Source organism: Paenibacillus sp. BC26 (assembly GCF_900116125.1).
Classification (GTDB): domain Bacteria; phylum Bacillota; class Bacilli; order Paenibacillales; family Paenibacillaceae; genus Paenibacillus_Z; species Paenibacillus_Z lignilyticus.
Genome location: NZ_FPAD01000001.1, coordinates 1 through 115,343, shown reverse-complemented (window position 1 = coordinate 115,343; position 115,343 = coordinate 1). Strand labels below are relative to the sequence as shown.

Below are 115,343 nucleotides of genomic sequence, written 5' to 3'. Positions count from 1 at the left end.
AATAGCGCCTTGCTTCCGGTAAGGCCCACTGTACCTTTGCCGCTTGCGTCCTTATCGATGAAGGCTTTGGCGACAGCGGCAATTTCATCCACTGTTTTCGGAGGCTGCAAGCCCAGCTTGTCCAGCCAATCCTGACGAATCCACATCATATAGATCGAATCCGCCAACGTTTGCGAATTTGGAAGCGCCATGAGCTTGCCGTCGAAGGTAGCCTGCTTTAACCCGATTTCATCCGCGGATTTATACATGTCCTTGATTTGCGGAGAAGCATATTGCCGATAGATATCCGTCATATCCTCAATCAGTCCCGCATCTACCAGCTGCACCAAATCCGGATATTGCACGATCATCGCATCCGGAATGTCATTGCTCGCAATCGCGAGCTTCAGCTTCTGGAGATTCGCGTCGCTTCGGGATTGCCACACATGATTAAACTTGATATTCAGTTTGTCCTCGGTATATCGGGTGTATTGATTGTTCTCCACCGTGTCTCCGATCGGCAGCGTCTTCTCCGATGCTGCATCGATCCCTTTGCCGATGTTGATCGTAACCGTCTCTGCATATTTACCGAATGGATCCGCCGGCGCAGCCGCTTTATTGGTTTCATTCGCAGCGTTACCGGATGCATTCGGGTTGTCATTATTCGATGAACATCCTGCCGTCACTGCCAAACATACTGTCAACACGACAGCCGATTTTAGAAATCGTGCTTTCATCTTGATCCCCCTGTACTGTCGGTTGGCTTTTTACAATCCATCGTAAAACAAAAAGGACCTTTTGCGAGAGCAAAAACGGTCCTTTCCAGGTAGCAGTTCAATTCGAACTTTTGCGCCTATCCTTAGGATTGCAATGCCTTTTTGTCGAAATCGGACGATTTTATACCTTTTGCGCGATATTCACTTGGAAGAAGGTGAAAAAGAGTCCGAAATACCTTACTGAAGTACTTCTCATTCGGATAACCGGATTTTTGAGATACCGCGTAGATCGGCAGCGTCGTCTCCTCAAGCAGCTTCAGGGCGTAACTCATTCGCACATCCCGCAAATACGATTGGAAGGAAGTCGTCGTAATGTCCTTGAAGCATTCGCTGAAATAACTGCGGCTTACGCCAACCTCTCGTGCCACCTCATCCAAGTGAAGATCCTCGTCTAAATGCTCCCGAATATAATGTGCGGCTTTCAGTATGGCCTCAATCATCTCAATCGAATATTGCCCAAGCCGCTGTTCGCCTTGGAACCACTCCCGCAAGGATGCCATCTCCAGCAGAAGCTGGTCAAGAGTAGAAACGGAAGCTGAGCCATTTGCCGAGTTCGTCTGAATCGGTTTCAGCTTCTCCTGCAGTTTAGCTCTGGCCTCCAGTAAAGGTTCGAGTTTTACCCTGCTTGGCTTCAGCGCTTCCAAGAGTTTTCGATACGCCGCATCCTCCTTCAACCACTCGATATGTATGAAGACGTTTGTCAGCTTGTCCTGTTCCTCTTGCTTCATAGGTGGCTCCGCCGCTGACTGTTCCGTAACGGCGGCCGAAGTCGCAGGTTTGATTCGTTGCTTCAGCTCGAACTCGATCCGATTCGTAATGCGCTCCAGTACCTCCTCCAGCTTCACCTTCTCCAATTGGATCTTGGCAATATAATCGATAGCGCCAAGGCGGAGCGCTTCCTGCACCAGCTCGAAATCTTGATGGTAGGATAAGACGACGATGAACATATTTGGATAGAGCTCACGAACGCTGCGCATGAGATCAATACCCGAGAGAACCGGCATCGCCAAATCGGTGATAAGCAGATCGACTTCATGGGCCTGGAGAAACTCCAGCGCCTTCTCCCCATTGCTCGCCTCGCCGATTACCTTTAATCCAAACTGACTCCATGGCAGCAAGGTTATTAATCCGGTTCGCGCCAATCGATCGTCGTCTACAACAAGTACGCGCATCACAGTGTGTCACCTTCCTTCATGGCATACGTTCTTGGAATTCGAAGCGAAATGCAGGTTCCCTCTCCGATCGTGCTTGTGATGCTGAAATCAGCATGTCCATCGTACTGAGAGTCGAAGACCCGCTTCACATAATAAACGCCAATCCCCAAACCGATTCGGTTCTGTTCATCGGATTGCTTCTCCAGCAACCGCGCAATGGTCTCCGGCGTCATGCCGCGGCCGTTGTCACGAATTTGAATGATCATGTAATCCGCACCAGCCGGCTCAACCGTCACATCAATTAAACCATTCTTATCGTCAAAATGACCGTGGTATAAAGAGTTCTCTACGAGCGGCTGCAATATAAAGCGCGGTACAAGGCAGCAGTGCAGATCTTCGGTGGCATGAATATTCACGCTAAAGTCGAAGTCATAGCGAATCTTCTGCAGCGCCAAGTAATCGCGAAGCGCCTCCAATTCCTCGGCAATGGTGGAATGAGGCCCTTTCTTGCCAAGGTTGTAATACAGCAATTTATTCAGCGAAGTAGCGACCGTATCAATATCCTCTTGCCCTTTCAAACGAGCCAGCCACTGGATCGTATCGAGCGTATTGTGAATGAAATGCGGGTTAATTTGATAAAGCAGCTTCTCCACTTCGAAGTCGGCCCGGCGCTTTTCCTTCGCCGCATTTTCCTCCAGCAATTCCTTAACCCTATGGCGCATCACATCGAAGTGCTTCATCATACTGTCAAACTCTACGATCGCAAACTCCGATAGCGGCGTGTCGAAATCGCTGTGCTCGATAAGCCTCATATCCTGATTTACTTTCTTGAGCGGTACATAAACCATTCTCCAGATCAGCCAAGCGAACAAGGAACCAAGCAGGAGAGATATAAATAAAATAACGACGAGCTGCTCGAACCAGTTCTTAATTTCTTTATGGTAGGTGGCTTTGGAAATCAGATCGATCGCCTTCCAGCCTTGATTGCTTTGGGTTTCGAACGCATAGTAGCCGTTCGATTCCTTTTTTGAGCCGGTAGGGTCATACTTCAGAACGGTTCCAATTGGGAAATCCGCCGGATTTTCACTGTATGTAATCCTATTTTGCTGGTCGACGATAAGATGATAGTCATTCATGTTCTGTTCGCGGCCGGTTTGATAAATTTTGTTCCAAATATTATACCCTGTTTCCAAATAAACATAGACATCCTCGCGATCGGGCAGGACAATCTTACGAGCCACGGACAGTACTTGCACATCGCTAAACTCCCGATTGGTTCGATGCGGCCCGTAATAGGTAATACCGTTTAACTCGACTAATCGCGGAAGCTTCTCCAGCGCGAACTGCTTATTGACGGAGAAGTTCTGATACAGGATGTTCTGATTGTCTTTAAAATAATAGAAAAACAAGCCCAGCGTGGGATTCGTGCTCGAAATAATATTGAGATCCTGCAAAATATCGTTGTTGATTTGCGTCTTCGTATAGAGATCCTTCTCACTGAGGAATAAACTTAGCTTCTTCCCGATCCGTCCATCGAAGGCAAGGATTTGCGAAACATTATTCAAGCTGACAAGCGTATTCTCGAGCGACAGCTGGTAGAGGTTGAGGTTGCTCTGTATGCCGGTGCGGATTCGCTGGTCCAGCAGCGGATACACGCTTTTATAGGAAATGAAGATGACGAGCAGAAGCGGAATAAGCGCATTGAGGCCGAGTATGACGTATAATCGGTTTCGCAATGTTTTGGGCCATAGCCTGGCTATAGCAGCTGTGCTTTGTTTCACGTCATGTCACCCCCATGTCCCATGGTCTTAATCCGCATTAACTATACCATGAGTTCGAAAAAAAAGACCACTCCGAGGAGTGGTCTCACGAACGATTACAGCTGTGCTGTCTTCTTCCAATCGGCAGCGAATTTCTCCATGCCTTGATCCGTCAGCGGATGTTTCGATATTTGCTCGATGACCGAGAATGGAATGGTGGCAATGTGAGCGCCTGCCATTGCTACGCGAGTAACGTGATCCGGATGGCGAACGGATGCTGCGATAATTTGCGCATCCAGGTTATGAATACGGAACAATTCCGCGACCTTCGCGACCAATTGCACGCCGTCCTCCGAGATATCATCCAAGCGGCCAAGGAACGGAGACACATAAGTCGCGCCGGCACGAGCGGCCAGAAGGGCTTGGTTCACCGTGAAAATCAGCGTTACGTTGGTCTTCACGCCTTTCTTCGCGAGGTAACGGCAAGCTTCTAAGCCGGCCAGCGTCATCGGAAGCTTGATCGTGATGTTCGGGTCGTTATTGTTGATCTTGATCAGCTCGTTCGCTTGGGCGATCATCTCCTCAGCCGTAAGCGCGTCGGGCGTCACTTCAGCCGAAACGGATTCTACCTCAGGAACTAATCGGAGGATTTCTTCGATACGATCCTCGAATTTCACGCCTTCTTTGGCAACCAAGGAAGGATTCGTCGTGACACCGGACAAGACGCCGATTTTATAGGCTTTCTTAATATCTTCTACATTGGCAGTATCGATAAAAAATTTCATGGTTTACGACCTCCATTAGTGTATAGATAATTGGACAGCTTACTTCAGCAATTCTTTCGTAACACGTACTACGTTATCCGTCGAGAAACCGAAGTACTCCAGCACTTCCGTTCCGGGACCTGATGCACCAAAGGTATCAATCGCTATATTCTTGCCGCTAAGTCCGGTGTAACGCTCCCAGCCTAACGAGATGCCGGCTTCGATGGAAACCCGCTTCGTTACGGAAGCCGGAAGAACACTTTCCTTATAGTCTGCCGACTGACGATCGAACAGCTCTCTGCTCGGCATGGCAACTACGCGCACGGAGAGGTTATCCTGCTCAAGCCGTGCCTTGGCGTTCACCGCCAGCGAAACCTCCGACCCCGTTGCAATCAGAATGACATCCGGCTGAGAGTTCGTTTCCGTCAGCACATAAGCCCCTTTAGCAACCGCAGCGACATTGCCTTTGGTCGCTTCATAGATCGGAAGATTCTGTCTGCTCAAGATGAGCGCAACCGGACCTTCCTGCTGTTGAAGCGCGTATGCCCATGCACTTGCCGTTTCATTGGCATCGGACGGTCTGATGACGGTCAGTCCCGGAATCGTGCGCAGCGCCGCCAGATGTTCAACTGGCTCATGCGTTGGCCCGTCTTCGCCGACCGCGATGGAATCATGCGTAAATACGTAAGTCAAAGGCAGCTTCTGCAGCGCCGCCAGACGAATCGCCGGGCGTAAATAATCGCTGAATACGAAGAAGGTGCTGACGAATGGTTTCACGCCGCCATGCAAGGCCATACCGTTGCCGGCTGCACCCATCGCATGCTCGCGTACGCCGAAGTAAATATTGCGTCCCGAGTACGAATCTACAGCGAAGGTTTGCTCTCCGCCGATATCCGTCATCGTCGAGTGCGATAAATCGGCGCTGCCGCCGAAGATGGCAGGGACGGTTTTTACATAATGATTAATCGCGCTGCCGCTCGCAACACGGGTGGATACCGTTTTGGAGGTATCGAATGTAAGGATATCTGTGTTATCGATCATCACGGAGCCGTCAATTACTTGCTCCAGTTCTTTGCCTTGCGCCGGGAACTGCGCTTTGTAGGAAGCGAGCAATTGATTCCATGCGGCTTCTTTCGCTTCGCCATTACGCTTCAGCTGCTCGAAATGCGCTCTAACCTCTTGCGGAACCGTAAATTCTTCCTCATACTCCCAGCCATATACTTTCTTCGTCGCGATGGCTTCTTCTTTGCCGAGCGGATTGCCGTGTACTTTGTTTGTACCGGCTGCTTTACTGCCGTAACCAATAACGGTCCGAACCTCGATCAAAGTCGGCTGCGTATCATTTTGCTTGGCAGCTTCAATCGCCGCGGCAATACGCGAAATATCGTTGCCGTCTTCCACGCGGATATACTGCCAGTTCGCCGACTCTGCTCGCTTCTGAATATTCTCTCCAAAAGAAAGGTTCAGCGCGCCGTCCAAGGAAATGTCGTTGGAATCATACAATACGACTAGCTTGCCCAGTTTCATATGTCCGGCCATCGACATGGCCTCATAAGAAATGCCTTCCATCAGACATCCGTCGCCAACAAGCGCATACGTATGGTGATCGACAACCGGGAAACCGTCCTGGTTATACTTCGAAGCCAGATGCGCTTCAGCCATTGCCATGCCGACTGCCATTGCAATCCCTTGTCCAAGCGGTCCCGTTGTGGCATCCACACCATCGGTATGGCCGTATTCCGGATGTCCCGGCGTCTTGCTGTTCAGCTTGCGGAACTGCTTCAGATCGTCGATCGAAACCTGATAGCCGGACAAATGCAGAAGGCTATATAACAAAGCGGAACCATGGCCCGCCGATAATACGAAACGATCGCGGTTGAACCATTTGGCATGGCTTGGATTGTGATTCAATGATTTGGACCATAGCGCATACGCCATTGGAGCGGCCCCCATTGGCAGCCCCGGATGACCGGAGTTTGCGCTGTTGATAGCGTCAATGGATAAGGTGCGAATAGTATCGATTGCGAGTTGTTCAGTTGTTTGCGATGTAAGCATAGTGTTCCCCTTCCTCTTCCTGTGTTTCATTCAATTTCACATTCTCATGCTCTGTATGTTCATCGAACCACCAGTGATAGCCATCCTCTGCCAATAACGCATCGGATGCGGCCGGTCCGTAACTGCCTGCTTCGTAAGGATAAAGAGGAACCGTGTTCGCTTGGAACGCATCCAAGATCGGCTGCACCCATTGCCAGGACAGCTCCACTTCATCCCAATGCGCGAAGAATTTAGGGTCTCCGTTCAAAGCATCATGAATCAAGTTCTCATAGGCTTCAGGCGTATTGTCCTGGCTGCTGCCGTGGAAGTCGATATGAATCGGCTTGAACTCCCCTTTATGCTGTGGATCCCTTGTATTGAGCTGCAGCATAATCCCTTCGTTGGGACTGATTTCGAATACGAGAAGATTCGGTGCTTTGCTGCTGTCATGCGCGTCCTTGGAGGTCTGCTTTAACGGCTCCTTGAACTCAATGACGATCCGAGTCGATTTCTCTTTCATCCGTTTACCTGTTCTTATATAGAAAGGAACGCCGCGCCAGAAGTAGTCGTCAATCTGCAAACGGGCTGCAATGAACGTATCGTTCATGGAGTTATCCGCGATGCCCGGCTCATCCGGGTAACCGACAACAGGCTTCCCTTGGATCGTTCCGGCCCTGTACTGCCCGCGGACAACGTTCGCGCTGATTTCCTGTTTCTGCACCGGCTCAAGAGCTTCCATGACTTTCTTCTTCTTGAAGCGAACCATCTCGGAATCGCTGTTATTAGGCAAATGGCTTGCCAGCATCATGAGAAGCTGCAGCATATGGTTCTGGAACATGTCGCGCACGGCGCCTACATGATCGTAATAACCCGCTCTTTCTTCCACGCCGACCGTTTCATTGGCTGTAATTTGCACGTTCGCAATATAACGATTGGTCCACAAGGCTTGCAGAACCGGGTTCGACTGCTGCAGAATTTCGAGCTTCTGCACCATCGGTTTGCCGAGATAGTGATCGATGCGGAAGATCTCTTCCTCGCTGAAAGCTTTGCTCAGCTTCTCATTTAAATCCCGGGCAGATTGCAAATCATAGCCGAAAGGCTTCTCGATCACGAGGCGTTTCTGGGCAGACCCAAGCCCGCTTTCCTGGATATTGGCGGCGATGGTTTCGAAATGCTCCGGCCCCACCGACAAATAAAACATCCGATTCGGCTTCGTAATACGAAGCTCCTGCTCCCGCTGCTCGATGAGGCCCAGCAGCTTGCGGTAATCCTCGATTCGGCCTACATCCAGCACATTGTAGCGGAATGCGTGCAGAAACTGCTCAAGACCGGCCGGATCCTCTACTTCACGTCTCGAATACGTACGAAGCGACTGCTCGACATTCGATCGAAAAGTTTCGTTAGAGAGCTCTCTTCTGCCAAGGCCAATCAAAGTGAACGCCTGCGGGAGCTTACCATCCATAAATAAGTTATATAATGCCGGGTATATTTTACGTTTCGCTAAATCTCCGGTTGCGCCAAACAGTACAAAAGTGGTTGGTTCCATTTTTCCATACTCCTTCCAGTTTAAAGCTGGTATCTCTTCTGTACTTCCACTATAATACGAAATGCATCTATACAAGTAATACATATATTTCAGAGGAGCTATAGACCACGTCTATGACCAACAATTATGAGCTGTACAAAGTTTTTTATTGGGCCGCCAAGACCGGCAGCTTAACGCAGGCAGCCAAGGCGCTTTATATTACCCAGCCAAGCGTCAGTCATGCAATCAAACAGCTGGAAGACAGCTTTGGCATTACGCTGTTTTACCGGAATTCCAAAGGCGTTGCGCTTACGCAAGAAGGCAATTTGCTTTATTCCTACATCGAGCAGTCCCATATCTTGATCACAATCGCGGAAGAGAAAATGGCCGCACTGAAAAATCTCGACAGCGGCGAGCTGCGGATCGGCGGCAGTGATTCGCTGTTCAAGCACTATATGCTTCCGTATTTGGAAGACTTTAATCGCAAACATTCCGGTATCCGGCTTCATCTCAACCATGGAACGACGCCCGAGGTTATATCTTTTCTTAAAGAAGGCAAAATAGATCTGGGCGTTGTGCGGATGCCGATCGTTGATCCCCAGCTTGAGGTGCGGGAGAGTATTCAGCTGCAGGATTGTTTCGTTGCGGGGGCTCGTTATGCCGATCTGAAGGAAACCGTTCTTTCATTGGAGATGCTGCTCCAGCATCATCTCATTCTGTTCTCCCGTAACAGTCGGGCACGAATGGCGATCACGGAATTGTTCCAAAACTACGGCTACACCCTGAAGCCTGAAATCGAGGTTGGCAGCGTGGATCTTCTGATTGAGTTTGCGAAACGCGGACTGGGTATTTCCTATGTCACAAGAGAATTTGTGAAAAAGGAGCTCGAGGAAGGCTCCCTCTTCGAAATCAAGCTCGACGTGCAGCTGCCGCCATCCCAAGTGGGGATCATGATCATGCGCAACATGCCGCTCTCCATAACGGCAACTCGTTTTATTGAGTATTTTGATAAGTTCACTTTACGCTAAATAGCAAAAAGTCCTGAGCAATTGGATTGTTCAGGACTTTTACGTTTACACGTCGTAGTTGACGACGTAATGATGCTGTTCGGTATGGTAGTAGCCTTCACTGTATTCGATCAATTCGCCGCTCTCGTCGTACGCATAACGCGACCGCTTCAGCAGCGGTTTGCCCGCCTCGATGCGCAGCGCCGCCAACACAGAGGCAGGAGCCGCCGCAGATACGGAAAATTCATCGCGGTACTTGCTGATTGAGATGCTCTGCTCTTCCAGCAGGTCATATAGCGACTGTGCCCCTAAGTCAGACAGCTCCATGCTCCCAGCTCGGCTCGACAGATAATGCGTGTAATGGATGTAAGGTTCACCGTTCAGCCGGTACAATCGCTCAACCCGCAAGCATCGCTCGCCTAACAGTTGGGATGCAGTCGTCCCTTCGTCGTTAATGACATGCTCGGCGCAGAGCAGCTGCTTGCTAATGTGATGTCCATCCTCGACCAGAACCTCTGTGAACCGCTTCAGCTTGGACAGCTTGGAAGCAGACGTATTGCGAATCACCTTCGTACCTTTGCCGCTGCCCGTCTCCACGTAACCGTCCTGCGCCAGCACCTTAATCGCATTGCGAACCGTAACTTTGCTGACCTGGAACTCTTGCTCAAGCTGAGGCTCCGATGGAATGTTCGTCCCAACCGGGTAGACACCGTGCAATATCCGGTCCTTTACGATGTTCGCAATTTGTGCGTACAACGGCTTCTTGCTTCGCGTTAGCTTCATTAGCGGATCACGTCTCCGTTCGCAAGCTCCGCCATCGCACGCTCAATCTCGCGCTCCGTCGACATCGGCGTATCTCCCACGACCGTGTGAGCGAGCATAGCCGCAGCGGCCGCGAAGCGAACCGTTCGCTTCGGCTCGTAGGCGGAGAGCTCGCCGTGAATGATGCCGCTGGCGAATGCATCTCCCGCTCCGATCCTATCGTAAACGGCGAAAGTAAGCGGCTCGGGGGTGATCGTCAAGACGCCGTGCCTGTAAAGAAACCCGCGCAGCGAATGCGTGTTGTCTCCATTAATGGTACGATGCGTGCCCGCGATCACGGATATGCCGGCAAATCGCTGAGCGACCTGCGGCAGCAGCTCCTTTAGCTGCTCCAGTCGATCCGTCCTATCCGTCGACATGCCGAGAATATGGATCATGTCCCGCTCATTCATCATCACGATGTCCGAAAGCTGAAGCATCTGCTCGTAATGGGGTTTCGCTTTCGCGTATCCGCCATCTCCCCAGTGGGTCGGTCTGTAGTTGCAGTCGAAGACGACCATGCCGCCGTTTCTCTTCACGGCCTCAGCAAGCTTAAACATATGCTGCCTGACGCCATCGTTCATTGCCAGCGTAATCCCGCAGAAATGAACGAGCTCGACTCCTGCGGCGATGGCTTCATAATCGTAAACAGCCGAAGGAGCCGTGTTGAAGCTGCTCTCCTGCCGATTGGAATACGTGACCCGGCCCGGTCTCGCACCGAACCCACTCTCAAGGAAATACATGCCGAGGTAATTGCCGCCGCGGCTAACGTATTCCATGGAGATGCCCAGCTTACGCAGATTCGCGGCGGCCGCTTCTCCGAGTGCGTTGTCCGGCAGTCGCGAAATAAGGATGCCTTCATGTCCGAAACGCGCGAGTGCCGAAGCTACGTTCACGCCTGTACCGGAGAATGAATAGCGCAGGCTATCCGCTTGGGACAACAATTCATACCCCGGCACCTGAAGACGCATCATGACTTCACCGAAGGAGGCGACGCGTGCTCGGTTAGCCATGGCGATCAACCAACCTCTTCATCATCTCGAGCAGCTTGCGTACATCCTGGGCATTTGTCTTGCCGGTTGCTTTGTCGACGATGGAGGAATAGACATGCGGAATGACTTGCGGTACGCCAGCTTCTAGTGCAATGCGCAGAATAGGCTCGAAGTTATCCATATCGATGCCGCCGGTCGGTTCAAGGGCGAACCCCTCTTCTCCGCAAGCCTTCGCGACAGCTCGCAGCTCATCCTCGCATTTCAAGCCGTTCATCGGAAAATATTTAAGCGCATTGCCGCCCATATCGCGAACGAGCGCGATCGCCGACTTCACGGGAACAATTGCCGGCTCAGCTTGGGCCGCGCTGAATGGACCCGTCGAAATATTCACGTAGCCGACTTGGCCCGTAGGCGAAACAAGGCTGTTGATCCAACTGTCCCGCCCTCCCAAATTCGCTCTTGTAGCGCCAACTGCCGGGAACACCTGATTGATATGTGTCCCCGGGTAATGCTTTGCGATCAGCGCAACAACCGCTGCCTGCCGATTGTCCCCGGCACCGAGTCCGATCGAGACCGCGTCGTCGATCGCTTCCCCATATTGCTTCATCGCGGCAACGGCTGCTTCAACCGTCGGATAGTCCTTCGAGAGGACACCGACAAGCACATGGCCTTCCGCAGTATCGAACACTTCCTTCGCATTCTCTACGCTGTTCGCCAGCACATTGAGGGCTGCGCGTCCTTGATACAATCGTTTCGACATATTGGACAAGTTAGTTGCCTCCCGTAAGCGTGCGTATTCTACTCGCAATGACATCCATGTCATCCCCCAGCAGCGGACGCGGATCGATATCGAAATAGCCTTGCTTCACGCCATAATCACGTGTATAGACGGCGATTTCGCCGCCTTGTAATCCTGCGACGACTGCCTTTGCCGTCGTGCCGGATAGCGCCGGATCAATCTGAATGCGTGCCCGGAATATCGCGCGGCCCGCTTCATCTTGCACTATCGTTACGTTAACACCCGGCTGTTCATTCAGCGGCATCAGCTTGTGCAGTGCTTCCTTCTCCTGCTCACTGTTATCTTTCCTATCCATATATTCCTCAAGCGCTTGGAGCAGCCCGAAAGTCGTTTCCTTGCCGACCTTCATGCTGCGGCCAATCCCATGCAGCTGCACTTTAACCATCTCAATGTAGGTCCGTTTGCCCCCGACAATACCTGAGGTCGGCCCTTCAATCGCCTTGGAGCCGCTATATATCGCGAGATCCGAGAACTTCACGTATTTGCGGACATCCTCTTCCGCAGCCGCATCCACTATTAGCGGAACGCTTTTGCGCTGCGCCACTTCCCAGGCTTCTTCCACGCTAATCATGTTCTTCTGAACCGCATGATGCGACTTCACATACAAGATCGCAGCCGTGCGCTCGGTGATGGCGTCCTCGATATGCTCGGCTTTGCCTTCGTTCGCATAACCGACTTCGACGAGCTTGCCTCCGCCCAGAAATACCATCGTCTCAACCGGCGCACCATACTGGACGTTGTGTCCTTTGAGAATAATGATCTCGTTCTTGGCGATCGGCTCTTGATGAAGCCGCTCGCTCACTCGCCGATTCCCTTGCGTTACGATACCTGCAACGGACAAGGCAATGCCGCTTGATGCCGAGTTGACGACTACCGCCGCTTCGGAACCGAGCGCTTCTGCGATATGGTCGCCTGCCTTATTCACCAGATCGGCGATTTCCACGTAGCGTTGTCCGCCCAGCTTCATCGCTTCCATGACCGAATCGGAAGGTGCGGACACGCCGAGAATACTCATTCGCCCGCTGGCGTTGATGACGCGTTTCAACCCATATTTAGCATTCAATGAATCGCCCATTCGCACATACTCCCCTAGCTATAATTTGATGTTCGCCCTCGCGCGTCTCTCCCTCGGAATCTACAAACAAGACACGCTCATCGGCCTCAAGAGAGAACAAAGTCAGGTTCGCCCGGTCGCCTGCTTGGATGCGGCCAAGCTCCGGTTTTCCCAGCCATTCTGCCGCATTCATCGTCACGGCTTCAATCACTTCACTTAGCGAATAACCCAGACACAGAAACTTTGACATGACATGCGCCAAGCTATAAACGGGACCGAGCTGCCGATTTCCGCGATAAATGTCCGAGCTGATTGTATGGAAGCGAATGCCGTTTCGCTTCGCCGCCTCTGCCGCCTTGAAGGAGAAACTGGCCGTACCGTGTCCGACATCCATACGAACGCCTCTGGCGATCGCCTCACCCAGCTCCGGGATCGGACTGCCATCCTCGCGGAACATGTTGTTGCTTTTCCCGTTCAAGTAGTGCGTGACGACATCCTTTCTCGCGAGCAGCGGCAGTATGTCATCGATTCTCGGCGGAGCGGACCCGATATGGACCATCAACGGCAAGCCGGTTTCTTCAGACAGCTCCTTTGCGATATGCAGAGGTCGGATGCCGTTATCGCGAACGACGCTGCCGCTCATTCTGGCCTTCCAGCCGACGATGAAGTCCGGATAAGCTTGAACGGCTTGCAATGCGGCATCTCTATCGAGCCAGGCCAGATCGGACAATTCATCGATCCGCTGCAAACCGATCCTCGATACGTTCAGCAGCGCGAACAGTGTCGTCATCGCTTTCTCGCGGCTTGCCGCCAACTCGCCGATTCGATCCGCGCCGCAGCTGCCTGCGTCCACGATCACCGCAACGCCCTGCTTCACGCCAATCTCGTCCATTTCATCCCCGTAGGGATCAAGCTCCGGGAACGCATGAACATGAAGGTCGATCCAACCGCTTGATACGTATAAGCCGGAACAATCGATCACTCGGTCGACAGCGTAGGCGCCGCTTGCCCCTGCTGAAGTTATTGCTGCTATGATGCCGGCATCGACTTCAATATCAACCAGCCGACCGTCTAGGAGTGCTGCCCCGCTCAAAACCAAACGCTCCATCATCAAAAGCCACCCTCTTATATTGCGAATCCAACCAACTGAATGCAGATTATAACGTTATAATGTTTAATCTACAGGGAAACCGATTTAGCGTCAACAAACATTATAATGTTTGAGCTGGCGATCTACGAATGGCTGCCTATTTGTCCTATTGATGAGAAGGCATTCTTCCGAAGTGTCGAGAAACCCACGTTAGCGGAATGGCATAGGAGTCATCTTCCGACTGTAACGGTTGTGACAGAGGTTATTTGTCCATATAAGCTCGTTTTATATTTCTTACGGTTGCCACAGAGCTTATTCGGACATTTTCCGATAGAAATAAACAATTTTCACCAAATAGCCACTCTGACAACCGTTAGCGTTTTAAAGGTCGTTCATTTCATGAAATAGTCACGCTGGCAACCGTTAGCGTTTATTATTCGGTACGGATAGGCGCTCATCACCACGGATAAGCCGAACATGAAGACGATTGCCCTCAGATCAACCGCAAACGAAAAAGAAACCCAACGTAAGAAACGTTGGGTTTCTTTTCAAGCTTTCGCACAGCGCGCAGCGAGTGGTGAGGCATGCATGAAGTGGTCAGCCAACATGCATGAAACAATGCCCACCTGTCCAATCAACGAGCGGGTACGTTTCTAGAACTGATAGCTGAGATTACTCATAGAGCCGTACTTGATTGGCTCATCGTACAGAACACGAGCTTCATGACCCGGCGTTCCGCTTCCCAGCGCGATGAGCAATGGGACGAAATGTTCGGCGCGAGGTACGGCCTTCTTCGCATGCGGCGCTAACGTTTCATAGTTGCTTAGTGCCTCAATGTCTCTGGCGAGAACTTTCTCCGTAATCCAAGCTGTGAATTCCGCGGCCCAGGCACGAGGCGGTGCATCGATGTTCCGATCGAACTCATTGAAATTGTGCGTCAAGAAGCCGCTGCCAATCACGAGTATGCCGTCCTTTTCAAGGCCTTGCAGCGCTTCCCCAATCGCGATCTGCTGCCTGGCCGGCAGGAACGCATTCACGGAAACAGGGACAATGGGGATATCGGCCTCCGGATAAGCATGCCGCATAATCGGAAATACCCCGTGATCCAGTCCCCGGTACTTACGCTGAACCGGAATGTTATGCTTGCGCAGCCGCGCTTCCACGATCGATGCGACAATCGCCGAGCCTCTTACCGGATATTGAACCTGATAGTATTCCGGCGGAAAACCGTAATAATCGTATTCCATCTCATGAATGTCATCCGTGGCCGCGATTGTTGTGATGGGGTTCTCGAAATGCGCAGAGAAGATTACGATCGCTTTGGGACGGACGGATTTGCCGAAGCGATTCAAGAAAGCCGTAAATTCCGATTGCTCAAAAATCGTAAACGGCGAACCATGCGCCAGAAATACCGGTGATAGCATATTGTGAACCTCCTAAAGTCACCTTGAATGAAGATAGTTATAGGCTTATAATATAATCTAGACATGATTTTAGGAAGTAGACACATTCAAATGACCTAGTATCCAAAAAGTAACCATAGATAAATACTGGAGGAATGAACGATGATGAATGACGGTGGGTGTAAAATCGAAACCGCGTTAGAAATATTAGTTGGCAAATGGAAACCCGTTATTCTCTTCCATCTGTTCGGCAACGGGACGATGAGGTTCAGCGAGCTCCAGCGCGCCATGCCCGATATCTCCAAAAAAATGCTCACCTCGCAGCTGCGGGAACTGGAGTATCACGATATCGTTCACCGCGAGGTTTATCGCCAGATCCCGCCGAAAGTCGAATATTCCATTACCGAATACGGTGCCAAAATGACGCCGTTGCTGCAAGCGATCGGCAATTGGGGAATGGAGCATGTGCAGCATTTGAACGAACTCTACGGCGCGGACCGCGCAGTGGAGATATTTGAAACGAAAGAGAACAAGCTTGCGGGCAAGTGAGCCGCCTCAACAACAAAACAGTCCTGACCATCAAGCTCCCTTGATGATCAGGACTGTTTTTCATTGGCGGTGCCACTTATTGATCGTAAATACGATATCCTTTCTTCGCATTCATTTCCCAAATTTGGCCACTCTAACTTAAAGAAGGAGTGGCGACCAATGGCAACCATTACAATCGCTTCAATTCAAGAGGCTTTTAACCATACCGATGATTTAGTGATGCGCGAGCTGAATATCGGCGAAGCCAAAGCCGTGCTTATCTATTTGGAAACGATGTGCGAGTCCACCAAAATCGAACTAAGCCTGTTTAAACAGCTGCGGCGTGAAACCGCAGATGGGAACACCTCTCCGGATCTAGAAGAACTGCTCACCTCAGCCAAAGTAGATGTTTGTCCCTCTATTCAGAAAGCTGTTGACGATCTTATTCACGGCCATGCCCTGATCTGCCAGGAAGAGGCGAATCGCTGCTACAGCTTTGATGTCAACAAGCAATACAGGCGCTCTCCCGCAGAGCCTGAGAATGAACGCTCCTTGGCCGGCAATCGGGACGGTTTCGTGGAGCATCTGCAAAGCAATTTGAATTTGATCCGCAAGCATCTGTCCACCGGAGAGCTAAGCGTGCGTTATTTCATGCTTGGTAAGAACGCGAATCGGCGGGTTGCTTTGGTGTGGCTCGATGGAACCACCGACAAAAGCATGGTCGATGAAGCCGCTAAACGCATTTCCGCTTTGTCGTCCACGCACGACTTGCATCCCGGCCTTCTTCGCAAGCTGTTGCGTGAGAACAAATTCTCCATTTTTCCGCAAGTCTTCAATACGGAAAGAGTCGATTTCGCTTCAGCCCTGTTGGCTCGCGGAAGGATCGGCGTGCTTTGCGATCAAAGCAGTTCCTGCCTGATTCTTCCTGTTTCTATCTATACCTTCATGCTGACGGTAGATGACCTGATCCAAGGCACGTGGCCATCGCTGCTCATGCGGTTAGTAAGGATTGTCGGATTGATGTTCGGCCTCCTTCTGCCCAGCCTTTACATCTCGATTGTCGGCTTTAATTATGAAGTCCTGCCGTTCAAAATGGCATTCAGCATCAAAAGTTCCCTGGAGAGCGTTCCCTACCCTCCGATCTTTGAAACGATGCTGATGATTTTCATCTTCCAGCTCATTGCCGAAGCCACGCTGCGTCTGCCCTCAGCGCTCGCCCAAATGACGGGTATCGTCGGCGGTATCATTATCAGCGAGTCGCTCGTTCAAATCGGGTTCGTGTCCAATATTCTAATCGTGGTTATCGCGCTGACAACCATCAGTAAATTTACCATACCGTCTATGGAGCTCCGATCGACCACGACGATTGCGCAGTTTATCCTTATTTTCGGTGCAACTGTCCTGGGCTTTTACGGTATTGCGTTCGCGTTTATCGGCGTCCTGATCCACGCCCTTGCCCTGGAACCTTTCGGCGTTCCTTACTGTCTGCCGGTTAGGAGCATCAAGCGATGAAAACTGCGAATCTCCCGATCGGTCCCATCCAACTATTCTGCCTGCTGTTCCAAGCACAATTCGGCCTAGGCGTCTTATCTCTTCCGCATGCGGTCGATGCCGATGCCGGACAAGACGGTTGGATTGCCTGCCTTATCTGCGGTTTAATTAATTTGATTCTATTGCTCGTGATTTGGATACTAAGCAAGCAGAACAGGAGCATAACCGTATTCCAGATGCTGCGACAGCGGCTTGGCCCTTGGATAGGCGGATTATTCAACTTGGCCATAGCCGCATACTCCATTACCGTAAGCTATGAAACCCTTGCGAATTGGGTCTTCATCTCGAATCTTTGGGCGTACGAGAATACCCCCGCATGGATGCTGTCACTGCTGCTCGTCGGCGGATGCGCCTTTCTCGTTTCGAATCCGGTCCGTGTTTTCGCCCGCTTCGCCGTATTCACCATGGCATTTGTCCCGCTGTTCATCGCGCTAATCTGCTACACACTCAAGGATGCAAATCTAGATTACATATTGCCGGTTTTTTCGACGGGGTTAGCAAAAATCAGCCTTGGAGCTTGGAGTGGGATGATGTCGTATGCCGGCATCGGCATTCTGATGGTACTGTCTCCTCATATTCAGATGCCGTCCAAAACGGTTCTGCGCATTGCCATAACAGCCAATATCGCGATTACAGCCGTTTATATGCTCTGTGCATTCTCGACCACGGTCATCTTCAGTACCGAGATGATCGGATTCATCCGCGAACCGCTGCTATTTCAGTTCAAAACGATCTCGTTCAAGATCATGGAGCGAACGGATCTCATGGTACAGACCATATGGATTCTGTTTATCATGACTTCCTTATCCACCTATCTGCTGCTGTACATGTCCGCGGTGACAGCGCTGTCCAATGCCCGGAAAGGAGTAAGGCTTCCCGCTCTGCTTGCGGTTGCCCTTGTCTTAATTGGGGCAGGTGCGTGGAAGCTGAATGTCTCGCAATTAACGAAGCTGCAGGACATCATCGCTCTTTACGTGCCGGCGGCGGCGATCGGGATGGTTTTGATGATGCTCATAATGGTTTATCTACACAAATGGCTATCAGGTAGGAAGGGGGCTCGAGCATGAAGCCGCGGTCCGAAAGAACCTGCCTCTTGCTCCTCCTCCTGCCGTTATTAACCGGGTGCTGGGACAGTCGCGAATTGAAGGAGATCCGAATCGAACAGGCTGAAGCCTTCGACTTACTCGATAACGGCAACATTCGCTTCACGATTACCATTCCAACCATTAAGTCCGCCGTTCAATCCAAATCCTCCATCGTCTCGCCAAGCTTTACTGGGGATGGAAGAACCGTCAATGAAGCCTACCTGGAAATGAAAAAGGCGGTTTCGCAGGAGTTGGACTTTGGCAAAGCTCGCGTGATTCTAATCAATAAGCGATTCGCAAAGAAAGGTTTCTACCCCGCGCTGGAATCATACTACCGGGAAGCCCGCAGCCCGATCAATGTCAAGATGGCTGTCGTGAATGATTCCGCAGGGCTAGTCTTGAAGATGAAAGTCGCGGATCGCTTAATGATCAGCGATTACCTCTACGATTTGCTTCAGAGCAGCGAAGAGAACGGCTTGATTCCGAAAGTTTCGCCGTATCTCATTTCTTCCTTGTTCACCAATAGCGGTACCGACGCTGTGCTCCCGATCATTAATCCACTAGGAAAAGACCGTGTAAAACTAGAGGGACTCGCGCTCATGCATGGGAAGCGGATGACCGGAGAGTTGGACGACAAAACATCCGCGAATTTCGTCATGCTTTCCAAATTCAATCCCAAATACTTCACTGTCACGGAATATATCAATACGTTAAAAGCCAATGTTTCCCTTTTTATGTCCCGTGATAAGCGGGACATAACCGTCGCGACCGATAAGGGTACCGTCAAGGCCGTCATCAGCGCCGATTTCACGTGCAATCTGGTAGAAATCCCCAAAATGGTTCACCCGGATGAGGAGATGCTGAAGAAGGTTGCATCAGAACTGGAGAAACTGTTGAACGATAAAGCGAAGGAAGTCATCACGCAGCTTCAGCAGGCCAATTGCGATGCCTTGGGCATCGGACTTCACATCAAAGCGCATCATAACCGCTATTGGAAATCCATCACGTGGGAAGACGTCTATCCCGAAATAGATATCGAACCCCGCATTAAAGTCAGCATCGATAAGAGCGGGATCATGGAGTAGAGCACATCAAAAACACGCCATCATTGGTGGCGTGTTTTTGATGTGGCCTGCATAGCCTTCTATCCATATACTGCGGCGCCTGCTTCAGGATTACCTTCGGGAATGATGGCTTGGACCTGCTCACGCCATTGATGCAGCTTCTGGCGCAGCCGTTCGGTCCGTTCAAGGTGCTGCTCGGCAATATTATGCTCTTCGGATAGATCGGTTCGCAGGTTGTACAGCTCCAAACGCCCATCTTCGAAAAACTCGATGAGCTTGAAATCGCCTTCTCTCACCGAAGATCCCGGCGTTCCCCCTTGATTGCCGTAATGGGGATAATGCCAGAAAATGGCTTCCCGGCTCAGATTCTCCTCTCCGTTAAGTAAAGGAACTAAACTTACGCCGTCCGTATGCTGCTCCGGCAGCAGGTCAAGCCCCGCAAGCTCCAGCAAGGTAGGATAGAAATCAGGGCTTGTCACCGGAACCTCGCAGACGCTGCCCGGCTTCGCAACGCCCGGGGAGCGGATGATGAGAGGCTCTCGCACGCCGCCCTCGTACATCCAGCCTTTCCCCTCCTGAAGCGGACTGTTGCAGGTCGGCGAACCTTCTGCCGTTGCGAGACCGCCGTTGTCGGAGGTGAACACGATTACGGTGTCTTCCAACTGTCCCGTTTCTTTCAAGGCATCTATCAATCGACCGATATTCCAATCCAGATTAAAAATCATGGCCGCATAGGCAGGGTCCGACTGCACGATGCGCCTCTTTACCTGCAGCTGTTTCTTGTGTTCGCACGGGAAGAACTCTCCTTCCACAAACGTTTCCACCCGGTCCAGACCAAGCGCTTTGGCCTTATCCGCGAAACGCTTGGTGAGCTTTGCGCTGACCTCAATCGGGATATGCACGGCATAATGCCACAGATTCAGAAAGAATGGCGCTCCGTCATTTTGCCGGATCAACGCGATTGCCTCGTCCGTCAGCCGATCCGTTAAGTATTCTCCTTCAGGTCCATCTTCGAGTGTCTCAATGCCATACGGGCTAAAGTAGCCATTCACCGGCATCCCCCAGCTGCAGCCGCCGATATTGACATCGAACCCGTGCCGATCCGGATAATGCTCACGTCCGCCGAGATGCCATTTGCCCACATGCCATGTCTGGTAGCCCTGCTCCTTCAACGCGGTCGCCACGCTCTTCTCCTGCAGCGGAAGGTGCCGGATATACGGCGCATCGATCAGTTTGCCGGTCGTATGGCCGCCGATCCAGTTGGTCACGCCAACATGCGCCGGATATTTGCCGCTCATCAAGCTGGCCCTAGTGGGCGAACAGACCGGAGCCGCGGCATAAGCATCGGTGAATCGAATACCTTCGGCGGCAAGCCGGTCCAAGTTCGGCGTTTCATAGAAGATGCTGCCATAACATCCGAGGTCCATCCAGCCCATGTCGTCGATTAAGATAAACAATAGATTTGGTTTCTTCTTCGAATAAGTCACCTTTGTTCCTCCCCTAAGCGGATGATATGGAAGAGAGCCCGCGTCACCGCGGGCTCTTCTCTTCTTAATAAGGCCGATCGCCTACAATCGCCACCCGCTCCGCTACGCGGCGGTTCGGGAAATAATCCGAATTCGCGTAATGCTGAGTGGCGCGATTGTCCCAGAACGCGATGGAGTTCGCTTCCCAGCGGAAGCGGACTTGAAACTCCGGCAGCTGGGAATGGCGGAACAAATAGGTGAGAAGCGCTTCACTTTCCTCTTGTCCCAGGCCGACGATCCGCACCGTAAAGTTCGGATTGACGAACAGCGTTTTCCTTCCCGTCTCCGGATGCGTGCGTACGACCGGATGCTCGGCCGCCGGGAACTCCTCCTGCCGGCGCTGCAATTCTTCAGGAGCCAGATTTACCCCGAAGACGTGGGTGAAATCATGAATCGCAGTGAGTCCGTCGATTCGCTGCTTCACTTCTTCCGGCAAATTGTCATAGGCGGCCGCTTGGTCCGACCACAGCGTGTCTCCTCCCAGCGGCGGCACCTCTGTCAAACGCAGCACCGACCCAAGCGCAGGTGTCAGCCTCCAGCTGACATCCGAATGCCAGTTGTTCTCATGCCCGGGCTTTTTATCGTTCTTCGCGAAACGTACGACCTCATTCGAATTTCCTTGAGGCAGGAACGGATGGGTTTCCAGCTCTCCCCATAATCGGGCGAATGCTTGCTGCTGCTCGCTGGTGATGTCCTGGTCCCGGAAGAAAATCACTTTCCATTCCAGCAAGGCGCGGTTCAGCTCCTTCTGCAGCTCCGGCGATACGGGATGGCGCAGGTCAACGCCTTCGATCTCGGCTCCGATCAGCGGGCCGTAAGGCTTTACGCGAAACAGCGCGTACGGCTGTTCTTCCGCTCCTACCGGCAACCGATTAATAATGCGGGGACCTCCTTTAATACCTCGGTCCGGAATTTGACGCGGACGTTCATCCGTCGTAAACGTTTCAGCCATTGCACATTCTCCTCACTATTCGATAGTTGCGGTTATTTACCTGCGTCTTGGTTCTTGTATTCTTCGTTAATTTCTGTCAGGATGGCATCGCCGCCTGCCTGACGCCATTCTTTGCCGAGCTCTTCGATTCCCTTATCCACGTCAAGCTTGCCGTTTAACAGGTTCACGAAATATTGGTTGTACACTTCATTAACCGCTTTTCCATATTCAATCTCGGAATCCGTCCTGCGGGTAATGAGATTAGGCACAAAGTATTGGGATGCGATTTTGACCGAGTCGATGGCGCGATCGATGTTCTTCTCCGTCTGCGGCAAATAGTTCTCGTCGATTGGCCAAGTCACGTTCCCCCATGCAAGCGGATGACTCCAGCCATTCGCTGCAAACCCGTCTTTCTCGCGTTCCGCCTCGTTGTAAGTGATTTGATCGCCTTGCTTCGTATAGTGGACCCCTTCAATGCCGAGCTGCAGCAGCTCGCGGCCTTCCTTGGACAGCATGAACTCGATAAACTCCGCCGCCTTCTCGGGATTCTTGGCCTTATTGGTAACCGCTGTGAACAAAGCGGTCTTCGGACGCGTAGCCATCCCTTGTTTGCCGTCCGGTCCTGCCGGCGGCGGTGCGAAACCGAGCTTCCCATCGGGATTGACCTGCTGCAAGCTGCCTTCGACGCGGCTCACGTGGCGGAACAATGGGCCATCCATTACCCCGGCTTTGCTTTGGAAGAATTTCTGTTCCTTTGTCGGCCGGTCATAGATGATATATTCCGGATCGATCAACTTCTCCTCGTACCATTTCCGCAGCTCCTCAATCCCTTTCTTGAAAGCAGGATCTTCGAACCGCGGAATGACCTCGCCTTTATCGTTCAAGGCATAGTCAGCGTATGGCAGTCCGTACGCATATAGAACAAAATCGAATGCGGTGAGTGCATCCCCGGCAACCGGCTTGTTCGTGATAAAGCCGAAGGTGTCGGCTTTGCCATTGCCATCCGGGTCCTTCTCCACGATGGCTTTCAGCGTATCGTGAAACTCATCCAGCGTTTTCGGATGCGGCAGGCTCATCTTATCCAGCCAGTCCTGCCGAAATTGAACGGTGTAATTCGACTTCTCCATGCCGCTTACGAAGGGATATCCGTAATATTTTCCGTCGACGGCCGTCCATTGCAAGCCATTGTCGAGCTTGGCTTTGATGGTGGGGAGTTTGTCAAAATAATCGTTCAGCGGAACCACAATGCCTTCTTTGATCCATTGGGAAACGGATGAGGACGGATACTGCGTGGTCACAACGTCGGGAAGATCCCCGCTCGCGATCGCCACGTTAATCTTGTCGTACGAGAATTCCGGCGATATCTTGATCGTCAGCTTGATGTTCAGCCGCTTATTAATCTCGGCAATAATGCGATCGTTCGGCACCAGCGGCTTCGCTCCTTGATCACCGGTGGTCAAATAAACGAGTTCATACGGCTCTTCCGTAGCGGAACCGGAGTTGGAACCGGAGTTGGTCGCACTCGCTTCGTTGGCGTCCGGCTTATTCGAGCAGCCCGCCGTTATGATCAGCGCTGCCGCAGCCAGGCCAATCACCCATTTTTTCATTGTTAACCCTTTCCTCTCAACCATTTCTCTTTCCTCCCGTTAGATCGTTTTTTTATAGTGAAGGAATTACTCCTTGACCCCGCCAATCAAGACGCCATTGATAAAATACTTCTGGAAAAAAGGGTAGATGAGCATGACCGGTATGGAAGCCGCCATAACCGTCGCCATCTTGATGGACGGCCCAAGGAGGAACAGGCTGTCGCCGCCTCCCGAGTAGGACGATTCGTTCTCGAACAGCATGCTTCGCAAGAATAGCTGCAACGGCCAAAGCTCCTTGTCGCTGATGAAAAAGATCGCGTTGAAGAAATCATTCCACCGCGTTACGGCATAGAAGAGCGTAATGGTCGATATGGCCGGCATTGATAAAGGGATTACGATCTTGAACAGGATCCCCAGGTCATTACTGCCATCGATCTTAGCTGCCTCCACCAAACCATCCGGCATCGAAGAGAAGAAATTTTTCATAATAATCAGGTTATAAGTATTGAGAGCGCTCGGAATGATCAACGCCCATACCGTATTCATCATGCCGAGGTCTTTGACCACCAGATAGGTTGGAATAATCCCCCCGCTGAACATCATCGTAAAAACAAGCAGGAACATGATTACGCGCTGCCCCTTAAGTGAAGGCCTCGACAGCGCATATGCCGCCAGCACCGTGAGGATCATATTAAGCGCCGTTCCCACAACCGTGATGAACAGCGTCACCCCGTAAGAGTTCCATAGTTCATTCATTGAGAATAAGTAGGTATACGCTTCGAATGTGATGGCTTTGGGAAAAAGATGAATGCTGGAACCGAGGTACTCCTCCAGCGGAATGATCGATACAACGAACGTATCCCAGAACGGATACACCGTAACGATGGCTACGATAGTCAGAAATACCACATTAAACGAGTTAAAAAGCTTCCCTGCCCTGCCTGTGTATTGCATAAATCTCCCTCCCGTATCAGTAAACGCCCTGTTCTCCCATCTTCCTGGAAAGCCAATTTGCCAGAACGAGCAGAGTAAAATTAATCAGGGATTTAAATAAACCAACCGCTGCCGCAAGGCTGAATCTGCCATCCGTCAAGCCGATTCGGTATACATACGTGTCGATAATATCCGATACGCGGTATACACCCGGATGGTAGAGCACGAAGATTTGCTCGAAGCCGGCTTCCATAATGCCGCCCAGCCGAAGAATGAGGATGAGCACGATGGTGCTCCGGATCAGCGGGATCGTCAGATGCACGAGCCGCTGGAATCGATTTGCCCCGTCGATGACCGCCGCTTCGTACAGATGCGGGCTGATTCCGGCCAAGGCTGCCATGTAGATGATCGTGTTCCAGCCGAACTCTTTCCAAATCATCGAGAATACAAGCGTGCTGCGGAAATAAGATTCATCGCTCAAAAATCCGATCGGCGTACCTCCAAACAGCTTAATCAAGTTGTTGACGATGCCGCTGTCCGTGGAAAGCAAATTAATGAGAATGCCGCCAAGAATCACCCAGGAAATAAAGTGAGGCAGATAAATGATCGTCTGGATCGTCTGCTTGAACACCTTCACCCTGACCTCGTTCAATAACAGGGCAGCGATAATAGGTGCCGGAAATCCGAAGGTAAGCCGGTAAAGCGAGATGATTACCGTGTTTTTGATCACCTGCCAGAACTTATCCTGGGAGAACAAGTACTCGAAGTGCTTCATCCCCGCCCAATCGCTGCCCAGTATCCCTTTCGTAATGCTGAACTCCTTGAAAGCAACAACCGCCCCGTACATGGGGATGTAATGAAAGATCAAGTAATAAACGAGTGCAGGCACCAGCATCAAATACAGGTAACGATTGAACCAGACATACCTTACCAGTTTTAATTTGCGCCTAACGGGCTTCTTCTGGGGCAGCACTCTAGCCTCTTGCAGAGCGGCCTCGCTGTCAACGTATTCCATCCACGAATGCTCCCTTACGGTAAAATAAAAGACTCGACATCGAGTACATGTTGTGTCTCCGGTTGAACGGTCGACTTCGTATTCATCTCATCAATCAAGTAAGCTAGCGGCTTGAACCTCTGGTCATCCAGTCGTTTTTCCCAACAAAAAAGGAGACTCAGCGCCTTTGTTAAAGCGTGGTCTCCGGTTGTCCGGTTGATATTTAATTATTCCGATGAGATTACTTTGTTATTATGTGGATTATACTATCATGCGTGTATTTCGCCGTCAACCTTTATTTCCTGATTTCTCCAAATAAAAGAGCAGATGCCACGGCATCTGCTCCTTTATAGTAAACCAGATTCAATTAGCCCTGAGAGGTGGTACGGCTAAGCCAATCCCGGAAACGAGTCTCCGTAATGCGTGCGTTGCCGTCGATCGGAACGAGAGATTGATCATTCACCTCAATTGTCCCGAAGTAGCGCGCACTTTCATCTGTGATCACCTGACGCGGGTCTCCCGTTGCGCTCAAGAACTGTCGAACGAGTTCGACGAGCGGAATTTGATCCGGGCCGGCCGTATCCACAATGCCATTCACAGGTGATCCCAGTGCGAAATCAGCTACTACGGCTGCAACATCATCCGAAATCATTGGCTGCGTAAGGGCGGAAGGCAAACGAACGGTATCGCCTTCGGTAGCTACATAGGCGATGCTGCCGATGAATTCGAAGAATTGCGTCGCACGGACGATCGTATACGGAATGTTAGATGCTTTGATTAGCTCTTCTTGGGCCATTTTGGCGCGGAAATACCCGCTTTGGAGAAGGCGTTCGGTTCCTACGACCGACAGTGCCACGTGATGGCTTACTCCTGCGGCTGCTTCGGCAGCAAGAAGATTCGTGTTCGACGTTTGGAAGAATTCCATGACGGGCTCATCGTCAAATGAAGGTGCGTTCGATACGTCGACGACAACCTGCGCGCCAACGAGCGCTTCAGCCAGCCCTTCGCCAGTAATCGTGTTAACGCCTAAGGACGGTGATGCCGCCAGTACATCATGACCAAGCTCACGAAGGTTTGTCACAACTTTGGATCCGATAAGTCCGCTTCCGCCAATAACTACAATTTTCATTCTAATTCCTCCTATTAGTTAACTTCTCCTATTGAAAAGGGGATCGAGACGAGGCTCGCTCTCCTTCTTACTCGGTGTTACACGGATATAACGATTGAACACCTCCATGTGTGACATGACGCAAAAAAACAGCAGTCGACTTACGACTGCTGTTTCTCGATTGTGGCCGAGCTGATTGTTATTTCCCCAACCGCCAGACTTTGTTCACTAAACAAGCGAAACCGTTCTTTTGGTAATAGTCCTGATGTTCTTCCTCCGCTTTGTAGAACGTGGTCGCAGCGGCAATTTTCGTTACTTTGCCAATACGTTTATCAATGTACTTTCGGGAAAGTTCAGCCAGTTCCCTTTGTTCATCGCTCGTATAGAAAATGGCGGATTCCGCAGGGTTGGCGTTCTTCCAGAAATGTTCCAGCAACTCGTTATACGTAATCTCATCCGGATTATAATGTACCTCGACCGCTTCGAGATGGTCCGTTGCATGAGAGACAACTTGCTGATACGTCGGATCCTTCATTAAGCCGCCCGTATACCCGGCATACACGGTCGAGACGCCGTCAAGTTTCTGAAAAGCATCCTCCATGTGCCAGAAGCAGCCACCTGCAAAAATTGCGGTTTCGGTTTCTAAAGGGGCATTCCGATTATCATGTTCCATCCTCATATCACTCATTCGTATCCCTCCAGTATTAGTCTGTTAAGAAATTCAAAATGATCGATTAACGCAATGACTTGAATGCCGTGCGAAGCTCCGAAGTGAACAGCTCCGGCTGCTCCCAGGCCGCAAAGTGCCCGCCTTTAGGCATTTTGTTGTAATGGATCAGGTTCGGGTAGGCCTTCTCCGTCCAACTCTTCGGTGCTTCATAGAGCTCATCCGGAAAGACGCTTACGGCAACCGGGAGTTTGACGCCTTTGACACCGAAGAAGGAGATACCGGCTTTACCGTTCTCCGCATAGAGACGAGCCGCAGAAATCGCCGTGTTCGTCAGCCAGAAGAGCGTGATATTGTCGAGAACGTCGTCACGCGTCAGACCTTCTTGAATTCCGTCGATCGATCTCGCGATTAAGGCAAGGCTCTTCCAGTCGTGATCAAGCATAAAGGCTGCCAAACCGACAGGCGAATCCGCAAGTCCCGTCAGTGTCTGCGGGCGGGTTCCCATTATGAAGGCATAATAGAATTTATTTTCGCAAACTTGCTCGATCGTTCTCTTCTCTTCGTCCGAGAGACCGGCTGGCAGCGGATTACCGGTCCAGATGGCCGCATCCGCGTCGGCAGGAATCACGCCGGGCATGTTGGTATGCAGAGCAAGTAAGCCTTTAGGTTCCTGAACGCCCATCATGTCGACGACGACCGCACCCCAATCTCCGCCTTGCGCTACATACTTCTCATAGCCAAGGCGAGTCATCAACTCTCCATAAGCGCTTGCGATACGCTTGGGATCCCAGCCGGTCGTGGTCGGTTTGCCCGAGAAACCATAGCCCGGCATCGATGGAATCACGACATGGAAAGCATCCGCTGCGTTGCCGCCATGCGCCGTCGGGTTAGTAAGCGGTTCGATAAGCTTCATTTGCTCGATGATCGAACCCGGCCATCCGTGCGCAATGATAATCGGCATCGCGTTCTCATGCTTCGAACGAACATGAATGAAGTGAATGTCCAGACCGTCGATTTCGGTAATGAAGTTAGGGACCGCGTTTAACTTCGACTCGATTTTGCGCCAATCGTATTCGTTAGCCCAATAGCGAGCAAGTTCTTGCATCGTCGCGAGCGGCGTGCCTTGCGATTGATCGGAGACCGTTTCCTTCTCTGGCCATCTTGTCGCGTTGATGCGATTGCGCAAATCGATAAGTTCCTCTTCCGGGATATTCACGTAAAACGGGCGAATGGCGTTCTTAGCTTGTTGTTGTGTCATCTATATAATCTCCTTTTAATTGAGTTTTTTTGTAACCAGTTAAATTGTTTTAACAAGTTACAAAACGTACTATATCATGTTGCCGAAGGGATGGCAAGTAACCATTTAAATTATTTTTGATGGTTACAAACTAAATCGAACAAAGGATGTTTCGGAAGCGCAAAAAAGCCGCCATATAATAGACGGCGGCCAACTCGTGCACATAGTTTATTGAAGATTGTCACAACCTAGGAATGATTGCAATGAACTTGTCATCAAGCATTCTGCTCATGCTCATGTTCTTGCTTATCAAGAAATTACCGCTACCCGCACAACAACGTTATCTCCATACGGATAGCCTGTTGCATGAAAACATAACAGACCGGAAACCGCATCATGCGTGAAAGCCAGCTCTTCACCATTATCGAGCCAACGTACGGCCGAAACCTGGCCGGTGACGTTCGTAAATACTCTCGGTCCGGTTCCACCGACGGTGGTTGTCACGTTCGCATGGCCGTCAATCGTTAAATCATGTACGAACAGATAGGTCGTCCCATCATCCGTTTCCAGCGCAAAGTCATGCCCTTGCCCTTTAATGAGGCCCGGCTTTCCTTCGTAGACGAGGTTGCCATGCATAGATATCCAATCTCCGATAACCTCAAGCGTAGCTTCCTGAAGCTTCGATATGCTTCCGCCGGCTTGAGGTCCGACATTGAGCAAATAATTCGCGCCTACCTTGCGGCAGGCAAGCAGATTAGCGATAAGCTCCCCTGTTGATTTATTAGAGAAGTCTTGGCGTCCGAAGCCCCAATGGCCGTTAATGGTTTGGCACATCTCGGCGGAGACGTACTTGCTCATGCCTTCGCGGTTCATCGGTTCCGGCCGTCCCTGCTCAAAGGTAACGCTGTCTACCTCCGGATGTCCGATCTCTCCGCGAAGATCCAATCCGGTATTGTTGATAATCATCGCTTCCGGCTGCAATCGGCGGATCGTTCCGTACAATTCGTCGAGCTTCCAATCCGCGTCCGGCTTACTCCAATTCCCGTCAAACCAGAAGCCGCCAATCGGTCCGTAATGCGTACACAATACTTCAACGGATGCAAGCAAGTATTCCAGGTATGAATCAAAATCGTCATTAAAGCTCGGCTGGTACCAATCCAGCGTGGTATGGTAGAAGAATGGCGTAATCCCCTCTTGCCTGCAGCCCTGAACAAATTCTGCGATCAGGTCCCTCTTCGCAGCGCTGTGAGGAGCATCATAATCCGATAATCCGCGCGTGTCGTACAGCGAGAATCCGTCATGATGCCTCGTTGTCAATACGATATAATTCATGCCGGCCCGCTTGGCTGTCTTCGCAATCTGCCGCGCATCGAAATCGCCGGCGGTAAACGTATCTTTCAATGCCGCGTATTCGTCCATCGGAATTTTCCGCAAATGCTGCACCCATTCCCCTTGACCGAGCTGGGAATAGAGCCCCCAATGAATAAACATGCCGAACGCCTGCTTCTCGAACTTCGCCACTCGCGGTGACGGAACGGGTATCGCCATATAGGATACATCTCCTCTATCATAATGGTTTGATCGAATATTCGTTTTCTATTAAAGCCGCAGCAGGCAGCATGATGACAAATACCGTCCCCGCCGCACTAGTCTCCGCCACTTCCATTCGTCCGCCATGATCTTGGACAATCTTATGCGAGATGGACAAACCAAGTCCTGTCCCGTGCGCTTTGGTCGTATAGAATGGTTCGAACAGCTTTGCTCTTGTATCTGCGGACATCCCTTTTCCCGTGTCGGACAATTCGATGAATACGCCGTTCTCTCTTCCGTAAATCTTAACGCCGATTACCCCGATATCCTCCATCGCATCAATCGCGTTTTTAAACAAATTAACGAGTACCTGCACGATTTTGTCTTTGTCTATCACCACATATAAGGGATGTTCGGGATACTCGACCTTGAGATCATGTCCTTCTCTTTCGATTTCCGTGCCCATGATCGAGAGGGCCCTTTCCATGCAGGAGCGGATCGATTCCGTTTTCATCTGCGTGAGATTGGGTTTCGAGAATTGCAGGAACTCGGACGTCAGCTCGCTAACCCTCGTAATTTCGTCCATGATCATCGGGTGGTATTTATCGATATCCTTATAGCCGTGCTGATAGGCCAGCTGCAGAAACCCTTTTATCGTTGTCAGCGGGTTGCGGATTTCGTGTGCCATTCCCGCCGCCAGCTCGCCAATCACCTTTAACTTGTCCGAACGGAAGAAGTGCTCGTCTCTTTTCAACCAAACTTCTTTCTTTTGAAGAAACAGCTGATCTTCTACATCCTCTATCGTTTCATTCGTCGAGCGTCCGTTTGAAAACGCATAAGCGTAGATGATATCTAAATGGGAGGAATGTTCGATTATGGTTTCGATGACATGCTTCACATAATCTTCAGCAGCTTGTCGATCGGTAAACGCCATCGCAATGGCGAATTCGCTCCCGCCGTAACGGGATACACTCGAGGAGCCGAAATGCACGGTTAACTGACCGGCGATTTCCTTCAGCCCATTGTTGGCTTTCTCAAACCCATGCTGGATGTTGACGACTCGCAAGTCCTGACAGTTCATAATAATCAAACAATATTCGCCGCGCTCTTTCATCCGGTTTAATTCATTGCGAAATTCATGGTAATTAAGCAGTCCGGTAAGAACATCCCTTTTCAACAGCTCATCGTTCTTTTTCAGCAGGTCCTCTTTTTCCTTTTGTTTGGTTTTTATGATCCAAATCATGGCCACAAGGACTAATGCGCTTGCAATGTCCGATAACGTAACTAGCAGAGAGTAATCATTGATTTCCGAATACGTGTAGCGCACCAGACTGTACAAACCCATCAACAGAAGGGCGTGGTAATAACTGCGTTTCATCGTTTCACTGCGGGTCAGAAGTCGGATGAGTTCGATCACATAGAGAGTCAAGCACCAATTCAGCTCGCTCAACCAATGAAAAACAATTAAGCATGCAATTTGAATATAGATTTGCTTGGTCGAATTCCGCATGAGGTTAATGGATAGAAACACGGCAATGCCCGCGGCAATCATGAAGAGAGGGTAATCCGTCCGTTCTAAATAGATGGATGAAAACGAAATAATCCCAAGCAGAACAGGGAGCAATATTTTAAACAGAATGCTGTTCGCCATATTCATTTCACCTTCACGCCCATTGTTAATATTTACCTACCCCTTGTTCATTCGATATGCACGTCGAAATACCCTTTCGCAGGTAAGTAAAAATCACGTGAATAAAAACATGGCAGCGCATGACCCCATCAATCGCGAAAAAACCTTGAGGATCGCAAAACCCCAAGGTCTTCTTTATGGACGCTTACTGAAGAGGAGCCTTGGGCAGCAATATTTTCAGCAGCGGAGGCGTCACTATCGTTGAAACGATAACAACAATAATAATGGATGTAAAATACTGCTGCAGCAACAAGCCCGTATTTAAACCTATCGTCGCTATAATTAAGGCGACTTCGCCGCGAGAGACCATCCCTGCGCCGATTATCAATGAAGAACGCATATTAAATCCCGTTAATTTCGCGCCCAGCCCCGAACCGATCAGCTTTGTTAGAACAGCCAGAACCGACAAAGCAATGATGAAGAGGATTTGCTTCGATAACCCGGCGAATGTCACGGCTAGTCCGATACTCACAAAAAAGACAGGCACAAAGATCGTATACGCAATCGGCTCTAGTCTTGTCTCGACTTCTTTCTTAAACTTCGTTTGGGAAATCGCGATACCCGCCGCAAATGATCCGATAATACCGGCAACGCCAAGGTATTCAGCAATATAAGCAAAGAAAAGGCAAAGTACCAGCGCAGTACTCATCACCGATTCTGTTACGTTAAGCTGCGAGAGCTTTCGCATCGTGAACGGAACGACTTTCCACCCCAGGAGTCCAATCAAGATAAAAAACACAACTTTTTTGCCAATGACCAGGGTAAGGCTCACATCGCTTGCCGTTAATAGACTCATCATAACCGCTAGCGTGAGCACAACAACGATGTCATCGACTAAGGCTGCACCTAAAACCGTGGTACTTTCTTTGCTTTTTAGCCACCCAAGCTCTTTAAAGGTTTGAACCGAGATGCTGACTGATGTTGCCGAAAGCAATAGCCCGATGAAGACGGCTTCACTGGTTTCCATCCCCATTACGATTCCAGCAAGGTAACCGCCAAGCAGCGGTAATAAGATCCCGCCTATTGCAACAGCAGCGGAAGCGTTTCGGTTATCGTTCAAGTCTTTAATATCCGTTTCAAGTCCGGCAAAAAACATCAGCAGCAGCACGCCGATATGACTGAAGGCTTCAATGACCTCCGTGCTTTGAACCCAGCCTAATACCGCTGGACCAAGGATGACCCCGATAACCAGTTTCCCTAGCACGGATGGCTGCCCAAGCCGAACCGAGAGATCACCGGCGAGTTTAGTCGCTAATATGACGATGGCCAGCTGAAGATACAATTCCATCCACGATCCACCTTTCTTAACCCGTGATATCTTTTGTTTGTTAAGGGACGATAACACCCGTGTTCAACACCCGGACGCTAAATTTCGGTTGTATGGTCATTCGGGGATAATCCTTACGCCAATTCATTGGTTTCCACAACTTCGGATGATAGGCGTGCAGCTCCTGCCCCAGCTGCATGTAATCACAGTTCACCTTTTGCATATCGACGATGGCCTTGCGTGCCTGGCTGGTCAAATCCGCGGCTATTTCTTGTTCCAGCTTATTGACCTCGGATGATGACATTGGCCTCGCCGACTTGGGACCGGATTCCATGAGTTTGACGTCGAGATGTACCGGAATGGTTATACCCTGAAGCTGATTGCCTTTGCTGTGCATGAGGACCTTCCTCTTTGCTTTTTGAACGATGAAGGTATATTCAGTTTGATGCTGCTGGCCATAAACCTGCTGGCCTGCTCCTTTAGAACCTTTCATCAAGAGGGCAAGCTTCGTTCCCATCATGGATAAATCTTGTCCGGTGTAGTTTCCATCGCTAAACAAGGAACCCCCTACAACCTCAACCCCATCCCCTTTAGGAGCGAGAAGCGGTAGCATAAAATCATTCAAAAATGCATCTCCGCCCAAAATATAACGGATGAGCGTGTCGTCGGGAATATTGTTTATCTTCCCTTCCCCTACCACGAGATCAACCAAGAAATTATTAACGGTTTCCTCCTTGATTTTCTTCTTGGCAAGCAGTTTGGGCAAGTCTCCGTCATAGACCACAATATGGGCGATGAGCGGAGATTCCGGGAATCGCCCCAGAACGCTAAGCGCCTCCATTGGCTTGTTCTTTGCCATCTCCTTGCTAAGCAAATACAACCGGCACTGCACGGCAACGAGAATACCTGGAATAGAAAGACTTCCCCGAAGATAGGTTTCATAAAGGCTGTTACCGCTAGCTGAAATTAGAACCGTCGATGGCTTGCCCCCGCCTTGATGCGCGTCAAGCAGCCTGGACACCAGGAGACTTTCTTTTAGCTGCTTTGAATCCTTGTCCTTATCTAGGCCGATGACATCTACCATTAGTAATTGATCAAGCGACGTTTTATCCCAGCAACCTGTCAGCAGAGATAGTACCACTACAATGATTAGAAGTTTCTTCATTGGCGTCTGCCTCTCATGGCGGAAATACATAACAGAAGGAACGGAATGATCACCATAAACACAAAACACAATTGATGAAGCATTTGCGTCGTTTGCTTGATCCACTGCTTCTCCCAAACATAGCAGCCAGCACTATAACCAATACCGGTAGCTATCCATACCCAAACCGTGTGTTTACCTTTACTTGTTCCGTTGACATGGAGAAACGCTTTCGCTGCCATGAACAAATAGACGATGATCGTTACGGAGGTGATACTGATGTACATAATTATGAATAGTAAATCTAAACTTTGGAGCACCTTCGTTTGGTATTGCTTGAGAATAAAAACGATCGGCTCGGGTATAAATACCAACTGTGAATTGGAGAAGCTTAGCGTGCTTACAAGACTTACGGTTACGTAGAAAAGGATTGAAAGTGCATTTGCATACGTCATCGTAAGCAAGATCTTCTTGCTGCTCCGTGATTCTACATACGGATAGGCATAGAGCAGCAGGTCGTAGCCAAAATAAGCGGAATAGGCGACTACCATTCCCTTTAGTATGGGATAGCTTCCCCCTGACAGGATCGGCAGCAGATTACGAATATCCCAATGTCGAGAACCACCAAAACAGATCATCAGATAACAGATCACCAGGATAATCGTGAAGGCTTGACTGACATTCGCTATTCTCCGAAGTGAAGATGTGGCCGCATAACTGCAAATAAGGAACAACATAAGGAGTACCAGCCACCATGGCGTACGAAGCAAAACCCAACGGCACAGAATATCTGTATACGATATCGTAATAACAAGACTGGTTAGGATGTAGAAACACCCGTACAGTACGTTGAGCACACTTCCAATCGGCTTGCCTACTATGCTATGGATATTGCAGAAGAAATGGCGCGCCGGGTATCGTTTACCTAACCACCAGATCAGTACGATGCCAGCTTGAATCGTTACTCCTGCCAGTAGAGCAGCAATCCAGGAATCACTGCCTGAGACTTCTGCCAAAGCATGCGTTAAAGAGAGCGCACTTATTCCGATCTGTGTCATGACAATCAGCGTGAGCAGCTGACTTCTGGAAATGGTTTCTTCCTTCGTCACTTTTTCCAGCCCCTTGGCTTCCGAATCCTCGTTTTATTGGTTGGCGCCGCTTCCGTTGGCCTTGTGCCCAAATCCCCTATAGGCGCTCTAATCAGCGTATCCTTGACAGCTTTCGTGAACAGGGTCGAATAATAGTAAGGAAAGCCCATCGTGTTCATTCGGCTCAAATGAATGTTGAGGCACAGAAAGAAGAACATGAGGCCGGCAAGTCCAAATATATCCGCAATAAACAGCGCAGGGTAGCTTAAAATACGAACGGTATTGCTCATCTCATACGATGACATGATAAAAGATGCCAGCCCGGTAAAAGCAGCGACAATAACCACCGTATTCGACACTAAGTTGGATTGAACAACCGCCGTCCCTATAACGATACCCCCTACAAGACCGCTCGTTTGTGCGATTGGACTTGCCAGCCGAATCGTAGCTTCTCTTAATATCTCCAGCAGCAGCATCATCGACAATGCTTCAAGGAGCGGTGGCAGTGTAACAACGGTTAGCGAGCTTTGGAGCGTTAATGCGAAGTGAAGAGGGAGTAAGTTCGGATGAAAATTAACGACAGCAACATAAACCCCCGGCAAACCGATGGCAATAATGAAACAGACCAAACGCAGCAAACGAAAGAAGCTCCCGAGATACCAGCTCATTTGATAGTCATCCGGCGATTGGAAGAAGGCCCAGAACGAAACCGGCAGAAGTGTAGCATCCGGTGACCCGGCAGCAAGAATGACAATTTTGCCTTCCATCAGATACGACCGCGTTCGATCCGGACGCTCGGTTGTCAGCAACTGAGGGAAAACGGATAATCGCTTCTCCTGTATGAGCTCTTGAATGAATCCCGGCGCTTCTACATAATCGATGTCGATACTTTGCAAGCGTCGGTCTAATTCGGCAGGGATTTCCGGCTTAATAATGGATTTAATATAGACAACCGCTACTTTCGTTTTCGAAATCCGTCCAAGGGTATAGTATTTGACTACGAGATCGGTTGAAATAATTTGCTTGCGAAGCAAATTGATATTGGTATCCAGATTTTCAATAAAGGCTTCATTGGACCCTCGAAGGACCCGTTCATTGATGGGGATGTTAACCGAGCGTTCTTTCTTCAGATCCGTGCCCAGGATATAAAGCTTCTTCTCGCCTTCCCTCTGGATGACGGATTTCCCTGTAATGATGGCTTCCGCTGCTTCCTGCAAATCTTCCGTCGCTGTAATATTGATCACGGAAACGACTTCCGGAATCCATTCGTTCGGATTGATCAGAATGGGCCGAATGACATGATCTTGAATAAGATCAGGATCGATCATCGTATCCAAATAAAACATGCTGTAGTGGATTTGCTCGATCGACATTTTCTTCACTTTATAATCATCGCTCGAAGTCAAAACTTGATTGAAGTAACGATCGGTCGACTCTGTAAATGGACTTAACTGCATGCTGCGCCCTCCTTCCTCATGCTTGAAGATAACTTCCCATAACCTGCCCAGAAATTGGAATGCTTATGCGATTACAAATGGCAAAAAGCCTCCATCCCTCATGACGAGGATTGGAGGCTTCATTTTAAGCCGCCGATTATTCTTTACTAAGGACGATTAGCTTTCCTTTTCCCGGCTCCACTTGCAAATCGGTTAATGCCGCTCTTTCATCTGTCACCTGAAGATGTGGAATAGCCGGTATGGTCAACTTCGCGCGATTCGGATCCCAGCCTAATTGGTCCCATGACACAGCGAGAGAGATGTTCACCTTTTCCTTCGCCCAGCTCGCAATTGCAATAAGCAATCGATCTTCTTTGCGGTACACGGTCGCCAGTACTTCTTCAGATCCCGTGCGAACGGGGTTTTCCCGGTGCCAGTACCCCAGCATGCTGGCTTGCTCCATGCCAAATTCATCCCACAGCTGCCAGAGGAATTCAGGCGTTTGGCCATGCCAGCCCAGACGGTTGGTCATCCCATAGACCATGCCTCTCCACGGATTGCCGCCGCCTTGCAGCATATCCCCCATTAGCCCGAATGGAATACCGCTAATCTCGATCAGCCAGTAATCTGCGCTTTCTTGGTCATACTCGAAAGCCTCGCCAATCCACAGACTATCGATATACGGCAGCAGCTCCATGTACATGTTCAAATTATTGCAGTAACCGGCCAGGTCATTCATATGATTCCAGGTGTGAAAATCAATGGTCGCATTCGATTTGGCACGATCCAACAGCTTGCGCGCTCTTCTAATCGTTGTTCGATCGTAGGCAACGTCATCAATATAAATGCCGTCAATGCCGACATGCTCGATCAACCACTGCAAGCCTTCAAGATAATAGTTGACCATTCGCGAGGTCCCGTCTGAAATAATCGCTGCGTCTATTTCGCCGGCATACTTTGGCGTGATAAGGGTCTGCTTCCAAGCCGGAATGACATCGTCGCCCAGATGCTTACGAACCCCTGCCGCCGCATCGCCTTGCCAAAGAATGCTTTCAGCTGAGCCGTTCGGGGCCGGAAACAGTTCTTCGCCCAAGCTGCGGAGCGCCTTCATCTCCTTCATCCGATCCGTCATCTCGCGTACCGTGTAGTACACATTTACGCGAATATCCTTCTCGTGGGCATTGCCGATAAACCCCGCTAGCGCTTCCGTTTCAAAGAACGGATAGTTGATGTAAGGGTGAAGATCCGTCCCGTGATGGATGTTAATGACGTTTGCGCCACTGGCAGCAGCTTCGTCTTGCATGGCAGCGACGTCGGCTGTTTCCGGCGGTCTATGATAGAAGCGGCGGTTCCAATGCTCTTGGATGGCAATCGGTTTAAGCGGCGTAAGCAAGAGATCGAAGTCGAAGTGCAGCTCTTGCCCTGCTTCTACGACGCGCTCCCCGGAGTAAGCATGCAGGATTACGGCTTCTCCAGCGCTATGAACTTTTGCTCCTCCTTTTCCCTCATTCCCCCAGCTAGCGGGAATTTGCAGGGGACGATGGCGATAATAAATGTTGACGAACGGCTTCACGTAATCCCGGTCTTTGAGCAAGCATCGGAGTCCTGCATTCACGTCACCGATCCATATGGAATCCTGGTTCAGTGACGCATCCCATTTCCACTCGATTGTCTCCGGCCTGGTTCCTCCCTTGTGCCCCATGCCCATTGAATAACGGGCGACATCAGCCGGAAAAGGCACTTCAAGTCGGATATCCTCGACAGCGCCTGCCGTCCTCGCCTTCAGCGTTACGCGGAAATGCACCATACCATCACATTCAAGCGCTCCCGCCATGTTCATTTCGAACCGACCGTTATCGCTGGCGGCGTTCCATTCGATGCGGCTGTCCGTATAGCTCGCAAACTTACAGCCGCGGCTCTCCCAAGCAAGCTCATGGCCATCAGCAAAGACTGCAAGCTTTACCGGGGATGCAAGCACCTCCCGCCCGTGCTCCAACACTTCAGTTACGGAAGGAGAGAAATAGCTTACGATCGACTCCGGCATGCCTTGATCGTTCAAGGTTATTTTCCTTCCTAACATGGAAACGGTTTGTCCTTCTACGCTTACGGGGACAAACGGAGCTGTGACCTCGTCATCCAATGCGATTTGAGAATTCAAATGGCGCAGACGAGAAAGCTTCCACAGCTCTCCATCCCCGCCATCCTCAAGCGGCAGCCCGGATACGTGAAGAGAAAGCTGAATCCGCTTCACTTCGGATCCAGCGCTAACCGTCCATTCGCCGGTATAAATTCCATCAGCGGCCTGTATAGGAATCATCACGCCGACCCACAAGGATTGAACCGCGCCTTCGGCTACAGAAACCTGCTTATGAAAGGGCCGTCCTACGTAATCGGCGCCTTCCGTATGGAAGCAAGTCATGGCTTCTGCCGTTATTGCTTCCTGCCGGTCTGAAATCAAATCGTTGAAGCGGACCTCTACAACGTCCAAGCGTGCGCCTATCGCAGCGACAACCAGTTGCAGCGTGTAAAACTCCCCCGGACGCGCCTCTGCCGTAAACGATTCTTGAAAAGAGCTGCTTCCCATTTGCTCCGGAACATCCTTCCAGGTCAGAATGGGATGCTCCCGTGCTGCAACGAACAGCACAAATTCCGAATCCGGGTACGTCTCCATCATCTTCTGGAGCTTATCATTACTGGCGGTCGTAGTCACTTCTCACACCTCCGAGTGAACACGTGCTTGATTCACCATCTCTTTATGCTTCGTAATCATCGTCCTTGATACGGCAACGGGGTCTCCTGACGGTTCGCAAGCAAACTCATTATCGGTTCGATTCATCCATTCGATCTCCCATCGACGTATCTCGTGATCGAATTCCGCTTCATTGAAGCGATCAGGCTGATGCAAGACCTCTTCCAAGCTTGCGGCGAATCGCTTCCAGCGCTCCAAGTAAAACCCCGACAGCATACCCGCCCACTGCTTATGTGCGTAATCGTCGAAATTCACTTCAGGCCACCAAGTTGAAATTTGCGTCCGCGCGTTGAACGCGTAAAGCGCCTTCTCCTCGTCTGTATGACCCCAGGCGGCAGCTTGAGCAAGCCAAGGGCCAGTTAAGAAATATCGGTTCGTCCCTACCAGCTTATCAAGATCCGAAATCAGCTCCTGCATGTTTGCTCCTTGTTCATAGAACGTGCTGCAATCCCCTGCCTTAAAGGCTTCGACCCATCGCAGGTAGATGTGGTGTGACTGATGTGACATCACTTCACGCCCTACATTAATCAGGTCATATTGGTAGTTCTTAGACACACCGAGTTCATCCCCACAGGCTACTAGCAGCTCCCAAGCGGCAAACAATATGTCCATGTTGTAAAACGGAACAATCGTACCGTTACAAACGCGATCAAGCTCAAGCTTTGGACGCGCGCACAGCAGCGCTTCAGGATTCGCGTTTTCCGAATAAACCGATAGCCGAAGAAGCTTCCAGGCTTCCACGGCTGCATCTGAATGCGCGCCGTATCTGCGCCGAACATACTGCGCCGTCCATTCCTCCATGTCCGGTGCCTCTGTCCGCCATACCATTTCGCTCACTAAATCGTAGAACACCGGATTCTCTTCAATGGCTTCAGGGGCAAATCCGATCCCACACAAACGTCCTTTGTCTACCGAATGCTGTGCATCTGCGATTCCGTTCGCCATGGCGTTCAAATCCCCATGCATGCCATTTCGACCTCCGAAATTATGCAGCATGCACCAAATCCATGGCTTGCCGTAGAACGCCTCCGTCTTCTTCCATCTCGGATGTTTCTCCGCATATAAATCCAGCAGAATGACACGCTGATCCGGCAGTGCGTCTACGATAGGCTCCGACATCGACCAGCTCTGCATCACCCAAACGGCCTCAGCATCGTTAGCAATCATAGCGTTGCATACTTCGAGCGCTGCTTGAGCCATATAAGACGATGAAGAATCCGGCGAGCTTCCTTCATGGAACAAATCCATGGCATAGAGATGGTCCGTCCCATAAAGCTTCTCCTGCTCTTCATAGAACACCCGGGCAATTTGTGCGAATACGGGATCGCTTGGATCCAAGAAATGAATGCCCGGCATGCCGAACCAGGCATCCAGCTGCGTGATGTTCGCCTCCGGATAGAGACTTCGCAGAGCTGCCGGGACATGGCCATAGAATCCGGCCAGCACCGGCGTCATCCCGAGCTCGCGCTGGCGCTTAAGGATTTGCAGCTGCAGCTTCTGCTGGCCTTCGATCCAGCTCTGCGGAAGGGGTCCCGCCATGCCATCCACATTCCCCATGTAATGCCATGCCAAGTAAGCTGGCCCCGGCAAATAGTCCAGCATTTGTTCGGCCGTTAAGCCAAGTCGCAAGCCAACATTCATCCACACGGCTTCTTGGCCAGTCATCGCAAGCGGCATATTGATGCCGTGAAGCGCCATCCAATCGATTTCCCGCTCCCAACGCTCCCAAGTCCACCAGGCCATACTGTAACTGAACGTACAGAAATTCAAGTGATACCGGTAGGCGTACGGCGTTGTTTGTCTGATCAGTTCCCCCACTTGCGGCAGTCGTTCCGACAGCTCCAATTGATCGCCGGACCAAGAAACATGGCATTGACACGTATATTTTAAATACCAGTGAAATGCGGAGCTGATGCTTGTAACGCCGGAGCCCCGGAGTCTGACTTTCCCATCCACGCTCTCAATTTCAAATACGTCTGCCCCGTTCTCCTGTGCGATCTCCTCGAATACAAACTGATCGGCGTGCTTTGGCAGCAGTCTAGCAACTAATTCATGAACCGAGTAAATGAGAGACGACATATGATCCTCCTTTTAGTCCTTCCCAATAGGCAGTAAAAGAAAATGCGGATAATGATGGCCTACTCAGCACATGACTATCCGCATCCACAACGCTATCAATTACTTCATTTCATCGAACTTCTGCTGCGCTTCTTCCATGACCTGTTTACCACCCGCTGCGTTCCACTCCTCAACGAATTTGTCGAATTCGCCAATTGGGCGTTTTCCGGTAATGAAATCGATAAAGTTCTGGATCGTCAGTTGTTTCAACGGTTCAACGAACTCATTGTAAACCGGCTTCTGCAGCGGCTGCAGAATGTCGTATTTCCCTGTACCCTTACTCTCAGCTTCTTGGCGAATCGGCAGCAGCGCTTTCTTCGTCATGAAAGGGGCTTGCATATCATAGTCGTTAAATGATCTTGGAATCGAATAATAAGGACCTACGCCGAACTTGATCTGTTCGTCTTCTTTATCGTAAGGAGCTAGGAATTCATAAGAACCGTCTGCGGTAACTTGGAATGTCTTCCCCTTCTCCCCGTAGTTCGTTTTCTCCCACGTATCGATATTCGAAATCGTATCATCGAACACTTGCAAGTATTTGATCAGCTTCGGTTGGTCTTTCTCTAATTGCTTCCCGAATTGAATGCCGGGCGCGTTGAACGGATTATCCTGCGTTATGCCGAATGCTCCGTCCGGTCCTTTAGGGCCTCCGATGACGGACCACTTTGCATCCGGATTCGTTTCGCGAATCTTCTCATAGTAGAGACCTTCGTAGAAAGCATCCTTCGGAATGAATGCCCACCATGCGTTCTCAACCGCTCCAACCTTCTGGGAAACCACTTTATCGTCTACGTTGCTTGATTTATTGACGATAAACTCCGGATCAATCAATTCTTTCTTGTACCAGCTGTTGAGTAATGTAAGGGCATCTTTCGCTTTCGGACTGATTTCTCCGCGTACGACTTTTCCGTTTTCCTCCACGAATGCGCCGGGATATACGCCAAATGCTCCGAATACAGAAGAGAATATGGAATTCACATTCTCCGCTGTGCCTGTAATTCCATAAGTATCCTTCTTGCCGTTGCCGTCCGGATCATCATTGCGGAATTTCGTAAGTGCCGCTTCCATTTCATCCAGCGTTTCAGGCGCCTTCGTAATCCCCACTTTATTCAGCCAATCCTCGCGGAATCCAAGCACCTTGTATTTGGAGCCAAGCGTCCACATATCCTGCATGGAATAAATCTTTCCATTGCGGCGGACATAGCGGAACGGATCGCCTTCGCCGGCATTTTTCTTCAGCCAAGCGACGTAGTGCGGCGCATAATCATTGAGCAGCTCTTCGGGAATTTCCGCACCTACGCCTTGATCGACGAATTTGTCGTAATCCTCCCACCAGTTCATTTTCCACCAATCCGGCACTTCGCCGGAAGCGAGCATGAGCTGCAGCTTTTCTTTATACGCCTCGCCCGTTGTGGTATAGAAGTCGGCGTCGATATTGAATTTCTCGCGAAGCGTGTTCATTGCAAATCCATTTAGATTGTTCTTATCCGCATAGAAGGACCAGAACATCAATTTCATCTTCTCATCCGAAGGTGTTGTCGTGGCATTATTTGAAGCATTGTTCGTTGTATTCGTAGTAGCTCCTGCCGATGTGTTCGTATCTCCGTTCGAGCCGGAAGATGTATTGTTGGCATTGCTGCCGCAGCCTGCAAGCATCGAAACGGAGAATGCTGCACAGAAAACAGCTGTCATCATACGTTTTTGTTTCTGATTCATATTTAGACCGCCCTTTCATGATTTTGTCTTCTATAGGAAGGCTTGAGGGGGATCCGCCCTTAGCCTTTTATAGCGCCGATCATAATCCCTTTTGCGAAGTACTTCTGAACAAACGGATACACAATCAACATCGGAATGATCGAGAACATAATCATCGTCGCTTGCAGCTGGCGACCGGTAAATGAGGTTTTGTTTTGCATTTTAAGCAATAATGCATTGAGGTCGGTCACATTGTTCTCCACGATGATTCGTCTGAGAATGACCTGCAGCACTTGCTTGTTCGGATCAGAGATGTAGATCATGCCGTCGAACCAAGCGTTCCAGTGCGCAACCCCTACCCACAGTGCAACCGTAGCAAGCACCGGCGTGGATAATGGCAGTATAATCGTGCTAAAGATACGGAAATGGCCTGCGCCGTCAACCTTCGCAGATTCTTCCAAGCTCTCTGGAATGGATCGGAAGAAGTTCCTCATGATAAGAACATTGAAGGCGCTAACCGTGCCCGGCAGAATAAGTGCCCACATGCTGTCATACAAGCCCAGATTCTTGATCAGCAAATAATTCGGAATCAAGCCGCCGCCAAACAGCATGGTGAATAAGATGATTAACGTAAAACCCTGATTGAAGGGAAGCCCTTTCTTCGATAACGGATACGCAGTCAGCGATGTAACCGTAATACTAAGGATGACAGCGGTCACCGTCCGGAGAATGGTATTCCCATAGCCAATCCACAGCATCTTGTACTCTAAAGCCAGCTTGTAGCTTTCGAATGTGAATTTGGAAGGGATTAATAGAAATCCTGTGGAGTACGCCGCTGAACCGGCCTCAAAGGATAGAACGACTTGGCTCCAGAAAGGGTATAACGTGACGAGCATGAGGATAACCATGATTACGTACAAAGAGACATTGAACACTTGATCGCCGAAGGACTCCCGCTTCTTGGCCAGTTTTACCATAACGTGTGCTCCTTGCCCCCAATCATCTTCACGATCCAGTTCACGCTCACGATGAGGATAAGCGCCACAACCGATTTGAACAGTCCGACGGCCGTAGAGTAGCTGTAATTCATGTCAATTAATCCTTTGCGATAGACGAAGGTGTCAATAATGTCGGCAACTCCGTATACTTTCGCGTTGTACATATTGAAGATTTGGTCAAAGCCCGCATCCAGAATGCCTGCCATCGATAGGATGAGAAGAATCGAGATGACCGGGATCAGCATAGGAATCGTGATATAGATCATTCTCTTCAATCTGCCCGCTCCGTCCATGATGGCGGCTTCATAGAGCTGCGGATCGATACCTGAGATGGCAGCAAAGTAAATGATGGAGCCCCATCCGAAGCCTTGGAAGATGGAAGTGATAACGAGTATGGTACGGAAGTAGGAGACGTCTGCCATGAAGAGCACAGGGTCCATGCCCAGCAGCTTCATTATTAAATTGATCGGGCCATCCAGGGAGAATATCATAATGAAAATCCCCGACAATACAACCCAAGAGATAAAGTGCGGCAAGTACGAGATGGTTTGTACGATTTTCTTGAACCTTGCACTTCGAATCTCATTGACTAGTAACGCGAATACGATAGGCACCGGGAAACCAAACACCAATTTATAGACGCTAATGATCAATGTATTTTTGAGAACCTTGTAAAAGTTCGAATCCGAAAATGCCTTGTCAAAGTGTTTAAAACCGACCCATGGGCTATTCAGAATCCCTTCGAGCATTTTAAAATCTTTAAAAGCCAGAATCACGCCGTACATGGGTAAGTAATGAAAGATTAAAAAATACAGCATCCCCGGAATCATCATGAGCAATAATCCGCCGTATCCTCTGAACCTGCTCGTGCGTTTGGTTTTCTTCTCGGTCTCCATGGCTTCCGCCCTTGTGATCGCTGCTACGGTATCGTTCACTACCTGCCTCCTCTCCGCTCTCATGAAACGCTTTCATTGGATGGTTTAACTATACCATCAGGTTAGAAATCGGTAATTTTCAAATATCTTTGAAATGCTTCACTATTTTTGGGGAACTTCTTTTTCCACATAAAAAAACCTGCTCTCCATAGAGAACAGGCCGCTTGAAGCTAGGCCAACAATTTGGGCTCCTCGCTTCGATACATCGGAATCGTCACCTTCATCGTTGTGCCATATCCTTCAGTGCTCGCAATAGACAATCCATATTCTGCTCCGAAGAACATCTTCAGCCGATCATTCACATTTCTAAGCCCATAGCCGCCGGACTGAACGGAAAGCACCTGCTCCTTCTTCGCCTCCGTCATCCCCTGACCATTATCGGTAACGGTCAATTCAATAACCCCGCTCCCCAGCCTTGCGCTAACCTGCAGCAATCCCCCAGCGGTCGATTTCCTCTTATTCAGGCCATGCATAATGGCATTCTCCGCCAATGGCTGCAAGATTAAATTGATTGTCTCGAAGACATGCACATCTTCGTCAATGTCGTATTGAACGTCGAACCGATAGTTGTACATGACCTGCAGGATTTCGATGTACGACTTGATATTGGTGATTTCATCGCGTATGGAAATGAGCTTATCGCCTTTGTTAAGTGCCGTTCGATAGAACGTAGAGAGTGTGGTCACCATATGGCTGATCTCGTGCGATTTGCTCCGAATCGCCTTCCAATTGATGAACGACAGCGTGTTATATAAGAAATGGGGATTCATCTGGTACTGCAGCGCCTTCAATTCCGCTTCCTTCTGAATCAGCTTATTATTATAGGCCTCCTGAATGAGCTCTCGAATCTGGCGCAGCATAAGGCCAAACCGATTCGTCAGCTCGCCGATTTCGTCGCCGTAGTTATTCTTCACCGTGACCTCCAAATCCCCCATCTCTACTCGTTTCATCAATCCATTCAGGACCAGAATTCGCTTAATCAGCGTATTCGAGAAGATCGAGATAATAAACAAAAGCAGGATTAGACAAATAAGAATGACAATTAGCGTCGCATTTAGAATTGAATTTGCTTTCTTCGTCACCGTCTCTACCGGTACGAATACATGCAGAACCCACTCCATTTGCGGTATTTTCTTCTTGATCATGATCATCTTCATGCCGTCGATATCCACGATTTCCTCGGATTGTTTGAGAATCGACGCGGTACTTATTTCCTTATCCGAGATGGAATGATAGTCGTAGAATAGTACGTTTTCCTCAGAGTCCGTAATCAATACGCCAAAATCGTTCGTTAAATCTTTTAAATTCTCTTGCAGATCCTGACTGGCCACCTTCATGTACACGACACTGTCCTGATTATGATTGGCGAATTGATTGAATTTGGAGACGACGTACAAGCTCTTATTTTCCAGCTGCCATAGGGGCTTCGACTGCTCCATCACCTTCGGATACCAAGCTTTATCTTTGACCCTCTCAATCGAGCTGATATAGTTGCCATACTCCGGAATCTTGTTTCCCGAATAGATCGTAATTTGTTCGATCTCTTTATTCAGCGCCATGATCATATTGATATACGGGTTGAAGTAGTTGATTAAATCCGACCGGAGATTAGACAATTCATAATACTTGTTCTCCAGAATCTTCTGAATGACATTGTTGAACATGATATGGTTAACCATCATATTGTAGCGGTCAAACTTATAATTGATACTGTCTGCGATCGTGCTTACGTTCTTGTTGATGCTTTCCATCGACTGATCATTAAGCAGCGACCGGCTTTGATGATAAGAATAGAACCCTAATATCGAAATCGGAATTAAAATCACGATCAAGTACGACATGAACAGTTTCTGCTTAAACCTCAATTTATTGAATGAGCGGTAAATATACTTGCTCATGAGCCTAACCTCTCTCTAAATTGGGATGGCGTCACGCCATAATAGTTTTTAAATAACGTGCAGAAATAAGGGAAGTTGGGATAGCCTATTTGCTGGCTAATATCGATTATTTTCCGATTCGTGTCTGTAATAAGGTTCCTTGCCACTTCGAGACGATATTCGGTCATGTATTTGATGATGCTGACACCTTTATGCTTTTTAAATAGATGACTGAGGTAACTCGGGTTTAGAAACACGCGCTCCGCTAAATCTTCAAGCGCAATATCGGTGTGATATTCTTGCTCGATAATGCCTACTATATTTTCGATTACCTTCCGAACATTATCTACAGGAGGGACATGCTGCTGCTCTTGTTGATCGATCACGGAGCCTACGATGGCTTTCAATTGATTGAGTTGCGGCGTCCGATAAATTTGCTCCAGCTTCTCTTGGAACTCGGCAATGGATTTCTTCGTGCCGAGATCATAAATCTTCTTCATAACCTCCGAACAAATATATTTTACGTAGACAGCTGAGAAGTGTCCGCCAGACTGCATCGCCTCAAAAAATTGTTCGAATTTCATCCTAAGCGCTGTAAACTCCTGACGACCGATATGACCAATCATATCTTCGAGCATCTGGTCCGAGAACTCTATAATGTTATCCCGTTCAATCGAAGCATGGCTTGTAAATTGAATGCTGCCCGGCGCTAGAAAAAACTTATTTTCCAATATGGATTCCATCTGGTTATATTCGCTGCGGAGCTGTTCGAAGCCATCCACCGCTCCGCTAAATATGATAAATACATCCTGCTTAAACCGAGCTTTAATATGGTTTCTGATTTGCTGTCCGATCTCAAGAAGATCCTTCGATTCATCTGCGGCCATGATGGCCGAAATAAAAACCAAGCATTGAAATTCATTCAGCTGCACGACATCATAAGCCGGCGGCAGGAAATCTTCTAGGCTTTTCTCAAAATCTTCCGTCTCAGGCAAGTCGAAGATTCGAGTATTGGAGTCCAACAGAATCATACGCAGCTGATTGCTTCCATCCAGCTTAATGAGCGACAAGTCTCTGCTTTCGGCAGAGCTCGACCTAAGCAAATTTGAAATTAAACGTTGTCTTTCATAACGCATTCCATTGGACTGAACCTCCAGAATACGTTCTTGATGCTCCGACTGCCTGCGTTCTTCCTCGCAGAGCTGCATCACCTTAGAAATCTCTTTCAGAAATCCGCTGATCTGCACCGGTTTTAGAATGTACTTACTTGCTTTAAGATCAATCGCTTTCTGCGCATACTCGAATTCCCCATAGGCGCTAAGAAAGATCACTTTAATCGGCAGGTTCAACTCCCGGACTTTCTCCGCCAGCTGCAGCCCATCCATTTCATCCATCCTTATATCGGTAAGCAAGATGTCTACAGGATGCTCGACTATGAACGCTAACGCCTGCTCCCCGTTCTCGGCCTCGTAAACTTCCAGATCCAAGCCGTATTCATCAATAAGAAATTTAACGCCATCTCGTTCAAATTGATCATCATCTACAAGTAACATTCGAATCATAGGAATGACCGCCTCTTCTTGAAGGTGTGGACTGGACTGGACTTCAACTTTCTTATCTGAAAATACGACAATCATTTGCGTTTACCTCTATTGTAAAATAATAGGGAGCTATCGTGTCCATAATTAAAAAAAACACCGCCCCATGGGGCAGTGCCTTTAAAGTTGCGATTCGTAGTTTAATTGATAAACCAATTCCTCAACCCACTTCTCGTCTTTTAACTCCAGCGCCAAGTCAATCAAGAACAGCAAACTGCCTTTGTAGGGCAACACTTCAAAGCCATCTTCACTGGAAACGGTAATTTTCTCCGAATTCGCGTGTTCAAACACATAGCAAGGCAATTGAAAATAATACTCTACATCTTTAAATACGGCAATTTCCCCGTTGTATTTGTTGTTATTGGCGGAAATCACTTTGCATAAGTCACCCGTCTTCAAATTCATGCACCAGTTAATAAGCACCCTGACCAACTGCCCTCATGAGTAGTATTCAATCAATAACACTCATCTACAGATCAAAAATCCCGTCTGAATGATACGATTGATTGTAGCTTGAGCTTAGGATGCCCCGCCGCAGCACACATAGCAGCCTAACGGGCTCGATCGGTTTCGATAGATAAGCATCTATCTCCATATTCTCCATTTGTTTATATATTCCTCTTATAGGATTAGTTGTCATCGCAATAATTGGTACTCTTCTTCCTTTATCCAGTTCTCGTACTCGATGAGCTGCCGCCTCTACGTCCAACGCGGGCATTTCCATATCCCACAGAATCGCGTCATATCGCTTCTTACGGGACATTACTATGGCATCAGCTTCGCTAATCGCGCGATCAATCGTCATTTCCATCTCCGTTAGGATGCTATCAGCCTTCTTATAACTAATTTCGTTATCATCAACGAATAAGATGCGAGTTTGTCTTAGAGCATCGAATACTCTATTCTGGGATAATTTGATGCTCATGTTTCTTCCCCTCTTCAGTCTCAGATTGGAACTAATTATAGGGAGTAAAAGTAATTCTGTATAATACATAAAACGTCATAAGATATAGACTTAAAGCTATAGAAAAACAAAAAACATGCCCCCGAATGTAACGGGGGCAAATCTTAAGCTTTACTATACACGACCGGGAACATATCCCCTTGCACGATGTCTCCGTCCTTGCCGCCGGCAGCGATGAATTTCTTGATTTCCGAGTATTCATCGGCGAATCCCGCCCGATAGCGCGTCTCTTCCGTAAGATAATGAAGCGCCGATGAGCGGCGTACACGGTCGGATACGTTAGGCCCGCTTCCGTGAATCGTCAGACTGTGATGGAAGCTGATTTGGCCTGCTTTCATGACAATAGGAACGGTTCGAGCGATATGCCCTTCCGGCGCCATATCCTGCAGCTGCTTTTGCATGTTTTGCTCGTAAAAGTCGTTTCCGTTCAAAATCCCCCAATAGTGGCTGCCCGGCACCATTTGCATGCAGCCGTTCTCCTCGTCAACATCATCGTAGGCTACCCACGCCGTGATCATCGTTTCCGGGTTTTGAAAACAGCCCCAGTAATGATAATCCTGATGCCAGCCGACGTTCGCCGCGTTTCCGCTGGATTGCGCCGGTTTAAGCAGCAGCTGATCCTCCCAGAAACGAATCGTATTCGTTCCTTTCAGAGCTGCGGCAATCTGTCCGATCTGCAAGTCATGGGCCAGCGCACGAATCGTCAAATCGGCCAAGCTCGCGTTATCGGTCTTGCGAAGGGAGTTGGGGCGACTTATCTCGCGGCGCCATATGGCATCGGGCGCTGTTCCGGTTTCGAATTCTCCCTGATACACCCGCTCCATTCTGTCCCGCAATCTCTCCAATCGCTCATCATCGATTATCTTTGGCGAGATCCAATATCCGTTTGCCCTGAAAAAATCAACATCTTCTTGCGTTGGGATGAAATTCGTATCCGGCATGCTTAATTGCCCTCCTAGAACTGAAATCGCTTCCTTGCATTCATTATGTCTGAAAGAGGAATCTCCGTCTTTAGCTAGAAGTATGATATTGATCCGTTTGTATGATTTATAACAAATAAATGCAGGACAGGATGAATGAAATGACATCTCTTTATCCTTTTGTACGATTCTCCATACGGGTGCCGATACGGCCGGAAACTCGGTTTGCATACCGAATCTGTTATGTCCCTTCCCTTTATTATATCGAGTCCGGGAGTGCCCGCGTGCTTTACGAGGATGGCACGTTTATCCGGCTGCCGGCCGGCACGCTTTTTTCATTAAAGCCGGGTATTTCGCATACTTGGGAAGTCGATCCGGATAGTCCTCCGTTTGCGTTTCTGTGCGTGTTCTTCGAATGGTCGTATCGGCCAAAGCCCATGGCAAAGGTTACCGGAGACCTTCTGTGCCTGAGTTCTGAGATACACGATCCCGAAATGCTTGACGAGCCCTTGGACATGGACATTCCCGAATGCCTCACGGCGGACGCGCATGGCTACTGGAAAGGACTGTTCGAAGCGGTATCCACCGATTACAAAGTGCTCCATCATGAGGATTACCCGGAGAGCCTTGCCGTTAACGGCCACTTTCTACTGCTGCTTCATCAGCTCTATCAGCTCGCCCGGCGCAAGAACGACGATACGGATCCGCGTATCGCAAAGCTTAAGGCATACATGGACATGAATGCCGGGGGAGAATACGGCGATATCGACCTGTGGGCAGAGACGCTCGGACTGAGCCGCGGCCACTTCCACGCGTTATTCAGCACCCACACCGGCGTTACCCCGAAGCGGTATTGGAACAATCGCCGCATCAATAAAGCCCGGAACGACCTAAGCGGTACGAACGATTCTGTCACTGTCATCGCCGAGCGATACGGTTTTTCCTCGGTTCACGCCTTCACCAAGCTGTTCCGGCAGACCGTCGGTGTTTCTCCAACGGATTATCGGAAGCAAAGTCGATTAATTTAAAGAAAGGAGCCCTCCGGAAGAGGGCTCCTTGTCGCTTCAAGCTTTTGTTACTGCCAGCATTCTCAACTCCGCGGTATAGTCGCGCATCGATATCGTACGGCCTTCCACCCTTGACTTCTCCGCGGCGAAAGCGATCAGATGGCTTTGCACGGATTCCTTCGCACCTGTTCGCCCTTTCTCCTTGCCGTCGCTTTGTACGAGCCGGACGAAATCGCGCATAATGTTCGTGTCTCCCCCGCCATGCCCCGTGATCTCTGTGTCCAGCAGAATGGTTTCCGTCTCTCGGGTCACAAAGCTTGTCACCTCGATGACATTCTTCTCCATGTCCGCCCGAATTTGTCCGTGCGTCCCCATCAGCTTCACCGAACGACCTCCTTCGAACGTGAAGGCACTCATAGTGAACGCGACGGTTACGCCGCCGGCAAACTCCAAGTTTACGACTTGATGGTCGACCACATTATTATCGCAATGGAAGACGCAGCGGCCGTACGGTCCCTCCTTCAATGCTTCGAGTACGCATTCGTCACTCGTATCGTTGCTGACTATGGAACGCAGAATTGCCGCGGCCCAGTCATCCCTTTCGATGTACATTTTAGGCGCGTAATAAGGGCAGGAATCTTGTACGGGACAACCGTCCAAGCAGCGCAGCGGCGCGCCTTCGGGCGCATTCTCTTCGCGGAAATAGGTTAACGAGCCGAAGGAAGACACTTTGGCGCATTCCTCGTCGACCAACCATTGCAGGATGTCCATATCGTGGCAGCTTTTCGCCAGAATCATCGGGCTGGACACGTCGGAGTTGCTCCAATTGCCTCTGACGAAGCTATGCGCTTGGTGCCGATGCTCGACGTTCTCGGTATGCTGGATCGAGACGAGCTTGCCGATCCGTCCGTCTGAAACGATCTTCTTGATCGCCGCGAAAAAATCCGTATACCGGAGCACATGGCAGATCGACAGCACTCGATTATTCTTCTCGGCATATTCGCCCATGATGAAGCACTCCAGCGGATCCGGCGACATCGGTTTTTCCAGCAGGACGTGGTATCCTTTCTCGAGCGCTTGAAGCGTAGGCTCGAAGTGCATTTTGTCTTGCGTGCAGATCAGAATGGCGTCCGCGAGTCGAGGTCCCGCGAGCAGCTCTTCCCAGCTCGAATAACAGCTTTGCTCCGGAAGGTTATGCTCTTGCCCGAAACGCTCCCGGCGCGCGGGATCCGCGTCCGCGACGGCAACGAATTTAATTTCCTCTGAATGACTAAGTGCGTAGGGAGCGTATGCTCCCGCTCCTCTTTGTCCGGCTCCGATCAAGGCTGCCGTAATTGGTTTCATTGAAAATCCTCTCCTCCATGCTGCTGCGAATGCTGCCATCGTTATAAGAAAGGGAACTTCCCGAGCGGAAGCTCCCTTTCTCCGTTTTCCTTATTTGTTAGCCGCTTTCCATTCGTCCAGCTGTTTCTGCTTCTCGGCGATGATTTTATCCGCTCCGGCGCCTTTAAGCTTATCGATGAATTTAGGCAAATATTTGTCCGGATCGACGGAGCCCGAAGACAACGCTTTGTACATTTCTTCGATGACCGCGTCGACGTTCGCTTTCTCAGACTTGACCGGGGTAAAGTCGAACACAAAGCCCAAAGCATTGGAAGGAGTCGCGTTTTTGTTCAGATTAATCCACAATTGATTGCCTTTGTCGTCTTTAACGGCTTCAGGCTTATCGGTCGACAGGTAATAGGCGTTCCCCATATAGCCGAACTCCCAACCGGCCCACAGGAGGTAGCCGCTGTCTTTCGCCAATTCAATTTGGTTGTCGCCGATTTTCGTGTAGTGCTTGCCTTCGACGCCCCAGTCCATAACGTTATAGATTTCTTTGTCGGTGTTCAGAAGATTAATGAACATCATCGCTCTTTCTTTGTTCTTGGACGTCACGGAAATGGCCGTATTGGTTGCAGCTGCTTTATCCGTCGTAAGCAACGGTTGCACGAATTTGAAATCGTAAGATTCGGCTGCCGGATTCTGAATAGACATCCTTCCGGCAGGCATGGATCCGTAGGCGTCTTGGAAATCGAGAGAATCCAGATCGATCTGACCGATCTGCAAGGCGACTTTGCCGGCCTTTAGGTCAGCGTTCGCGTCCCTCGTCGCTGCGTCTTTCATGATATAACCCTTTTTGAACCAATCGCGCATCAACGTGACGTACGATTTGAATTCCGGCGTATCGTACTGGTTGACGACCTTCATGCTGCCATCGTTCAAATAAATGTAACCCGGCGTTTTCGCATCGCCTAGCGCTTCCATCCCGAAGATCGGCGGCCCCATCAAGAAGGCGTCCTGCCAGCTCCATGGAATTTGATCGGGTTCGTTTTTCTTGATGGTGTCCAGAAACGGAGTCAGATCAGACAAGCTCTTAACGGACTTCCAATCAAGGTTATACTTGTCCGCGAGCGATTTTTTAATTTGGTAGCCGTATCCGGCGGTTGCTTGTTGGAAGTTCGGCACAGCGTACACTTCGCCTTTGACCGTGACCGCTTTCCAGAAAATATCCGGCACGACTGTTCTCAGATCCGGCGCATATTGATCGATGAGATCGTTCATAGGAACGAACGCGTTTTTGGCGACGTTCTGAAAATAGTTGTTGCTCCATGTGGCCGTAAAGGCAAGGTCGTACGGTTCGCCGGAAGCCATCATGACGTTCATTTTCTCCTCGTACGCTGCCCAATCGATAAGTTTCAGACGAATCGTTGCGTTAATCTTGGGCTTAACGAGGCGATTCAGTTCATCTTCTACCAATTGAATATCTTTCTGAGGCGTATTCGGGAAGTAATAAGTCAGCTCGACAGGCTCCAGCTCTTTAGCCGGTTCCGTCGTTGTGTTCTCGGAAGTCGTTGTGTTCTCGGAAGTCGACGCGGCATCCGAATCTGCCGGCGCCGCAGCATTTTCGCTTGTGTTCGTGCTAGCGCCTTGGTTCGTCGAATTACCGCCGTTGCTGCCGCATCCGGTAAGTACAATAGCGAGGGATACAAGCGACGTTAGAACTGTTCCTGCCACTTTCTTCTTAATCGTCATTGCTGATCTGACCTCCATTTTTTTATATGTTTTATGCTAAACGAGCGTATTGCCCGGCATAGCCATGCTTTAGGCTTTAACGGCGCCCAGCGTCAACCCTTTGACGAAATATCTCTGCAATAAGGGGTATGCCACTACGATAGGTCCTACTGCCATGATGCATGTGGCCATCCTGGCCGTCTCGCTCGGTATCGTGACTGCCATTTTCTCTCCGAACGCGGTTCCTTGCAAATATGCGATATTATTCATGATGGACTGAAGGAGGTACTGGAGCGAATACAGCCTGCCATCCTCAATGAAGAGGGCGCTCGTAAACCAATCATTCCAGAAAAACACCGCAGTCATAAGCCCGATGGTAGCGAATACAGGCGTCGATAAGGGGACGACCATCTTGATGAACGTGTTAAACTCGCCCGACCCGTCAATCCTAGCTGACTCTATGATCGAATCCGGAATCCCGATGAAGAAATTTCGCATGATGAGCACGTTTATCGAAGAGACGAGATACGGGACGAATAACACGAACAACGTGTTTTTGAGATGAAGGTACTTCGTGATTAGGATGTACCAGGGCACAAGTCCGCCGCTAAACAGCATGCAGAACACCACAAGAAAAGCGACGATATGCCGATACTTGACTTCTTTTCTCGAAAGTCCGTAAGCAAGCATGGACGAGAGGATAAGATGCAGAATCGTTCCCGCCAAAGTAGCGATCGTCGTGACCCCATACGCCTGCAAGATGGGCGATGAGCCGAATAGGATATATTCATAAGCTTGGAAGCTGAAATCCACCGGAAGAATGTGATAGCCGGTCCTAAAGATGGACTCTTCATCAGACAACGAGATGGAAAGAACGACAAGCAACGGAATGACGCACAAGGCGGAGTAGATCAGAAAAATCGTGTTCACGGATAATTTAAATAGAATGGGCTGCTTCATCTTTAGCCTCCTAGAACAAAGCGCTGTCGCGGTCGTATTTTCGAATGATCCAGTTCGACACGATAATGAGCACGAATCCGACGCAATTCTGATAGAATCCGATCGCGGAGGACATGCCGAAGTCGTTCATCCCTCGCAAAGCTCGATAGACGTAAGTGTCGATGACATTGGTTGCGCTGAACAAGATCCCCTGGTCCTTCGGAAGGGTATAGAACATTCCCCAATCCCCAAAAGCCGCATAGAAGATTTTCCCCGCCTGCAGAAGCACCAAAATAATCGTAATCGGAGTCAGCATAGGTACCGTAATTTTAAGGGCTTGCTGGAATCTGCTCGCACCATCGATCTTCGCGGCCTCATAATACTCGGGAGAGATTGTCGTAATGCCAGCGGCGAAGAAAACCGCGAAATACCCCACGTTTTTCCAAATATAAGCGAACGGTAAAATAAACCTCCAATATGACGGTTCAAAGTACCAATCGATCGGTTCCCCATGAAAGTAAACGATCATCTTATTAAGGATGCCGTTATCCGTGCTCAGAAACGCGTACAGTAAATAGCTGCCGACTACCCAGGATAAGAAGAAGGGCAGCAGGATCGCGCTTTTGTACGCGCCGGCAAAATGCCGATTGCCGATTTCGTTAAGCAGAATCGCGGCTACCAACCCGAGGCCAATCCCCGTTACGAGAAAAATCCCATTATAGAAGAGCGTGTTAAACGTCACTTGAAAAAAAGCGTCCGATTGGAAAAAAAACTTGAAATTGCTTAACCCGACCCACTTGCTGCCCCATATTCCTTTGATCGGATCGAATTCTTTAAACGCGATCACGGCTCCGAACATCGGGAGGTAGAAGAAAAGAAGGATAAACAGTAACCCCGGAAGCATCATGGCATAAATCGTTTTGTTTTTGACGAGTTCACCAATGACCGGCCATCGCTGTAGACTTAATCTATTGGTTTTTGTTTTTGGCGGCTGCAAGGCCTTCACAACTCTTTCCATCGCCATTTCTCCTCCGTTTCCATTTCGTAACCCGATCATAATTCTCGCCGCTGCTATTGAAAACAATGAATAATGATCAAATCAACGATTTTTCAATATGAGCCACACAGAAAAAAGAGGCGCCCAACGAAAATCGCTTCGTCCGCCGCATCAAATGCCGCCCGAACGAACTACGAAAAATGGGTTTTTCTCTAAATAAACAAGAAACGGAGGGAAATCGAAGCGTAAACCTGTTTCGACCAACCCGATTTTGATACAATTTAGAAAGCGTTTACTATAGGCAAAGGTGGCCCTGACTGCATGTACAAAAAATTACTTCTCACCTTCGTTGCCAGCATCACGTCGCTGATCTTGGTGCTATCCTCCTTGCTCTATTACAACTACAATTCGTCTATCGTAAGCACCGTAAAAGGGATGAATGAAAACCTCTTATCGAATATCAGCTACAGCTCCGTCTACATGGACACGATTTCGAAGAAGTTTTGCCAATCGCTGATGCTGAACAATGCCATAAAGGCTTTCGCTTATAGTAACGACAATCAAGACGAAGACTTCTTAAACATCCTGGGTGCCATTCGCACGTTGAAGGAATTCACGATCCCGAACACCTACATCCACTCGACCTACGTGTATAACCGCCAAATCGATACCGTTATCGATTCAAGCTCTTTCTATAACGCTTCGAATTTCTATGACAAGGAAATCATTCGACTCATTAACGACGCCGGGACGGTTGCGCCGCTTAGCTTGAACCCGATCCCGAGAATAATTCCGGTGCCGCGCGGCTCCGATACAAGAACCGCTAACGTTTACACGTATATATTGTTTGATAATAACGATTACAAAGGGAATTTCGACAGCGCCATCGTGTTAAACGTGGATGCGGAATGGCTCAGGCTGACCATCTCCTCGCTGAACAAGCTCGGCAACGAAATTATCGTTTTGGATGATCAAGGAGATATCGTCAGCCACTCTTCTTCCGATATGTTCATGAGAAACGTTTCGAATGAGGGCTACCTGCGAGAAGTGTTTACCGCTTCCGCGCAGACGGGAACCTACATCGATCGGATGAATCGGGAGAAACACGTCATCTCCTATGTTTCTTCCGACGTTCTGAAATGGAAATTCATTAGCCTGACGCCGTATGACACCGCATTTTCCGCCGCCAAGAAGAACGGCATTATCACCGTTATCTTTTGCTTGATCGTCTTACTGCTTGGCTTATTGTTCGCCGTACTCGCTTCCAAGAAGCTGTACAGGCCGATCGGAGCTCTTACGAAGGGCATCATCCAGAAGCTGGGGCCAGATAGCGCGCCTTCCAAAAACATGGACGAAATGGGCTACTTGTCCACGGCCTTCACGGGGATGATCGATAAAACGCAAGTACTGGAAAATATGAAGAGAAACACGACACCCGTCATTAAAAACGAATTTTTGAAAACCGTCGTAACCGGCCGCGCTCACTTACCGACCGACAAACTGATTGCCAAGCAGCAGGAGCTTCAAATCGATTTGGATTTCCGTAATCGCCTCTACTTGTTTATTCTGAAAATCGACTTCTATAAAGACTACGTCGATCGGCACAGCGATAAAGATCGTTCCCTCTACCAATACGCCATTACGAATATTGCGCGGGAAATTACGGGGGAGCGCTTCAGGAATGAAGTCGTCGAGACGGCGCATGATCAGTTCGCCGTTCTGGCGGACATCGGGGAAGCCCCTGACCAGCTGTCACAGCTGACGGATATCTTCCGAGGCATCGCCGGCAAAATCCAAGCGAGTGTCTTGGAGCTGCTGAACCTCTCGCTAACGGGAACGCTCGGTTTCGTCATCGAGTCGCCCGATCGCATTAAAAGCGCTTACGACGAAGCGTTCAACTTGTCTATGTATCGAATCAAGACGGGTCACAGCAGCATCATTTCACCGGAGACGCTGAAGGGAATGGATACAGGCTCCTTCATCTTCCCCGTGTCCAAAGAGAAGCAGCTTATCGATTCCCTGAAGCTCGGAAGCGGCGAAGCTGCCAAGGATCACTATCGCGAAATCATTAAGGCGATAGAGCATTCTTCCTACGATAATATCTTAACGTCGGTCATTTATTTGTTTTTCTCGATTTACAACTCTCTTAACCGGATCGTCGAAGGCTCGGAATCCAAATTCAACTCGATTTCGATCAGCTTCTTCAATAAAGTATCCGGATTCGAAACACTCGAAGAAATCGAGCGCACGTTCTTCGAATTAATCGACGAGATTATCGTACTGAAGGACAGCGCGAAGGACAGGAAGAAAAACGACATCGTGAATGCCGCCATCGACCATATACACGCCACCTTTGCAGACAAGAATCTCTCTTTGAACAGCTGCGCCGAATCGCTTTCCTTATCGTCCGTCTATCTCGGGAAACTGTTCAAGAACGCAACCGGCAGATCCGTGGCCGAATACATTACGATGGTCCGGATGGAGAAAATCAAAGAGTACCTCGAAAACAGAAAGGTGCCGATCAACGAAATTTTGGAGAGATGCGGCGTAGAGAAATCGAACTACTTCTACACCAGCTTCAAAAAATATTTCGGCGTCTCGCTTACCGAATACAGACTGAAAAACGTGAATAACGATCGTTGATCGGCTTAAATTGATCTAAGTATAGGGATAATGAGAAATAATGTATAATACTTAAACTGTTATCTGACATAGATCAGAAGCTATCAAATGTTAGACATATATATGGATGATCAATCGTAGGGGGATTTCACAGTTGGAGCTGCTTCAATTGCAATACTTTGTAATAACGGCCAAACTAGAACAGATGACCAAAGCAGCGGAGATTTTACAAATCGCCCAGCCCTCACTGAGCCGAACAATCTCCAGACTGGAAGAGCATTTCGGCGTCCCCTTATTCGACCGGCAAGGCCGCACGATTCGATTAAATGCTTATGGAAGGGTGCTTCTAAAGCGGGTCGAACATGTCTTTCAGGAGCTGGAGGAAGCCGAGCGGGAAATCCGGGACATGTCCGGGGTCGACCGGGGAATCATTACGATTGCGGTTTCCCTTACGAATCTCTTGCCGGAAATGCTTGGCGCATTCTTGCAGCTGCATCCGAATGTGAGATTTCGTCAAATTGTAGAGCCAACGGACGTCATGAACCGAATGCTCGAAAACGGAGCAATCGATATGTGTCTCACGTTTGCGCAGATTGAAGGTGCTGCTATCGAGCAGGAACTGCTGCGAACGGAAGAAATCCATCTATTCGTGCCGGACCATCATCCTTTAATAGGACGTGAAAGTGTCTCGTTAAATGAATTGGAACAGGAAACGTTCATTGGATTACATACCGGGTATTGGTTCAGGAATCTGACAGATCGCTTGTGTATGAATGCTGCCGGCTTTACGCCTAAGACGACGATTGAGGTAGATGATGTGGATGCGGTGCTGCTGCTGTTGAAAAAAGGACATGGCATTGCTTTCGCTCCTGATCTGGCTTGGCGAACAAGAATGGACCTGACACCGAACAGGATAAAAATAACGGATCTCGGCGGCAGTATGTCTCTGCGCCTTGCTTGGTCCGGAAAGCATTATTTGTCCGCTGCAGCTCAGAAGTTTCGTGAGTTTGTACTCGACTATTTCAAAGACCTGGATTGGCAATAGAACCGGCTTTATCTTCGGAAAACAAAAAAATCGGGCAATCGCCCGAAAGAAATAGCTGCGCGCAGCAAGTCAAAACAAAATAATGCCCGCGACCCCGGATGACAATATCACGGTGACGGGATGCAATTTGTAGCGAATCACGCCAAGCAGCGCGCCTGCGCAGATAATCAGCGTCGCCGCCGTCTGCCAAGTCAGCAGGGACGTCTGGTGCGACATGAATCCGAAGTGCAAGGCCGAATACGCAATGATGCCGGTAATGACCGGGCGAAGTCCATAGAGCGACGATTTCACAATACGGTTATCGAATAACCGGTACCATACCGTGACCATAAGCACGATGATAAGCAGTGATGGCAGCACAATTCCTATGGTAGCCGCGATCGCGCCGGGGAGGCCGAATGCGTCGTAACCGATCAGCGTGGCCGCGTTCGTCGCGATCGGTCCCGGCGCCGTGCCTGCAACGGAGACAAGCTCCCGGAACTGCCCCGCCGCGAGCCAGCCATGTGCGTTCGTTTCTTTCTCCATAAACGAGATGACGGAATATCCGCCGCCGAACGAAACCACCCCGATTTTCATAAAAACGAAAAATAATTCCAACAGGGATGCCATCTGCGAATCCCCTCCGTCACTTAAATATAGTATTCCGGATAAGCAAGCCCTTGCGTCGTCTTCGCTTCATCCTTCTTCGTGTTTGCTTGAAAGCCCAGCTTCTTCTTAGTCATCACGACGACGATCCCGACAACGATTCCGCCCAGCATGACAACGATCTGGTTGATCGAAGTAAACAGCAGCAGCAACAGAGCCGCAGCTGAGACCAGCTTCGTCGTGCGGTCGAACAAGGCGGTCTTCGCCATCTTGTAAGCTGCCAGCATAATTAAGGCGATGACCGCCCCATGAATCCCCTTGAGCGCCGCGGCCACCTTCACTTGATGCTCGAATAGTGAATAGCACATGCTTAACACACAGACGATGACGAACGTCGGCATCGTAATTCCTGCAACGGCCGCAACAGCGCCGGGAATTCCTCCTACGCGATAGCCGATATAAGCTGCGGCATTGATACCGACGCCCCCCGGGGCCGATCCTGCGATCGTAATGACATGGCCCATCTCGGATTGTGCCAACCAGCCTCGCTTCGTGATCACTTCCTTCTCGATGACCGGTATCATGGCGTATCCGCCACCGAACGTGGAAGGACCTATTTGGAAAAACACCCCGAACACCCGGAATAGGAGCAGCAATTTGTCTTTTATCATCATGAAACCTCCCGAAACCGTATCGACTTTCTATATTATACACACTTTTTTTCATTTTGGAATAAAGTTATTCGGAGATGAGTTGTATCTCTCTTTCACATGGGCTAAGATTGCTTTAATAAAGTATAAATTCAATAGGATAAGTTGGGATAATAGATGGAAGCACCGCACGCCAAGCTGGAGACCAAAAAAAAGCTCTATCAACATATCGCCAATCAAGGCATCGTCTCGAAGATCGATCTGCTTGCTTCTTTCACGATCACGACCAGCACGATGAATCGACTGCTGGAGGATCTTCTCGCGGACGGTCTTATTCAAGAATCCGGACGAGGTTCTTCTACAGGCGGCAGGAAACCGATCTTATTTGAAATCAACCCTCATTATGGCTATATTATCGGACTTGAAATATCACGATTCTATTCCTCCCTCGGCCTATTCGATATGCAGCTGAACGCCAAGTCGCTGGTAAGGTGGCGCATGGACGAAGACATGACTCCGGGCAGGTTCGTCGCGCATGTCGCTCAACAAATCCGGGCGCTGTTGAAGGACCACGATCTCACGCAAGACCGGATCATCAGCATCGGCATCGGCGCGGTAGGTCCGCTTGACCGCGCGCGCAACATGATCTTGAAGCCGCTTCACTTCCGTGCCCAAGGCTGGTCTGATGTCCCCATCTGCCAACTGATCGAAGAGGCATGCGGAATTCCGGCTATTCTTGATAACGGCGCCAATACGGCGCTCATCGGGGAGCACTGGGCGCTGCGTCAAGAGCAGCCGCAGCATATGCTCTACGTGCACGCGGGCGTCAGTCTGCGTTCGGCCATGATGTCCCAAGGACGCATCATTCACGGTTCGGTCGACATGGAAGGGTCTATCGGTCAAATGATCATTCAGAAGGATGGCCCACGTTTGCAGGATACAGGGAATTACGGCGCACTGGAGGCTTTCGTCTCCGTCCTCGCGCTTGAGAAGCAAGCGCAGACCCGCGACAATCTAAGGGGAGCCAACTATGATTCGCTGCTGAGGGAATTATCGCGGAACAATCCGGTTGTGCAGGGGCTATTCCTGGAAGCAGCCGGAAATCTCGGGATCGGATTAGCGAATCTCATTAATTCGTTTCACCCGGAAACCATTATTCTCGGCGGAGTTTTGATCAGCTCGCATGAGAGCTTCTACTCCACAGCCATCGAAACCGCCATCGCCAATACGTACTATTATCCGGAATATACGCCTGTTTTCTCCAAGGGGGCGTTGAAGGAAGATGCCGTCGCAGCAGGCGCGGCGCTGATGGCAAGAGAGCATTTCACATTTTGACGGCAGTTGAAAGGTACTATTAATCCATGAATCCAAGAACGAAAAAGTCCTGACAAATCAAGGGTTTCTTGATTTGCAGGACTTTTTTTAGGGATGTGGTTTAAACGTTCGTTTTAGTAGGAAGGGAATGAAGATAAGCACCGATATGATTCACGTCAAGTCGCAGAACTGCAGCAAGCTCTTCGGCTGCTTCCTTGCCGCTTCCGAGTCCCAACAAGCCCAGCCCTCGCATATACCGGCAGTGAATTTCGTTCCTGACGTTCAGATCATCCTCGAAGACGAGAAAATCCGGCAGCGATATCGCAAAATAATCGATTTTGACGTCGTCGAACACATGCTTCTCCGCGTAATCGATCAGCTTGTAAAACCGTCTTTTGGCTTCCTTGCCATTACCGAGCTTCAGCCAAGCCAAGCCTTGATAATAGATCATATCTGGCGGCTGATCGTTGTAAAACATCGCGCTCGCCGGTTCCTCGAGTCCAACCGATGCGGCATGGAAGGCAGTTTGGGCTTCTTCCGTTTGACCCGACGCCGCATAAGCACATCCCAGATAATAGTAAACATTGTTTTCCTGCGCTCCCGTGAGTTTGCCTTCGCCGAGGTTCTCGGGATAGAAGAGTGCTTTATTCAGCCAAACAATCGCTTCGTCATAGTTCTCTGCGGACAAGCATGCTTTTGCCAATTCTACGTGAGAGAGCACGTATTGACCTGTCGCTTTCCCTTCCCCGCCTTCCCACGGATGGAACTGACGCGCTGCGAGAAGTTCAACTGCGCTCTGGTGGCGGCCAAGGCGATTGTGAAGCGTGACATACTCCAAGTAGAGATCGTCTCTGCGTTGCACGAGATGTACGTGCGCGGATAACCGAGCGAGTCGGTCTTCCGGAGAGATGCCGATTTTTTTATACAACTGATCCAGTTCATAGAAGACCCTTGCATCATCTGGATTGCAAGCAAAAGCCCGTTCCAATGCTTGGCGGGCCTTATCCTTGTCGCCGAGCTTGTTGTAGTAAGCAAGCGCCAAGTTCCGGCTCACGGTCGGGAAGGAAGAATCCATCGACAGAGACGTCTCCCAATGAGCAACCGCTTTGTCAGCGACTTTCTTATCGTAGTACAAGTTGCCCAAGTAATAGTGCGCTTTGGCGTCTCGCTGCCCATTGCTCGCAGCGAATGTTAACACCGTTAGATCGAACAACGTGTTCGGGAAACAATAGTCCGGGGATGCCGTTCCTCCGGCTTGCAGATGCTTGAGCGACAGTTCAGGTTGCCCCACTCGGCCATACAAATAGCCAAGCGTGTAATGAATCATCGGATACGTGTTGTCCGAGCTGCTGTCTGCTATCATATTCAATACTTCAATAGCCTCGGCATATAGCCCTGCGTCGGCATAGTCAGCAGCTAATGACAGGTGGTTATGTGCGTCGGCTCTCAACAAGAAGAGGAACTCCTCATACACCGCTTCCGCTTTCTCGATATCCCCTGCCATTTCCAAGGCCAGTCTCAGTTCGTTGTACGCACCGAAGTCAGCGATGTCGAGTCGGAGCGTTTCGCTGCCGAACGTAATCGCTTCCTCCGGCCGACCCAGCTTACGAAGCAGCGCCGTCTTCAAATTTCTCGCTTTGTAATTACGCGAGTTACGGACGAGCGAACGTTCGACCAGCTCCAATGCTTCGGACAGCCGTCCTCGTTCGGTCGCGATTTGCGCTAAGGAAAAGTAGCCGCTGTCTTGCCAGGCTGCCGACCACACGGATTTGTAAAAGGCCGCGAACGCTTCTTCTTGCCTTCCTTGAAGCTTTAACGAAACGCCCAACTGATAATAAGCTTCGCCGTCATAAGGATTCGGATTGCGCCACGTTAAACTCTTAACCGCTGCGCGGAAGTGACGCTCGCTTTCTTCCAACAGTCCTTTGCGGAGCAGCTGCGTTCCGTATGCCACATTGATACGGATATCGCCGGGATCCCGCTTCAGTCCCTCAAGGTAATAGGCTTCCGGCTCGAAAGTCGCATGCCGGTATTGCTCCAGATGAAGCCCTGCCAAGTAGAGCTGCTCGTTTGTCATCAGCTCCTGCGGCTCCGGCAAAGGCTTCGCCGCTTCGGGCATTTCTTCGATTTGCGGCTTCTTAGGCGTGTAGCTCACGAGCGGCACACCGGATCCATCCTTCACCGACAACGTTAGCTCATGCGCCTTAACGCCCGAAGCCAGACGAACTTCGGCTTGAAAGCCTTGCAGCGGAGTGAGCGTTACTTTCTCGCAGTAATAAGCTTGACCATTGCCCGAAAGCTCCACAGTAGCGCCTTCCACTAAGGATGTCGCGTAGACGTATAGGGCAGCCGCGGCAAGGTTCTCGTCGACTTCCAAGTTTACCGCGGCTTCGGTCGTCGCATTCTTGACGACACCGATATCTTTGTACGGCATGAAGTATTGCTTAAAGGACTTCTCTTCGTAAGGCTGCAGCCACGTAAAGTCGGGTTGATTGTCGGTGTAAACGCCGGTCATCAGCTCGATGTAGGGTCCATCCTCATCGGTCAAATTGCGGTCCCACGCTTGCCCGAACTCCCCGTTCCCCCACGTCCATTGTTTTTTGCCCGGCGAAATATGATGATTCGCGACGTGCAGCAAGCCCGCTTTCAGGGCGTGATCGTAGCCTCCAACGAAGTTGTAGTCGGATTTGTATGCCATGTAAGAGGTTGGGACAGGAATGTTCTTGTAACGGGAGATGTCGACGCCCTCGGAATAGTCCATTTTGTAATAGGTGCCGGTAGCGATTGGAAATTTGGATACGTCGCGTTTGCCATGGTCATATACGGCGTTCACGTCCGGCGGAAAAACCGATTGCGTATGATCGTTGACCGCAACCGCGGGATTGGCCCACCACAGGAACGTTTGCGGCTCCGGCGTACGATTGTAGAGCTGTGCCGCTATTTCCAGATAAGCTTTGTCCGGATAAAGCGTGAAGCCCGCCGTCACTTTCGTCCCGTACATGCGGTCGATCTCGCTCACCCATACGGTGGCGCTGCCGTCTTCGTTTTCCTCCAGACGGTATTCAACCGGACCGTATGTGTTCGGGCGGTGGTGCTGCGGCCAGTTGAACTCGATGCCTCCCGAAATCCACGGTCCTGCCAAACCGACGAGCGCCGGCTTGATCACCTGGTTATAGTAAACGAAGTCGTAATTGTTCGTGCGATCGACCGCGCGATAGATCCGGCCGCCAAGCTCCGGCATGATTTCGATGCGCAAATAATCGTTTTCCAAGATGACGACGCGATAGGGATGCGGCTTTTTCTCGTCCTCGATTTTATCGATAACGGGATGGGGGTACACTTTGCCGGAACTGCCCTGATATACGCGCTTTTCCAGAAACATTGGATTTTTGTCGGGTTTCCCTACAGCGTACGTAGGTATGTCGACGATCTCTTCCCAGACGCGGGAACGTCCCCTAAGTTGAGTCAATTGCAGTCACTCCCTGTTCAATTAGTAATCCTAATTCCTACTTTAACGAACAGCGTCCGTAAGAACAATTGAACATCAACGGATAATGATGGACTATATTCTGATTTATTGTTATTGCATACCAACACAACCATATATACAATAGCTGTATTAAGCGCCTCTGAGAAACGAAGGGATTTGATCCTATTAACGCCACGAAAAAAATGGAAGGGTTTCGCGAACAGCGTCTCTTCGTCCTGCCGGAGTATATGCAGCGTGAGCTTGCCGGAACCGAGCTGACCCGGCAACTGTTCGTTAGCGATATCGGTTTTTTTCCGCATGCCAAGCACCACTACAGGGAGCGGACGGAAGGCACGGACGCCCATATCTTCATCTATTGCATCGACGGTCACGGCAAAGTGGAAATACAAGGCGGAGAGCCTCTGGACATCGGGCCCGGAAGCCTGGTCGTGATTCCGGCAGGCATGCCCCACCGCTACTGGGCTTCCGAACCGGAACCCTGGAGTATTTATTGGTTTCATTTGAAGGGAGACCACGCCCGAGAATTGACCCAACTGTATGGGCTCGACAATCACAAGGCTATTTCACTCCCTCACTCGATTGTTGCTGAATTCGTCTCCAACATCGAGCAGTCGCTTGCGATCATCTCGGACAAACCCTATTCGATTCACTCTCACGTTTACGTCTCGCAGACCATGCGATGGATATTGAGCGGCATTGGCCAAGAGCTCCTGCATGCCAATCAGGATCATAAGCGGGACCAATATCTGGAGATAGCGATGCGGTATATGAACGAACACGTAGGGACTACCGTCCGGCTCCCCGAGCTTGCCAGATCCGCCGGCATTTCGACGCAGCATTTGATCCACCTCTTCAACAAGGAAACCGGGTTTTCGCCCATCGATTATTTCCTTCGCATGAAGATGCAGCATGCCGCGAGCATGCTCGATTTAACGAACTTAACCGTGCGGGAGATCGCCGTCTCCGTCGGTCTTGCCGACCCCTATTATTTCTCCCGCATCTTCAAGAAGCTCATGGGCTACTCGCCTACCGAATATCGCAAAATCCCTAAAGGCTAACCTGCGCAAAAAAAGCCCCGGATGAATGATCATCCGGGGCCGTTCATCTTCTCATTCCCGCCAATCCCCATGTCCAAGCAGGATGTCGACGGACCAGCTATAACTTTCGCCTTCTCGCAAACGGGCTGCCGTGCCATTGCGCTCCGCCCGCTCCAACGAATCGTAATAGCCAATTCCGGGCTCCAAGGCAATGGTAGTCCGATCGTTGTATTTACCTTGATCGATCCAAACTCCTAAGTGGGGTACAGTGTCCTTCGGAACAGATACGATCATATAGGCGCGGCTGTTCATGCCAAGCAGACCCGACCAGCCCTCCGGAACGGCCCCGTTATAATAATATTTGGTGCCCTCCCCTGTCGTTTCCGGCCCATAAGCCCAGACATCGGGGATCATGAAATCGCGTTCCGCCTTGCCGTAAACGCATGTCATCTCTCGCACCGACTTCGGCGTAAGAATCCGCGTCGGCTCATCCACGGCAAATTGGGGATGCGCAACCCATAGAAAAGAAAACGGCGCTCCGCCGAGATGCTGAACGGTATAATTCAGCCTTAGGTGCCGCTCGCCCGGAAGTGACAGCGTCCTCGTCAGCCGGTACGGAAGCTGTCTCCCCTCTACGGCGCAAACGATCGCATCGCCGCTCAGCTCCGCCTGCCATGGAAGCGCCCATACCTCGCCGTGATCGGGCAGATTCAGACTGCCATCCTCCCCCGCCGCGCAGGCATCTATGGTGGGAAAGCATTCATCCCATCCGCTCATATCGCCATCGCAGAAATTCGATCCGTAATCCAGCTTCTGCAGAGGTCGGTCCCCCGCATCGAGCAGCCATTCCTTCCCCGTTGGTTTATAAAGGAGCGAAACGAGCTTCCCCCCGAGCTCAGGGATAGTCTCAACTCGAATAGCTTCATTTTCGGCTACGAGCGAGAGGCATCCTCTATAGCTGCTTTCGTAGATTTGCTTACCACTGATTGGCATCGGTCATCTTCCCCACTAGTGAATTCGCTTTAAGTGAATCATTTGGCTCTGGCAATCACCCTTAAATCCTAATGCCACGCCAATCCGCATCAGGAAGCTGCCATGAAGCGCAACCGTCCGCTCGTCTCCGGCATCGACCTCATAGATGGCTTCCACATCAAGGCCCTGCAGAGCAAGCCGGCGTTCCCAAGCGCCAAAATGCTGCGCGTTCTGGAAAGCAAACACCACGGATTCTTGCCCGTCTGTGGCTACGTATTGGCATGCCGCAACGTTCGAATGCCGCAATGACGATAAGCGATATAACTCGCCGTGCATCGTAATCGATCGGATGCGTTTGTACTGCTCCACATAGTCCTTCGCTTCGGCCAGTTCTTCTTCCGACCAGCGGTCGATGTTCGCGCCTATGCCGAGACCACCCATCATGGCGCTATGGAACCGGAAGGAAAGCGGAAGCCTTCTTCCATTCATGCCATGCGGAGACTCCGTGACCCAGCACATCATGACAGACGGATCGTATGCGTAGGTGAAGCCTTCTTGAATATGCAACCGATCGAGCGCGTCCGTATTGTCGCTGATCCAGGCTTGATCCGCGTAACGCAGTATACCGAGGTCAATTCGCGCTCCGCCGCCCGCGCAGGTCTCGAACTCGACGTTCGGGAACCGCCTGCGAAGCTCGCCCCATATATCATACAGATTGTTCACATGGCGAATCCAGTCCGAATGCTCCTTTTGCTGCCGCTCATCCGCAATGCCAGGCTCGGTTACCGTTCGGTTCATATCCCATTTAATGAAGGAGATATCGTAGGTAGCGAGCAAATCCGTCATGAAATCGAGAACGAACTGTTTGACTTCCGGCAGCCCGAGGTTCAGCAGCAATTGATTCCGCAGCTGAGAGCCGGCACGCGTCGGGAATTGATAGACCCATTCCGGATGCGCGCGGTACAAATCGCTGTCCGGATTGACCGATTCGGGCTCCACCCAAATTCCGAAATCCATGCCAAGCGATTTGACCTCGGCGATCAACTCGTTTAAGCCGTTCGGGAACTTCTGCGGATTCACCTGCCAATCGCCAAGACCTGCCCGGTCGCTGTTCCGTGCGCCAAACCAGCCGTCGTCGACGACGAACAGCTCGACGCCGATTGTCGCCGCTTTGCGCGCCAATGCTTTCTGATCCTGCACGTTTACCGCGAATTCAGTCGCTTCCCAGGAATTGTAGAGCACCTTGCGTTCGCGCGAGCCCGGCAGAATCGCTGCTTTCTGATAGCGGTGCAGCTTACGGCTCATCTCGCCAAATCCATTCTCGGAGAAACCGCCCGTAAAGACGGGGGACGTAAAGGATTCGCCCGGCGCGAGCGTGAAGCTGCCGTCGAAATCATTGATTCCGCCGGTTATTCTGAGGTGTCCGAAGGTCGTTTTTTCCGCGACGATTTTCCAATTGCCGCTCCAGCCGAGCGCGCCGAACCACACAGCGCCGTTCGTTTCGCCGGCTGTCCCGTCGTCGATCGCAAACCAGGGGTTCGCGTGAGGTCCCGTAAACCCTCTTCTGGACTCCAGCACCTTCTTCCCCTCGGACAGCACATTCGTTCGCAATTGATACTCGCCTGCCCAACGACCCGTGACATGCGTCAAACGGTATTCGGGGAGGGCGAGCAGCGACCAGACGGCAGACATTGCTTGCTCGATGCGAACGGACGACGCCTCGCCGTTTGTTACCGTTATATGTCGCTCGATCAGATCGAATTCGGGAAACACGTTGTAATGCAGATTTACTTGAAGGTCGTAGGAGCTGTCTGCCAAATGAACGACCAGTTCCTCGGGCTTATCGATCGAGTAACCTTCATATCGCAGCTTCAGATCGCGCACGCCGTCGCCGAACGTTGCTTTTAATGCCGGCTCCGCGTACAAGAGGCCGCCCCAACCCCCGTACTCTTCCGTTTCGCGGTCTACCGCCGCATCGAAGGAGCTGTGATGCTTCGTTCGAAGCAAGTCGGCGCAATCCCCGGCATGCACCGGGGACCCCCAATAGAGATGCTGCACGGTTCCGCTGTCGTTGATGCCGAACAGATAGGATGACCGTGCGGTGCGGATGGCGAAAATACGGTCTTCTTCCAAATAGCCGATCGGCACAGCGATCACTCCTCTTAGATGTAAATTATTTTATTGATAGATCGTGAAAATCAGATCCGTATCCGTCTGAGGCGACCAGGTTTGCCCTCCGTCGCCGGAATACTGCGCGATCCCGCCGGTATAAACGTCGCCGCTATAGGCAAAGCCGTATTTGTTATCCGTGGATCCGTCATCCAGCGAATTCGGCGACCGCAGGATAAATGCGAACTTCTTCGTCGTATCGAGTCCGCTCAGTCTCGGGTAAATCGAGTACGGCTGCGGGGAGCCCATGAGATTGTACGGCGGAACGGCAGCGGTAAACAGCTTCTTCACCGGCTTCATGTTGTTATCCAGCTCTACAATGTCGATATACAGATTGTCTTCCGGCACTTTGCTGACATAGCTTTCGTAATAATACACATCCATCTTGGGCAAAGAATCGCTCGTCAGCGTGAACGTTTGCATTCTCTGCGTTTGCCCGCGGATGTCCGAATAACTCCAGAACGATCCGTTGCTGCTGTCCTGCGCGATGACGGAACCGGTATTCCCCGGAATGTTGTACGCTTCAATTTCGTTCACAGAGTCGAGCCAGTGGCTGGTTTTCATATCAAGCCTGATTTTCGAAGTCGTGACCGTCTTGAAATCCAGCTCTCTTCTGTCTCCGAGCGTCAGCCCTTTGGTCAGGTCGACATACTGCGATGCAGCATCATCCCAATACTGAAGCGCATAAGCCCATGTTTCATATTCCTGCTTATCGTAACCGTACTCGCTGACAACCACGCGGTTGACGCTCGTCGGAGCGCCGAAGTTGATCTCGAGCCACTGGTTGCCAAAATCATTATTCGCCGGCCAGCCTGCGCTCCAACGGGTTGAAAGATTGCCGTCAATAATATTCGAAGCTTCGTAGCCGGCCCCATAGGATGAGGAGGCCGAAGCTGTAACCCCTGCACCGAGCGCCAAGTTGACAGGTGCTCCCGGGTTGCTGTGCGAGCCTTTACTCGAGATGCGAATCATAACGGATTCGCCGGGTCTTAACGTGCGTGAATAACTGCCGGTATACGAACCCAGCGTCGTCTGGCTGTACAGCTCGGAGAGCGTGTACGCCTTGTCCGCGCTGAGATGCAGATCCTTGAATGAAACAGCCACCGGCTTGCTGTTGTTCATATCCCAATTGGAAATGCCGACGATGACGTCCCCATTCTTATCGTTCAGATACAGAGTTTCCGGTGAATGCTCGCCTTTCAAATAGAAGTTCGTCATGTTAAGCGGTCTTGCCGCTTTGCCTAAATCCGCAACGTCCAGCAGCGCCTTGTTCATGACGAGCGTCTTCATTCGGTCTTCCGAAACGAACGGAACGTCGTCGCCGATCAGCAAATGGCCGCCGCCCATCACGATCGCAGTCGTTAGCAGCGTTGCTTGATTCAACGTGCTTTTCCCATAGACGCCTTGCACGATATTTTCGGGCATCGACATGTCCGCATCGTTATAAGGGTATAACGTGCCATTGGTCCACCACGAAGCTGCCGCATTGAACGCTTGACGCTCGATGCCGGAATAACGGATGCCTGCGCCGTCATCGAGACCGATGACCGTATCGCAGCCGGTTCTTCTGCCGTGTGCATAACCCGAAGGCAGCAGAGGCGCGATCGATTCGTCGATGAAGATCTTCTGCCGCGCGCCGATCAACGCATCCCGCATGATCTTCATGCCGATCCGGTAGGCTTGTATCCCGTTCTTGCTCTTGTCGTAGAAGCTGCCCTCATACATCCCGAAATCAATAAAGTCGAGTTTGACGTAATCGAAGCCCGGCTCGACATGATAAGTATTCATCAGCCACTTCAAATAGACTTGTCCGCCCGGATGCGTCGCATCGACAATCGGCGTGTTCAGATAGGACATGATCGGATTGCCGTTCGTATCCTTCAGCGCGATATCGCCGAACGTATAATTCGTCGTCGGTACAAGATCGGTCAGCTTATTCCAGATCGCAAAAGGCGCTTCATAGGAGCCCGCTTTCATGCCTTTGCCATGTACATAAGTAACGTAATCCTTCAAATTCCGGATTTGCTCCTGCCCCTTGACCCCCTGATAGCTGGCATCCAAGTTCATGTAATTGTAGCCAAGCGACTTCAGATGCGCGACGAAGTAATCCGTCATCGCATACATCGCGTCCGCTGTGGCGTACTGGCTGTAGAAGTTGTACCAGGTGTTGTAGCCCCTCGGTACGTCGCCTTTCCACTGCAGCATTGGCTCTTGGACGGCGTACGCTTCCCCGAAAGTCTCGAGGCCCGTCTCATAATCATCGAAATACCCAATGAAGAATGCATCCGACGACACCGTAGTGCCGCTCTGCTGGCCGCCGGCATTGTAGACGGAGAAGCCGGTCAGCGGGCCGTTCGGTGCCGCCGCCTGGCCCAGCTGCTGCATGCTTTTCCAAGCTTTCGTCGTGGCCGCTCCGGCAATGACGCCATTCTTCGCCGTATTATCAAATACCGCCGCAACCCAGTAGCTTGTTCCGTTGAACGCGCTCCACTGATCCTCTACGCCGTAGGGACGGTCATAGCCGTTCTGGCTTTTGCCGAAATCGTCAACGGGCGCTACGCCGAAATCATAGTTATTCGTATAAGGCGTCGTATAGATCCGTTTGTCCGTGCCCGAGCCGATATCCAGATTGTCGGCTGCAATCGGCTCCAGCACGTCGATCGTTTGGCTGGCCGCACTGCTCACCGTCATATCGGACAGAAAATAAGGCTGGTCCTCGTACATCGTCAGCCGCAGCGTGATAGTCGAGCCGGAATCGAGCACGCTCTTGATCGTAATGCGCTCGCCATGCTTGCCATATCCGTCATTGCCGATGGCCTCCCACTTCGCCGAACGCTTGCCGGGATCGTAGGAATGAATGCGGGAGCTTGTCCCGTACAGCTCATAATCGGAATAGAAATTCGAGATCAGCGTTGTACTGCCTTTCTTGAAGCTGCCGCGCCCCGTCGACAAATCGTACGTGAGCGAAATCGTGCCGTTGTCAGCGGTAACGACAGATCCCGTCTGTCCTACGGATACTTTGGTAGGTTTAGCCTCCGCAACGTTAATAGGTCCAATCATCGCAAATATGAGCAGCAAAACGAACAATCCTTGAAAGCTTCGTTTCATTCTGAACGTCCCTCCCATAATGATGATTCTTCTTTACCCTTTAATGGCGCCTGCCGCGATGCCCTTAATAATAAATTTCTGCATGAACAGGAAGAACACGATAATCGGAATAAGCCCCATTACGGCATAAGCGAATGCCAAATTCAAATCGCTGCTGTACTGTCCGAAGAAGTAATACTGCTGCAGCGGAATGGTGCGATACGCCTTATCCTGCAGATACAGCAGCGGAAGCAGGAAGTCGTTCCAAATGTACAGCGCGTTCAGCACGACGACGGTAGCGGTGACCGGCTTGAGCAGCGGAAGGACGATTCGGGCAAATATGCCCGGCGTCGAACAACCGTCGATCCGCGCCGCTTCCTCGATCTCAAGCGAGATGCCCCGGATGAAGCCCGCATAGAACAGCACCCCCATCTGAACGCCGAAGCCGCCGTAAATCAAAGCGATTCCCCAGTGCGTATCGATCATATGGGCCATCTTGCCCATCTTATACAGCGGAAGCATGATGACCTGGAACGGAACCATCAATCCGGAAAGAAACAGGACATAGATAAATTTATAGATCGGTTTATTCCGCCGGGCGATAGAGTACCCTGCAAGCGCGGACACGAAGATGATCAGCGCGACGGAAATGAGGTTCACCCACAGGCTGTTTCGGATCGCGGACGGATACTTCGACGTCTTCCAGGCGTGCACGAAATTATCCAGATGCAAAGTCGACGGCAGCGCATAGAAAGAGTCGAAGGTTTCCTTCGCGGATTTCAGCGCCATGAGCAGCGCAACGTACAGCGGAAAAACGAATATAAGCGCCAGCAAGGCAATCAGCGTTAGGACGATCGCATGCGTCAGTTTCATTACATATCCACCTCCCGCCTTCTAAATATAGCCAGCTGCACGATGGTGACGATGACGAGAATGAGGAAGAACAGCATCGACAATGCCGTACCGTACCCCGCTTTAGCGGAATTAAATGAGACGTTGTAAATAAACGTCGAGATCACCTCGGTCGAGAAGGCCGGACCACCGCCGGTCGTCAAGAAGACGAGATCGAACACTTTGAGCGAGCCTGTCAGCACGAGCAGCAAATTAATCGTGACCGATGGCGCCAGCAGCGGGAGCGTAATATGGCGGAAAGCGCCGAACGCGCCGGCACCATCGATCCGCGCGCTTTCGGTCAGCTCGCCCGGAATGCCTTGCAAGCCGGCGATATAGATGATCATCGGAGAGCCGATCCCTTGCCAGAGCGAGATGACGATCAGTGCCGTCATCGCATGATCCGGATTACCGAGCGGACTTGTCATATCGATGCCGAAATAACTCAGCAGCTTCGGCAGGCCGTTACTGTAGTTGTAGCTCCAGATATAAGCCGACAGCACCGTGGAGATCGCTACGGGCAAGAAGAAGATCGTGCGGAACACCTTTCTGAATTTCAAATAAGAGTCCAGCAATACGGCTAGCAGCAGCGACACGAGATTCACAAGCAGCGTTACCAATATCGCGTACTTGAACGTGTTGCGAAGCGCCGCCCACAGGTCAGGATCGCGCAATGCCTGCGCGTAGTTATCCCAGCCGATATATTTCGCGGTAGGTGCGACGCCGTCCCAATCCGTGAACGAATATTTCGCGCCAATGACTAACGGGACGATCACCGCAAACGCAAACAGACACAACCCCGGGAGTATAAACAGCACATACCACATCTCGCTGCGGATCGATCGCTTTAAGCTATTCATAGACGATTTCCTTTCCTATAGATAACGGCATAGGCGCCGCCTATGCCGTCATCTGAGATTCCATTATTTATGGTTCTTGGACACCCAGTCGTCCAGTGCGGTAATGACTTGCTCCGGCGACTCTTTCTTAAAGAACATTTTCTGTAGATGCTGGATGAGCTGACCGGTCCAGTCGATCGTCGTTTTCGACATGTAGGCTTGCGAGTTATACAGCTGGCCGTTATCGAAGTAAGGCTTCAGATCGTTCAACGCCGGCGCGATGTCGGTCGTTGCGCCTTTTACGTAGCTCAGCGTGTTCGTATTCTTCACCCAAGCGTCTCCGCCTTCTTTGCTCGCCATGAATGCAAGGAATTTCATTGCCGCTTCTTTGTGCTGGGATTTGCTGCCGAGCGCAAGCGAAGCATCCGGATTAAACTCCAATTTGTTCAAGCTTTCATCATTGCTGAATGGATAAGGGAAGTAGCCGATGCCGGTATTGTACAAGTCCGGATTTTTCTTCTGAATATCCGCAAGCGGCCAAGTGCCCATGTACATCATGCCGACATCGCCTTTGGCGAACAGGTCAACGACGTCGTTGTAGCCGAGGCCGAGCTGGTCCTTGTTGCCGAGATCGAATATTTGCTGGGCATGATCGAGCGTGGTTTGCATCGCCGGATTGTCGGCGAATTTGGAGCCGCCCGTCTCCAGCTTGTCGAAGAAGTCAGGCTGGTTCGCGGCAAGCGCCGTGTTGCTCGGCAAATCGCGGCCGATCCACATGCCGAGCGGCCAGCCATCCTTCCAGCCGAGCGCGAACGGCGTTTTGCCAGCCGATTTAATCTTCTTCGCATTCTCGATCATGGCGTCGAACGTTCTCGGCACTTCAAGATTCAATTCACTGTAAATATTCTTGTTATAGAATACGGCGATCGGTCCGGCGTTCAGCGGCATAATGTAGTTCTTTCCGTCCGTTGCCTGCGAAGTCAGCACGTCCGCATCGAAATTGTTCAGGAATTCCTGCCCGCTCAAATCCTCCACGTAACCGCCGTCCACAAACAATTTTGCCTGCGCGCCGGCGTTCAACGTGAACACGTCCAGGATGTCTCCGCCAGCCAATTTCGTTTTTAGAATGGTGTAATAGTCGTCATATTTCACGGGCTGAACATCGACTTTGATGTTCGGATTCGCCGTTTCGAACTGATCGACGATTTTCTGAATGCCGTCCGTCACGTCGCTCTTGAAGTGCATGAACGAAATCGTTACCGGTTCCGTGCTCGCTTCCGATGTATTAGTCGACGCTGTGTCGTTCGAAGCCGTGTTCGAAGCCGCATTGGAAGTGTTCTCCGTTGATGACGTATTCGAGGCTGTATTCGATGATGCATTTGAAGATGTGTTCGCGGATGACGACGCATCATTGTTCGCGTTACCGCATGCCGCCAGCGAAAGCATCGCGATGATGGCGCTCAGACCGACCAAACTCTTTTTCATTTTCCAGTCCCCTTTTCCTGTATTGTCCGAGGACGATCGTTTCGTCCATGAGTCTATCTTATCGGTCGGCCACTTTTCACGTAATGAATTAATTTGTGTTTGCAATGTTCAATATTTTGTTATTTCCGCAGCTCCAATCGTTCCATCCCGGTATTCGGAAGGCGTCTGCCCGGTAAAGCGTTTGAAGACTTGGCTGAAATATCGCTGATTCTCGTAACCGACCAGCTCGGATATTTCGTTGATTTTGCACTCGGACGATTTCAACAGCTCGCAAGCCTTCTCCATTCGTTTGCGCGTGACATATTCGGTGAAATTCTCTCGCGTGATGCTCTTGAACAGCTTGCTCAAATACGCGGCATCCATATGGAACCGCGCCGCGACGTCGATAAGACTGAAATCCTCAAAATAATGCTCATCCAGAAACAGCGCGATTTGGCGAACCGAGCGAACATTCTCCGCCTCGCCGACGCTCGCACAATGGGCTTCAATCGCTTGAGTAAGCAGGCCGAGGATCGTTTGCAGCTCCTTTTCGTCCAAGATGCGGGACACTTCGTCAGCGTCGAGCAATACGGTCTGCGTTGTCTCGATCCCCTTCAATTCGGAAATCGACAGCTCCATCATCTGCCTCAAATCGCGTTGGATCTGGCGAATGGTGACATTAGGCTGCCTGCCAACTTTCTCGCAGTAATCGTTCAGCAGCCGCTTGAAGTCTTTCGCATTATGCGCGCCGATCGCTTGCCTCATCGATTTCAAATCGAAAGAGCCCAGCAGCTCAACCGGCTGGATCGCTCCCGTGCTTTCAGCGGACGAGAATGCGAATGACTCCCCGAGCAGACGATTATTTCGGAGCGCATCGCCCGCCGCATGATACGCGGCAGGCAGTTCTTCGAGCCTTGTATAAGTGCGGCTAAGCCCAGCTACGACGCCGACGAGCAGCATTTTACTGACAGCTTCATGATAGTCGTGCAATAGTTGCCGTGCCCGTTGCTCATCATAGGAAGCAGCCGGGAAGAGCAGGCAAATGCGCGTACGGTCATCCGATTTATAGACATGCAGCTTGTCCTCCCGCATCACTTCGTACAAGATATTCTCCAGACTGAATAAGAACAAATCCGCGTTACCGTGAAATTTAGTTCGGGACACCTCGCTGAACTGCCGAAACATGCACACCGCAACCCGAAAACCGCCGTCCACGGCAATGCCGAGCTCTCCCGCTTCCCGCTGTATATCCGCCGTATTCGTAATCCGATGGCTTGTAACGGTTTGCAGAAAGGTCTCCCGCTTAAGAAGCCGAACCTCCTGATTGAACCGCATTTGCTGCTGAATGCTCATGTAGGTGTTACAAGCTTGGATCGCCTTGTTGAGTGCTTGCTCGAGATCCGTAACGGATACCGGTTTGAGCACATATTCGCAGGCTTGATACGTGACGGCCGCCTTCATATATTCGAACTGCGAATACCCGCTAATGACGATTACCTTGATTTCGCCGAACCGTTCATGAAGCGCTTCCAAAAACTGCCCGCCGTCCAATACCGGCATATTCATGTCGGTCACGACGATATGCGGCCTTCGGATCGGGATCAGCGCAAGCGCCTCCTCGCCGTGCCTCGCTTCCGCGATAACCTCGACGTCCAGAGCAAGCTCGCTGATCATTTTGCTGATCGATTTGCGGCTCCACGGCTCATCGTCCACTACCATAACCTTATACATGCTGCATACCTCTATTCCTGTAGGGGATCGTTACAATCACTTCCGTACCTTCGCCTTCGATGCTATCGATTCTGAGTCCATAATCGGAGCCGTAGTACATGCGAATTCTCTCGTTCACGTTTTTCAAACCGATCGATATGCCGCTGAATACTTCGGTGTTCCTATGCTCCAGAACCGCTCGAAGCCGAGCCAGTTGCTCGGCGTCTATACCTGGACCGTTATCCCGCACCTTAATGATGGCCCGATCCGATTGCTGCACCGCCGCGATTTGCAGATGAAGCTGCCTGTCCTCGGTTTTACCCAGCACATGAACAATCGCATTCTCTACAATGGGTTGCAGGACGAACCGGATGACGCTGCAGTCAAGCAGCGCATGCTCCACATCGAACTCGGTTACGAGCGATTCCTCGAAACGAAGCTGCTGAATATATAAATAATTTTTCAGGTGCACCATTTCCAGACCGATGGTGGACTCGCTATTCCCTTCGTAGAAGTTGTAACGGAACAGATCACCCAGCGCCCTGCACATTTCATGAATGTCATATTCCCCGATTAAGACGGCTTTGCCGCCGATGGTTTGAAGGGTATTGTATAGAAAATGCGGATTGATTTGCATTTGCAGCGCCATGATTTGCGCTTCCTTGTTGCGAATGAGCAGCTGATATTCCTGCTCGATCAATTCTTGAATCTTGTTGGTCATGAAATTAAAGTTTCTCGTCAATTCGGACAGATCGTCGCGCCACGGGCTCGGCTTAAGCGTGACATGGAAATCCCCTTTACGGACAGCCCGCATGGCCTTGCTGAGCGACTGAACGGGCCGCGTAATAAACTGCTGCGCCATCGATGAGAATAACGCGATTACGAGCATAACGAGGGCAAATGCTCCTACCGTCAGCAACAGCGTAATTTTACGATTCTCCGCGAGCTCGCTGCTCGAATATAGAAGCGTTAGCCCGACGTTGCCGTTGTCAAGCGCGGACGTGCTGATCAGTGCTTGACGGCGGTCCGTGAATTGAAGCTCGCGTTTGCCGTAAGAAGCATAGTTATCGGAGCGCTTGTAGGTTTGGACCGCTTCACTGAATTGATCGTTCGTGCGATAGAAGATTTCACCTTGATCGTTCTGAAGGACGATATTGTTGGGGGATCGATTGTAGGTTTCGATCTGCTTTACGAAATCTCTCATCCTCGTATAAAAAACTAACGTACCGTATTTATTTCGATAGAAGGGGTCATAAATCGTGATCGCATAAACGAAAAACCGTTCCCCCTGCTCCTTGTCCAAATAAGTGAACATCCGGGCATGCTGAAACGGCAAATCCAGCAGTTGATCTGCATGGGGAACGGAATCATCGAGCCGAATCGAATCGTAGCTGGCCGCTCTCAACCATGAATCCCTCAGCTTGTTGTCCTGCCCGTACATCATAATCTTGATCACATCTTTATTCTTGCTTTGAACGAGGCGATAGTAGTTGTCGAGCGCATCTTTGGTTTGAAAGATATCGGCATTGTTGTAGTTGGCGCCGTTACGCATAAAGTTGACCAGTTGGTTGAAGCCATAGACTTGCAAGGCCGACGAAGAGAAGCTGCGGAAAAACTGATCCAGGTCATTGGACAAGTATTCAGCGTTCTGGTCGGCGCTCCTGACCATCGTGCGCTCTAGCGAAAGCGAGCTGGCCCTGTAGAACAGGAAGGAAAGAATGAGCATCGGGATCAGGGAGATGAACACGCTGCTCAAGACGAGTTTGGTACGTATGCTCCGGTTAATAAACAGCCACTTGATCATTCGGGTCTCCTTCGCTTAGCAGGTATAGGCAAGCGCTGTATTTGCTCATTCATATCTAATCTATTTTACCATCGCGATTCGGCCGCACAAGAAAAGAAAACGTGTTCTTTATGTTAAAAAATTTGTGGAGACGAAAGCCGCCTTCCCCTCATTTAACGATGCAGGCGGAAAAAATGAGACAAAAAAGAACATACGTAAGCCGTATGTTCCCAAATTTCCACGATGAGCGCATGCTTGGTCGCATTCCAGCTCTAACGGTTGTGACAGTGGTTATTTGGCCTAAATAGCCGCGCTGACAACCGTTAAAGTTTTATCTCTACGCTTAACTTTCATCACACACAAAAAAGCTGCCGAATGTATCCGGCAGCTTCCTTAGCACATTATCTTGCGGCAGCTTTCATACAAGTGTGCGGATAAAAATTAGTCGTTTAATTGTTCCTCAATAAGTTCGACAATGGCTGCATAATCGAATGGATCTTTAACCATGACTTGATTAATCATAATGCTCGGGGTTTGCATCACTTTATAATCCTGAACCAATTTTTCGTCGGCACTGACTTCGTTTTGAACTGCCTCGCCGCTGATCGCTGCATTCAGTTTCTCAAGGTCGATAGCCGGCTTTACGGTTGCGGCGATTTCATTGATCTTATCTGTTGTTATCCATAATGCATCGTGATCCTGTGCTGGCTGCGCTTGAAACAGAGCTTTATGGAACGGCCAGAACGCCTCAGGATTCTGTGACCAGACAGCTTCTCCGGCCTGTGCTCCCAGCCTGGATTCATCGCCATGAAACAGAACGTTAATATAGGTGAAATTGGCTTTCCCGCTATCTATATAGGCTTCCTTCAATTTCGGATAAAATTGCTCCCCCCAAGCTTTGCAGGACGGACACTTATAGTCGCCAAATTCAACGATGGATACCTTGGCGTCTTTATCGCCTTCAATCGGTTGATTGATAATCTCCGGCGCATCTTGAAACGACTTTCCGGTCTTATCCGTTGCTTGGCTAATGATAAACAATAATACGAATAAACCTACGATAATCGATGTGAATAGAACCAGCTGTTTGCTTGACGGCCCTTTATTATTTCGGGTGGGCGCTGTTTTTATTTTTTTAGTCAAAGTTGTCTCCTCCGTTATTGCTTAAGTTGGCTTGGTACCGCATTGATCTATGTCAGATAGCTCGATGTACATTAACGTTTTCACTCTAACATAGGAACACTTGCTCATCAATTCCATTTTGTTGCTATTTGTAAAGGCTTTATGAACCTTTCGGACCGGCTTCGATTGGTTTCCATAACAAAAAAAAGGCATGCCCCATGCAGGCTGCCTCTTTTGATTAATTAGTTTACAGGCTGTGTTTTCTCATTCGTTATCCTATTATTTGGACGTTTGAGATCTAATCCTACTCCAATACGCCCGATGAAATAGCTCCCCCACGAAAATCGGTTAAAAACAATTACAATCCCCATCGAACCACCAAGGGCGAAAAGAAAGAGAACGAATGCACTAATCATGTTCTTGGGTAAAGTGAAAAATTGATCCATAACGGAAAGCACTAACGGATGGACTAGATAAATCCCGAACGAACACTGGCTTATTTTCACAATAAAGGATGGTACTCCTCTTAGTCTGGCTGCAACAATGAGCAGCATGAACACTGTGCTCAATGTAAAGAAAATCATATCAAAGCGCTTGGAGGACAATACAGGAATAATATCACTCATAAAAAGAAAGAGCATGACTATACCTGTAAGCGGGACTGACGCGTAGATGTAATAGCGATACTTTTGCAACATACTTAGGTATTGTACATAATTTCTGCCCAAATAATAGGCGACTGCAAAATAGAAAACCCATCCGATAAAAGGCATCCTATAGAATGTATCCCAAACATAGATCGCAGTCGGATGATCAGGCGGGCTGACTAAGTTAAAGAAAGCCAGATAGCTCACGTTTACCAATCCGGCTATAATCAATATCCATTGTGGACGAAACCGATTGAAAACATAGCGGACGAAGAACATATGCAATAGATAGAATTGAAAAATAATAGCTACAAAATAGGCTGATGTTTCACCGAGAAAGAAGCCTTTAAACAAATTGGTTACTAAGACTGAGATTTCCGCTTTCCCCTCTAAAGTAAACGTGTTCTGAAGGGAATAGATGATAACAAAACAAGTGTACGGTATCGCGATATAACGTAATCTTTTTTTCAAGAACCCCTTCGGCGTATGAGTTGGATAAGCATTCGCTAATACGATTTCGGAAATCAGGATAAACGCCGGTGTGCCGAATGAAAGAAACAATCTTACTCCACCGAAAAACCAACCATCCGCGACATCAACGCTGTGTAGAAATACAATGCTAAGACATGCGACAGTACGGAGCAAAAACAACTCTTTCAAGCTTACTCTCCCCACTAATTCCCCTCGCTTTCGTCGTCCATTTGCACGAACGTTGTATACGAAATGTATCAATAATTAGGGATGATGTAAATAGCAAACTATGAATTTGAGTGTTAACTTCTTATAAAAAGAGACAAAAAAAAACACCCTAGTCCTAAGGCATTCCTTTTCTGCAGATACATCGCTAATACAACAGGCTACGATGAAATTTCCATCATAGCCTGTGACTCTAACATTCTTATTAAGAAGGCGTATACGACAGACTTGCGCTAAATGAGAGCTGCGTGATATCTGCTGCTGAGGGATCTGTCGATTGCAGCGTCCTTATACGAATCCCAATACGATCACCTGCAGCAACTACTAATGATCCGACATTGATATTTGTTGCGGCACGGAAAGTGCCCGCAGTAATGATATTATTCGGGAATCCGAATCTAACCGAACTGGTTAGCGGAGTCGTCACGTAAGGTGAAGCACTGTGATCAATCCCGCTATTAGGAACTGACGGTGCGAGGAATACTGTGAAATCATATTGAAGGCCGAGCGTATTTATGGAAACCACCGAAGCAACCAACAGATCCGCACTGATTTGCAAATTTTGAACGGTACCCGCGAATGGGATCGGAAAAGCAAATCCACCTGCTTCGGGTGGACTGGTTGATTCTCCGGAACCATCAACAACTTCAACCGTGTGATTGCCAAAGCCCATTAATATTGGAGCTGCTGATACTACCGTTGCACCGCTAATGATGATCCCCGTCGAAAATGGAATCAATCCTCCGGCTCCCGGAGCTCCCGTTGATCCTGTTGGTCCAGCCGGTCCTGCTGCTCCGGGAGCTCCCGTTGATCCTGTTGGTCCAGCCGGCCCTGCTGCTCCTGCTGCTCCTGTTGCTCCGGCAAGCCCTGCTGCTCCAAGTGCCCCTGCCAGTCCTGCCAGCCCTGCAGGTCCAGCCTCACCAATGGCTCCGGCAAGCCCGGCTAACCCAGCTGGTCCAAGCGCTCCCGCTAAGCCTGTGGGTCCAACTGCTCCGATTGCGCCTGCAAGTCCTTGAAGTAATTGCGCCCCTTCTGCCAGAGGTCCTGGAGGTCCTTGGGGCCCGCGCGGTCCTTCCGGCCCCGGAGGACCCGGAGGACAGTTATGTTTACCCATATAGTCTCGTCTCCCTATTAGTAAAGTAAAGCTGTTTCATCATATTCATTCTCCAGCAAATGGAAGGGAGTAGTTGCCTACATATTCAAAAATGGGTAAATATTAAGTCTATTTTCCCGTCCTATTATGTTATTGTCCCTATCAAAAATACCACGCCAGCATTTAATAGTAATAGCGATCAGAGACTGGGAGAGTGGCGAGATTGGAGAGTCAACCGTTAATAGGGATTTTAGTAACCGAAAGTACCAATAGAAAAAGCATTCTAAAGCTCTATCAACGGTATGATAAATTGAACATGAAGCTGTTTGCCTTTACCCCGGCGGATATTGACTGGGAGCAGCAACGCATTCGCGGACTCAGCTTAACTAAAGGCTTATGGAAACAAGGTTTGTTTCCATTTCCTCATGTCGTGTATAATCGCAGCTTCAATAAGAAAACAGTTACCATTCAACGCCTGGAGAACGTGATTGGCAGGAAAAAATGTTTCAACACTATTAACTTTTTTAACAAATGGGATCTCTATAACTTATTGAAACAGTCACCACTTAGCCCCTATATACCAGACACCTACTTATACAATGATGTGAGCGTATCAGAGCTAATAGAGAAATATAAAATCGTATATATTAAGCCTATGTACGGTTTCAAAGGGAAATCTGTCTATCGAATCGAGCAAACGACTACAGGGGATACACGTATCTCCCTGAATGCTTTAGCTCCAAAATTCATTTGCAGAGCGAATGAAAGCATCGCGAGAAAGTTAGATGAGCTTCTCGGATCAGAGAACTATATGGTTCAACAGGGAATTAGCATACGTCAATTGAATAATCGTTATTGCGATATTCGAGTCCTGGTTCAAAAAGACATTCGGGGTGAATGGACGGTTTCCACCATCGCATGCAGGGTAGCTTATCAGGATTATTTCAACACGAGCGTTTGCGAATTCATCTATGATGCCGCGGAAATATTCCACGTCTTATTTAGCCCAACAAAAACGAAAGAGATGCTTCAATCTCTTCATGAGATAAGTACAGCGGCTGCACAAACAGCAGAAACTCATATGGGTTCGTTAGGCGAATTGAGTGTTGATTTTGCTTTAGATGACGCAGGAAAGCTATGGATCATCGAACTTAACGGGAAACCTCAGAAAAGTATGTTCAACGACCTTCGTTGGTTTAAAGCCAATGACATCATCTACAGCAGACCGCTGGAATATGCCTATCACCTTGCTCGCTCTGATTGTCGGTAGCCCCCGCCTGGCGACGCGGAGAAGACCGTACCATAGATGTCCGGATGCCGAAGCCCTATGGCGAGTGAGAGCTCTCCACTCGCCGACACGTCGCATACCGCCGTATTTGGAGGTTTTAATTGTCTCCAAACTAGTTCATTGACTTAAGTCAATGAACCTAAAAACCCTCCCAGTTAAAATGGAGTCACCACGTATGACTAGGAGGGTTTCTGATGATTGTTCAAGGAAGAGAGCTATCGGATCAGCGAAAGTCGGCTCTAACCACCGGTATAGCACTCATGATCATGACGCTTGCCGCAATTTTTTCATATGGCTTTGTGCATGCAAAGATCCTGAAACAGGGGGATACAAACGCCGTACTCCAACACATTATTTCGCATAATCATCTTTTCAAAGCTGAAATCTTGGGTTGGATTATTATTCTGCTATGCGATATCGTTGTGGCTTGGTCTTGCTATGTATTCCTGAAGCCAATAAATAATAATCTAGCGTTGCTCGGTGCATGGTTACGTCTTGTTTATGCGTCCCTATTGGGAATAGCGATCATAAATTTAATATTCGTGTTGTTGCTTACAAACGGGACCGAATATTTATCTAGTTTTACCTTAAATCAACTTGGTGCACAAGTGTTGTTACATTTACAAGCCTTTGATTCCATTTGGTCAGTTGGTTTAATCGTCTTTGGCGCACATCTGCTAATTATAGGCATATTGGCTCTCCGATCAGACAGCGTACCGCGATGGATTGGCATCCTGCTACTGTTAGCTTCGATAGGCTACATTCTCATTCACCTGAGTAAACTTTTTTTTGCGGACTACATGGAAATCAGGAAGATACTTGAATTAGCTTTTACTGTACCTATGACAGCGGGAGAACTGGGCTTTGGAATATGGTTGCTATTCAGGGGAGGGAAATAGATATACACACCTGATGTTCAGCTATTAAAGTCCTCGATTCATTCTCTTTTTTATTCTACTTAAGGACTCCGGGGTAATGCCGAGAAAACTCGCCAATTGATGTTGAGGAACCCGGTCGATTAAAGAAGGTCGTTTCATTAGCAGGGCCTTGAAGCGTTCTTCAGGCGAAGAAGCGATAAAAGCAGCGAATTCCGCCTGTACCTGACCAAAGTTTTCTTCGATCATCTTGCGAGTCATCGACTCCAACTGCGTGTATTTGGTATACATTTCCTTTTCTGTATCCAGGTCGCCAACGACCACCACAGAATCTTCAACGCACGCGATGGTGTAGTCAGATGACTTGTCTAGCTTATGATGATTAAAAATGGCGATGGCTTGCTCTTCGGTGTAAAAGTTCGATGTAACCTCATTCCCCTCTTCATCGATTGAGTACTGCCTGATGCATCCATTCAGAACGAAATAACATTTTGTGGGAACCTCACCTTGTCTAAGGAGGATGGTTCCCTTCATAAATTCTTCTATTTGAATCTCGTTTACGACCACTTGTTGTTCTTCTTCACTAAGGGAGGTCAATCTGGACATATAATTAAATAAAATGTTGTTCATATTTCCCACTCTCCCTCTCCTTCTAAAATGGACGATGGGTAGTTAGTCATCTTTAATCCAAACATCTGCCGTTCACCAAAACGATTAATCACCAACACATCTGCCCGTTACGTTATTGAAACCGTGGATCGTGTCGGCAGCTTCGTCATAGTGTCACGTTAGGTAAATGAAAATATAAGTAATTTAGTGATTCGCGTAATGACTGCTTAGTCTCTTGGTCAAATTAAATCAACTTCAAAACTCAACCCACCATGACCATCAATCATTTTCATTATACGATAAATAACCGACTCAATAAGCTCATCATGTATTATAAAGAGCTTATGAGCATGAAAGTATAAACATCGAGGATGATCATATTCTCGTGCTGCTCAGCTACAGATCATTGGACCCGCCTGCGAAAAACGAAGATTTAATCTTACTTGTCCGAGAAATTCAACGAAATATAGAGCATTATCCACATCGCAGAAAAGGCCGGTTTCCTAAGCCGCAGCCATTTCTTCGCCTTATTCAAGAAGGTCTATGGAATCACGCCGTCCCAATATAGAAGCAATGCCAAAGCACGCGAAGATCGCATAAATGAATAGAAAAATCCGGCGCGGGTATAGCCCCTGCGCCGGATTTCTTCATTTAAAGCATGATTTACCAATAATCTATCTATGAATAACGACTTTCTTCTGTCCTCTAAACACGGTTACCGCGAAGTCACCATCAAACGAGTTAATCGAGGGAACACGGCGAATTACAGCTGACCAGTGGCAACAGGAACAACTGACACTCGACATCCCGCCATTGCTTCAGAGGCAAACGGTAGCGATCCTGGAGATCGACGATTATGCAGCCTTCGAGGATAGGTACAGCGCGTCGGACAGGAACTTGCTAATCTTCGCATTAAACAATGTATGGAAAGAAATGACCGCAGAGGTCGGCTGCCTGTCATGGTCGGAGTGGACATCTCCATCCAAACTTTGTGTCGTGCTGCTCTATAGCGATCATGAGTCCGATGAGTATGTGCTGCAGCTGCTTAACAAGGTCCGCAACGTGGATCGAGAATCACCTGCAATTTACGGTTACCATCGGTCTTGGCGATGAGGCAGAAGACATCATAACCGTTTCGGAGTCGTACAAGGAAGCAATCGAAGCACTAAATTACAAGATGGTGGAAGGCGTCAATCGGATCATCCTGTTTCATCAATTATCCACGCAGTCCGGTAACGATCTCTATCCTTATTTGCACACCATTCGGACCATCGTGCACGCTTTTAGTGATGCAGGAAGATTGGAAAACACCATTAAATCATTTATTCCGCACAATACGGAATGAGAGGCTTTCGAGGCAAACGATTACCCATATCGTTCTATCCTTGCGTGATCAGCTTCAAACGACAATCGAAACGCTTGCTGACAAATATAGCGTAGGTCTTGAAGGGGAACTCGTTTTACCTGCGAAAGAACTCATGAAGCTCGAATCTTTGGATCTCCTATTCGAGGATGTATATCGTGTCTTCATGCACATTCATCACCATCTGCAGGAATCGCGCAACAATCGAAAGAATTACAGCGTTCTGCGAGAAGTGAAGGAATATATTGACGCTAATTATCAAAATCCTGATCTTTCGCTCGAATATCTCAGCGACAAATTCGAGCTTGGCAATAAGAATCTAAGTAAATTGTTCAAAGAAGAATTCGGAGAAAACTTCATCGATTATTTAACGCGCTTGCGCATCAATCTTGCCAAGCAGATGCTTTGCGCAACGAAGCTGCCGATTCAAGATATCGCTGCGGCCGTGGCCTACTCCAGCTCGATCGCATTCGGCAGAGTTTTCAAACGTATCGTAGGCATCACGCCTACAGCTTATCGCGAGATGGGGGAAGCGATGGAGTCATCATCCGAATAGCTTAGCCGGTTAATATCCATTCAGATGAACATACAGATAGATCATATTTCATATAAAAAAGTCCTGATGCATCGAGGGTTTCTCAATCATCAGGACTGATTTTGTTGTTCCAAATCTATGTTACATAATCACTCCGCATACCGCCGCTGCCGCAGCGCCTCATACAACAATATCGTACTGGCCATCGCCACATTAAGCGACTCCGAATGACCGTGCATCGGGATGATGATGCTCGTATCCACTTGCCCCAGTACATCCCCTGATAGTCCTTGCGATTCGCTGCCCATCAGCAGCCAAGTTGCCCCGCTCCAGTTATAACTGTAACAGGTAGCCGATGCTTGCAGACTTGTCCCGACAAGGGAAATTCCGTGCTTCTTAGCCTCAGGCAGCAGTTCGCTGAGATCCCCTTCAATGACCGGAAGATGGAACAACGAGCCCATCGTCGAGCGCACCGTCTTGGGATTGTAGAGATCGACGCAACCTCGCCCGAGCACAACGGCATGGGCGCCGACCGCGTCCGCGCTGCGGATGATCGTACCGACATTGCCGGGATCGCGAACGCCATCCAGCACCACAACCAGCGAGTCCTGCTGATACAGATTGGACACGTCCGCATAAGGCTTTGCGGCCACGCCGAACACCGGCGGCGGAGAGTCCGTCCCCGTGCATTTGGCCATAACAGCCGGAGTAGCTTCAATCAGCTCGCAATCGGTTTGGCCAAGCAGCGTACGAAGCTCGCCCGGTATACCGCGTTCCATATCGATCACGATCGTTTCCACATCGGCACCGGCAAGCAGCGCTTCCTGCACCAGATGGACCCCCTCGATAATGAAGCGGCCCGTACGGTCCCGGTGCTTCTTCTCCAGCAAGGCTGCCATCGCTTTCACTTTCTCATTTTGCACTGAAGTAATGCTCATCATTCGTTTATTGTTCGTTTGCACGTTATTATCAGCCTTCCGCATAATCAAGCTCTAATTCCGATAAATGTTCCGTCTTGCCCACAATAACCAGCACATCGTCAGTTCGGATAACATCCTCCGCTAAAGGAGAAATATTAAGCTCGCTCCCTGTCTTGATCGCGAGTACATTGCATTTGTATTTGGCGCGAATATCTAACTGCTTTAAGTTTTTGCCGACGGCAAAAGAGGGTACCTTGATCTCAACGATGCTGTAATCCTTCGACAATTCGATGTACTCCAAGATGTTGGGGGAAATTAAATGATGGGCGACGCGCATGCCCATATCCCGCTCCGGAAACACCACTTTGTCCGCGCCGATCTTCGTCAGCACCTTGCCATGCAGCTCGCTTTGCGCCTTAACGATCAATTGGGGAACGCCAAATTCCTTCAAAATAAGCGTCGTAAGAATGCTCGCTTGAATATCCGCACCAATCGCTACGACGACGACATCGAAGTTGCGCAACCCAAGTGACCGCAACGCATCCTCGTCCGTCGAATCCGCAGTAACGGCATGCGTTACCCGCGCGGATACGTCCTCGACCTTCTGCTCATTGGAATCGATCGCCAGCACGTCGAAGCCAAGCTTGGACAGCGATTGAGCGACACTTGTGCCAAACCGTCCCATACCAATTACCGCGTACTGCTTATTCGGCAAGACTTTCATCTCCCTTGAAGCAATTTGAGCTTATTATAGCACAATTTCCTTATATATCCGAACGCCACGCTGCAGCATCCGGCATGAAAACAAGGTCGCAAGGAAATATTAAACCTCGAATCTGTATGTGATGGAGGGATCAGATTGAACAATCTTGATTTGCGGCAGGCAATCGTTCGTCGGGTACAAAATTTAACGGGGGAAGAACTGACCGACGTCATTGAAGGCTCCATCGGAAGTGATGAGAAAGCACTCCCCGGACTAGGAGTACTGTTCGAAATGATTTGGAAAAACAGCGAAGAAAGTGATCGCAACCGTATGGTTCAAGCACTCTACGACGTGCTTCATCCCGCTGCGGAAAGCGCATCGCCGAGTCCAAGCTGACCGCTCACGCATGCCCGAAGATTTGCTGCAAATGATGCTCCATATGAGCCACATAATCATCAATCAGCCATTCCGAGGTGACCGTAGTTCCGCTTGGAAATTGTCCCGTACGCGCTAAGCTTGCAGGTGATAACCCTGTAATGACGCGCAGAACGGATTGATTAAGGCTCACCCTTAACGCAAGCACTTCTTCAGGAGGAGCATCGATATACCGCTGAGCCTTCACCCAGTTCTCTTGGTCATAGGGGACGTTGATCGGTATTCCTTCCCTTTCAGTATGTCCATCTATTTGAACGAAGCGGCATTAATTGTTGATGGATGAGTCGCATAGATGCCCAAGCAGCTGCAGACGCGACCATTTCCCTTCAGAGATAGGCTGCACGATTTCGTGGTGACCGAGTGATTGGAATCGTTGTGGTACGTAATCCAGCATAGCTTCCATGCTGCGAATGGAATTCGAAATCATAAGCGAACCTCCCATAGATAGAAAAATGACATTCAAACCATGACCCGGTTTGAATGTCTTTTTCTGTTTCTTATACGACTGCGTTGCTTTCGAGCGCCGGCATAGGCTCCGGACGGTCGCAAGTGCTTTCCATCACGTAGTGTTTGCCGTCACGGGAAGCATCATGGAAACCATGCATCGCTTCAAGAACATGATAAGCCATTGCCCCATTCGCGCGATGCTGGCGACCTTCGGCAATCGCGCGCGCCATGTCGGCCACGCCGATGCCGCGGTTGTTGTCGGTGTTGCCGTGCGTGAACGGCACTTCTTCCCACTCTTCTGAACCGTAACGGCGCAGCTTGATGGTACCGCCGAATGTATTCGGATCCGGTACAAGCAGGGAGCCTGCGCTGCCATGAATCTCGATGTTCGGCAATGAAGTGCCTGCCTTGGAATCGAAGCTCGTAATCAGCGTTCCTACAGCGCCGCTTTGGAAATCGATAACGCCGGCAATATGCGTTGGCGTCTCGACTTTAATGATTTTGCCGTTCTTCTTCTCGCTCGTAATCGTGCGCTCCGGGAAAGGAATGATAGCCGAGCCTGTCACGCGGCGAAACGGACCCAGCAGCGCGATGTAGGCTGTCAAATAGTACGGCCCCATATCAAACATCGGACCGCCGCCTGCTTCATAGAAGAACTCCGGATCCGGATGCCAGCCCTCTGGTCCTTCGCCAAGCATGAAGCCCGTTACGGAGATCGGAGTACCGATGGCGCCGTCATCGATCAGCTTACGGCAAGTTTGAATGCCGCCGCCAAGGAATGTCTCCGGCGCGCTTGCGACGCGCAAGCCCTTCTCAGCTGCGAGAGCCAACACCTTCTTGCCTTCTTCGCGAGTAACCGCAAGCGGCTTCTCCACATAAACATGCTTACCCGCTTCAAGAGCCTGCAAACAAACAGACGCATGAGCTTTCGGAATCGTCAGGTTCACGACGATCTCGATTTCCGGATCTGCTAGCAGCTGCTCTACCGTATAAGCTTTGGCCAGACCGAATTCCTCGGCACGCATCTTCGCGCGCTCCAAATCGATATCTGCTGCAGCAACAAGTTCAATCTCCGGGTATTTCTTCAGATTCGTAAAATAAATTTGGCTGATATTGCCGCAGCCCACAATGCCGACTTTAACTGGTTTCATGAATGAATCTCCTTTTATGCAACCTGAATATAGGATTGAAAATGATCAGCCTACCCGAGCGAGCGGGCAGGCTGCATGTCTCATTTCATATTAGCGTTATTGGGACTGGGCTTCAAGTGCAGGCATTGGCTCAGGACGTGCGCATGTGCTTTCCATCACATAATGCTTTCCGTCGCGCGAAGCATCGTGAATGCCGTGCATCGCTTCGAGCACATGGTAAGCCATCGTGCCGTTAGCACGGTGTTCTCCGCCTTCGCGAATAGCTCGGGCCATATCCGCAACGCCAATCCCGCGATTGTTATCGATGTGACCATGAGTAAGCTCGATCTCTTCCCAGTCTCCGCCTGCACGGCGAAGCTTTACTTTGCCGCCGAAACCGTTCGGATCCGGTACAATCAACGAACCTTTGCTGCCGTGAATCTCGATGTTCGGCAGCGATGTGCCTCCCGGTACGTCGAAGCTTGTCAGCAAGGTGCCGATCGCGCCGTTCTCGAAGTCGAGCACGCCCGTAATATTCGTAGGCGTTTCCACTTGGATAAGCTTGCCGCGTTTCTTCTCGCTTGTGATCGTGCGCTCTGCATGCGTAATCCGTGCCGAACCGGTAACGCGGCGAATAGGTCCAAGCAAAGTAACGAATGCCGTTAAGTAGTAAGGGCCCATATCGAACATCGGGCCACCGCCGATTTCGTAATAGAACTCCGGATCCGGATGCCAGCTCTCGTGACCGCCGCAGAGCATGAAGCCTGTCGCGGATACCGGCATGCCAATTGCACCTTCGTCAATCAGCTTACGGCAAGTTTGAATGCCGCCGCCAAGGAACGTCTCCGGCGCGCTTGCGACACGCAGACCTTTCTTCTCCGCCAGCTCAAGCACTTGCTTGCCTTCTTCGCGAGTAACGACGATCGGCTTCTCCACATACACATGTTTGCCGGCTTCCAGCGCCTGCAAGCAGACAGAGGCATGTGCCTTCGGAATCGTCAGATTGACGACGATTTCGATTTCCGGATCAGCGAGCAATTGCTCCACCGTATAAGCTTTGCTCAAGTTGAATTCAACGGCACGTGCTTTCGCGCGCTCGATATCGATATCCGCCGCTGCGACGAGCTCCACCTGAGGGTACTTCTTCAAGTTCGTAAAATAAACATGGCTGATATTGCCGCAGCCAATAATGCCGACTTTTACTGGTTTCATGAAACGCCATTCCTCCTAAAAGTACGTATGATATAAAGTGCTTGGCTGACTTTCGCGTTCTTATGCTTCTTGGCTGCCGCGTGCTGCCCACAGGAATCCGCGGCGCATCAATTCAAGCGTTTGCGGCATGGCCACGATGTTCGCTTGATGCCCCAGTGAATTGTAGTACACGCGGCCTTCGCCCCACGTCTTCGTCCAAACGATCGGCATTTTCACATCGCCAAACGACGTCGTGGCATGCACCTCATTCGCCGGGTCCACATGCATGTAATACTTCTCGGTGCACACTTCAAAATCGCCGATGCCGCTTGTAAGCGGATTGTCCTCGCGTACCATATTGACGTCGTAAACGACGCCGTCATTGCCCGGATGTGCGACCCACTGACCGCCAACCATGAACTGATAATCGACATCGTTGCGGAAGGAATCGCCCATGCCGCCGTGGCAGCCCGCGATGCCGCAGCCCGCGCGTACCGTATCGAGCAGCGGACGAAGCTGTTCCTGCGTAATCGAGCCCATTGTCCATACGGGTACGATTAGATCCAGCTGAGCCATGAGCTCCTCATCCTTGTAAGCGTCCAGCGTATCCGATACCGTTACTTCAAAGCCTTCTTTATTCAACAAATCGGCAAAAATTCCCGCTACTTCCTCCGGCTGATGTCCATCCCAGCCGCCCCATACGATCAACGCTTTTCTCATGTTTCCCATCCTCTGCTCCAATAGTTAATCCGCTATAATTCTCTTTATCTTAATTCCGAAATCGCGACCCAGCGGCGTTCGGCAATCGACTTATCGACAGCTTCCAGAACAGCTTGGCACTCTACGCCGTCTACGAAGTTCGGAACAGGCTGACGGTCTTCGGCCAGTGCCAGCATAAACTCGTGTATCTCATGCGTGAAGGTATGCTCATAACCAATCGTATGTCCGGCAGGCCACCAAGCCTCGCTGTAGGCATGCGGAGCATCCGTTGCAATCACGCGGCGGAAGCCTTGAACGTCCGCAGCATCATCCGTAAAGTACACTTCAAGCTCATTCACGCGCTCAAAATCAAACTTGATGCTGCCTTTGCTGCCGTTGATTTCAAACGAATTCGTACAACGATGGCCCGGCGCGAAGCGCGTTGCTTCGATGCTGCCGAGCGCTCCGTTCGCAAAACGAGCCAGGAACAAGGTCGCGTCATCTACCGTAACCTGTCCGCGAGGCGCGTCACTGTCACCTTTGGCACTAAGACCGCTAAGGCCAAGCGTAGCCGTCGGCAGCGGACGCTCCTTCACGAACGTTTCGCTCATCCCGATCACTTCCTGGAATTCGCCGACGAGGAAACGAGCCATATCGATGACATGGGCGCCGAGGTCACCATGCGAGCCGGAACCGGCAATTTCCTTCTGCAGACGCCATACGAGCGGGAACTGCGGATCTACGATCCAATCCTGCAGGAAGAAGCCGCGGAAATGATAGATTTCACCGATGCGACCATCGGCAACAAGCTTCTTAGCAAGCTGTACAGCCGGAGCAAATCGGTAGTTGAAGCCAACCATATGCTTCACGCCGGCTTTCTCAGCCGCATTGAGCATCTCGATGGAATCCGCCAGATTAAGGGCAAGCGGCTTCTCGCAGAAGATATGCTTGCCCGCTTCCGCAGCAGCAATCGCAATCTCCTTATGCGCATCGCTCGGCGCATTGATATCGATCAAATCGATGTCATCGCGCGTAACAAGCTTGCGCCAGTCCGTCTCTGCGCTTTCCCAGCCAAACTGCTCGCGAGCCAGCTCCAGGCCGGCTGCATCCCGACCGCAAATAACCGCCATCTGCGGGCGAATCACTTTCGGGAAGAACATCGGAAGTGCTCTATAGGCGTTACTGTGGGCTTTGCCCATAAATTTGTAACCAATCATCCCTACTCGAATAGTGCTCATCGTTTTGTTCCACCTCTCATAAAATTAGGTTAGCAATACGGTGAAACTTCCTCAATTATTAAGCGTGAAACCGATAGGATCTCCTATGCATCACGTTAGGTTGTCGTCGTTCTCGTTGTCTTGGAGGAAGCCCTTTCAATCAACTTTACAGGCAGCTTAACTTCAAAAGGGGACGATGGTTCGGTCTCCGTCATCGTGTCAAGCAGGCGGGACGCCGCCTCGCAGCCAACTTCATAGAACGGAACACGAATGGAGGTAAGCGGCGGCTCCGTCATCCGCGAGACATCGGAATCGTCGCAGCCAACAAGGGCAACGTCCTCGCCTACGCGTATGCCGAGCTCTTTAAGCCCTTGCATGAGCCCGATCGCCATTCGGTCGTTCGCGGCAATCACCGCATCAACGTCACCGCTGCGAATGAGCTCCGCTACCTTTACAGCCTGCTGGTAGCCGCTCTTGCGGCTATAATTCCCGATCAGCACATGCTCGGCTTGGAAGGTCACTTGCTCTTCGATGAGCGCCTGCTGATAGCCCTTCAACCGATCCAAACTGTTCGAGTATTCCGCCGGGCCATTGAGAAAACAGATCTTCCGGAAGCCTTGCTGCAGAAGATGTCTGGCCGCATGACGGCTCCCCATTCGCTGATCGGCATCCACCGTGTTGAAGGCTTCTCCCTCAAAGCGCTGATTAACGAGGCAGAAGGGATGCTCGCCTTCCTTGAGCTCGGCAAGCGCCTCACGTTCCGTCGGCACATCTTGAGCGCCCAGTATGATGCACCCGTCAATCTTCTGCGTCCGAAACAGATTCGCATAGTCCCGCGGCTCGTCAGCTTCCCGAAACAAGAGCAGCAAATCATACCCGCGCTGCTTGGCCGTAACCCCGATCCCGCTCAATACTTCGGAGAAGTAATAAGTCGAGAAGAGATTCACCTTAGGCAACAACGGCAGAATTACGCCAAGATTGCCGCTTCTGCGCAGCGCAAACCGCTGTGCAAGCGCACTCGGCACATACCCAAGCTGCTTGGCAGCATCCACGACACGTTTAGCCGTCTCATCCTTTACTGTCCCGGCGCCGTTCAGCACACGCGATACCGTCGCTTCCGACACTCCTGCTAATTCAGCGACTTTTTTACGGATAAGTCCTTCCTCCCATCCAAGTTAATCATCTAATGTACACGCGTACATTTTCTCATGCAAGCGGTTACCTGTCAATCCTTTTACAAGGCCGGCGCATGAAAAATTTCCTGGTTATTCCTTGCCCGATTCTTGAATGCTGCATTATACTAATGAAGTCTAATTTCTAACAATTTATGACAAAGGGGATCCTATTCATGCCTTATAACATCGCCCAGAAGAGCCAACTGGACGCTCGCGAACTGCTGCTGCTCGATCAAGAAGTGAGGAATCAGGGTAAAAACATGCTCGTCGCCTATATTCTGTGGTTCTTCCTTGGCAGCTTCGGCGCTCATCGCTTCTACATGAAGAAGACGGGTTCAGCCGTTGCTCAGCTTATATTAACGATTACGATTATCGGATACATCGTGTCGGCCATTTGGGTTTTAATAGATGCCTTCCTGCTCCATGGCATGGTGAAAGAAGAGAATCAACGCGTCGAAGCCAGAATTATAGATGAGCTGCTCGGACAGAAGCATTTCGATAATGCGATGAGACGATAAGCAAAGGAGCAGTAGAAGCGCATGCTTACCAAACATGACTTGACCTTAAGTGAGCTGCTTATCCTGAATTCTGAGCTGCGCGGTGCCGAGAAATCCCCGGCTGTTGCCTATCTGATGCTGCTCGGCGGCCATCTTGGGCTGCATCGCTTCTATCTGAAACGTATAGGCTCAGGTATTGCACAGCTTCTCCTCTTCATAGCTGCGGTACTCTTCTACTTCGTCAGCGCCATTTCTTCGGCCGTTTCCTCTACATCCGCTTTTACCATCCTGGCAATAATTCTATGCATCCTTTCAGGAGTCGCCCTTTTTGTGTGGGTCATCGTAGATCTGTTCCTTCTTCCCGGGATGATTCGTTCCTACAATGAAGGCGTGAAACAGGAAATTCTGGCCGCCATCGAGCACCATCGCCGGATGGAGCAGCTGGCCGGTCGTCCGATTCCCGATCTGATCGACTGACGCAAAAAGACCTCAACGCCGTTAGCAACCTAACGGAATTGAGGTCTTTTCTTTATTCATTAAGGAGCCATCTCCAAGAACTTGGAGGTTGGGTTCTTATCCATTGCTGTACGCATCGCGTATTCATTCTCGAACAGCGCAACGTAATTATCTTTCTTATCCTTCACCAGCGTGGAATTAATCCGGTACTTGGAAGGATCGATCTTGTCATCGACGATCCAGCGGGCAAACTGGAATTGCATCCGGTGCAGCTGAATGTCTACGCCGTATTCCGAACGCATCCGATGCTCGAACACCTCGAATTGCAGCTGTCCGACAACGCCAAGAATGGTTTCATCGAAGTTGCCCGTGGAATGGAACACTTGAATCGTTCCTTCTTCGGTCAGCTGGTCGATACCCTTCTGGTATTGCTTATGCTTAAGTGCGTTCTTCACGGTAACTTTCGCAAACAGCTCCGGAGAGAAGGTTGGCAATTCGTCGAACACGACATCGCCGCCTTGCGACAAGGAATCGCCGATGCGGAAGATGCCCGGATCGAACAGGCCGATAATATCGCCCGGATAAGCATTTTCTACGATATCCCGGTCCTGCGCCAGAAATTGCTGCGGCTGCGCAAGCTTGATATCCTTGCCGTTACGTACATGGCGAACACTCATGCCCCGTTCGAAACGGCCGGAGCAAATGCGCAGAAACGCAATCCGGTCGCGGTGGGCCGGGTTCATATTCGCTTGGATCTTGAACACATAACCTGTAAATTTCTCGCTCATCGGATCAACCGGACCGCTCGTGCTCTGACGCGGCGTCGGCGATGGCGCAAGCTGCAGGAAGTTCTCCAAGAACGTCTGCACGCCGAAATTGTTAACCGCACTGCCGAAGAACAGCGGAGTCAATTCGCCTGCACGGACCTTCTCGTAATCGAACTGATCGCCTGCGACATCAAGGAGCTCCAGGTCTTGAATCAATTGATCCGTCAAGAAATCGCCCGCCATCTCGCGGATATGAGGATCGTTATAATCCTTTACCTTCACGACTTCAATCGTGGAATGGTCATTGCCTTGGAACAGCTCAACTTGATTCTTCATTCGGTCGTATACGCCGCAAAGCTCGCGTCCCATCCCGATCGGCCAGTTCATCGGAACCGCCCGAATACCAAGCACGCGCTCCAGCTCTTCCATTAATTCGAATGGACTTTGGCCTTCACGGTCGAGCTTGTTGATGAAGGTGAAGATCGGAATACCGCGTTTGCTGCATACTTGGAACAGCTTAATCGTCTGTGCCTCGACGCCTTTCGCGACGTCGATAAGCATCACGGCGCTGTCGGCTGCAGTCAGCGTACGGTACGTATCTTCACTGAAATCTTGGTGACCCGGTGTATCGAGAATGTTAACGCGATGACCGCTATAGTCGAACTGCATGACGGAAGACGTTACGGAGATTCCCCGCTGCTTCTCGATTTCCATCCAGTCGCTCGTCGCATGGCGGCTTGCCTTCCGCGCTTTAACCGTACCCGCTTCGCGAATGGCGCCTCCGAATAGAAGGAGCTTCTCCGTTAGCGTCGTTTTTCCCGCATCGGGGTGAGAAATGATGGCGAAAGTACGCCTTTTCTCAACTTCTTGTTTAATCTCATCGGTCATTGTTTTACTCATGATAGTTCCCTTCGTCCTTTACATGCCGCCGATCAAGAAAGCCCGGGCAGGAGCAGCGTCGAGCCCCGTAAGCTTAAGCGGCGCAATGGCCATAAAATAGTTGCCTGGCGTGACATCCTTCAGGCGCAATCCTTCGACAATAATGATATTATTGCGAAACAGAGCGCGATGCGTCGGATATTCCGGCTGTGCGCGCTCGATGCCGAGTGCATCCGTACCCAAACCGCGGATACCGAGTTCCACTAAATAACGAGCGCCGTCTTCGCGCAGGAAGACAAAATTGAAATCAAATGCTTCCGAGAACGAGTTGCGCGTCTTGAACAGCACCCACTCATTACGCTGCAGGTGAAACGGCTCCAAGTCCGCACGCGTGATGCAGACCTCGCAATGCGTCAAATCGACGACGCGAGCATAGCCTATGAGCTGCTCCAGACCGATCGTTTCAATCGTCTCGCCATCTTTCAGCATATGCAGGGGGGCATCCACGTGCGTACCGCAGTGAACATCCAGATCAAGACGGGATTCGTAGACAGCCTGCCCGTTATCGTGGTTGGACACATTCGTGATCTTCGGAAGCTTCGTTTCATTATTCTTATACACTTGCATCGACGGATCGATCGTCATCGAAATATCGTAAATTTTAAACATGGTCAACGTCTCCTATACCGTCCTGCATGCAATCATTTCGGTCCGCCGGAGATCCAAATCACGTTATCCTCAGCTTGCCCGTTTACCGGCCACCAGTGGAAGCCGTCTTCCGCAAGGAGTTCATCCGTGCGCGCCGGTCCCCACGAACCTGCAGGATAGAGCTGAAGATCGGAGCTGTCTTCACGCCATGCGTCAGCGATGCGATCCACGAAGGACCACGCCTGCGCAACTTCATCCCAACGGGTGAAGTAGGTTGATTCGCCGCGAGCCGCATCATAGATTAGACGCTCATAAGCTTCCGGCGTATTGATGCCGATCATGCAGCTTTGGCAGAATTCCATCGAAACCGGCTGTACGACATTGTCGACGCCCGGCTTTTTCGCATTGATCTTGATATAAATGCCTTCCATCGGATTGACGCGGATGACAAGCAGGTTTGGTGCCAGATCGTGACGACGCGCGAACAAGATATTGTCCGGCACGTTCTTGAACTCAATGACTACCTCGGTTGTTTTGACCGGAAGTCGTTTGCCCGTACGAATATAGAACGGAACACCTGCCCAGCGGAAATTATCGAGGAACACGCGAGCTGCAAAATACGTCTCTGTGGTCGATTCCGGATTAACGGAATCCTCTTGGCGATAGCCGCTAAGCGGTTTGTCTTTGGCAGAACCCTCGTCATATTGACCGCGAATGACATGCTGATTCACTTCGCCCGCCGATGCGAATGGACGCAGCGAACGCAGTGCCTTCACCTTCTCGTCGCGGATATCCTCCGGATGCAGCCTGCTTGGCGGCTCCATTGCAATCATCGCCAGCATTTGCATCATATGGTTCTGAACCATATCGCGAAGTGCGCCGGACTTATCGTAATAACCGCCGCGCTCTTCCACGCCTACGGTCTCGGAAAGCGTGATTTGCACATTAGCGATATGTTTATTGTTCCACAATGGCTCAAAAAATGCGTTGGAGAAACGGAGCACCTCAATGTTTTGCACCATTTCCTTGCCCAAGTAGTGATCGATCCGATAGATCTCCTCTTCCTTGAACACTTGGCTAAGCTGACTGTTCAGCTTGCGCGCCGATTCGAGATCATAACCGAACGGCTTCTCGATAACAAGACGGTTCCAGCCCGGTGATTCCAGCAAGCCGCCGTCGCGCAGGTTGAAAGAAACCGGTCCGAACAAGTTCGGTGCCAGCGCCAAGTAGAACAAGCGGTTGCCCGGAATGTTGAACTTCTCGTCCAGCCCCTGCGACAAGCGGGCCAGCTCCCGGAATCCGTCTACATTATTAATGTCGAGGGACATGTATACAAAATGCTCGGCGAACCGGTTCCAAAGCGCGGCATCGTCCGATTTGTAACGCGAAAACTCGCTGATCGATTCGTACACGTCAGCTCTGAACTGCTCATTCGTCCGCGGCCTGCGGGCAAGTCCTACTACGGCGAAATCATCGGCCAGCTTGCCTTCTTTATATAAGCTGAATAGCGCAGGAAACAGTTTCCTACGCGCCAAATCTCCTGTAGCTCCAAATAAATAATAAACCGCACCCTCTGCGGCAACTGATTCATGTTTGCTCACTTCGGTCATTTCCCTCATTCTCTCTTATGTATTTTCATACAACGATTGGTAAGATCATGTTATGTAGTTTAGCATATTGACGCCATAGATGCTATTCATGCAAAGATAAAAAAAACGAATCGGTTTCCAAACTTCTAGTTATTCGGCAGCGAATAATCCCCCGTAATTAAAGGCACTCCGACGATTAATTCCCCGCTTTCCCCCGCTGCTGCGGATGATTCGGCCAACTGCAGATTCACTTTCGCGGAGCCGCTGAGTACGCTGCTTTGCAGCGCTTCACTGAAATACGTGATGCTTTCCGTATGACCGTCGTTATACGATTCCATCTCCTTGGCAGCGGCTAAGGCCGCTATTCGCGCTGCACCGCCTTCACGGACCGGTATACCGCGAACCGTAAATCCGGAATGGATATCAAGCTCAAGTCCCTCTGTTGCCCGCTCCACTTTGCCAATCAACTCTGTTATTGCCGTCCTGCTCGTGCCCGGAGCTGCATTCAGCAGCAGGACAAGCTCAAACGGCTTGTCGCCGGCCTGCTCTTCTTGGCTTGGCTTGGTATGAATCCATAGCTTCATATGTCCCGCTTCATTAGATGCAGATGCCATGATATCGACAGGCTCAACCCCATCCATGCTCGCAGACAGCGTGAACCCAAGCGAAGCGGCTATATGTTCGGCTTCCTTCCGATTGGAATCACTGTCCCAGCGGAACGTCAAGTTTGCCTGCTCCATTCCTCCTTTGTATTCACTGCCGCTCCACTTCCACACGGCCTCAAAATCATGCCGAAGCCGCTCTCCCGCAGTAATCGGAGTCTCTTTGTTGTTGGCATAAATGGCACTCCACAGCCCGGCAGCCAGCAGCACGAGCAGGGCGGTCAGAACGCCCCACTTTGGAGTGCGCTTGGGACGTCGCAAGCTTGGGACGATATTGTCCTCTGGACGGGAAACGACCATATCATTTCACTCCTCGTTAGGTAAATAACCATACGCATATGCCTGTAGGTGAATAGACTGTATCCAAGAACCCAGGGGGAGGTATCAAATAAAAGTGGACCAAATTTACCCGCTCCATGAGGATCATATTAAGAACTTTTGCGGCATGGCCGTTTGCGCCGTTACACATGATGGTCAGCGACATTACGGTATTCTTAGCCGGTGTCATGGCGGAAAGCTGATGTTTAATGAACAAGCCGGCGCACTAAAGCATGCAAGCTCGCAAGCCGAGCCGCCTCAGCAGGGCAAAGTGACGAACTCGAAGGTGAAAAGCAAGAAGGGAAGCAAAAAAGCGGTGACGGAGGCTAAGCCGAAGGAAGCCGCGCAAACGCAGGCTTATTACCCGTACGATCCGTATTATGGTGATCCGTACTATGGATATGGGTATGGCTATGGTTACTCGCCATTCGGAGGGGCCTTTGCCCTTGATTTGGCGGCTCTTGCTTTTCTGTTTCTCCTCATATAAAGGTGGCCATCAAAGCCCGAAGCCTGGTGTGGTGTATGCTGCGAGGTAAGGGCTTTTTGTCTGCCGACAAACATCGATGATCGACAAACTGGAAAATTTTATTTAAACTGGTAGTAGGTTTGAGACATGATCGGAGGGCATCGATATGGTTATGCCGTATGCTATACCCGCTGTATTCGGAACCGTACGAAGGACGCAAGAGCCCATCATTCCGGTAGAACGGTATGCGCTGTACCCGAATTTCAACTCATGGCCATTCACACGTCACCAACAGAAAGCCCCCACGGGATCAGGGAATTTACTCAGCTCCGTTGGCAGCTTTGGCTTGCCCAAACAAGCCCAAGAAACTTTGAAGGCTGCCGCAGGAAGCTCGGCTGCGTGGCTGGCTCAAGGAAACAAGCTTAAAGCTGCTGTCGCGGACATGATGATGAAGGATAAGACTGCTTTTGGCAATCGGATTGTCGCCGTATCGGATAACGTGGATAACAGCAAAGCGACGGGACAAGCAGCTTTCTGCGCTGCAATTTCCCGGTACGACATTCAGGTGGATGCTGTGGCACGGGCTCAGAAGAACATAAGCTTTGACTTGACCAAGAATGCTCCCTCCATAATGGGTGCAGGAACACATACATTTACCATCCAAACAGAGAATGAAACGAAAGCATTATCGATTACCATTAGACCCGGAGAAACGAATGACAAGACGCTCGGCAAGCTCCGCGATATCATAAACAGCGCCAAGCTCGGCGTGACCGCTTCCGTTCCGGAGGATCGGACAACCGGTACCGTGAAATTAGAGGTCTCCGCGAATGAAACCGGTAAAAGGTCTTCTTTCGAAATCAAAGATCAACGCGGCGATCTTATTGCAGCCAGCGGAATTGGACGTCCTGCAGTGAATGCTTCAGATGCGAGGTATCAAGTAAATGGTGAATCTTTCATTGATTCGTCGTCGAATGACATTTCCCTGCAACAAGGGAAAGTAACCGTGTCGTTTGCGAAGCTGAATGCACCCGGAGCTTTCACAGTAATGGTGGAGCATGATGTTGATGCGGTAACCAAGCAGCTCAGCGGAATTGTCGATGAAGTCAATACGCTTCAAGCCAACTATGAGGATGCGTCCGGCTACTTGAACCCGATGCTTCGGAATCGGATCGAAGACGCCGTTCAGAGCTCCGGTGCCGGCGTTATCGGCTTATCCCGTGCTTCGGATGGCAGTTATAAGCTGGATAAGGAGAAGCTCGAGACCGCGATGCAGACGCGGCCCGATGAAGTGAGACGGCTTCTAACGGGCAGAAGTGGCCTAACCTCGCGATTGAAAGAAGCGCTTGATCGTTTTACGGGTTTGCCGACTGAGGCCTTGATTAGTTCGAAGGCCGGCGGATTTGAGTCTTTTACGCTGTACGGTGCTTCGTCGAAGTCGTACCTGCAGCTGCCGCTGGGCGGACTGTATGTAAACTCGTTTATGTAATCAATAAAACCCGCCGGTCGTGGAGCCGACTTGATGTCGCGGCTTTGATGATGGCGGGTTTTGTTTATAGCAGGATAATATCGACGATCGTGTCGGCCGGCGTTCCTTCAGGGCTCGCCTTCAGACGAATGAGTCCGTCGGCCTCCGGGATGGAGGCCATCATGCTCGATTTGCCGAACGCCAGCGGGTCGGCGAAGAGCATTCCCTCACGGGAGAAGAGCCGGGTGCGCACGAAACGCTCGTGCGGACTGCCTTTGTCAAAAGGGGACGCCAGCTTCGCCGTCACCTGCTTCGGCAGCGATTCGTTCATGCCCGCTCCTTGCAGACGCTGAATGGCCGGCTTGGCGAATAGTTCGAAACCGACGAAGCACGCTCCGGGATTGCCCGACAGCGCAAGCAGCAGCTTGCCGTCAATGACGGCCGCCGAGGTCGGACTGCCCGGCCGCATGGCCACTTTGTTGAACAGCAGCCGTGAGGCCTGTGGGAGCGCGGGGTCGGGCAGCGGAGCTGTGTCCGCCGGCACGAATGCCGGCGCTTCGCCGGTGGCTGCCGGCGATTGCTGTGCTTGCAGCGGAGCTGTGCCCGCCGGCACGAACGCCGGCGGTTCGCCGGTGGCTGCCGGCGATTGCTGTACTTGCAGCGGAGCTGTGCCCGCCGGCACGAATGCCGGCGCTTCGCCGGTGGCTACCTGCGATGGCGACTCGGCCGCGCCGGCGGTCGGCTCTATGCCGCGAAGCAGGCTCGCGATGACATCATAGTCCCCCACCGACACGCCGCCGGTTGTGATGATGAGGTCACTCTGCGCCAGCGCTTCTGCAATCGCACGAGCCGTCGCTTCCGGCTCGTCTGGCACGCGGGCCAGCACCAGCGCTTCGCCGCCGCATTGTTCCACCAATGCGGCGACCATCGCGCTGTTGCTGTCGCGGATGCAGCCCGGCGCGAGCGCCGCCTCAACCGGCAGCAGCTCTGCGCCGGTAGCCAGCACCGCGACGCGCGGGCGCGCATACACCGGCACGTCGGCGTAGCCAAACGTGCCGAGCAGAGCTACGTGGCCCGGCCGCAGCCGCGTGCCGGGCTCCGCAATGACGCTGCCGCAGCGAAACTCCTCGCCGCGGGGCGCGATGTTCTGCCCGGGCTCGGCGGCGCGTTTCACGTGCACCGCCGGCAGCCCTTCAACCCAGGCGTCCGCCGTCTGCTCCAGCATGACGACGGCATCCGCCCCCGGGGGCACCGGTCCGCCCGTCATAATGCGGACGGCCGTCCCCGGTGCAACAGCCGCCGAGGCGAGCTCGCCCGCGGCAACTGAACTAACAACGCGCAGCGTCGCCGGTGTACTCGGCGACGCCGACGCCGTATCCGCGCTGCGGACGGCGAAGCCGTCCAGTCCGGATCGCGCAAAAGGCGGCCAGTCCGTCGTCGCCGTAATCGCCTCCGCCAGCCGCCGGCCTGCGGCTTGCCGCAGCGGGACAAGCTCCCGCCGCCCCGGCACAGCCGCTTCCAGCACGAGCCGCATTGCTTCCTCCACTTTGACTGCGCGTCTACGATAACGCGCCTCTCCCTGCGGCTGCTTCACGTATGCTTCTCCTCCACTCACTCTATCTCTTGTCCCACCATTGTATCAGAATGAGGCAAACCCGCGATACCGCTTATGTTATACTCAAGGCAACATCCTAACCTCGGCAAGCAACGATTCATTCTGAAACAAGGAGCATCCGCCATGACCATGCATTCCGAACCACTTCGCCGCTCTACTCCATTCGTCCTTCAAATCGTCGGCTACAAAAACAGCGGCAAAACCACCATGGTCACCGTACTCACGAAGCTGTTAAAACAAGCCGGCTATACAGTGGGCACCGCAAAACATGACGCCCACGACTTCACGATGGATACGCCGGGAACAGATACATGGCGGCATCAAGAAGCCGGCGCCGATATCACCGCGATCAGCTCGTCTTCCCGCACTGCCATCATCAGCGCGCGCCCTGAGCCGCTTTCCGCTCTGCTTACACATATGCAGCATGTCGATATCGTGCTTGTCGAAGGCTTTAAGCAGGAGCATTATCCCAAGCTAATTCTTCTTCGCTCACCGGAGGACGAGTCTTTGCTTACACTGACGAATCCCATCATGACAGCCGTCTGGCCGCAGGCCAACCCACGCTCATTCCCCCATGTCCCGCACTATGATATTAACGATATCCCAGCCATCTATAATCATCTACTTACGCTCCTCTAACGCAAAAGCTGCTCCGAAAGTCAACCTGACTCTCGGAGCAGCCGCTTTATTTTGTATCCCCCGAATAATGAAACACCTCTGAAATCTCACGCACACTATTTCCATCCTCATGCTGAATCAGCAAATCCGCCATAAACTGCTGCCACCGAATGTTCGCAGGATGCGTGCTCAGCGTGTGCATCGCCTGCTCGAAATCTTCTACCTCCATATAAGCAAACAGATTACCGCCGTCGATAAAAATACTGTACGTTCGAATACCGACCTCCCCGAAAGCCTGTAACAGCTCAGGATCGACATTGCGATGCCGTTCGATATACGCCTCCCGATTGCGCTCATCAATTTGCAAAATAAAAGAAACCCGCTGCATCGCCGCTCACTCCTTTAATTGTTTTTGCACAACGTCACATGACGAAGCTGGAGCAGCTCCGCTACTTTCTTGAACTGAGCTGCTTGATTGCCGACCGCAATCGCGCAATGATGTGTCGGCGCTTCCGCAAACCATTTCTCCATATAGTCATCGGGATGAAGATCGAATTTCACATGCGTCTGCGTATTGCCGATTTGCATGATTTCCCCATTTGTCGCTTGCCCTTCGCTCGCAATCAGTGCCAGCTTGCCGTCACCGGTCTGTGTCACATTCAGTGTGGTTATGGAACCCCGCTTCACTTTGGCTTCTACGGATACCCCTGTCCCTTTCTTCCCATGATATAGCCCCATCCCGCGCAGGATCGGTTTCTCGCTTGCGATTGCGATATGGAACGGCCCGTCATGTCCGAGCAAAATCGTTTCATCTTCATAATCAACCACAACGATTTCGGAGAAACTCCCGCCGGTTCCAAGAATATCGCATATTTTCATCCCAATCGCTGTCTTCATATCCCCTTCGCCCGAACATGGAATTCCGCGTGCCGTCAAGAGTGAATGGCCGACGATAAAACCAGCCTGCAGCTTCTCGTACTCGTTTCCGTCCTGGCCGTGATAATAGTACGTGAGCGCGTCCAAGTCATAGGCACGCACCAGCTTTTCCTGCGCTACCGCCACCTTCGCCGACCATTCCAGCTGCTCCCGGGTTGGTTTCTTGGCAATGGGGTCCGAAGGGGAATCCCCGCTTATCTCAAACATTTCAACCACTTCTTCAAGCTTTGCTTCAATCTCCTCCGGCGTCACTTCTTTCAGAAATCGATCGAGGTCGCACATCTCCAGTACCTCCACATGCAGCCCAAGCTGAGCTTGGAGCATCGCGAAATCGCTGTACATGTCGAGCATTCCGCTGTACGTATTCCCGAGAAAACCAAACCGTGCATGGCGCAGCGTCCGAACAACGCCTGCCGCCTTAATCCATTCCTCGATCTCGCGCAGCGCCCTAATCGCCTCCGGCCGATCGTGAGTCACCTCATTCGTCAACGAAATAGCCGGTGTATAGTCGAGCCCAAGCAGTCCATTAATGACGCGGAAGCGAATGCCGGCCCGGTTGAAGGCATTCGAGATTTCCGGAACCGGACAAGCCACGCAGTGCGCGAGCCATTCACCTGTCGTCGATTGGGCATAGTTGATTCGCGCCGTCGGCTGCAAATTCAAGACAATCACCGGTTTGCTGCAGAACTGATGAACAGGCAGCACCGTCGAACTCGTGGAATAGGTAGCTACATGGCAGAAAACAAGATCTACGTTCTTCTCATTAAACCATTCCCCTGCCTGCCTCCCCTTGCCTTCCGAGTCGACCAGCCCGAAATTGTAGACTTCTCCATGCTGAGACATCTTTTTCTCCAAATGGCTGCCATACTCCGTAAGCCTCTCTCGAAGACCGGGAAACTGCGGCCAGTAAGCTTCCAGACCGATCGAATATAAGCCGATGCGAGGTTTTCTTGCTGGCTTGATAGGGGTGAGCAAAGACATCGTCGTTTCCTCCCATGCATAAATAATAGATTTATACATTCATTGTAATCCGTATGATATGAACTAACATCGCGCGATATTGCTTCTAAATAACAGAATATTGCTATCTTTCCGGATGCATTGGATAATGAAGAAAATAGACTGCTACGAAGGAAGTGGACTATGCCGCAATATACAGAGCATGCCTCTCACAGCTGGACTCCGGATTCCGTCCGTCTCATTACTTCGCCCAGTGTTGCAGCCCGATCGGCGCTGATGTACGTGCAGGAAGCCGGCTATTTTTGGACGCATCCGCCATACTTCACAGAACGTCAGCATCTGCCTTCCTATCTGCTTCTCTACACCGTCTCCGGAGAGGGGCAGCTCGAGTACGGAGGGCAAACCTACAGCTTACAGCCTCATTCGCTGTTCTTCATCGACTGTATGGCGCATCAGCATTATCGAACGGCCGAGCATAACCATTGGGAGTTCGCTTGGGTTCATTTCTATGGCGGGGCCAGCAAGCATTACTACGAGTTGTATGCGCAGCAAGGCGACCCCCGACTGCAGCTGCTGCAGCAATCCCCCCTTCTCGAGCAAATCCGAGCCCTAATCGATATCCACGAGAACAAAACCGTACATACAGAGCTGCTGGCCTCCAAGCTGTTGACCGAATTAACAACCAAGCTGATCCTTTCCGCTCATGTCAGAGATTCCGATTCCGACACCATGCCGTCCTATATCGCCGATGCCGTACGCGGGATGGAACGTCGCTACTCCGAACGATTGCGGATGGATGACTTGGCGAGGTCACTTGCGGTGAGCAAATACCATTTCACTCGTGAGTTCAAGAAACATATCGGGATGTCGCCGAATGACTACCTGATCTATCTCCGCATCGTAAAAGCCAAAGAGCTTCTCCAATATACCGCTCAATCCATCGCAGCCATTGCGGATGAAATCGGCATCGACAACGTCAGCCATTTCATTAACCTCTTCAAAGCGCGGGAAGGTCTGACACCCTTCGCCTTTCGTAAGAAATGGAGAACGTTATGACACCCTCTTTTTCCGCCAAAAAAAGGCCGTTCCCTGAAATCCAGGAACGACCTTTTATTTCTAAGTACTACTCCGCTAAACCATGCTTATGCGCATAGATAGCCGCTTGTGTACGATCATCCACGCCAAGCTTCGCAAAAATATTCGTGACATGGAACTTCACCGTCTTGATCCCGATGAACAGCTCCTCGGCGATCTCTTGGTTGGATAATCCTTTTGCCACGCATTTCAGCACATCCATCTCCCGGTCCGTCAGCTGGTCATGGAGCGGACGGACGGCCTCAGCCTTCGGCTGACGGAATCGGTTCATCATCTTCGCGGCAACCTGCGATTCCAGCACGGACTGCCCTCTTGACGCAGCACGAATCGCATCGGCAATTTCATTTGCGCGGGATGTTTTGAGCAAATAGCTGAACGCGCCGGCTTCAATAACCGGATACATTTTGCCATCATCTAAGTAACTGGTAAGCACGATTACTTTGCAATCCGGATATAGCTCCAAGAGCTTGCGGGTCGTTTCGACGCCGTCCATGCCTTCCATCACCAAATCCATCAAGACGACATCCGGCCGGTACGCTTGCGCCAGGCGGATTCCTTCCATGCCGTTGCTTGCTTCCCCTACGACCTCAATGCCATCCTCTGTATTCAGTACAGCCGCAAGCCCGATACGAACCATCTCATGATCGTCCACGAGCAATACTTTAATAGGTTGTTCGATGCTGTCCATTCGTTCGATCGCTTCCATTCGGTGATATTCCTCCTCCATCATGCCCAGCCGCAGGCACCCATATGTCTATTAATACGCCATTTCCCGGTGAAGTTATTAATTTTAACGAGCCCCCGAGCACATTGACGCGCTCCTCCATCGTTAATAATCCGTAGGAGGTTTGCTTCTTTTCCTCCAGGTTAAAGCCGGTTCCATCATCCTGCAAGGTCAATCGTACATAAGCTCCGGCGTGCTGCAAATAGATATTGAGATGCTCTGCCTTGGAGTGGCGGAGTGTATTGGAGAGCGCCTCCTGAGCGATGCGGAACAAATGGTCTTCCGCTTCCGTATCCAGCTTGATCGTTGGATCTGCCTCCAGTGTAATCGCCATCGGCACCTTCTGCTTCAGCTCATCGATTAAGCTGTGCAGAGCTTGGCCCAAGTTTTTGCCGTCCAGATGGATCGGCCGCAAATGAAGCAGCAAAGCACGCATTTCCGATTGTGCCACGGATGCCATCTCTTCAATGAGCTGTACCTGACGTTTCGCTCGTTCCCAGTCCTTCTCCATCGTCCGGCTGACCGCCGTAGCGGTCATGGAGATCGCGAAGAGCTGCTGACTAACCGCATCATGGAGTTCGCGCGCAAGCCGCTGCCGCTCCTCAATGACAGCGGAGAACCGTACCTGCTCCGTCCAGACCTCATCCTCTTCCGAGAAGGATTCAGGCGCCTGCGCTTCCCCTTCCTGGTCAGGCAGTGTCACCCGCTGGCGTTTACGGCGCTGCTGTTCCGTGAGCCTCTTCATCGCTTCCCGAAGCTTCACGCTTTGCAAGTAACTATACGCGGCGGCAAGGACGAGCGAGAGGGCAATTACAGTAAGCCCGATCAGCGCTGCTTTGCTTTGCAGTGCAAACAGCTTCACATAACCGGTTCCTTGCAGAACCAATACAATTAAGCCGAGAATAACGAGTATCCACAATACGGTTTCCGCCGCATTTCTTCGTTTCTCCGTTTGCATGGCTGAAGGCGATCCTTCATTCCGATACACCGGAAATCTGTTTTGTGCTGCCGGTGTCGTTGCCGGTGCTGTCATCGACCTCGAAGAACGATCCTTCTCAGCCTCCGATTTCGGCGAAGACGCTTCTTCCTTCACTGCGGTACCCCCTCATCTATGTATAACCGCAGACAAGCCAGTGGTCGATGCCTGAATAGCGCATCGACCATGTATGGCTTGTTTGGAGCTTTGTACGGTTATTGTGAATGCTTTCGTTCCGCTTTACTCGCCGGTAGGCGGGTTTAGCTTATTCTTGAGCGCTTGCAGCTGCTCGTCAATTTGAAGCTGTTTGGCAGGGTCTACAGAACCTGCCGCTGTTGCGGGTGCATTGTAAGTGCCGTATGGAACACGCATGACATCTGCTTCAGCTTCCAATTGCATAATTTTCTCTTCCATCCGGTTGAAGCCGCGCGATGCGTGACCGCTCTCGATGGAATGTACAGCCGATACTTGTGCCATCTGTTTCTTCGCCTTCGCCATTTGGGCACGGGCAGCCAGCTCATTGCGTTTGTTGCGAAGCTGGTAGTATTCATCTTTCATGCTGTGCAGCTGTGTCATGAGATCATCTGCTTGCGTTTTCGCGCTAGCGTGCATCTCTGTGTATTCCGCCGTTTTCTGATCGAAGAAGATTTTCTCTTCCAGCAGCTTGCGAGCCAATTCCTCTTGACCTGCACGAAGTGCAGTCTCTGCTTTCGCTTCGCGGTCTGCACCGCTGCGAACCGCTTCATCCAGGCGCTGCTTCATGCGGCGCTCACTTGCCATTTGTTTAGCTACTGTGAGCTCAGCCGTGTGGATCTCAGCCTCCATATCGCGTAAGTACTGATTAAGCATCACAACCGGATCTTCCATTTTATCAAGCAGCTCATGTAACGATGCCTTCGTCATATCTTTCATTCTTTTGAAAATACTCATGTTAAAACTCTCCCTTCTCATGTTTCGCTAATTTAGCTCGAAGCTCTTCGATTTCTTTGCGCAATGCACGTTTCTCCAAATCTTCCATCATGGCATCTATATTAGAAGCCGACTGCGCCGGCGGCGACTGCCAATTTGCTCCGCCAGAAGCCGGTGGCTGAGGCGGTGTGTTGTACGAGCTCTTATAACCAAATCCATGATCCTGTCCCGGGTATTGGCCGCCTTGCGGTCCGTTATTCCAATTACCGCCGCCGCTATAACCGCCCGGTCCATATCCGCCATAGTGGTACGGATCTTTCGGAACAACCAATCCAGCCAGTATATAGACAAGTATTAATGCACCGCTTGTAAAGACGGTCACCACGATCAGAAGAATCCGAAGCAGCGTCGCATCAACATTCAGCATTTCGGCTAGACCGCCGCATAAGCCAAAGAGCTTCTTGTCGCGGCGCGAACGATACAGTTTCTTCATTACGGCTTCCATCCTTCCTGTTGTAATTTGCGTTTCAATTGCTCCATTTCACGTTCGATGACGTTCTGCAGCGTATGTCCCGCCTCAGCAATGAATTCTTGCCCTGCTTTACGTAGATCACGCAAGCTGCGTGCTTCCAGCTCCATATCGGAAATCCGGTCTTCCAGCTTGCGGAACATCCCGCTAGGCTGTTGTCCTGCCGAACCAAACGTGCTGCTGCCTGAATAACGCTCATTCATGCGCTGCTGTAAACGAAGCGACTCCATGCGTGCGGCAAAATACTCACGCTTCTCATACACCGTTTGATACTCACTGCGCAGCTCGCGCAGCTGTTCTTCCAATTCTCTCGTACTTTGCAGCGATTGATCATAAAGTTCACGGTACTGCATCGCGCGTTCCTCGCTGGACGCTTTCTCCATCAATGCGATGCGAGCCACCTGCTCCTCGCCGGCCTTCAGCGCGATTATCGCTTGCTGTTCCCGCTTTTCTTTCAATTGCTCAGCCTGCAGCCACTGCATTTTCAAATGATTGTTATGACCGGCGCATTGCTGATAGAGCTTCTCTGCTCCGATAATCTCTTCTCTTGTCGACCAGAGAAACTGATCGATCAGCTTTACGGGATCTTCTGCTTTCTCAAGACGCTCATTCAGCGTCGCAACCGTCATATCCCGCACTCTCCGCATGATACTCATCGTCCTTGCCTCCTTCGTCCACTGCTATAAAGTATTCTTTTGTAGTTCAAGCGTTAGATACTGTTTCTACGTTTTTTGAATAAGGAGACGCCCCATACGATAAGTCCTACTGCGAGCAGCAGTGCGAACAACCCTGCTAATTTGCTGATCAGCAGAATAGCTCCGACTACGATCAGAATGCCGCCGATGATTTTGCTGTTATTACGAATACCTACCACGCCAAGACCGATTAAGATGAATGGCATGATTAGACCGATAATCCAGTTTAAATTGATACCTACAAACTTCATGACAATCAATGCGCCAATCACGACTAGAATTGCACCTAATGCAGATTTTCCGTTCATTGTTTGTGTCACCGCCTCTCATTGTTTACATGCTGGTACTTCTCATTACGCCTTGCTTCATTCATTTGTTTCGTTTCTTGCTTATGTTCTTATTCTAGGTTGTTTCGGCGGTTTCCAAAACGGACTCGCGACGGTTTTTGTTACTAGACCTCAGGCGGGGAATGCGCCGACCTTAAGGCTGAACGACAAAATGGCCCATTCTGAAGGATTCAGTACAGACCTAGACTTTAGCTGCTAAACCGTTTGTCTCACACACCGGTCGGCAAGATCATTACCGAATTATATGCGCAAAATAACAAAAAACCTGTAAGATCAAAGATCCTACAGGTTGTCTTATTCAATATGGTGCCGGCGAGAGGACTCGAACCTCCACGGTTTCCCTCACGATTTTGAGTCGCGCGCGTCTGCCATTCCGCCACGCCGGCATATTGATGGCGTGCCCTAAGAGATTCGAACTCCTGACCTTTTGATTCGTAGTCAAACGCTCTATCCAGCTGAGCTAAGGGCACATATTAAACTGTAAAGAATTGTGGAGGCGCCACCCAGACTCGAACTGGGGGTAAAGCTTTTGCAGAGCTCTGCCTTACCACTTGGCTATGGCGCCATAAAAGATGGAGCGGAAGACGGGAATCGAACCCGCGACCCTCGCCTTGGCAAGGCGATGCTCTACCGCTGAGCCACTTCCGCATAAAATGGCTGGGGATCTAGGATTCGAACCTAGGGATGACGGAGTCAAAGTCCGTTGCCTTACCGCTTGGCTAATCCCCAACGCATAAGTGTACATTGTAGTTGTTATGGGGCGACCGATGGGAATTGAACCCACGAATGCCGGATCCACAAACCGGTGCGTTAACCACTTCGCCACGATCGCCATACAACTAATTAATTGGCAGGGGCAGCAGGAATTGAACCCACACCAACGGTTTTGGAGACCGTTGTTCTACCCTTAAACTATGCCCCTAAGATAAATGGTGGAGGATGATGGATTCGAACCACCGAACCGTGAGGAAGAGATTTACAGTCTCCCGCGTTTGGCCACTTCGCTAATCCTCCATAATGGTGCCGGCGATAGGAGTCGAACCCACGACCTACTGATTACAAGTCAGTTGCTCTACCAACTGAGCTACACCGGCATATGGACTTCTAGTTTAAAAATGGTGGCTCGGGACGGAATCGAACCGCCGACACGAGGATTTTCAGTCCTCTGCTCTACCGACTGAGCTACCGAGCCGAACTTTAAAGAAATGGCGGAGCCGACGGGATTCGAACCCGCGGTCTCCTGCGTGACAGGCAGGCATGTTGGGCCACTACACCACGGCTCCGCGTTATTAATGCTCGGTATGTACTACCGAATTGTTTTGGTTGCGGGGGCAGGATTTGAACCTGCGGCCTTCGGGTTATGAGCCCGACGAGCTACCGAGCTGCTCCACCCCGCGTCATTAAAAGGTACTTCTTATGAAGTTAAATGGTGGAGGCTGACGGGATCGAACCGCCGACCCTCTGCTTGTAAGGCAGATGCTCTCCCAGCTGAGCTAAGCCTCCGTGTTAAGCGACAAGTAATACTATAACTCATTTACTTGTGTCAATGCAAGTCTTTTTTTGAAGAATTTTTAAAGAAAATGGTGACCCGTAGGGGACTCGAACCCCTGTTACCTCCGTGAAAGGGAGGTGTCTTAACCACTTGACCAACGGGCCATATCTGGCGGAGAGCGAGAGATTCGAACTCTCGAGACGCGGTTAGCGCCTACACGATTTCCAATCGTGCTCCTTCGACCACTCGGACAGCTCTCCAGATGAATGGCTCCCCGAACAGGACTCGAACCTGTGACAACTCGATTAACAGTCGAGTGCTCTACCAACTGAGCTATCAGGGAACAGTATAATTCAGGAACTTTTGTCACCCTGAAAACTGGATACGAACCTTTGCGAAGGTCTTGTTTTAGCTGATCTTGTCCGAAGTTGAACATCCGAGCGAATGTTCGTAGGATAAGCCCTCGACCGATTAGTATTCGTCAGCTGCATGCATTGCTGCACTTCCACCTCGAACCTATCAACCTGATCGTCTTTC

General features: G+C 50.5%; 99 protein-coding genes, 16 tRNA genes and 1 rRNA gene (1 of these 116 running past the window's edge). 22 read left to right on the top strand and 94 right to left on the bottom strand.

Annotated features, from left to right (window positions below):
• The 6 genes from BM412_RS00580 to zwf (BM412_RS00555) all read right to left on the bottom strand — a co-directional run.
• Positions 1 to 716 carry the 5' portion of an extracellular solute-binding protein gene (locus BM412_RS00580; protein WP_091212446.1) on the bottom strand. Its footprint begins 931 nt before the window's first position, so the window shows 716 of its 1,647 coding nt (coding positions 1–716); the start codon lies at positions 714 to 716; its stop codon lies beyond the left edge, outside the window.
• A 122-nt stretch (positions 717 to 838) separates the two neighbouring features.
• On the bottom strand, positions 839 to 1,927 hold the full coding sequence (locus tag BM412_RS00575) for a response regulator (protein ID WP_256256053.1): 1,089 nt from the start codon (positions 1,925 to 1,927) through the stop codon (positions 839 to 841).
• The gene (locus BM412_RS00570) at positions 1,927 to 3,690 is read right to left on the bottom strand and encodes a sensor histidine kinase (RefSeq protein ID WP_091212441.1); all 1,764 of its coding nucleotides are present in this window, start codon (positions 3,688 to 3,690) and stop codon (positions 1,927 to 1,929) included. The genes BM412_RS00575 and BM412_RS00570 overlap by 1 nt, the downstream gene beginning before the upstream one ends.
• 95 nt (positions 3,691 to 3,785) lie before the next feature.
• Positions 3,786 to 4,454, bottom strand: coding sequence for a fructose-6-phosphate aldolase (gene fsa / locus BM412_RS00565; RefSeq protein ID WP_091212439.1), 669 nt, complete (start codon positions 4,452 to 4,454; stop codon positions 3,786 to 3,788).
• Between the two features lie 39 nt (positions 4,455 to 4,493).
• Complete coding sequence (gene tkt / locus BM412_RS00560) at positions 4,494 to 6,488, bottom strand: transketolase (protein ID WP_091212436.1); 1,995 nt, start codon at positions 6,486 to 6,488, stop codon at positions 4,494 to 4,496.
• On the bottom strand, positions 6,466 to 8,013 hold the full coding sequence (zwf, locus tag BM412_RS00555) for a glucose-6-phosphate dehydrogenase (protein ID WP_091212434.1): 1,548 nt from the start codon (positions 8,011 to 8,013) through the stop codon (positions 6,466 to 6,468). Before zwf (BM412_RS00555) ends, tkt begins: the two co-directional genes overlap by 23 nt.
• Before the next feature lie 113 nt (positions 8,014 to 8,126).
• Between zwf (BM412_RS00555) and BM412_RS00550 the strand changes: the two genes are divergently transcribed.
• Positions 8,127 to 9,020 (top strand): LysR family transcriptional regulator, encoded by an 894-nt coding sequence (locus BM412_RS00550; protein WP_091212432.1) that lies wholly within the window; start codon positions 8,127 to 8,129, stop codon positions 9,018 to 9,020.
• 45 nt (positions 9,021 to 9,065) lie between these two features.
• On the opposite strand, the gene BM412_RS00545 is transcribed toward BM412_RS00550, so the two are convergent.
• The 6 genes from BM412_RS00545 to BM412_RS00520 all read right to left on the bottom strand — a co-directional run bounded on the left by BM412_RS00545 (position 9,066) and on the right by BM412_RS00520 (position 15,159).
• Complete coding sequence (locus BM412_RS00545; protein ID WP_091212429.1) at positions 9,066 to 9,782, bottom strand: GntR family transcriptional regulator; 717 nt, start codon at positions 9,780 to 9,782, stop codon at positions 9,066 to 9,068.
• A complete protein-coding gene (locus BM412_RS00540) occupies positions 9,782 to 10,813 on the bottom strand; it encodes a sugar kinase (RefSeq protein ID WP_091212426.1) in 1,032 nt (343 codons plus the stop codon). Before BM412_RS00540 ends, BM412_RS00545 begins: the two co-directional genes overlap by 1 nt.
• The gene (locus BM412_RS00535) at positions 10,806 to 11,561 is read right to left on the bottom strand and encodes a 2-dehydro-3-deoxy-phosphogluconate aldolase (RefSeq protein WP_091212423.1); all 756 of its coding nucleotides are present in this window, start codon (positions 11,559 to 11,561) and stop codon (positions 10,806 to 10,808) included. The genes BM412_RS00540 and BM412_RS00535 overlap by 8 nt, the downstream gene beginning before the upstream one ends.
• Before the next feature lies 1 nt (position 11,562).
• On the bottom strand, positions 11,563 to 12,666 hold the full coding sequence (locus BM412_RS00530) for a DgaE family pyridoxal phosphate-dependent ammonia lyase (RefSeq protein WP_091212420.1): 1,104 nt from the start codon (positions 12,664 to 12,666) through the stop codon (positions 11,563 to 11,565).
• Positions 12,644 to 13,756 (bottom strand): amidohydrolase/deacetylase family metallohydrolase, encoded by a 1,113-nt coding sequence (locus tag BM412_RS00525; RefSeq protein ID WP_091212417.1) that lies wholly within the window; start codon positions 13,754 to 13,756, stop codon positions 12,644 to 12,646. Before BM412_RS00525 ends, BM412_RS00530 begins: the two co-directional genes overlap by 23 nt.
• Positions 13,757 to 14,388: 632 nt before the next feature.
• Positions 14,389 to 15,159, bottom strand: a complete 771-nt coding sequence (locus BM412_RS00520) for a DODA-type extradiol aromatic ring-opening family dioxygenase (protein ID WP_091212414.1) — start codon at positions 15,157 to 15,159, stop codon at positions 14,389 to 14,391.
• 144 nt (positions 15,160 to 15,303) lie between these two features.
• On the opposite strand from BM412_RS00520, the gene BM412_RS00515 reads away from it, so the two are divergent.
• From BM412_RS00515 to BM412_RS00500, 4 genes are all read left to right on the top strand, one after another.
• Positions 15,304 to 15,687: a winged helix-turn-helix transcriptional regulator gene (locus BM412_RS00515; protein WP_305728716.1), complete on the top strand. Its 384-nt coding sequence runs from the start codon at positions 15,304 to 15,306 to the stop codon at positions 15,685 to 15,687.
• A 159-nt stretch (positions 15,688 to 15,846) separates the two neighbouring features.
• A complete protein-coding gene (locus BM412_RS00510; protein ID WP_091212409.1) occupies positions 15,847 to 17,178 on the top strand; it encodes a spore germination protein in 1,332 nt (443 codons plus the stop codon).
• Entirely contained in the window at positions 17,175 to 18,284 is a 1,110-nt protein-coding gene (locus BM412_RS00505) for a GerAB/ArcD/ProY family transporter (protein ID WP_091212407.1), read from the top strand. Before BM412_RS00510 ends, BM412_RS00505 begins: the two co-directional genes overlap by 4 nt.
• Entirely contained in the window at positions 18,281 to 19,387 is a 1,107-nt protein-coding gene (locus tag BM412_RS00500; RefSeq protein WP_091212404.1) for a Ger(x)C family spore germination protein, read from the top strand. The genes BM412_RS00505 and BM412_RS00500 overlap by 4 nt, the downstream gene beginning before the upstream one ends.
• A gap of 59 nt (positions 19,388 to 19,446) precedes the next feature.
• Here the strand turns inward: BM412_RS00500 and BM412_RS00495 are convergent, their stop codons facing one another.
• The 24 genes from BM412_RS00495 to BM412_RS00380 all read right to left on the bottom strand — a co-directional run bounded on the left by BM412_RS00495 (position 19,447) and on the right by BM412_RS00380 (position 50,381).
• Positions 19,447 to 20,853, bottom strand: coding sequence for a sulfatase (locus tag BM412_RS00495; protein ID WP_218163114.1), 1,407 nt, complete (start codon positions 20,851 to 20,853; stop codon positions 19,447 to 19,449).
• Between the two features lie 64 nt (positions 20,854 to 20,917).
• Positions 20,918 to 21,844 (bottom strand): TauD/TfdA dioxygenase family protein, encoded by a 927-nt coding sequence (locus BM412_RS00490; RefSeq protein ID WP_091212401.1) that lies wholly within the window; start codon positions 21,842 to 21,844, stop codon positions 20,918 to 20,920.
• A 32-nt stretch (positions 21,845 to 21,876) separates the two neighbouring features.
• Positions 21,877 to 23,430 carry an extracellular solute-binding protein gene (locus BM412_RS00485; protein WP_256256051.1) on the bottom strand — a complete coding sequence of 518 codons (1,554 nt, stop codon included), beginning with the start codon at positions 23,428 to 23,430 and terminating at the stop codon, positions 21,877 to 21,879.
• Between the two features lie 66 nt (positions 23,431 to 23,496).
• Positions 23,497 to 24,363, bottom strand: coding sequence for a carbohydrate ABC transporter permease (locus BM412_RS00480; protein WP_091212395.1), 867 nt, complete (start codon positions 24,361 to 24,363; stop codon positions 23,497 to 23,499).
• Between the two features lie 16 nt (positions 24,364 to 24,379).
• Complete coding sequence (locus BM412_RS00475) at positions 24,380 to 25,357, bottom strand: ABC transporter permease (RefSeq protein WP_091212392.1); 978 nt, start codon at positions 25,355 to 25,357, stop codon at positions 24,380 to 24,382.
• Positions 25,358 to 25,703: 346 nt separating this feature from the next.
• Positions 25,704 to 26,465 carry an SDR family oxidoreductase gene (locus BM412_RS00470; RefSeq protein ID WP_091212390.1) on the bottom strand — a complete coding sequence of 254 codons (762 nt, stop codon included), beginning with the start codon at positions 26,463 to 26,465 and terminating at the stop codon, positions 25,704 to 25,706.
• A 178-nt stretch (positions 26,466 to 26,643) separates the two neighbouring features.
• A complete protein-coding gene (gene msrA / locus BM412_RS00465) occupies positions 26,644 to 27,132 on the bottom strand; it encodes a peptide-methionine (S)-S-oxide reductase MsrA (RefSeq protein ID WP_218163113.1) in 489 nt (162 codons plus the stop codon).
• A 46-nt stretch (positions 27,133 to 27,178) separates the two neighbouring features.
• Positions 27,179 to 28,372, bottom strand: coding sequence for an epoxide hydrolase family protein (locus tag BM412_RS00460; RefSeq protein ID WP_091212387.1), 1,194 nt, complete (start codon positions 28,370 to 28,372; stop codon positions 27,179 to 27,181).
• Between the two features lie 288 nt (positions 28,373 to 28,660).
• Positions 28,661 to 29,899 (bottom strand): alpha-L-fucosidase, encoded by a 1,239-nt coding sequence (locus tag BM412_RS00455; RefSeq protein ID WP_091212384.1) that lies wholly within the window; start codon positions 29,897 to 29,899, stop codon positions 28,661 to 28,663.
• 19 nt (positions 29,900 to 29,918) lie between these two features.
• Complete coding sequence (locus BM412_RS00450) at positions 29,919 to 31,532, bottom strand: ATP-binding protein (protein WP_177245588.1); 1,614 nt, start codon at positions 31,530 to 31,532, stop codon at positions 29,919 to 29,921.
• 184 nt (positions 31,533 to 31,716) lie between these two features.
• Positions 31,717 to 32,859 carry a cation:proton antiporter gene (locus BM412_RS00445; RefSeq protein WP_091212379.1) on the bottom strand — a complete coding sequence of 381 codons (1,143 nt, stop codon included), beginning with the start codon at positions 32,857 to 32,859 and terminating at the stop codon, positions 31,717 to 31,719.
• 40 nt (positions 32,860 to 32,899) lie between these two features.
• Positions 32,900 to 34,003, bottom strand: coding sequence for a Ger(x)C family spore germination protein (locus BM412_RS00440; protein WP_177245587.1), 1,104 nt, complete (start codon positions 34,001 to 34,003; stop codon positions 32,900 to 32,902).
• On the bottom strand, positions 34,000 to 35,091 hold the full coding sequence (locus BM412_RS00435) for a GerAB/ArcD/ProY family transporter (protein ID WP_091212374.1): 1,092 nt from the start codon (positions 35,089 to 35,091) through the stop codon (positions 34,000 to 34,002). The genes BM412_RS00440 and BM412_RS00435 overlap by 4 nt, the downstream gene beginning before the upstream one ends.
• Complete coding sequence (locus BM412_RS00430) at positions 35,088 to 36,527, bottom strand: spore germination protein (protein ID WP_091212372.1); 1,440 nt, start codon at positions 36,525 to 36,527, stop codon at positions 35,088 to 35,090. Before BM412_RS00430 ends, BM412_RS00435 begins: the two co-directional genes overlap by 4 nt.
• 136 nt (positions 36,528 to 36,663) lie before the next feature.
• Positions 36,664 to 39,216 (bottom strand): glycoside hydrolase domain-containing protein, encoded by a 2,553-nt coding sequence (locus BM412_RS00425; RefSeq protein ID WP_091212369.1) that lies wholly within the window; start codon positions 39,214 to 39,216, stop codon positions 36,664 to 36,666.
• Between the two features lie 3 nt (positions 39,217 to 39,219).
• On the bottom strand, positions 39,220 to 41,334 hold the full coding sequence (locus BM412_RS00420) for an alpha-N-acetylglucosaminidase (protein ID WP_091212367.1): 2,115 nt from the start codon (positions 41,332 to 41,334) through the stop codon (positions 39,220 to 39,222).
• A gap of 99 nt (positions 41,335 to 41,433) precedes the next feature.
• The gene (locus BM412_RS00415; protein WP_091212364.1) at positions 41,434 to 43,089 is read right to left on the bottom strand and encodes a type 2 periplasmic-binding domain-containing protein; all 1,656 of its coding nucleotides are present in this window, start codon (positions 43,087 to 43,089) and stop codon (positions 41,434 to 41,436) included.
• Positions 43,090 to 43,148: 59 nt separating this feature from the next.
• Positions 43,149 to 44,045: a carbohydrate ABC transporter permease gene (locus BM412_RS00410; RefSeq protein ID WP_091212360.1), complete on the bottom strand. Its 897-nt coding sequence runs from the start codon at positions 44,043 to 44,045 to the stop codon at positions 43,149 to 43,151.
• Positions 44,039 to 45,001 (bottom strand): ABC transporter permease, encoded by a 963-nt coding sequence (locus tag BM412_RS00405; RefSeq protein ID WP_256256048.1) that lies wholly within the window; start codon positions 44,999 to 45,001, stop codon positions 44,039 to 44,041. Before BM412_RS00405 ends, BM412_RS00410 begins: the two co-directional genes overlap by 7 nt.
• Positions 45,002 to 45,171: 170 nt before the next feature.
• On the bottom strand, positions 45,172 to 46,899 hold the full coding sequence (locus tag BM412_RS00400) for a sensor histidine kinase (protein WP_091212358.1): 1,728 nt from the start codon (positions 46,897 to 46,899) through the stop codon (positions 45,172 to 45,174).
• Positions 46,896 to 48,440 carry a response regulator transcription factor gene (locus BM412_RS00395; RefSeq protein WP_177245586.1) on the bottom strand — a complete coding sequence of 515 codons (1,545 nt, stop codon included), beginning with the start codon at positions 48,438 to 48,440 and terminating at the stop codon, positions 46,896 to 46,898. The genes BM412_RS00400 and BM412_RS00395 overlap by 4 nt, the downstream gene beginning before the upstream one ends.
• Positions 48,441 to 48,596: 156 nt before the next feature.
• Positions 48,597 to 48,881, bottom strand: a complete 285-nt coding sequence (locus tag BM412_RS00390) for a hypothetical protein (RefSeq protein ID WP_091212352.1) — start codon at positions 48,879 to 48,881, stop codon at positions 48,597 to 48,599.
• Between the two features lie 64 nt (positions 48,882 to 48,945).
• Positions 48,946 to 49,401 (bottom strand): response regulator, encoded by a 456-nt coding sequence (locus BM412_RS00385; RefSeq protein WP_177245585.1) that lies wholly within the window; start codon positions 49,399 to 49,401, stop codon positions 48,946 to 48,948.
• A 143-nt stretch (positions 49,402 to 49,544) separates the two neighbouring features.
• Complete coding sequence (locus tag BM412_RS00380) at positions 49,545 to 50,381, bottom strand: phytanoyl-CoA dioxygenase family protein (protein ID WP_177245584.1); 837 nt, start codon at positions 50,379 to 50,381, stop codon at positions 49,545 to 49,547.
• A gap of 140 nt (positions 50,382 to 50,521) precedes the next feature.
• Here BM412_RS00380 and BM412_RS00375 point away from each other — a divergent pair, with 140 nt between their 5' ends.
• On the top strand, positions 50,522 to 51,388 hold the full coding sequence (locus tag BM412_RS00375; protein ID WP_177245583.1) for an AraC family transcriptional regulator: 867 nt from the start codon (positions 50,522 to 50,524) through the stop codon (positions 51,386 to 51,388).
• Between the two features lie 36 nt (positions 51,389 to 51,424).
• On the opposite strand, the gene BM412_RS00370 is transcribed toward BM412_RS00375, so the two are convergent.
• The 4 genes from BM412_RS00370 to BM412_RS00355 all read right to left on the bottom strand — a co-directional run bounded on the left by BM412_RS00370 (position 51,425) and on the right by BM412_RS00355 (position 56,378).
• On the bottom strand, positions 51,425 to 52,711 hold the full coding sequence (locus BM412_RS00370) for a Gfo/Idh/MocA family protein (RefSeq protein ID WP_091212341.1): 1,287 nt from the start codon (positions 52,709 to 52,711) through the stop codon (positions 51,425 to 51,427).
• Positions 52,712 to 52,801: 90 nt separating this feature from the next.
• Positions 52,802 to 54,442, bottom strand: coding sequence for an ABC transporter substrate-binding protein (locus tag BM412_RS00365; protein ID WP_177245582.1), 1,641 nt, complete (start codon positions 54,440 to 54,442; stop codon positions 52,802 to 52,804).
• Between the two features lie 69 nt (positions 54,443 to 54,511).
• On the bottom strand, positions 54,512 to 55,381 hold the full coding sequence (locus BM412_RS00360; protein ID WP_091212336.1) for a carbohydrate ABC transporter permease: 870 nt from the start codon (positions 55,379 to 55,381) through the stop codon (positions 54,512 to 54,514).
• 10 nt (positions 55,382 to 55,391) lie between these two features.
• On the bottom strand, positions 55,392 to 56,378 hold the full coding sequence (locus BM412_RS00355; protein ID WP_091212333.1) for an ABC transporter permease: 987 nt from the start codon (positions 56,376 to 56,378) through the stop codon (positions 55,392 to 55,394).
• 300 nt (positions 56,379 to 56,678) lie between these two features.
• Here BM412_RS00355 and BM412_RS00350 point away from each other — a divergent pair, with 300 nt between their 5' ends.
• Together BM412_RS00350 and BM412_RS00345 are read left to right on the top strand one after the other, a co-directional pair.
• On the top strand, positions 56,679 to 59,000 hold the full coding sequence (locus BM412_RS00350; RefSeq protein WP_091212332.1) for a helix-turn-helix domain-containing protein: 2,322 nt from the start codon (positions 56,679 to 56,681) through the stop codon (positions 58,998 to 59,000).
• A 133-nt stretch (positions 59,001 to 59,133) separates the two neighbouring features.
• The gene (locus BM412_RS00345) at positions 59,134 to 60,024 is read left to right on the top strand and encodes a LysR family transcriptional regulator (RefSeq protein WP_091212329.1); all 891 of its coding nucleotides are present in this window, start codon (positions 59,134 to 59,136) and stop codon (positions 60,022 to 60,024) included.
• 69 nt (positions 60,025 to 60,093) lie between these two features.
• Here BM412_RS00345 and BM412_RS00340 read toward each other — a convergent pair whose 3' ends face one another.
• Both BM412_RS00340 and BM412_RS00335 read right to left on the bottom strand, forming a co-directional pair.
• Positions 60,094 to 60,633 (bottom strand): chromate transporter, encoded by a 540-nt coding sequence (locus tag BM412_RS00340; RefSeq protein ID WP_091212327.1) that lies wholly within the window; start codon positions 60,631 to 60,633, stop codon positions 60,094 to 60,096.
• 20 nt (positions 60,634 to 60,653) lie between these two features.
• Complete coding sequence (locus tag BM412_RS00335) at positions 60,654 to 61,280, bottom strand: chromate transporter (protein WP_256256047.1); 627 nt, start codon at positions 61,278 to 61,280, stop codon at positions 60,654 to 60,656.
• A 156-nt stretch (positions 61,281 to 61,436) separates the two neighbouring features.
• On the opposite strand from BM412_RS00335, the gene BM412_RS00330 reads away from it, so the two are divergent.
• The gene (locus tag BM412_RS00330) at positions 61,437 to 62,594 is read left to right on the top strand and encodes an ROK family protein (protein WP_091212322.1); all 1,158 of its coding nucleotides are present in this window, start codon (positions 61,437 to 61,439) and stop codon (positions 62,592 to 62,594) included.
• A 100-nt stretch (positions 62,595 to 62,694) separates the two neighbouring features.
• Here BM412_RS00330 and BM412_RS00325 read toward each other — a convergent pair whose 3' ends face one another.
• Positions 62,695 to 66,042 (bottom strand): tetratricopeptide repeat protein, encoded by a 3,348-nt coding sequence (locus tag BM412_RS00325; RefSeq protein ID WP_256256046.1) that lies wholly within the window; start codon positions 66,040 to 66,042, stop codon positions 62,695 to 62,697.
• A gap of 203 nt (positions 66,043 to 66,245) precedes the next feature.
• On the opposite strand from BM412_RS00325, the gene BM412_RS00320 reads away from it, so the two are divergent.
• The gene (locus BM412_RS00320; protein ID WP_091212316.1) at positions 66,246 to 67,121 is read left to right on the top strand and encodes an AraC family transcriptional regulator; all 876 of its coding nucleotides are present in this window, start codon (positions 66,246 to 66,248) and stop codon (positions 67,119 to 67,121) included.
• A 51-nt stretch (positions 67,122 to 67,172) separates the two neighbouring features.
• Here the strand turns inward: BM412_RS00320 and BM412_RS00315 are convergent, their stop codons facing one another.
• The 11 genes from BM412_RS00315 to BM412_RS00265 form a co-directional block, all read right to left on the bottom strand.
• On the bottom strand, positions 67,173 to 68,093 hold the full coding sequence (locus BM412_RS00315; protein WP_091212313.1) for an aldose epimerase family protein: 921 nt from the start codon (positions 68,091 to 68,093) through the stop codon (positions 67,173 to 67,175).
• Positions 68,094 to 68,108: 15 nt separating this feature from the next.
• Entirely contained in the window at positions 68,109 to 70,220 is a 2,112-nt protein-coding gene (locus BM412_RS00310) for an alpha-galactosidase (protein WP_091212310.1), read from the bottom strand.
• A 30-nt stretch (positions 70,221 to 70,250) separates the two neighbouring features.
• The gene (locus BM412_RS00305) at positions 70,251 to 73,349 is read right to left on the bottom strand and encodes a discoidin domain-containing protein (RefSeq protein WP_091212307.1); all 3,099 of its coding nucleotides are present in this window, start codon (positions 73,347 to 73,349) and stop codon (positions 70,251 to 70,253) included.
• 33 nt (positions 73,350 to 73,382) lie between these two features.
• On the bottom strand, positions 73,383 to 74,201 hold the full coding sequence (locus tag BM412_RS00300; RefSeq protein ID WP_240548348.1) for a carbohydrate ABC transporter permease: 819 nt from the start codon (positions 74,199 to 74,201) through the stop codon (positions 73,383 to 73,385).
• Positions 74,201 to 75,079 (bottom strand): carbohydrate ABC transporter permease, encoded by an 879-nt coding sequence (locus BM412_RS00295; protein WP_091212304.1) that lies wholly within the window; start codon positions 75,077 to 75,079, stop codon positions 74,201 to 74,203. Before BM412_RS00295 ends, BM412_RS00300 begins: the two co-directional genes overlap by 1 nt.
• A gap of 63 nt (positions 75,080 to 75,142) precedes the next feature.
• Positions 75,143 to 76,543, bottom strand: coding sequence for an ABC transporter substrate-binding protein (locus BM412_RS00290; protein ID WP_091212301.1), 1,401 nt, complete (start codon positions 76,541 to 76,543; stop codon positions 75,143 to 75,145).
• Positions 76,544 to 76,651: 108 nt separating this feature from the next.
• Entirely contained in the window at positions 76,652 to 78,253 is a 1,602-nt protein-coding gene (locus BM412_RS00285) for a response regulator (protein WP_091212299.1), read from the bottom strand.
• Positions 78,246 to 80,036: a sensor histidine kinase gene (locus tag BM412_RS00280; protein WP_091212296.1), complete on the bottom strand. Its 1,791-nt coding sequence runs from the start codon at positions 80,034 to 80,036 to the stop codon at positions 78,246 to 78,248. The genes BM412_RS00285 and BM412_RS00280 overlap by 8 nt, the downstream gene beginning before the upstream one ends.
• A gap of 420 nt (positions 80,037 to 80,456) precedes the next feature.
• Entirely contained in the window at positions 80,457 to 81,158 is a 702-nt protein-coding gene (locus BM412_RS00275; RefSeq protein WP_256256045.1) for a DsbA family protein, read from the bottom strand.
• A gap of 221 nt (positions 81,159 to 81,379) precedes the next feature.
• Positions 81,380 to 82,444: an acyltransferase family protein gene (locus BM412_RS00270; RefSeq protein WP_177245581.1), complete on the bottom strand. Its 1,065-nt coding sequence runs from the start codon at positions 82,442 to 82,444 to the stop codon at positions 81,380 to 81,382.
• A 241-nt stretch (positions 82,445 to 82,685) separates the two neighbouring features.
• A complete protein-coding gene (locus tag BM412_RS00265; protein ID WP_091212291.1) occupies positions 82,686 to 83,594 on the bottom strand; it encodes a hypothetical protein in 909 nt (302 codons plus the stop codon).
• Positions 83,595 to 83,889: 295 nt separating this feature from the next.
• On the opposite strand from BM412_RS00265, the gene BM412_RS00260 reads away from it, so the two are divergent.
• A complete protein-coding gene (locus BM412_RS00260) occupies positions 83,890 to 84,843 on the top strand; it encodes a YheC/YheD family endospore coat-associated protein (protein ID WP_256256335.1) in 954 nt (317 codons plus the stop codon).
• Between the two features lie 212 nt (positions 84,844 to 85,055).
• Positions 85,056 to 85,760, top strand: coding sequence for a DUF4386 domain-containing protein (locus BM412_RS00255; RefSeq protein WP_091212285.1), 705 nt, complete (start codon positions 85,056 to 85,058; stop codon positions 85,758 to 85,760).
• Positions 85,761 to 85,784: 24 nt separating this feature from the next.
• Here BM412_RS00255 and BM412_RS00250 read toward each other — a convergent pair whose 3' ends face one another.
• A complete protein-coding gene (locus tag BM412_RS00250; RefSeq protein ID WP_091212282.1) occupies positions 85,785 to 86,366 on the bottom strand; it encodes a Crp/Fnr family transcriptional regulator in 582 nt (193 codons plus the stop codon).
• Positions 86,367 to 86,818: 452 nt separating this feature from the next.
• Between BM412_RS00250 and BM412_RS00245 the strand changes: the two genes are divergently transcribed.
• The 3 genes from BM412_RS00245 to BM412_RS00235 all read left to right on the top strand — a co-directional run bounded on the left by BM412_RS00245 (position 86,819) and on the right by BM412_RS00235 (position 88,264).
• Positions 86,819 to 86,953 carry an AraC family transcriptional regulator gene (locus BM412_RS00245; protein WP_091220017.1) on the top strand — a complete coding sequence of 45 codons (135 nt, stop codon included), beginning with the start codon at positions 86,819 to 86,821 and terminating at the stop codon, positions 86,951 to 86,953.
• Between the two features lie 407 nt (positions 86,954 to 87,360).
• On the top strand, positions 87,361 to 87,690 hold the full coding sequence (locus BM412_RS31725; protein ID WP_143111532.1) for a CdaR family protein: 330 nt from the start codon (positions 87,361 to 87,363) through the stop codon (positions 87,688 to 87,690).
• 40 nt (positions 87,691 to 87,730) lie between these two features.
• Positions 87,731 to 88,264, top strand: coding sequence for a helix-turn-helix domain-containing protein (locus BM412_RS00235; protein WP_177245580.1), 534 nt, complete (start codon positions 87,731 to 87,733; stop codon positions 88,262 to 88,264).
• Positions 88,265 to 88,392: 128 nt separating this feature from the next.
• Here the strand turns inward: BM412_RS00235 and BM412_RS00230 are convergent, their stop codons facing one another.
• Positions 88,393 to 89,181, bottom strand: a complete 789-nt coding sequence (locus BM412_RS00230) for a TrmH family RNA methyltransferase (protein WP_091220014.1) — start codon at positions 89,179 to 89,181, stop codon at positions 88,393 to 88,395.
• A 31-nt stretch (positions 89,182 to 89,212) separates the two neighbouring features.
• Positions 89,213 to 89,878, bottom strand: coding sequence for a potassium channel family protein (locus BM412_RS00225; protein WP_305728712.1), 666 nt, complete (start codon positions 89,876 to 89,878; stop codon positions 89,213 to 89,215).
• Between the two features lie 144 nt (positions 89,879 to 90,022).
• On the opposite strand from BM412_RS00225, the gene sspI reads away from it, so the two are divergent.
• A complete protein-coding gene (gene sspI / locus BM412_RS00220) occupies positions 90,023 to 90,262 on the top strand; it encodes a small acid-soluble spore protein SspI (protein ID WP_091212270.1) in 240 nt (79 codons plus the stop codon).
• Positions 90,263 to 90,266: 4 nt separating this feature from the next.
• Here sspI and BM412_RS00215 read toward each other — a convergent pair whose 3' ends face one another.
• The 7 genes from BM412_RS00215 to BM412_RS00190 all read right to left on the bottom strand — a co-directional run bounded on the left by BM412_RS00215 (position 90,267) and on the right by BM412_RS00190 (position 96,139).
• Positions 90,267 to 90,518, bottom strand: a complete 252-nt coding sequence (locus BM412_RS00215) for a DinB family protein (RefSeq protein WP_256256333.1) — start codon at positions 90,516 to 90,518, stop codon at positions 90,267 to 90,269.
• A gap of 48 nt (positions 90,519 to 90,566) precedes the next feature.
• Positions 90,567 to 90,728, bottom strand: a complete 162-nt coding sequence (locus BM412_RS31995; RefSeq protein ID WP_177245578.1) for a hypothetical protein — start codon at positions 90,726 to 90,728, stop codon at positions 90,567 to 90,569.
• 70 nt (positions 90,729 to 90,798) lie between these two features.
• Positions 90,799 to 91,899, bottom strand: coding sequence for a Gfo/Idh/MocA family protein (locus BM412_RS00210; protein ID WP_091212265.1), 1,101 nt, complete (start codon positions 91,897 to 91,899; stop codon positions 90,799 to 90,801).
• A gap of 96 nt (positions 91,900 to 91,995) precedes the next feature.
• Positions 91,996 to 93,090 (bottom strand): Gfo/Idh/MocA family protein, encoded by a 1,095-nt coding sequence (locus BM412_RS00205; RefSeq protein ID WP_091212262.1) that lies wholly within the window; start codon positions 93,088 to 93,090, stop codon positions 91,996 to 91,998.
• Positions 93,091 to 93,150: 60 nt separating this feature from the next.
• The gene (locus tag BM412_RS00200; protein WP_091212261.1) at positions 93,151 to 93,789 is read right to left on the bottom strand and encodes a ThuA domain-containing protein; all 639 of its coding nucleotides are present in this window, start codon (positions 93,787 to 93,789) and stop codon (positions 93,151 to 93,153) included.
• Positions 93,790 to 93,833: 44 nt separating this feature from the next.
• The gene (locus BM412_RS00195; RefSeq protein WP_091212258.1) at positions 93,834 to 95,006 is read right to left on the bottom strand and encodes a Gfo/Idh/MocA family protein; all 1,173 of its coding nucleotides are present in this window, start codon (positions 95,004 to 95,006) and stop codon (positions 93,834 to 93,836) included.
• A gap of 95 nt (positions 95,007 to 95,101) precedes the next feature.
• Entirely contained in the window at positions 95,102 to 96,139 is a 1,038-nt protein-coding gene (locus tag BM412_RS00190) for a LacI family DNA-binding transcriptional regulator (RefSeq protein WP_091212255.1), read from the bottom strand.
• 194 nt (positions 96,140 to 96,333) lie between these two features.
• Here BM412_RS00190 and BM412_RS00185 point away from each other — a divergent pair, with 194 nt between their 5' ends.
• Positions 96,334 to 96,678, top strand: coding sequence for a TM2 domain-containing protein (locus tag BM412_RS00185; protein ID WP_091212254.1), 345 nt, complete (start codon positions 96,334 to 96,336; stop codon positions 96,676 to 96,678).
• A gap of 21 nt (positions 96,679 to 96,699) precedes the next feature.
• Positions 96,700 to 97,134 (top strand): NINE protein, encoded by a 435-nt coding sequence (locus BM412_RS00180; RefSeq protein ID WP_091212251.1) that lies wholly within the window; start codon positions 96,700 to 96,702, stop codon positions 97,132 to 97,134.
• Between the two features lie 59 nt (positions 97,135 to 97,193).
• On the opposite strand, the gene BM412_RS00175 is transcribed toward BM412_RS00180, so the two are convergent.
• The 4 genes from BM412_RS00175 to BM412_RS00160 form a co-directional block, all read right to left on the bottom strand.
• Positions 97,194 to 98,780, bottom strand: a complete 1,587-nt coding sequence (locus BM412_RS00175) for a peptide chain release factor 3 (protein WP_091212250.1) — start codon at positions 98,778 to 98,780, stop codon at positions 97,194 to 97,196.
• 18 nt (positions 98,781 to 98,798) lie between these two features.
• Positions 98,799 to 99,428, bottom strand: a complete 630-nt coding sequence (locus BM412_RS00170) for a cyclase family protein (protein ID WP_091212248.1) — start codon at positions 99,426 to 99,428, stop codon at positions 98,799 to 98,801.
• A 32-nt stretch (positions 99,429 to 99,460) separates the two neighbouring features.
• On the bottom strand, positions 99,461 to 101,017 hold the full coding sequence (gene zwf, locus BM412_RS00165) for a glucose-6-phosphate dehydrogenase (RefSeq protein WP_091212247.1): 1,557 nt from the start codon (positions 101,015 to 101,017) through the stop codon (positions 99,461 to 99,463).
• Positions 101,018 to 101,142: 125 nt separating this feature from the next.
• Positions 101,143 to 101,958 carry a YwmB family TATA-box binding protein gene (locus BM412_RS00160; RefSeq protein ID WP_091212245.1) on the bottom strand — a complete coding sequence of 272 codons (816 nt, stop codon included), beginning with the start codon at positions 101,956 to 101,958 and terminating at the stop codon, positions 101,143 to 101,145.
• A gap of 94 nt (positions 101,959 to 102,052) precedes the next feature.
• Between BM412_RS00160 and BM412_RS00155 the strand changes: the two genes are divergently transcribed.
• A complete protein-coding gene (locus BM412_RS00155; protein ID WP_091212243.1) occupies positions 102,053 to 102,463 on the top strand; it encodes a hypothetical protein in 411 nt (136 codons plus the stop codon).
• Positions 102,464 to 102,608: 145 nt separating this feature from the next.
• Complete coding sequence (gene fliD / locus BM412_RS00150; RefSeq protein WP_091212241.1) at positions 102,609 to 103,931, top strand: flagellar filament capping protein FliD; 1,323 nt, start codon at positions 102,609 to 102,611, stop codon at positions 103,929 to 103,931.
• A gap of 64 nt (positions 103,932 to 103,995) precedes the next feature.
• On the opposite strand, the gene BM412_RS32395 is transcribed toward fliD, so the two are convergent.
• Complete coding sequence (locus BM412_RS32395) at positions 103,996 to 105,444, bottom strand: molybdopterin molybdotransferase MoeA (protein WP_256256332.1); 1,449 nt, start codon at positions 105,442 to 105,444, stop codon at positions 103,996 to 103,998.
• A gap of 204 nt (positions 105,445 to 105,648) precedes the next feature.
• Here BM412_RS32395 and mobB point away from each other — a divergent pair, with 204 nt between their 5' ends.
• Positions 105,649 to 106,164, top strand: coding sequence for a molybdopterin-guanine dinucleotide biosynthesis protein B (mobB, locus tag BM412_RS00135; RefSeq protein ID WP_256256043.1), 516 nt, complete (start codon positions 105,649 to 105,651; stop codon positions 106,162 to 106,164).
• Between the two features lie 46 nt (positions 106,165 to 106,210).
• On the opposite strand, the gene BM412_RS00130 is transcribed toward mobB, so the two are convergent.
• A complete protein-coding gene (locus BM412_RS00130; protein ID WP_091212240.1) occupies positions 106,211 to 106,531 on the bottom strand; it encodes an L-rhamnose mutarotase in 321 nt (106 codons plus the stop codon).
• A gap of 14 nt (positions 106,532 to 106,545) precedes the next feature.
• A complete protein-coding gene (locus tag BM412_RS00125) occupies positions 106,546 to 108,060 on the bottom strand; it encodes an L-fucose/L-arabinose isomerase family protein (protein WP_091212239.1) in 1,515 nt (504 codons plus the stop codon).
• 162 nt (positions 108,061 to 108,222) lie between these two features.
• On the opposite strand from BM412_RS00125, the gene BM412_RS00120 reads away from it, so the two are divergent.
• Complete coding sequence (locus BM412_RS00120; RefSeq protein WP_091212237.1) at positions 108,223 to 109,095, top strand: AraC family transcriptional regulator; 873 nt, start codon at positions 108,223 to 108,225, stop codon at positions 109,093 to 109,095.
• A gap of 67 nt (positions 109,096 to 109,162) precedes the next feature.
• Here the strand turns inward: BM412_RS00120 and BM412_RS00115 are convergent, their stop codons facing one another.
• From BM412_RS00115 to BM412_RS00005, 23 genes are all read right to left on the bottom strand, one after another.
• The gene (locus tag BM412_RS00115) at positions 109,163 to 109,840 is read right to left on the bottom strand and encodes a response regulator (RefSeq protein WP_091212236.1); all 678 of its coding nucleotides are present in this window, start codon (positions 109,838 to 109,840) and stop codon (positions 109,163 to 109,165) included.
• Positions 109,797 to 110,951, bottom strand: a complete 1,155-nt coding sequence (locus BM412_RS00110; RefSeq protein WP_256256042.1) for a sensor histidine kinase — start codon at positions 110,949 to 110,951, stop codon at positions 109,797 to 109,799. The genes BM412_RS00115 and BM412_RS00110 overlap by 44 nt, the downstream gene beginning before the upstream one ends.
• A 123-nt stretch (positions 110,952 to 111,074) precedes the next feature.
• Complete coding sequence (locus BM412_RS00105) at positions 111,075 to 111,764, bottom strand: PspA/IM30 family protein (protein ID WP_091212235.1); 690 nt, start codon at positions 111,762 to 111,764, stop codon at positions 111,075 to 111,077.
• Between the two features lies 1 nt (position 111,765).
• Positions 111,766 to 112,236, bottom strand: a complete 471-nt coding sequence (locus BM412_RS00100) for a PspC domain-containing protein (RefSeq protein WP_091212234.1) — start codon at positions 112,234 to 112,236, stop codon at positions 111,766 to 111,768.
• Positions 112,236 to 112,928, bottom strand: a complete 693-nt coding sequence (locus BM412_RS00095) for a PspA/IM30 family protein (RefSeq protein WP_091212233.1) — start codon at positions 112,926 to 112,928, stop codon at positions 112,236 to 112,238. Before BM412_RS00095 ends, BM412_RS00100 begins: the two co-directional genes overlap by 1 nt.
• Positions 112,929 to 112,981: 53 nt before the next feature.
• A complete protein-coding gene (locus tag BM412_RS00090) occupies positions 112,982 to 113,275 on the bottom strand; it encodes a LiaF transmembrane domain-containing protein (protein WP_091212231.1) in 294 nt (97 codons plus the stop codon).
• 343 nt (positions 113,276 to 113,618) lie between these two features.
• Positions 113,619 to 113,700: transfer RNA gene (locus BM412_RS00085), tRNA-Leu, on the bottom strand.
• 7 nt (positions 113,701 to 113,707) lie between these two features.
• Positions 113,708 to 113,784, bottom strand: a tRNA-Arg gene (locus BM412_RS00080).
• A 21-nt stretch (positions 113,785 to 113,805) separates the two neighbouring features.
• Positions 113,806 to 113,879 (bottom strand) — tRNA-Cys (locus BM412_RS00075).
• Between the two features lie 8 nt (positions 113,880 to 113,887).
• A tRNA-Gly gene (locus BM412_RS00070) sits at positions 113,888 to 113,962 on the bottom strand.
• A 6-nt stretch (positions 113,963 to 113,968) separates the two neighbouring features.
• Positions 113,969 to 114,043 (bottom strand) — tRNA-Gln (locus tag BM412_RS00065).
• A 27-nt stretch (positions 114,044 to 114,070) separates the two neighbouring features.
• Positions 114,071 to 114,146: transfer RNA gene (locus tag BM412_RS00060), tRNA-His, on the bottom strand.
• Between the two features lie 16 nt (positions 114,147 to 114,162).
• Positions 114,163 to 114,236, bottom strand: a tRNA-Trp gene (locus tag BM412_RS00055).
• 8 nt (positions 114,237 to 114,244) lie between these two features.
• A tRNA-Tyr gene (locus BM412_RS00050) sits at positions 114,245 to 114,328 on the bottom strand.
• Positions 114,329 to 114,332: 4 nt separating this feature from the next.
• Positions 114,333 to 114,408, bottom strand: a tRNA-Thr gene (locus BM412_RS00045).
• Between the two features lie 22 nt (positions 114,409 to 114,430).
• Positions 114,431 to 114,506 (bottom strand) — tRNA-Phe (locus BM412_RS00040).
• A gap of 14 nt (positions 114,507 to 114,520) precedes the next feature.
• Positions 114,521 to 114,597 (bottom strand) — tRNA-Asp (locus BM412_RS00035).
• Positions 114,598 to 114,634: 37 nt separating this feature from the next.
• Positions 114,635 to 114,711 (bottom strand) — tRNA-Met (locus tag BM412_RS00030).
• A gap of 30 nt (positions 114,712 to 114,741) precedes the next feature.
• Positions 114,742 to 114,817, bottom strand: a tRNA-Val gene (locus tag BM412_RS00025).
• 78 nt (positions 114,818 to 114,895) lie between these two features.
• A tRNA-Glu gene (locus tag BM412_RS00020) sits at positions 114,896 to 114,970 on the bottom strand.
• 5 nt (positions 114,971 to 114,975) lie between these two features.
• A tRNA-Ser gene (locus BM412_RS00015) sits at positions 114,976 to 115,066 on the bottom strand.
• Positions 115,067 to 115,073: 7 nt separating this feature from the next.
• Positions 115,074 to 115,149, bottom strand: a tRNA-Asn gene (locus tag BM412_RS00010).
• Between the two features lie 108 nt (positions 115,150 to 115,257).
• Positions 115,258 to 115,343, bottom strand: a 23S ribosomal RNA gene (locus BM412_RS00005); the annotation flags it as partial.

Coding starts and splice junctions, on each gene's coding strand:
- BM412_RS00575 (WP_256256053.1), bottom strand. CDS start 1,927: ATGCGCGTACTTGTTGTAGACGACGATCGATTGGCGCGAACCGGATTA.
- zwf (WP_091212247.1), bottom strand. CDS start 101,017: ATGACCGAAGTGAGCAAACATGAATCAGTTGCCGCAGAGGGTGCGGTT.
- BM412_RS00545 (WP_091212429.1), bottom strand. CDS start 9,782: ATGAAGCTAACGCGAAGCAAGAAGCCGTTGTACGCACAAATTGCGAAC.
- BM412_RS00115 (WP_091212236.1), bottom strand. CDS start 109,840: ATGGAAGCGATCGAACGAATGGACAGCATCGAACAACCTATTAAAGTA.
- BM412_RS00260 (WP_256256335.1), top strand. CDS start 83,890: ATGAAGCTGTTTGCCTTTACCCCGGCGGATATTGACTGGGAGCAGCAA.
- BM412_RS00175 (WP_091212250.1), bottom strand. CDS start 98,780: ATGAGTAAAACAATGACCGATGAGATTAAACAAGAAGTTGAGAAAAGG.
- BM412_RS00265 (WP_091212291.1), bottom strand. CDS start 83,594: ATGGGTAAACATAACTGTCCTCCGGGTCCTCCGGGGCCGGAAGGACCG.
- BM412_RS00410 (WP_091212360.1), bottom strand. CDS start 44,045: ATGGTAAAACTGGCCAAGAAGCGGGAGTCCTTCGGCGATCAAGTGTTC.
- BM412_RS00130 (WP_091212240.1), bottom strand. CDS start 106,531: ATGCAGCGGGTTTCTTTTATTTTGCAAATTGATGAGCGCAATCGGGAG.
- BM412_RS00340 (WP_091212327.1), bottom strand. CDS start 60,633: ATGGCATCCCTGTTGGAATTATTTTTCGTTTTTATGAAAATCGGGGTG.
- BM412_RS00355 (WP_091212333.1), bottom strand. CDS start 56,378: ATGGAAAGAGTTGTGAAGGCCTTGCAGCCGCCAAAAACAAAAACCAAT.
- BM412_RS00450 (WP_177245588.1), bottom strand. CDS start 31,532: ATGGCGAACAGCATTCTGTTTAAAATATTGCTCCCTGTTCTGCTTGGG.
- BM412_RS00205 (WP_091212262.1), bottom strand. CDS start 93,090: ATGAAACCAGTAAAAGTCGGCATTATTGGCTGCGGCAATATCAGCCAT.
- BM412_RS00520 (WP_091212414.1), bottom strand. CDS start 15,159: ATGCTATCACCGGTATTTCTGGCGCATGGTTCGCCGTTTACGATTTTT.
- BM412_RS00375 (WP_177245583.1), top strand. CDS start 50,522: ATGACATCTCTTTATCCTTTTGTACGATTCTCCATACGGGTGCCGATA.
- BM412_RS00105 (WP_091212235.1), bottom strand. CDS start 111,764: ATGAGTATTTTCAAAAGAATGAAAGATATGACGAAGGCATCGTTACAT.
- BM412_RS00430 (WP_091212372.1), bottom strand. CDS start 36,527: ATGCAGTTAAGTCCATTTACAGAGTCGACCGATCGTTACTTCAATCAA.
- zwf (WP_091212434.1), bottom strand. CDS start 8,013: ATGGAACCAACCACTTTTGTACTGTTTGGCGCAACCGGAGATTTAGCG.
- BM412_RS00335 (WP_256256047.1), bottom strand. CDS start 61,280: ATGATAAAAGACAAATTGCTGCTCCTATTCCGGGTGTTCGGGGTGTTT.
- BM412_RS00185 (WP_091212254.1), top strand. CDS start 96,334: ATGCCTTATAACATCGCCCAGAAGAGCCAACTGGACGCTCGCGAACTG.
- BM412_RS00485 (WP_256256051.1), bottom strand. CDS start 23,430: ATGAAAAAATGGGTGATTGGCCTGGCTGCGGCAGCGCTGATCATAACG.
- BM412_RS00395 (WP_177245586.1), bottom strand. CDS start 48,440: ATGATTCGAATGTTACTTGTAGATGATGATCAATTTGAACGAGATGGC.
- mobB (WP_256256043.1), top strand. CDS start 105,649: ATGACCATGCATTCCGAACCACTTCGCCGCTCTACTCCATTCGTCCTT.
- BM412_RS00315 (WP_091212313.1), bottom strand. CDS start 68,093: ATGCCAATCAGTGGTAAGCAAATCTACGAAAGCAGCTATAGAGGATGC.
- BM412_RS00330 (WP_091212322.1), top strand. CDS start 61,437: ATGGAAGCACCGCACGCCAAGCTGGAGACCAAAAAAAAGCTCTATCAA.
- BM412_RS00500 (WP_091212404.1), top strand. CDS start 18,281: ATGAAGCCGCGGTCCGAAAGAACCTGCCTCTTGCTCCTCCTCCTGCCG.
- BM412_RS00540 (WP_091212426.1), bottom strand. CDS start 10,813: ATGGCTAACCGAGCACGCGTCGCCTCCTTCGGTGAAGTCATGATGCGT.
- BM412_RS00445 (WP_091212379.1), bottom strand. CDS start 32,859: ATGGAATTGTATCTTCAGCTGGCCATCGTCATATTAGCGACTAAACTC.
- BM412_RS00250 (WP_091212282.1), bottom strand. CDS start 86,366: ATGAACAACATTTTATTTAATTATATGTCCAGATTGACCTCCCTTAGT.
- BM412_RS00525 (WP_091212417.1), bottom strand. CDS start 13,756: ATGATGGAGCGTTTGGTTTTGAGCGGGGCAGCACTCCTAGACGGTCGG.
- fliD (WP_091212241.1), top strand. CDS start 102,609: ATGGTTATGCCGTATGCTATACCCGCTGTATTCGGAACCGTACGAAGG.
- BM412_RS31995 (WP_177245578.1), bottom strand. CDS start 90,728: ATGATTTCGAATTCCATTCGCAGCATGGAAGCTATGCTGGATTACGTA.
- BM412_RS00295 (WP_091212304.1), bottom strand. CDS start 75,079: ATGAATAGCTTAAAGCGATCGATCCGCAGCGAGATGTGGTATGTGCTG.
- BM412_RS00455 (WP_091212384.1), bottom strand. CDS start 29,899: ATGGCGATACCCGTTCCGTCACCGCGAGTGGCGAAGTTCGAGAAGCAG.
- BM412_RS00300 (WP_240548348.1), bottom strand. CDS start 74,201: ATGAAACTGACGCATGCGATCGTCCTAACGCTGATTGCCTTGCTGGCG.
- msrA (WP_218163113.1), bottom strand. CDS start 27,132: ATGAGTGATATGAGGATGGAACATGATAATCGGAATGCCCCTTTAGAA.
- BM412_RS00370 (WP_091212341.1), bottom strand. CDS start 52,711: ATGAAACCAATTACGGCAGCCTTGATCGGAGCCGGACAAAGAGGAGCG.
- BM412_RS00120 (WP_091212237.1), top strand. CDS start 108,223: ATGCCGCAATATACAGAGCATGCCTCTCACAGCTGGACTCCGGATTCC.
- BM412_RS00305 (WP_091212307.1), bottom strand. CDS start 73,349: ATGAAACGAAGCTTTCAAGGATTGTTCGTTTTGCTGCTCATATTTGCG.
- BM412_RS00550 (WP_091212432.1), top strand. CDS start 8,127: ATGACCAACAATTATGAGCTGTACAAAGTTTTTTATTGGGCCGCCAAG.
- BM412_RS00210 (WP_091212265.1), bottom strand. CDS start 91,899: ATGAAACCAGTTAAAGTCGGCATTGTGGGCTGCGGCAATATCAGCCAA.
- BM412_RS00360 (WP_091212336.1), bottom strand. CDS start 55,381: ATGAAGCAGCCCATTCTATTTAAATTATCCGTGAACACGATTTTTCTG.
- BM412_RS00320 (WP_091212316.1), top strand. CDS start 66,246: ATGGAAGGGTTTCGCGAACAGCGTCTCTTCGTCCTGCCGGAGTATATG.
- BM412_RS00415 (WP_091212364.1), bottom strand. CDS start 43,089: ATGAATCAGAAACAAAAACGTATGATGACAGCTGTTTTCTGTGCAGCA.
- BM412_RS00180 (WP_091212251.1), top strand. CDS start 96,700: ATGCTTACCAAACATGACTTGACCTTAAGTGAGCTGCTTATCCTGAAT.
- BM412_RS00200 (WP_091212261.1), bottom strand. CDS start 93,789: ATGAGAAAAGCGTTGATCGTATGGGGCGGCTGGGATGGACATCAGCCG.
- BM412_RS00365 (WP_177245582.1), bottom strand. CDS start 54,442: ATGACGATTAAGAAGAAAGTGGCAGGAACAGTTCTAACGTCGCTTGTA.
- BM412_RS00510 (WP_091212409.1), top strand. CDS start 15,847: ATGGCAACCATTACAATCGCTTCAATTCAAGAGGCTTTTAACCATACC.
- BM412_RS00515 (WP_305728716.1), top strand. CDS start 15,304: ATGAATGACGGTGGGTGTAAAATCGAAACCGCGTTAGAAATATTAGTT.
- BM412_RS00230 (WP_091220014.1), bottom strand. CDS start 89,181: ATGAGCATTACTTCAGTGCAAAATGAGAAAGTGAAAGCGATGGCAGCC.
- BM412_RS00440 (WP_177245587.1), bottom strand. CDS start 34,003: ATGAAGAAACTTCTAATCATTGTAGTGGTACTATCTCTGCTGACAGGT.
- BM412_RS31725 (WP_143111532.1), top strand. CDS start 87,361: ATGAGTCCGATGAGTATGTGCTGCAGCTGCTTAACAAGGTCCGCAACG.
- BM412_RS00255 (WP_091212285.1), top strand. CDS start 85,056: ATGATTGTTCAAGGAAGAGAGCTATCGGATCAGCGAAAGTCGGCTCTA.
- BM412_RS00505 (WP_091212407.1), top strand. CDS start 17,175: ATGAAAACTGCGAATCTCCCGATCGGTCCCATCCAACTATTCTGCCTG.
- BM412_RS00400 (WP_091212358.1), bottom strand. CDS start 46,899: ATGAGCAAGTATATTTACCGCTCATTCAATAAATTGAGGTTTAAGCAG.
- BM412_RS00125 (WP_091212239.1), bottom strand. CDS start 108,060: ATGTCTTTGCTCACCCCTATCAAGCCAGCAAGAAAACCTCGCATCGGC.
- BM412_RS00530 (WP_091212420.1), bottom strand. CDS start 12,666: ATGGGCGATTCATTGAATGCTAAATATGGGTTGAAACGCGTCATCAAC.
- BM412_RS00100 (WP_091212234.1), bottom strand. CDS start 112,236: ATGAAGAAACTGTATCGTTCGCGCCGCGACAAGAAGCTCTTTGGCTTA.
- BM412_RS00090 (WP_091212231.1), bottom strand. CDS start 113,275: ATGAACGGAAAATCTGCATTAGGTGCAATTCTAGTCGTGATTGGCGCA.
- fsa (WP_091212439.1), bottom strand. CDS start 4,454: ATGAAATTTTTTATCGATACTGCCAATGTAGAAGATATTAAGAAAGCC.
- BM412_RS00280 (WP_091212296.1), bottom strand. CDS start 80,036: ATGATCAAGTGGCTGTTTATTAACCGGAGCATACGTACCAAACTCGTC.
- BM412_RS32395 (WP_256256332.1), bottom strand. CDS start 105,444: ATGCGGCTCGTGCTGGAAGCGGCTGTGCCGGGGCGGCGGGAGCTTGTC.
- BM412_RS00475 (WP_091212392.1), bottom strand. CDS start 25,357: ATGGAATACGTTGACAGCGAGGCCGCTCTGCAAGAGGCTAGAGTGCTG.
- BM412_RS00095 (WP_091212233.1), bottom strand. CDS start 112,928: ATGAGTATCATGCGGAGAGTGCGGGATATGACGGTTGCGACGCTGAAT.
- BM412_RS00380 (WP_177245584.1), bottom strand. CDS start 50,381: ATGCCGGATACGAATTTCATCCCAACGCAAGAAGATGTTGATTTTTTC.
- BM412_RS00350 (WP_091212332.1), top strand. CDS start 56,679: ATGTACAAAAAATTACTTCTCACCTTCGTTGCCAGCATCACGTCGCTG.
- BM412_RS00170 (WP_091212248.1), bottom strand. CDS start 99,428: ATGTTTAAAATTTACGATATTTCGATGACGATCGATCCGTCGATGCAA.
- tkt (WP_091212436.1), bottom strand. CDS start 6,488: ATGCTTACATCGCAAACAACTGAACAACTCGCAATCGATACTATTCGC.
- BM412_RS00390 (WP_091212352.1), bottom strand. CDS start 48,881: ATGAATTTGAAGACGGGTGACTTATGCAAAGTGATTTCCGCCAATAAC.
- BM412_RS00480 (WP_091212395.1), bottom strand. CDS start 24,363: ATGCAATACACAGGCAGGGCAGGGAAGCTTTTTAACTCGTTTAATGTG.
- BM412_RS00470 (WP_091212390.1), bottom strand. CDS start 26,465: ATGAAAATTGTAGTTATTGGCGGAAGCGGACTTATCGGATCCAAAGTT.
- BM412_RS00385 (WP_177245585.1), bottom strand. CDS start 49,401: ATGAGCATCAAATTATCCCAGAATAGAGTATTCGATGCTCTAAGACAA.
- BM412_RS00490 (WP_091212401.1), bottom strand. CDS start 21,844: ATGGCTGAAACGTTTACGACGGATGAACGTCCGCGTCAAATTCCGGAC.
- BM412_RS00285 (WP_091212299.1), bottom strand. CDS start 78,253: ATGTATAAGGTTATGGTAGTGGACGATGAGCCGTGGAGCCGCAAATCG.
- BM412_RS00160 (WP_091212245.1), bottom strand. CDS start 101,958: ATGGTCGTTTCCCGTCCAGAGGACAATATCGTCCCAAGCTTGCGACGT.
- BM412_RS00460 (WP_091212387.1), bottom strand. CDS start 28,372: ATGACACAACAACAAGCTAAGAACGCCATTCGCCCGTTTTACGTGAAT.
- BM412_RS00195 (WP_091212258.1), bottom strand. CDS start 95,006: ATGAGCACTATTCGAGTAGGGATGATTGGTTACAAATTTATGGGCAAA.
- BM412_RS00420 (WP_091212367.1), bottom strand. CDS start 41,334: ATGTCGTCTCTCATTTACTCGGTTCATGAATTAGTTGCTAGACTGCTG.
- BM412_RS00290 (WP_091212301.1), bottom strand. CDS start 76,543: ATGAAAAAGAGTTTGGTCGGTCTGAGCGCCATCATCGCGATGCTTTCG.